This is a genomic window from Neisseria bacilliformis (genome assembly GCF_014055025.1).
GTDB lineage: Bacteria > Pseudomonadota > Gammaproteobacteria > Burkholderiales > Neisseriaceae > Neisseria > Neisseria bacilliformis.
This window is the reverse complement of record NZ_CP059571.1, coordinates 2321728-2435235: the sequence shown is the minus strand read 5'-3', so window position 1 is coordinate 2435235 and position 113508 is coordinate 2321728. Positions and strand designations below refer to the sequence as shown.

Below are 113508 nucleotides of genomic sequence, written 5' to 3'. Positions count from 1 at the left end.
TTGCGGTATTATCCGGGCTGAAAAGCAACAACTGAATTTTTCATCATTTTTCCAGGAGCTTGAAATGGCTGTTCAACAAAACAAAAAATCCCCCTCCAAACGCGGTATGCACCGCTCGCATGACGCCCTGACCGCGCCCGCCCTTTCCGTGGACAGTGCAACCGGTGAAGTGCACCGCCCGCACCATGTGTCGCCCAACGGCATGTACCGCGGCCGCAAAGTCATGAAAGCCAAAGGCGAATAAGCCGGAGGCGGATGTCAAACGGAAATCCGTCGCAGGGTTTCCGTTTTTGTTTTTGCCGATACCGCGCCCTGCATTGGCCGGCGCGGGACTTTGGCGGACTCCAACCAGCGGACAGACGGTTATGGTTAAAAAAATTTGGTACACCTATGATGATGTTCATCGTGTTTTGAAAGAGTTGGCCGGAAAAATACAGGCAAGCGGCGTGCGCTATGACGCCATGATCGCCATCGGCGGCGGGGGCTTCATTCCGGCGCGCATTTTGCGCTGTTTTTTGAACATTCCGATTTACGCGGTCAGCACGGCTTATTACGCCAACGACTTTGGTTACGAAACCAACAGCGAAATTAAAAAAATACAGTGGCTTGATCCGATGCCGGAAAACCTGGCCGGCAAAAACGTGCTGGTGGTGGACGAAGTGGACGATTCGCGCGTAACGCTCGAATTCGTGCTGAACGAGCTGCAAAAGGAAAATTTCGCTGAAATCGGCGTTGCCGTGCTGCACGAAAAAATCAAGGAAAAGGCGGGCAAGCTGCCTGAAGGCATCCGTTATTTCAGCGGCATCACCGTCGAAGACTGGTGGATCAATTATCCGTGGGACGCGGAAGACATTGCCGCGCACAATCTCCTGGCTGCCGGACACGGTGAGGCGCAGCCCGAATGAGGCCGTCTGAAAAACAGGCAAACAGGTTTGGAAGAGAAGGGGAATCCGATGATTACTTTGGCCGTTGACGCAATGGGCGGCGATGCGGGCTTGTCCGTTACCGTGCCCGGCGCGGTATCCTTTCTGCGGCGGCAGGCGGACGCGCGCCTGCTGATGGTGGGCGACGAAGCGGCTATCGTCCGCGCTTTGTCGTCCGCCGCCGCGCCCATGGACAGGATTGACGTCATACCCGCCACGCAGGTGGTGGAGATGGACGAGCAGCCGCAGTCGGCTTTGAAAAACAAAAAAGATTCCTCGATGCGCGTCGCCGTCAACCAAGTCAAAGAAGGCTTGGCGCAGGCGGCCGTGTCGGCGGGCAATACCGGTGCGCTGATGGCGACCGCGCGTTTCGTGCTGAAAACCATCCCGGGTATCGAGCGGCCGGCCATTGCCAAATTCATTCCCTCGAAAGACGGGCACATGACGCTGGTGCTGGATTTGGGCGCGAACGTCGATTGCACGCCCGAGCAGCTTGTCCAGTTTGCCGTCATCGGCAGCGAACTGGTGCACGCGCTCTACCCGCAGGCCGGTGCGCCGCGCGTCGGCCTGCTCAACGTCGGCACGGAAGACATCAAAGGCACGGACACCGTCAAGCAGACGTTCAAACTGCTGCAAAGCAGCCGCCTCAACTTCGTCGGCAACGTCGAAGGCGGCAGCATATTCAGCGGCGAGGCAGACGTGGTGGTGGCCGACGGCTTTGTCGGCAACATCGTGCTGAAAACCATCGAAGGCTCGGTGCGTTTCCTCACCACTGCCATCCGGCAGGAATTCCAAACCAACCTGCTGACCAAACTGGGCGCGCTGGCCGCCCTGCCCGCGCTCAAAGGGTTCAGAAACAAACTCGACCCGCGCAAATTCAACGGCGCGATTTTCCTCGGACTGCGCGGCGTGGTGGTCAAAAGCCACGGCGGCACCGACGCCGTCGGCTTCGCCTACGCGCTCGAAGAAGCCTTCCACGAAGCCAAGGCCGACAGCCTCGCCCGCATCCAGCAGGGCGTGGCCGAACAGCTTGCCTTTCTCGCCGAGAAAAAAATCGAAGCCGAACAGGCCGCCATCAGCATCGATTGAGCGGCCGGGTGCCGACACAGCGACAAAGAGGCCGTCTGAAAACCGCAGATGCTTTTCAGACGGCCTCTGTTCAAACCACCGGATGACCCCATCCCTTCCGAAAGGAACGCAACATGAAATACGCGAAAATTCTCGGCACAGGCAGCTACCTGCCCGAGAAACGCCTCAGCAACAACGACCTGGCCGAATTTGTCGACACCTCCGACGAATGGATCACCACCCGCACCGGCATCAAATTCCGCCACATCGCCGCCGAACACGAGAAAACCAGCGACCTCGCTGTCGCCGCCGCTCGCCGTGCGCTGGACGATGCCGGCGTGTCTGCGGCGGAAATCGGCCTGATCATCGTCGCCACCGCCACCCCCGACATGCAGTTTCCCGCCACCGCCACCATCGTCCAGCACAAACTCGGCATCGCCGGCTGCCCCGCCTTTGACGTGCAGGCCGTCTGCGCCGGCTTCATGTACGCCCTCTCCACCGCCAACGCCTATATCCGCAGCGGCATGGCCGACAAAGTGCTGGTCATCGGCGCGGAAACGTTCAGCCGCATCCTCGACTGGCGCGACCGCACCACCTGCGTGCTGTTCGGCGACGGCGCGGGCGCGGTGGTGCTGGGCGCGTCCGACGAACCCGGCATCATCGGCAGCAGGCTGCAAGCCGACGGCGGCTACCTCGACCTTTTGAAAGTGCCCGCGCAAATGGCCGACGGCAAAATCTGCGGCAACCCCTATATCGAAATGGACGGGCCGGGCGTGTTCAAATTCGCCGTGAAAATGCTGGTCAAAGTGGCCGAAGACGTACTCGCCGAAGCCGGATACGCCGCCGACCAAATCGACTGGATCGTGCCCCACCAGGCCAACAAACGCATCATCGACAGCACCGCCAAACACCTCGGCCTGCCCGCCGAAAAAGTCATCCTCACCGTACAGGATCACGGCAACACCTCCGCCGCCTCCATCCCGCTCGCCCTCGACGCAGGCATCCGGCGCGGCCAAATCAAGCGCGGGCAAACCCTGCTGCTCGAAGGCATAGGCGGCGGCTTCGCATGGGGCGCGGTGCTGCTCAAATACTGATTTCCGGCCGACACGGCGGCATCGCCCCGCAAAAAAACACGGATACGCCATTGAAAACACGCGTATCCGTGTTTTTTTACCGAATCCCCGCGCAATTAACAAAATATAACACATATACCGTTTAATCCGTCTTGCAACCGTTCGTCAGGATTGTATAATGTGCGACAAGCCAAACGGCAAATTTTAAAGACAAGCGGTATATACCGTAACCATTCACTATCTAAATAACGGGGTTTTAAAAATGCAGGCAATACAACATTACGGCATCGTCATCTCATGGTTTCAAGACAAACAGCTCGGCGTGGTGCGCGACAAAGACGACACAGGCTCGCGCCTGCTCCTTCTGGCGGCAGACCTGCCCGCAGGCTACCGCGAGCCGAAAGTCGGCGACGAAATCACCTACATCGCCGGCACCGACAACAAAAACCGTCCCTGCGCCCTCTCGCCGCACCTGGTCGGCAACGGCGCGCAGCAAATGTCCGCAGCGGGCGCGGTGGTGCGCGAAGGCGACTTGGTGCGCATCAAAGTGGACGCGTGGGACATCAAGAAAAACGGCGGCTTCGGCATGCTCGCCAGCGAACCCGAAATCCCCGTGTTTGCACTCGGCCAATACCTCAACCAGTTCAACGTGCCGCAGGTGGGCGACATCCTCACAGGCCGTCTGAAACGCCACGCCAACGGCCAATGGCTGCTCACCGGCATCGACATCGTCTATCCCGAAGCGCAGGACGCGCTTGAAGAGCCGGTTGCGGAACAATAATTGCGCGCGGCGGCCTCTGCACCATACGGCAGCGGCCGCCGCAGCCTTCGAGGCCGTCTGAAAACCCGCAAAACCCGTTTTCAGACGGCCTCGACGCGATAGAACGCCCATCCCCTTTCTGTTACACTCCGCGTCGTTTGTGCCCCTGCCGCAGACGGCGTTTTCCGTCTGCCGCCGCCGCATTTTCTCTTTCAAACCAAAGGAATCCCATGTCTTTCGCATTCTTCTTCCCAGGGCAGGGCTCGCAGAGCCTGCATATGATGGACGGCTTCGACGGCGCGTCCGTGGTCAGAAACACCTTCGACGAAGCCTCCGCCGCGCTCGGCCAAGACCTGTGGGCGATGATGAACGGCGAAGACGCCGAACTCATCGGGCAGACCGTCAACACCCAGCCGCTGATGCTGGCGGCGGGCGTGGCCACCTACCGCGCCTATCTCGAAGCAGGCGGCAAAACGCCGCAGGCCGTGGCGGGGCACAGTCTGGGCGAATACAGCGCGCTGGTTGCCGCCGGCGCGCTCGGTTTTGCCGACGCGGTGAAACTCGTGCGCCTGCGCGCCGAACTGATGCAGAACGCCGTGCCGCAGGGCGTGGGCGCGATGGCCGCCATCCTCGGGCTGGAAGACGCGCAGGTGCAGGCCCTCTGCGCCGCCGCCGCCGAAGGCGAAGTGGTTGAAGCCGTCAATTTCAATTCGCCCGGGCAGGTGGTCATCGCCGGACACGCCGCAGCGGTGGAACGCGCGATGGCCGCCGCCAAAGAGGCGGGTGCGAAACGCGCCCTGCCGCTGCCCGTGTCCGTGCCCTCGCATTGCAGCCTGATGAAGCCCGCCGCCGAAAAGCTGGCCGCCGCCCTGCAAACCGTCGCCGTGTCCGCGCCGCAAATCCGCGTCATCCACAATGCCGACGTCGCCGCCCACCAAGACCCCGCGCTTATCAAAGACGCGCTGGTGCGCCAGCTTTACAGCCCCGTGCGCTGGACGGAAACCGTCGGCCTGCTGGTTTCAGACGGCCTCACCGAATCCGCCGAATGCGGCCCGGGCAAAGTGCTGGCCGGTCTGGCCAAACGCATCAGCAAAGAAGCCGTCTGCACCGCGCTCACCGGCAAAGAGCAGGTGGAAGCCTTCATCGCTGCGCATTGAACGCACAGGCCGTTTTCAGACGGCCTCTCTGCCTCCGCCGCCTTTCAGACCGTCTCTATCCTGTATAATGCAGGCCGTCTGAAACCACGGTTTCAACCATTTTCAAAACAAGGAAAACATTTATGTCCAAACAACTGATTTTAGTCCTGAACTGCGGCTCGTCCTCCCTCAAAGGCGCGGTAATCGACAACCAAAACGGCGACGTGCTGCTGAGCTGCCTCGGCGAAAAACTTACCACCCCCGACGCTTACATCACCTTCAAAAAAGACGGTCAGAAACACAAAGTCGAGCTGTCCGACCGCCACGACCACACCGGCGCGGTCGGCGCGTTGTTGGACGAACTGAAAAAATACGGCCTCGATGCCGACGTGAAAGCCATCGGCCACCGCGTCGTCCACGGCGGCGAAAAATACAGCGCGTCGGTGCTGATCGACGACGCCGTCATCGCCCAGCTCGAAGCCTGCATCCCGCTCGCCCCGCTGCACAACCCCGCCAACCTCACCGGCATCCGCGCCGCCCAAGCCATCTTCGTCGGCCTGCCCAACGTGGCCGTGTTCGACACCGCCTTCCACCAAACCATGCCCGAGCACGCCTACACCTACGCCGTGCCGCGCTCCCTGTATAAAAACTACGCCTTCCGCCGCTACGGCTTCCACGGTACCAGCTTCCGCTTCGTCGCCCCCGAAGCCGCCCGCATCATCGGCAAAGACGTGAAAAACTGCCGCCTCGTCATCGCCCACCTCGGCAACGGCGCGTCCATCACCGCCGTGAAAAACGGCCAATCGCAAGACACCAGCATGGGTTTCACCCCGCTCGAAGGCCTGGTAATGGGCACCCGCAGCGGCGACGTGGACGCGGGCATCTACCCCTTCCTCGCCAACAACGCCGGCATGAGCGTTGAAGAAGTGAACGACCTGCTGAACAAAAAATCCGGCCTTCTGGGCATTTCCGAACTCTCCAACGACTGCCGCGTCGTGGAAGAAGCCGCCGCCGAAGGCCACGAAGGCGCGAAACTGGCGATGGAAGTGATGGCCTACCGCCTCGCCAAATACGTCGCCGCCATGGCCGTGGCCGCCGGCGGCATCGACGCGCTGGTGTTCACCGGCGGCATCGGCGAAAACTCCGACATCGTCCGCGCCCAAACCGTCGCCCACCTCGGCTTTCTCGGTCTGAACATCGACGGCGAAGCCAACCTTGCCGTGCGTTTCGGCAAAGAAGGCATCATCAGCCCGCAGGGCGTAACCCCCGCCGTCGTCGTCGTGCCGACCAACGAAGAATTGATGATCGCCCACGACACCGCCGCCCTCTCCGGCCTGTAAACAGGCATAGGATAGAGGCCGTCTGAAAGCACAGCTTGGGCGCAGCCAAAACGTCAGGCAACCGCTTTTTCAGACGGCCTTTCCCTTACCCGTAATCCGAACGAAAGGAAAACCATGTCCCTGCAAAACATCATCGAAACCGCATTTGAAAACCGCGCCCAAATCGCCCCGCAAACCGTGTCCGCCGAAGTGAAACAGGCTGTGGAAGAAACCCTGCGCCAACTCGACTCCGGCACGCTGCGCGTGGCCGAGCGGCGTGGCGTGGGGCAGTGGCAGGTGAACGAGTGGGCGAAAAAAGCCGTGCTCCTCTCCTTCCGCATCGCCGACAACGAAGTGCTCAACGACGGCGTGAACCAGTATTTCGACAAAGTACCCACCAAATTCGCCGGCTGGTCGGAAGACGAATTCCGCGCCGCAGGCTTCCGCGCCGTGCCCGGAGCCGTGGCACGGCGCGGAAGCTTCGTCGGCAAAAACGTCGTCCTCATGCCCTCTTATGTCAACATCGGCGCGTATGTGGACGAAGGCGCGATGGTGGACACCTGGGCCACCGTCGGCTCCTGCGCCCAAATCGGCAAAAACGTGCATTTGAGCGGCGGCGTCGGCATCGGCGGCGTGCTCGAACCCTTGCAGTCCGCCCCCACCATCATCGAAGACAACTGCTTTATCGGCGCGCGCAGCGAAATCGTCGAAGGCGTGATCGTGGAAGAAGGCAGCGTCATCTCGATGGGCGTGTACATCGGCCAGTCCACCAAAATCTACGACCGCGAAACCGGCGAAATCCACTACGGCCGCGTACCCGCCGGCTCGGTCGTCGTCTCAGGCAGCCTGCCCGCCAAAGACGGCTCGCACAGCCTCTACTGCGCCGTCATCGTGAAAAAAGTGGACGCGCAGACCCACACCAAAACCAGCGTCAACGAACTGCTGCGCGGCGTGTAAACCCCAGCCCGCAACACGGCACAGAGGCCGTCTGAAAAACACAATCCGTTTTTCAGACGGCCTCTGCCGTTGCGTATAGTGAAACAAAATAAAAGATACCCAGCGTAGGCCGGGATTTAGCCGGCTGACTTACTATTCTCCCGATATTTTGCCGGGCCGAAGCCCGGCCTACACCAGATAATTTTTATCTGTATCCGCTATATCGTGCAGCAATACGAAAACATCCGTCCGCTGTTTGCACGACAGACAGGAGGTGTCACAGCCGCGCACGTGGTTTCCGATGCGGAACGCCTGCGAAAAAAATACCGCCGTTTTACCGGCGGAGACCTTTGCAAAATCCCCCCAAATCCCCTAAATTCCCATCAAGACATTTAGGGGATTTCTCATGAGCACCTTCTTCCGGCAAACCGCACAAGCCATGATTGCCAAACACATCGACCGCTTCCCACTATTGAAGTTGGATCAAGTGATTGATTGGCAGCCGATCGAACAGTACCTGAATCGTCAAAGAACCCGTTACCTTCGAGACCACCGCGGCCGTCCCGCCTATCCCCTGCTGTCCATGTTCAAAGCCATCCTGCTCGAACAATGGCACAGCCTCTCCGATCCCGAACTCGAACACAGCCTCGTTACCCGCATCGATTTCAACCTGTTTTGCCGTTTTGACGAACTGAGCATCCCCGATGACAGCACCTTATGCCGCTACCGCAACCGGCGGCGCAAGACGACACCCTGTCCGAATTGCTGGAACTGATTAACTGCCAACTGACCGAAAAAAACCTAAAAGTAGAGAAAGCATCCGCCGCCGTCATTGACGCCACCATTATTCAAACCGCCGGCAGCAAACAGCGTCAAGCCATAGAAGTCGATGACGAAGGACAAGTCAGCAGCCAAACCACACCGAGCAAAGATAAAGATGCTCGCTGGACAAAGAAAAACGGCCTCTACAAACTCGGTTACAAACAACATACCCGCACCGATGAGGAAGGCTATATCGAGAAACTGCACATTACCCCCGCCAATACCCATGAGTGCAACCATCTGTCGCCTTTGCTGGAAGGGATAGCCGAAGGCACGACCGTCTATGCCGATAAAGGCTACGACAGTGCGGAAAACCGGCAACATCTGGAAGAGCATCGGTTGCTGGACGGCATTATGCGCAAAGCCCACCGCAACCGTCCGCTGACGGAAGCGCAAACCAAACGTAACCGATATTTGTCGAAAACCCGTTATGTGGTCGAACAGAGCTTCGGTACGCTGCACCGTAAATTCCGCTACGCCCGGGCAGCCTATTTCGGGCTGATTAAAGTGAGTGCGCAAAGCCATCTGAAGGCGATGTGTTTAAACCTGTTGAAAGCGGCTAACAGGCTAAGTGTGCCTGTTTGCGCCTAAAAAGCGGCCCGGATGCCTGATTATCGGGCGTCCCGGGAGGATTAAGGGGGTATTTGGGTAAAATCAGGAGGTATTGGGGGCGAAAACAGACGAAAACCTGTGTTTGGGTTTCGGCTGTTGGGGGAAAAGAAATTTTGCAAAGGTCTCCGGCGGTATTTTGTGGAGGGAGCTTAGAAAATAAATATGTCGCAGCCGGTAATCTGGTCGCGCTGCGTTTTGTATTTCTCCTTCATCGCCTCGTTTTTCTGCTTCCACGCATTCCAATCGCCGCCGCTGCCCGGAGCCGGGCTGGGGTTGGCGTCTCTTTCCGCCTGGTATTCTTTTTTCAATGCGTCGCAACGCTGCTGGTCCTGCTCCATTTTCTGTTTGAGTTCGCCAAACTCGCCCTCGCTGATTTTATCGAACGCCCTGCGCTCGGCACGCAGGGTTTTGCCGTCTTCCGACAACACCAGTGGGATGCTGCCGAAGCCGGTATCGACGGCCAGCGTGCCGTCGTCCTTCTGCGACAGAACCATGCTTTTCTCATGGATTTCGCCCTTGCGGTCGGGCAGGACGTTTTCTTTGAGCAGATAGGTTTTGCTGTCTTCCTTCACAATGCGCATGACATCCGGCCGCGCCTTGTCGTTGTCCTGCTGCCGTTTCCAATAGCCTTCGTATTGCTCGTAACCGCCGCCGCAGGCCGCCAGCAGCAGCGCGGCGCAAACAGTGAGGGAGAATTTTTTCATATCCGGTTCCTTCGTTTGTTTGACAAAAAAGAGCGGCGATTATAACAAACATGACTTTGTGCTGCGCTACAATGGCGCATCTTGCTCAGGCCGTCTGAAAACGCCGCTCCGGCGTCGCCGAAACCGTTTTTCAGACGGCCTGCCGCCCAACCGTTATCGGGAAAGGAAAAACTATGCGTGCTGTGATTCAGAAAGTTACCTGCGCCCAAGTTGATGTTTTGTTGGAAGAAGGGCGCGAAACCGTCGGGCGGGTTTCAGACGGCCTCATGGTGCTGCTGGGCGTGGGTCTGGACGACGATGAAAACGACGCCCGCTATATCGCCGACAAAACCGCCGGACTGCGGATTTTCGAGGACGCGGCCGGAAAGCTGAATCTGTCGCTGCAAGACACGGGCGGCGCGGTGCTGCTGGTGTCGCAGTTCACGCTGTATGCCGACGCGCGCAGCGGGCGGCGGCCTTCGTTTTCCGCCGCCGCGCGGCCGGAGCAGGCGGAGCGGCTGTATCTGGCGGTGGCCGACATGCTGCGCGGGCACGGCATCAGGGTGGAAACGGGGTGTTTCCAGACGCATATGCAGGTGTCGCTGTGCAACGACGGGCCGGTTACGCTGTTGTTGGACTCGAAAAAGACGTTTTGAGGTTTGCTATACAAACTTTTGATTTAAAAGGAAGAAAGATGAACAAACTGTTTTTGACGCTGCTGGCCGCCGCCCTTCCCGCTGCGGCGGAAGTGGAGCTGTACGGCAATATCCGTTCGGGCGTGGAGGCCGTGCACAGCAGCCGCCCGAGTGGTTCGGAAACCACAGCGGCGGTGCGCGATTTCGGCTCGTATGTCGGCATCAAGGGGCGGATTCCGCTCGGCAGTCAGGCGGCGGGCATATCGGCCGGCCGGCCGCAGCACGGCTTCGGCGGCGGCTCCGCCCGTCCGCCATACCGTGCGGATGCACGGCGTGAGCAGGACGGAACGGAAGAGGGGCAAAACAGCATGCCGGAGCGGGCAGGGCGGTTTGAATTTCGTTGAAACTCTGTTTTCAGACGGCCTCCGGCTGGCAAACAGAGCGTGTGGCCATTGGGGCGGCATCCGCTAAGGAATGCCGCCCCGATTCGGATTTGCGCCGTTCAGGCGAAATGGTCAAATCCGCTTACCGCAAGCGGCACGGGGCATCCGCCGCCGTCAAGCACGGTCAGGCCGCGCCCTTTGCGGATTCTGCCGATGCGGCTGACCGGCGTGCCGGCATCCGCCGCCGCCCGTTCGACTGCGCCGCGCCGTTCGGGTGCGGCGGTAAACAGCAGCTCGTAATCGTCGCCGCCCGCCAAAACGCACTGTCGCCACATTGGCTGCGTCAGATGTTCCGCCAGGCCGGGCAAGACGGGCAGGCATTCCAGCCGGATTTCTGCGGCCAGCGACGATGCCTGCAAAATATGCCCCAAATCCTGCGCGAGGCCGTCTGAAACGTCCTGCGCGGCATGGGCGGTGTCCAACAAAGCCTGCCCGAGCCGCACGCGCGGTATCGGGTGCAGCAGGGCTTGGCGGCAGTCGTCCGCCAGCGCGGGGGGGAGGGCGGCGTTCCCCAAAATATGCTGCAAACCCGCCGCCGCCGAGCCGACCCGCCCCGACAGCCAAATATCGTCTCCCGCCCGCGCGCCGCTGCGGCGCAAGCCTTTGCCCTTGGGTACGTCGCCGATGATGGTAATGTTGAACGCCAAACCGCCTTTGGTGGTGTCGCCGCCGATAAGCGATACGCCGTATTCGCGGCAGACGGCAAAAAAACGGCGGCAGAACGCATCCAGCCATTTGCCGTCCAGCTCGGGCAGCGCGGCACTGAGCAGCACCCATCTCGGCACGGCACCCATCGCCGCCATGTCGGACAGATTGACCGCCAGAATTTTATGCGCCACATCCTGCGGTGCATCATTCGCAAAAAAATGTCTTTCTGCCAATAACATATCGCTGCTGATGCACAAATCCCTGTCTGTATCGGGGCGGACAATGGCGGCATCGTCGCCGATGCCCAGCAAAACGGAACGATCCCGTTCGGCTGCGGCCAGATAGGTTCGGATAAAATCAAATTCGTTCATTGTTTTTCCTTTTGTCGGGCAGGGCTGCCTGCGGGATATGTCGAAGCGGCGCAGCAAAGCGCAAAGCAGCAAGCCGTAGGGTCTGTTGGCAATCAGCCTTGCGGCGTGTTTTTGGCGGAAAACACCCGCCTGCCGCGTCAAAAATGCCCGCAGGTGTTCAACCTTGCTGCGCTTTTTTCCTTGTATTCGGGTATTTTTTACTCAAAAAAACCGTCTCGCAAGCTGAATGTCAGCAGACCCTGGTAAAGACATAGATTTTCGTATTTTTCGGGACGGCAACCAAACCGAAACGGAGTGCGGCAACACCGGTTTCCGGCAGCAGCATGTTTTACGGTTTTTCCGGCAATCGGCCGTCTGAAAACCATAAAAAAACCCCGCATTCGCGGGGTTTTTCCAAAACGTGCTTACCACATAGTGTAGCCGTGGATGCTGGAACGTTCGCCGGGGAACCAGTGGTTGTCTTCGGCAGGACGCTCGCCCACGCCTTGCGCACCCTCGGAAACCTGACGCTGAACGATGCTGCGGATTTTCACATCTACGCGGCGGTCGGGTTCGATACATGCGATCAACTGTGCACGGCGTTTGGCTTTGGACAGTTTTTTGCCTTTGAGCTGGTCTTCGCAGGTTGCGGTCATCTGAGCTTGGGATTCGCCCAAACCGACTGCGGAAATCTTGCCTGCGGGTACGCCTTGGTTTACAAGGTAGTTTGCCACTACGTTGGCGCGGCGTTCGGACAGAGCCTGGTTGTACTGCTCGGAGCCCATGAAGTCGGTGTGGCCTTCTACGCGGACAGCCTGTACGTTTTCGTTGGACAGGCGGCCTGCCAAGTCGTTCAGGGTGTCGATGGCCTGCGGACGCAGGTTGTCTTTGTCGAAGCCGAACAGGGTGTTGGCGGACAGCGATACGGTTTCGTCTGCAAATTCGGGAGCGGCAGGAGCTTGGGCTTCTGCGTCGCCGCACTCGATACGACCCTGTGTCGCTTTGTCGAAGTACGTGGTACGCCAGCACTCTTCATAGTTGTTGCGGACGATTTCCTGAGATTCGCGGCTGACTACATAGCCGTGTTTGGTATGCGGCTCACTGGCTGCCAATGCGTTGGCAGAAGCAAGGGCGGCAACGATTAATGCACCTAATTTAAGCTGTTTGGTCATTATTATTCCCTCATCAAAAGATTGTTACTGCAACGGGCCGGGAAGGCCGCTGCAAAGCACAATATACAGGCCGCAAAGTTACGGCAACCAGAATATCTGGGGACACACTATAAAAATCCGGATGCAAACTGTCAATATCCTGCGACAGTTTGCCCGGCAACAGCCTGTTTCCTAGTGCCGCATTATGCCGAAAAAATCAATTTTCTGTCATTCGTTTATCTGAAAAAGCAGGCGTGCGCCGCTTTGAAGTTGCGCAAAAACAACAAGAACGGCGGCGCGACGGGCTGCGGCGGCAGTTTCCAACGGGATTTGTTTTTATGTTACATTGCGCCGCTGTTTTGCAAACGACCGGCTATTGTTATGAAGTTACAGCAGTTGCGCTACGCGCTTGAAGTCTTCCGCCACAATCTGAACGTTTCCGAAGCCGCCGAGTCGCTGTTTACCTCGCAGCCGGGGGTGTCGAAGCAGATCCGCCTGCTGGAAGAGGAACTGGGCATCCAGATTTTCATCCGCAGCGGCAAGCGGATTGTATCGGTGTCGCAGCCGGGCAAGGCGGTGTTGCAGATGGCGGAGCGGATTCTGCATGATATTCAGAACATTAAAAATATCGGCAACGAGTTCGCCAAACAGGACGACGGCGTTCTGACCATCGCGGCCACGCATACGGCGGCGCGCTACATTCTGCCGCCGGTGGTGGCTTCGTTTGCCGCTGTTTATCCGAAAGTGCGCCTGAACATCAGGCAGGGCACGCCGGAGGCGGTGCGGCAGACGGTTTCAGACGGCCTGGCCGATTTGGCGGTAACGTCGGAGCTGTCGGAAATGCCCGCCGAGCTGCGCGGCATTCCCTGCGCCCGCTACCATTACGCGCTGATTGTGCCGGACAGCCATCCGCTGCTCGACCATCGCGGCGCACTTACCATTGCGCTGATTGCGGGCTATCCTCTGGTTACTTACGAATTTGCGTTCGACAAGCATTCGGGCGTCGCCCGCGCGTTTGCCAAGGCGGGGGTGGCCAAGCCGGATGTCGCTTTGTCGGTGGCGGACAGCGATGTGCTGAAAACCTATGTCCGGCTGGGTTTGGGCGTCGGCATCATCGCCAAGGCCGCTTACGACCCGCAGGCCGACCGGGGCTTGACGCTGGTGGACGTGTCGCAGCTGATCGAGCCGTGCGACAGCGGCATCATTATGCGCGGCGACAGCTATCTGCGCGGGTATATTTACGAGTTTGTCGAGCTGCTCAATCCGAATCTCACCAAAGCGCGGCTGGACCAGCTGCTTTACTCGCCGATGGTCGAAGACTTTTCCATCTGACGCGGGCAGACAAAAAACACGGTGCGGAGAATTTTGTCCGCACCGTGTTTTTTGTTTTTCAGACGGCATGCATGCCGCCGGACACCATTTTGTTCAGTATTTCGGGTTTGAGCAGGCGGATGTGCTTGTGTTCCACCGCAATCAGCTCTTCCTGATGGAAGCGCGAAAGGGTGCGGCTTACCGTTTCCAGTTTCAGCCCCAGATAGCTGCCGATTTCCTCGCGCGACATGCGCAGGATGAAATCGTTGGCGGCGAAGCCGCGATAGTGCAGCCGCTGCGACAGGTTCAGCAGGAAGGCGGCAATCCGCTCTTCCGCACGCATATTGCCCAGCAGCAGCATCACGCCCTGGTCGCGCACGATTTCCCGGCTCATCAGTCTGAAAAGATGGCTTTGGATGCTGGGGATGGTTTTGCCCAATTCCTCGATGTGGCCGAAGGGCAGCTCGCACACTTCGCTGTCTTCCAGGGCGACCGCGTCGCAGCTGTGGGTGCGCATACAGATGCCGTCCATCCCGATCAGCTCGCCCGACATAAAAAAGCCGGTTACCTGGTCGCGCCCGTCCTGCGTGGCGATGGTGGTTTTGAAGAAGCCGGTGCGGATGGCAAACAGCGAATGGAAGGTTTCGCCCACGCGGAACAGAAACTCGCCTTTTTTCAGGCGGTGGCTCTGCTTGATCACCGTGTCCAGCTGCTCGAACTCATTGGGGTGCAAGCCGACCGGCAGGCACAGCTCCCGCAGCGAGCAGGACGAACACAGCGTCTTTATCGGTTGGTGCAAAGTGTGTGCGGGCATAAATACCGTCCTTTATCTTTCTGATTTTGAAGGCCTTGGCCGGCTGTTTGCCGTGCACGCTTGACTCACGTCAAGGCGGGGGCGGCAAATTCGTGCGATTCTAGCAAACAAAGATAAATTTGACTAATATCAAACGCCACCGCATGAAAACCATACATATCGCCAAGGCCGACGCCGCCCCCGAATTCGACCGCGAACTCATCGCCGCCCTCCCGTCCAGCGGCCCGCGCTACACCTCCTACCCCACGGCCGACCGCTTTCACAGCGGCTTCGGCGAAGCCGAATATATCGCCACCCTCGCCCAGCGCGGCGCGGGCGCGTTGAACAAACCCCTTTCCCTCTACATCCACATCCCCTTCTGCGACACCATCTGCTACTACTGCGGCTGCAACAAAATCATCACCAAAGACAAAACCCGCGCCGACGAATACCTCGACTACCTCGAACGCGAAGCCGAACTGCTCGCCCCCCACCTGAACGGCAAAAACCCGCTCGCCCAGCTCCACTTCGGCGGCGGCACCCCCACCTTTCTTTCAGATGGCCAACTCGACCGCGTGTTCGCCATGATACGCCGCCATTTCACCCTCCTGGGCGAAGGCGAATACTCCATCGAAATCGACCCCCGCAAAGTCAGCCGCGACACCGTGCACCACCTCGGCCGCCTCGGCTTCAACCGCATGAGCGTCGGCATACAGGATTTTGATCCCAAAGTGCAGGCCGCCGTCAACCGCATCCAAAGCGTGGAAGAAACCCGCAACGTCATCGAAGCCGCCCGCGAAGCCGGCTTCAAATCCGTCAGCGTCGACCTGATTTACGGCCTGCCGCACCAAACGCTCGACAGCATCAAGCCCACCATCGACACCGTTCTCTCGCTCGACCCCGACCGCCTCGCCCTCTACCACTACGCCCACCTACCGCACATCTTCAAACCCCAGCGGCGCATCGACACAGCCGCCGTCCCGTCCAGCGAAGAAAAACTCGACATCCTGCAATACGCCGTGCGCCGCCTCAGCGAAGCCGGCTACGTCTTCATCGGCATGGACCATTTCGCCAAACCGAACGACGAACTCGCCATCGCCCTGCGCGAAGGCCTGCTGCAACGCAACTTCCAAGGCTACTCCACCTATGCCGACTGCGACCTCGTCGCCCTGGGCGTGTCCGCCATCGGCAAAATCGGCGGCACCTACGAACAAAACGAGCGCAACATCACCGACTACTACGCCGCCCTCGACGCCGGCCGCCTGCCCGTCATGCGCGGCTACCGCCTCAACCGCGACGACATCCTGCGGCGCAACATCATCCAAGACCTCATGTGCCGCTTCGCCCTCGACTACCGCGACTACGAAGCCGCCTTCGGCATCCCGTTCGCCCGCTACTTCGCCGCCGAGCTGGCCGACTTGCGGCAGATGGAACAACTCGGCCTCGTCGCCCTCACCCCCCGCAGCCTCGCCGTAACCCCCAAAGGCCGCTTCCTCATCCGCAACATCGCCATGGTGTTCGACTACCACCTGCGCCACCGCGAAACCAAAGCGCAATACTCGCAAACCGTGTAAACAGACAAAACGGATATGCAGAGGCCGTCTGAAAAACCGAAAACATCTTTTCAGACGGCCTCTGCCTCTTAGGTAGGGTGTGTGGCGCAAGCCACGCACGCGGTTTGGATTTTTGGGTGAAACGCGCAGATTTGTTGGACAGCAGAGAACGCGTGCGTCGCCTCGGGGCGGCACACCCTACCTTAGGTTCTGCATGGGTCGGATGGAACAGGCCGTCTGAAAAACTGTTTTTTTCAGACGGCCTCCGCCGCTAAGGTAGGTGTGTGGCGCAGCCGCGCACGCGGTTACGGTTTGAGCGCAAGACACGGATACTTTATGCGGCAGAGGCCGTCTGAAAGCGCAGCTTCGATGCAGCCAAAACCCACGCAATACGGTTTTCAGACGGCCTCAAATCCCATACAGGCCGTCTGAAAACACTACTTCGATGCAGCCAAAACCCCGCCGCGCATAAAAAACTTTACTTTTCCCCCGCGCAGGTTTAAAACGCGCGTTTCTTTTTTTAACAGACAAACACACGGAGACACACATGAAAGTAGGATTTGTCGGCTGGCGCGGCATGGTCGGCTCGGTGCTGATGCAGCGTATGCGCGAAGAAAATGACTTCGCCCGCATCCCCGAAGCGTATTTCTTCACCACATCCAACGTCGGCGGCGCAGCCCCCGATTTCGGTCAGGCAGCCAAAACGCTGCTTGACGCAAACGACATCGCCGAACTGGCGAAAATGGACATCGTCGTAACCTGCCAGGGCGGCGACTACACCAAATCCGTGTTCCAACCCCTGCGCGATTCCGGCTGGAGTGGCTACTGGATCGACGCGGCCTCCGCGCTGCGCATGAAAGACGACGCGATCATCGTGCTCGACCCCGTCAACCGCAACGTGATCGACAACGGCCTCAAAAACGGCGTGAAAAACTACATCGGCGGTAACTGCACCGTTTCGCTAATGCTGATGGCGCTGGGCGGCCTGTTCCAAAACGACTTGGTCGAATGGGCGACCAGCATGACTTACCAGGCCGCATCCGGTGCGGGCGCGAAAAACATGCGCGAACTCATCAGCGGCATGGGCGCGATCCACAGCCAAGTGGCCGAAGAGCTAGCCGACCCCGCCAGCGCGATTCTCGACATCGACCGCAAAGTTTCCGATTTTCTGCGCAGCGAAGACTATCCCAAAGCCAACTTCGGCGTGCCGCTCGCCGGCAGCCTGATTCCGTGGATTGACGCGGATTTGGGCAACGGCCAGTCGAAAGAAGAATGGAAAGGCGGCGCGGAAACCAACAAAATCCTCGGCCGCAGCGACAACCCCACCGTGATCGACGGCCTGTGCGTGCGCGTCGGCGCAATGCGCTGCCACAGTCAGGCCATCACCCTGAAACTGAAAAAAGACTTGCCCGTCGCCGAAATCGAAACCATCTTGGCCGGCGTAAACGACTGGGTGAAAGTCGTGCCCAACGAAAAAGAAGCCAGCATTCACGAGCTGACGCCCGCCAAAGTAACCGGCACGCTCACCGTGCCCGTCGGCCGCATCCGCAAACTCGGCATGGGCGGCGAATACATCAGCGCGTTCACCGTCGGCGACCAGCTCCTCTGGGGCGCGGCCGAACCCGTCCGCCGCGTATTGCGCATCGTGCTGGGCAACCTTGATTAAACCCCGACGCAAACGCAAACAGGCCGTCTGAAAACCCGTTGGCGGTTTTCAGACGGCCTTTACAGCCTCCGGCCTGTCAACACACCCTAAGCACAGCTTCCCGCCGCCCCGCATCCCTATATAATCCCGCCCTTTTGCCCGAAACACCTTATGCCCGACATCACCCAAACCGCCGCCTGGCAGGCACTCGCACGACACCGCCGCGATACGGCGGGCATCAGCATCCGCGACCGCTTCGCCGCCGAGCCCGACCGCTTCGCGCGCATGCACGGGCAGATACACGGCCTCCTGGCCGATTACAGTAAAAACCGCATCGGCGAAGACACCCTCTCCCTGCTGGTTTCCCTGGCCGAAACCGCCCGCCTGCCGCAAAAAATGCAGGCCGTGCGGCGCGGCGAACCCGTCAATGCCAGCGAAGGCCGCCCCGCCCTGCACGCCGCCCTGCGCCTGCCGCCCGACGCCCCGCCGGTCTGCGCGTCCGGCGAAAACGTCCTGCCCGAAATACGGCGCGAACGCGAACGCGCCCTCGATTTCGCCGACCGCCTCATCAGCGGCGCATACGCCAATGCAGACGGCCTGCCGTTTACCGATCTGGTCAACATCGGCATCGGCGGCTCCGACCTCGGCGCGCGCATGGCCGCCGCCGCCCTCGCCCCCTACCACACCCGCCTGCGCGTGCATTTCGCCGCCAACGCCGACGGCGCGGAACTCTCCGCCGCCCTCGCCGGCCTCGACCCCCGCCGCACCCTGTTTGCCCTCGCCAGCAAAAGTTTCACCACCCCCGAAACCCTGCTCAACGCCCACGCCGCCCGCGACTGGCTGCGCCAAGGCGGCGTGGGCGAAAACGAGCTGCCGCGCCACTTCGCCGCCGTGTCCGCCCACGCCGAAGCCGCCGCCGCCTTCGGCATCGCCGCCGAAAACCGCTTCGCCATGCCCGAAGGCGTGGGCGGGCGTTACTCCGTCTGGTCGCCCGTCGGCCTGCCCCTGATGGCCGCCGTCGGCTCCGAACACTTCCGCGCCTTCCTCGCCGGCGGGCACGCGATGGACGAACACTTCTTCACCGCCCCGCTGCGCCGCAACCTCCCCGCCATCCTCGGCCTCATCGGCATCTGGTACAACAACTTCCACGGCGCGCAAACCCATGCCGTCGTCCCCTACACCCACCTGCTGCGCCACCTGCCCGCGCACCTGCAACAGCTCGACATGGAAAGCAACGGCAAAAGCGTAACCCAATCCGGCGAACCCGTTGCCTGCGACACCGGCAGCATCTTCTGGGGCGGCGAAGGCGTCAACAGCCAGCACGCCTTCTTCCAACTCCTGCACCAGGGCACGCGGCTGGTGCCGGTGGACTTCATCGTTCCCGTCAACACCCCCGAAGCCGCGCAAAACCGCCGCTTCACCGCCGCCAACGCCTTCGCCCAGGCCGAAGCCCTGATGCTCGGCAAAACCGACCCCGCCCCCCACCGCCGTTTCGAGGGCAACCGCCCCAGCAACACCCTGCTCATCGACCGCCTCGACCCCTTCACCCTCGGCCTGCTCATCGCCCTGTACGAACACCGCACCTTCGTCCAGGCCGCCGTGTGGGACACCAACCCCTTCGACCAATGGGGCGTGCAATACGGCAAAACCCTGGCGCAAACCATCCTCTCCGAACTCGACGGCGGCGAAAACCGCCCCCACGACCACTCCACCGCCGCCCTGATTGCCCGCTTCCGCCAGCAGGACAAGTCCGCCTAGCGCAGCGCACATACCATGCGCGGCAGCGGTTTTGCTTGAAGAAACAAAAAGCAAGAGGCCGTCTGAAAATCGTGTTTCACGTTTTCAGACGGCCTCCGACATTAAGGTAGGGTGTGTCGCCCCAAGGCGACGCACGCGTTTCCTGCTCCCCGACAAATCCGTGTCTTTCCCCCAAAGTCCGAAACCGCGTGCGTGGCTGCGCCGCACACCCTACGCAGGATTCGCTATCGGCGCGGACAAAACAGACCGTCTGAAAGTGGAGCTTCGGCGCAGCCAAAACTGGTTTTCAGACGGCCTCTATGCTTGTTTGTGTTATTTCGCTTGGGTAATCCAAGCCGTGAAATCGATGCCCAGCGCGTTGAGAAAGACCAGCACGATGGCCACCGGCGCGATGAAGCGCAGGGTGTTGAGCCACAGGATCAGCACGGTTTGCGGCACGGTGCTGCCCTCGCGCATGTGTTCCAGCACTGTGGCGCGGTTTTGCAGCCAGCCGACGAATACCGACACGCTCAGTGCGCTGAGCGGCATAATCAGCGCGGTAATCATGAAATCCCACAAATCAAACAGCGTTTTGCCGAAAAATTTCACTTCCGCCATCACGCCGAACGACAGCGCGGACGGAATGCCGACCAGGAAAATCGCCGTGCCGATAATCCAGGTGCGGCTCTCGCGTTTGCCCTCGTCTTCGCGGATCACCGCCGCAATCACCGTTTCCAGCATCGAAAACGCCGAGGTGAGGGTGGCGAACACCACCAGCAGCATAAACACTGCAAACAGCAGCGTGCCCAGCGGCATTTTCATAAACACCGCCGGCAGCACCACGAAAATCAGCCCCGGCCCCTGGCTGGGCTCGAAGCCGAAGGCGAACACGGCGGGGAAAATCACCAGCCCGGCCAAGAGCGACACAAACAGGTTCATCCACATAATGCTGTTGCCCGAGCGGAACAAATCCTGTTTTTTGTCGAGATAGGCCGCATAGGTAATCATCGTCGACACGCCGATGCTCAGCGCGAAAAACGCCTGCCCCAGCGCGGTGAGCATGGTTTCCTGCCGGATGTACGACCAGTCCGGTTTCAGCAGGAAGGACACCCCCGCCATCGCGCCCGGCAGCGTCAGCGAGCGCACCGCCAGCAGCACAAACAGCACAAACAGCGCGGGCATCATATAGCGGTTGGCCTTTTCGATGCCGTTGGAAATCCCGCTTTTCACCACCCACACCGTCATCAGCATAAACAGCCCCTGATAGGCGATCGAACCGGCGGGGCTGGCAATCGTCGCGCCGAACAGTGCCTCAAAATCCGCGCCCGTGTGGATTTGGCCGGTAAAGGCGTGCACCACGTAATTGAGCACCCAGCCGCCCACCACGCTGTAAAACGACAGCAGCACAAAGCAGGCGAACACCCCCAGCCGCCCCACCCACGGCCACACCTTGCTCGGCGAGAGGGCTTTGAACGAATCGATCGCGTTTTTGCCGCTCTTGCAGCCGATGTAAAACTCGGCCAGCTGCACCGGCAGGGCAACCAGCACGGTAAATATCAGAAACAGCAGGAAAAACACCGCCCCGCCGTTCGTGCCCGCCGTGTAGGGGAATTTCCAAATCGCGCCCAGCCCGATGGCCGAACCGGCGGCGGACAAAATAAAGCCGATCTTCGACGACCAGCTGGAAGGGGTTTTCATAAAATTTGCCAACTTCGGTTAAAAACAAGCGCGCGATTTTAACAAAAAGGCCGTCTGAAAAAACCGCGCCGCCGCCCGCAGCGGCGATTATGCAGCTTTCGTGTGCGCTTTAGTCGGGAAGCGGCAGCATCAGGCCGAACACTGGAATAAAAAGACGGATAGTTTTACTGAAAACAGAAAAACGGCATTTTATGCCGGTAAAAATGCAAGTGGGAAAAGGAAACCTTGTTTTCAGACGGCCTTTCAACGGCGCAAACCGCGTGCGCGGCTTGTGCCACACACCCTACGGCGGGGCAGCACAGTCGGGTGCAAACAGGCCGTCTGAAAAAGAAGACGGCTTGAAAACACCGGCCGCCGCGTATAATCGCCGCATTTTCAGGAATACCGTCCCCGTGAAGGCGGGCGGACTGCCGAAAGGAAACGCCATGCACTGCCCCCGCGCGCCGCGCCCGAACCTGCCGCTCTGGTGGCGGCTGCTGCAACTTGTCCTGTTCGTCCCGCTGGCCATGGCGTTCACCCTCGGCCTGTCCGCGCTGTCTGCCGAACACTACGCGGCGGGCAGCGCGGCCGATGCGCGCTTTCTCATCGTTACGCAAAACGGCGGAGGCGGCTGCCGCAGCGAGCCGCTGAAAAATGCCCGCGCCGCGCCCTGCACCCTGCCGCCGCCCGCGCCCTCTGCCGCACCCGCCTGCCGCGACTGGCCGGAGCGCGAAATGCGCCTGTGCGCCCTCGGCGGCGGCGTGTACGAGATGCGCGACAGCGGCGGCGGCTGGACGATGACCACCCGCTACCGCCTCGAAAACGGCCGCGCCGTGCCGCTGTATTTCAAAATGTTCACCGTTGCCCACGCCGCCGCCGCGTTCTTCATCACCTTCGTCCTCTACGCCGCCGCCGACTTCCTGCTGCGCCGCCGCTTGGGCAGAACGGCACGGCAGGCGTAAATGCGGCGGGCAGTTTGAGGCCGTCTGAAAATCGCATGGTGTTTTCAGACGACCTGTTGCCGTTCAGGCAGGGTGTTCCGCCCGGGCGACGCACGCGGTTTATGGGCGGCGGCGGGCGGCGGTGTGGGAAAACAGAAGATAAGAGGCCGTCTGAAAATTTGTTTTCAGACGGCCTTTGCCTGCGCGGCAGTGTTGCAGGCCGGATGTTTGAATGCGGTGTTTTCCGCAGGAATATCCCGTCGCGTGGGATGTGTCGGATACGAGTATCCGGCCTACGGCCTTCGCCGGAGCTGCGTTTTCAGACGGCCGCGAGCAGGAGGCGGACGAGGGTTTCGTCCTGCGGCAGGGTGAGTTTGAGGTTGCGGGCGTCGCCTTCGACCAGCTGGGGGCGGATGCCGAGGGCTTCGACGGCGGAGGCTTCGTCGGTGAAGCCGTCGCTGTCGGCGGCACAGAGGGCGCGTAGGAGTAGGGCGGTTTGGAAAAGCTGGGGGGTTTGCGCCTGCCAGAGGGCGGTGCGGGGGACGGTGGCAGCGATGCGGTTTGCGCCGTCGCCGCGTTTGAGGGTGTCGGCCACGGGCATGGCGAGGATGCCGCCTTCGGGTGTGCCGCCGGCTGCTTCGATGAGGCGGGTGAGGGCTTCGGGGGGGAGGCAGCAGCGGGCGGCGTCGTGGACGAGGATGTTGTCGTGCGGGGCGGCGATGCCTTGGGCGGAGAGGGCGTGCAGGCCGTTGCGCACGGTTTGGGCGCGGCTTGCGCCGCCGGCGCGGAAGATGCCGAGGCGTTTGGATGAGGCCGTCTGAAAAATGTGGTCGGCGGGAGCGAGGATGACGGCGGTGTAGTGGATTTGCGGGTGGGCGAGGAAGATGTCTATGGTGTGCTGCAAGACGGTTTTGCCGCCGATTTCGAGATATTGTTTGGGCTTGGCCGCGCCGAAGCGGCTGCCGCTGCCGGCGGCGGGGATGAGGGCGATGTTGCGGGGGCTCATTCGGCGTGTTCCCGCGCTTGGGGCTGCCAGAGGCAGTGGCCGCCGGTGGCTTGGTTGATTTCGTCGAGGATGGCGGCGTGGGCGGCGAGTTCGGTTGCGTCGGCTTTGATGACTTTCAGACGGCCTGTGCGCACGAGGGGGGCGGCGGTTCGTGTGTTTTGGGCGGGGGTGTCGCCGTTGTTGTCGTCGCTGCCGCCGACGAGGTCGAATTGTTCGCGGGTCATGGCGAGGTAGACTTCGGCGAGGAGTTCGCAGTCGATGAGTGCGCCGTGGTAGACGCGTTTGCTGCGGTCGATGTCGAGGCGGCCGCACAGGGCGTCGAGGCTGGCTTTCTGGCCGGGGTATTTTTCGCGCGCCATGGCGAGGGTGTCGGTTACTTCGCAGCCGAGTTCTTCGATGGTGGGCAGCCCCATGCGCTCGAATTCCATGTCGAGGAAGCCGACGTCGAAGCGGGCGTTGTGGATGATGAGTTCGGCACCGCGCAGGAAGTCGGCGATTTCTTGGCCGACGGCGGCGAATTTTGGGGCGTTTTTTTCGGCGAGGGTGTCGAGGGTGATGCCGTGTACGGCCGCGGCTTCTTCGGGGATGTCGCGGTCGGGGTGGATGTAGAGGTGGAGGGTGCGCTCGGTGAGGCGGCGTTTGCGCATTTCGATGCCGGCAAATTCGAGGATGCGGTCGCCCCGGTCGGAGTAGAGGCCGGTGGTTTCGGTGTCGAGGATGATTTGGCGTTCGCGTGCCATGGGTTTTCCTTGGGGTTTCTCGGGCTGTTTTCGGGCGGCATTTTACGGGAGGGGCGGGGGCGGGGCAACGGAAGCCGTTTGCGGTCTGCGTATTGCGGGGCTTTGGGCGGGAAACGGGTTCGCAGGCCGTCTGAAACGGGTTTTGGCTGCGCCGAAGCTGCGCTTTCAGACGGCCTTTTTGCCTAAAATACAGGCAGAATCTGATTTTTCTGCAAACTTTTTTGCGTTTATATTCAATCTGATTGTGGGTAAGTTAATTAATAGTAACAATTAACGTTTGATTCCGTCTCTGCAATTGGGTATGATTCCCTCCATTGAGTCGGGCGCAACGCCCGCTACGGCACCCAGCAGGGAGGATAAGATGTCAGAAACGATGTTCAAACTCTTTGCCTCGGATATTTTGCAGCTTCACCAACACACGTTTTCGTCTTGGCTGGCTGTTCCAAGGGCAGAGGATGACGGCGAACCGGCCGTGTTCAGCAGCATATACGCCCATATCGACGGCCATTATTATTTCGCCGTGCCCGAGCAGTGCCCGGCCGCCGCCAGTCAAAACGGCATTGTGCTGATTGAAAGTGAGGAGTCCGACATTCGGCTCAGCTGGGTGGGTCAGGCGCGGGAGGTGTCCTGCAAGGAATGCGTGTACCGCGACGCCTGCGCCGTGCTGCAACGCCGTTGCCGCCACGCGGCCAATCTGGAAGAAAACTGCCGCCTGGTGGAGTTTTGTCCCGAGCAGGGGCATTTGAGCATAGGCGGCAAATACGACGCTGCGTTATCGCCGCAGCTTTTGCAACGCGCTCTGTATCCGGCGGCGCAACAGTTGGTTTTCATGAGAGAAGCTTCTTAAAAGGGAAGGAGGGTTGAAAGACCAGCATTTTTGGTAGTGGTTTGTGTTCCTTTTGCGCCCCTGTTGTCAGGGGCGGTTTTTTTTGCGCGGCTTTTTTCAGGCGGCCTTTTCTGTGAGAATAGGCCGTCTGAAAACTTTATCGGTGTATCGGTATGCAGCTGGTCAAATATTTGCAGGCGCAGGGCGTCGGCAGCCGCAGGCAGTGCGAAAGGCTCGCCGAATGCGGCGGTGTGGAGGTGAACGGCGAAACGGTGTCCGGCGCGAAAACGGAAATCGCGCCGGATTCGGTGCGCACGCTGCGCATCGGCGGCGCGGCGGTGTGCGTTGTGCCGCTGCCTTATTTCTATATTGTGCTGAACAAGCCCGCAGGCTACGAAACGTCGCACAAGCCGCGCGACTGGCCGGGCGTGTTTACGCTGTTTCCCGCCAACCTGCGCAATCTCGATATGCAGGCGGTCGGCCGGCTGGACGCGGATACCACCGGCGTGCTGCTGATTACCAACGACGGCCAGTTCAACCACCGCATGACTTCGCCCAAGCACCATGTCGCCAAACTCTACCGCGCCACGCTCAAACACGCCGCCGACGCGGCCTTGTGCGAAACGCTGCAAAACGGCGTGCTGCTGCACGACGACAATGAAACCGTGGCCGCCGACGCGGCGGAGCTTGCCGACCCGCACACGCTGCTGCTGACCATCGGCGAGGGGAAATACCACCAGGTCAAACGCATGGTCGCGGCGGCGGGCAACCGCGTCGAAAAGCTGCACCGCCTGCGCTTCGGCAGCTGGTCGGCCGAGGATTTGGCGGTGGGAGAATGGCGTTTTGTTTCAATCGGATAAACGGGTGCGGCAAACCGTTTGTTCCGTTTTCCAGCCGCTTGTGCTTTTTTCAGACGGCCTCCGATGCGGCGGTTTTAATATGCGCCCGTCTGACAACGTTTGCCTTCGGGCAGACATGTGAGTAAGACGTTTTCCCCGTAATGTGTTTGGCCATCTATACTTTCCCCTTGGTATAGATGGTATTTTTTTTGCCCGCATTCCGCCCGCGCATCAATCGGAAAGGCCGTCTGAAAACCTGCATGCAGGGTTTTCAGACGGCCTTTTGTCGTGTCGTGTCTTAGGGTGTGTTGACAATCAACATTTTGGCGGCTTTTCCGTCATAAAACGGCATCTGCCGCGTTGAAAACACTCTCCTATGGACGGCATAGGCTCGTGTTTCCGCCTTGCATCTGCCGTTTTCTGCCGCAAAATCCGCTTCAAAAGTTGAATGTCAACACACCCTACTTCATGCCGGGGAACACGCCCTTCATGCCTTTGGCCAGGCTCATCAGCTTGCGCATATTGTTGCCGCTGAACATTTTCATCATCTGCTGCGACTGCTCGAACTGTTTGAGCATTTTGTTCACTTCCTGCACCGTCGTGCCCGCGCCGGCGGCGATGCGGCGTTTGCGCGAGGCTTTGATGAGCGCGGGGTTGGCGCGCTCTTTCGGGGTCATCGAATTGATGATGGCTTCCACATGCCCCATCGCCTTTTCCGCCGTGCCTTCGGGAATCTGTTTGGAAAGCTGGCCGATTTCGCCGGGCATTTTCGACATCAGGTTTTCCAGTCCGCCCATATTGCGCATCTGCTGGATCTGCAATTTGAAATCGTTGAGGTCGAAACTTTTGCCGCGCCGCAGCTTTTTCGCCATTTCGGCGGCGGCCTCTTCGTCTATGCCTTTTTGCACGTCCTCCACCAGCGTCAGCACGTCGCCCATGCCCAGAATGCGCGAGGCGATGCGGTCGGGGTGGAAGGCTTCGAGGCCGTCGGTTTTTTCACCCGTGCCGAAAAACTTAATCGGCTTGCCGGTGATTTTGCGCACCGACAAGGCCGCGCCGCCGCGCGAGTCGCCGTCCATCTTGGTGAGGATGACGCCGGTGAGCGGCAGGGCTTCATTGAACGCCTGCGCGGTGTTCACCGCGTCCTGGCCGAGCATGGCGTCGACGACAAACAGGGTTTCCACCGGATCGAGCGCGGCGTGCAGCTCTTTGATTTCGTCCATCATTTCCTGATCGATGGCCAGCCGGCCGGCGGTATCGACCATCAGCACGTCGTAGAAGCCGCGTTTGGCTTGGGCGAGGGCGGCGCGGGCGATTTCGACCGGTTTTTGCGAGACGTTGGAGGGGAAGAAATCGGCCTGCACCTGTTCGGCGAGCAGGCGCAGTTGCTCGATGGCGGCGGGGCGGTACACGTCGGTGGAAACGAGCAGGATTTTTTTCTTTTTGTCCTGCGTTTTGAGCAGGCGGGCGAGTTTGCCGACGGTGGTGGTTTTGCCCGCGCCCTGCAAACCGGCCATCAGCACCACGGCTGGCGCGGCGGCGGCAAGGTTGAGGCTACTGTTCGCGCCGCCCATCAGTTCGACGAGGGCTTGGTTGACGACGGTGATAAATGCCTGTTCCGCCGTGAGGTTTTCGCTGATTTCGCGGCCGAGTGCCTTTTCCTTCACTTTGGCGACGAAATCGCGCACCACGGGCAGGGCGACGTCGGCTTCCAAGAGGGCGAGGCGCACTTCGCGCAGGGCGGGTTTGATGTTGTCTTCGTTGAGCGTGGCCGCACCGCTGATGTTTTTGAACACGGAGCGGAAGCGGCCGGTAAGGTTGTCGAGCATGGTATTCCTTATTGAACGCCGCCACGCGGGCGGTGTTGTTTGATAAAATCGGCGCATTTTACACCAAGCGGCGGGTTTTGACGGACTGTTGCGCCGCCGGAAGAATGCCATGCCGATTATGCTGATTTGTCTGACGTTTGTTTACGCCGCGCTGGCCGCCTTCGTGTGGTTTTGGCGGCTCAAAAGGGAGGCGGCGGATTATCCGCTGGGGCGCGAGCTGGCGGTGCTGGCCGCCGCGCTGCTGCCGCACGGCGCGGCTTTGCTGTTGCCGGTGCTCTCCGACCATGTGTTGATACTCGGCTTGGGTTATGCCACGGCGGTGGTGGTGTGGCTGATGCTGATGCTGTATCTGGCGGGCAGTTTTTTCTACCGCCTGCGCGGCTTGCAGCTTTTGCTGTATCCCCTGTCGGCCTTCCTGCTGCTTTGCGCCGCGCTGTTTCCCGGCCATTCGGCGGCCTACCGGCTGGACGACTGGCCGTTTATGCTGCACATCGTGTCCTCGCTGCTGGCGTACAGCCTGTTCGGCATCACCACGCTGATTGCGGTGCTGATTCTGTGGCTGAGCCGCGATTTGCACCGCCACCGCCTCTCACCCTCACGCTCCTTCCTGCCGCCGCTGTTGAGTTTGGAAAAGATGATGTTCCAGTCGATGTGGGCGGGCTTCGCGCTGCTGACGGTGTCGGTGGTGAGCGGCACGTTTTTTTCCGAGGCGGTGTTCGGCCGCCCGCTCACTTTCACGCATAAAAACCTGTTCGGCGTGCTGTCGTGGTTTATCTATGCCGGCCTGCTGCTCAAACGCAGCATGATGTCGTGGCGCGGCAAACGGCCGGCGGTGTGGACGATTGTCGGCTTCGTCTGCCTGATGCTGGCCTACGCGGGCAGCAAGTTTGTGCTGGAAGTGCTGCTGAACCGCTGAACGTTCTTTGGGAACACAGAGGCCGTCTGAAAGCGTAGCTGCGCCGAAGCTACGCTTTCAGACGGCCTTTTTTTTGTTTTCAGACGGCCGCCACATGCGTCCGCCCCCCGCGTCAAAACAGGCCGTTTTCTGCAAAACGGCCTGTTTCTTATGCTGTTCGGGCTGCGCCCGGGTTTCTCTATTCTATTTTTTTACCTTTGCCAACTTGGCTTGGGCGGTGCTGCCGCACCGGTTTGTAGCGCAATGTAGTTTAAATCGTAACGGTTGACAAGCGGGAAGCCGTTGTTGTCTTAATAAAAAGCGGAAAATTGCCGAAAGCTGGCTTTTTTCGGCGGTTTCGGCTGCGCAAACGCGTTTGGCGACGCATAACGCGCGGCGGCGGTACGGAAAAAAGGGCATTTTCGGCGACGGGCGGCGGCAAAAGGCCGTCTGAAAGCGTCTGTTGCCGCGTGTAACCGTTTCCCGCTGCGGCAAACCGTTTTTCAGACGGCCTTTTGCCGTTTTTTATGGCGTTTTCCATTAAAATGCCGCCTTTTTCCCGTCTGCATCTTTCCGCCCATGCGCCTGACCCACATCAAACTCTCCGGCTTCAAATCCTTTACCGACCCCACCACGATACATGTTCCCGGCCAGCTTGTTGCCGTGATCGGCCCCAACGGCTGCGGCAAATCGAATGTGATCGACGCGGTGCGCTGGGTGTTGGGCGAAGCGTCGGCCAAGCAGCTTCGCGGCGAGAGTATGCAGGACGTGATTTTCAATGGCGCGGCCACCCGCCGCCCCGCGCCGCGCGCCTCGGTGGAACTGGTGTTCGACAACGCCGACCACTCCTTGCAGGGCGCGTGGGGGCAGTATGCCGAAGTGAGCATCAAACGCCAGCTCACGCGGCAGGGCGAGTCCACCTACTACATCAACAATCAGGCCGTGCGCCGCCGCGACATCACCGACCTTTTTCTCGGCACGGGCGTGGGCGCGCGCGGCTATGCCGTGATCGAACAGGGCATGATTTCGCGCATTATCGAAGCGCGTCCCGAAGAATTGCGCGCCTATATCGAAGAGGCGGCGGGCGTGTCCAAATACAAAGAACGCCGCAAGGAAACCGAAGGCCGTCTGAAAGACACCCGCGAGCATCTGCAAAGGCTGGGCGATTTGCAGAACGAACTCGCGCGGCAGGTGGAAAAACTGGAAAAACAGGCCGAAACCGCCGAGCGTTACCGCGCCCTTACCGAGCAGCTCAACCGCAGCCAGGATATGCTCGACTACGCCCAATGGCAGAACTCGCTCGCCGCCGCCGACAAAGCCACCGCGCAACATCAGGCCTTGCAGGCGCAGCAGGACGACACCGCCGCGCAGATTCAAACGCTTTCAGACGACATCCGCGCCCTGCAGACCGAAGAACAGGCGCAGCAGCAGAGTGCCCACGACCTTGCCAACCGGCGCGGCGTGTTGCGCGAACAGATTGCCCGTCTTGAAGAGCAAATCCGCCACCGCCAAAACCTGCACCAGCGCATCGAGCGCGACAAACAGGCCGCGCAGGCGCAAATGCAGCGCATCCGCCAAGAGCAGCAGCAGATTCGCGTTCTGATAGAAGAAAACGACATCGAAACCGAAGAAAAACAGGCCGAGTTGGCCGAACTGGCCATGCAGGCGGCCGAACACGAAGAGAGCCTGCCCGCGCTCGAAGAAGCCCAAGCCGCGCTCAACGCCGCCTACCAGTCGCAGCACGACGAAACCGCCCGCCTCAAACGCGAGCTGGCCTTAAAACAGCAGCAGCTTGCCCACACGCAGCAAACCCTGCGCCAACACGAAGCGCAGCAGGGCCGTCTGAACGCCGAAAGCCAGGCCCTCAACCTGCCCGACGAAGCCGACACCGCCGCCGCGCAGGAAACCGCCGCCCTGCTGCAAACCCAACAGGAGCATTACGAAGAGCAGATCATCGCCGCCGAAACCGCCCTTGCCGCCGCGCGGCAGGCTTTTCAGACGGCCTCCGCCCGTTTTCAAACCATACAGCAGCAGCACATCACCCTCACCGCGCAGCAGCAGGCCGTTTCCCAGCTTTTGGCGCAGCAGCCCGCAGCCGACTTCTGGCAGCACACCGAATGCGCCGACGCACCGCAGCTTTGGCAGCACATCACCGCCCCCGCCGAGTGGCGGCACGCGCTGGCCGCCGTCCTCGCCGAACGCCTGCACGCCCGCGCCGTCCCCGCCGCCTTCGCCCTGCCCGCGCCCCTGCCGCAGGCTCAGGCCGCATGGCTTTCAGACGACCTTTCGGGCGGCCTGAAAAAATCCCTGCCCGCGCAGGCTCTGTTAAACCAAATCCAAGCGCAGCCGCCGTTTCAAACCGCCCTGCACTACTGGCTCGACGGCGTATTGTGCGCCTCCAATCTCGACTACGCCCTTGCGCACCAAGCCGACTTGGCTGTCGGCCAAATCTGGCTCACGCCCGAAGGCCACCAAATCGACAAAGTCAGCGTTTTGCTTTACGCCGAGCCCGCGCAGGAAAGCCTGATGGCGCAGAAAGCGCGTTTGGACGACCTCGCCGCCGCGCTTGAAACCCTCGCCCCCGAGCTGGCCGCCGCCGAAGCCGCGCAAAACCAAGCCCGCACCGCCGCCGAAGCCACCGAAGCGCAGCACCGCGCCCTCATCCAGCAACAGCAGCAGCACAGCCGCGAACACAGCCGCGCCCAGCAGCACGCCGCCGAACTGCTCGCCCGCACCAACCAAGGCCAAATCCGCCGCGAACACATCGTGCGCGAACTGGCGCGGCTCGAAGAAGAAAATCTGGTGCTGCACCACAGCGCAGACGGCCTTTCAGACGACATCGCCACCCTCACCCAAGCCGTGTCCGAACTCGAACAGCACTACCAAAACGCCGCTGCCGAACGCCAAACCCAGCAAGGCCGTCTGAAACAGGCGCAGCTTGCCCTGCTGGAAACCAACCGCCGCTACGGCCTCGCCGAAGTCGCCGTCCACAAACTCCAACAGCAGAAACAAAACCACCAGGCCCAAATCGACCGCCTTGAAGAGCAGGCTGCCGATTTGCAGGAACGCCAGCAGGAGCTTGCCCTCGCCTACGAAACCGAAATGCAGGGCGACGAGCAGCATATCCAGCTCGAACACCTCGGCGAAGCCGTGCACACCCTCGACGAAGAATACGCCGCCCTGCAAACCGCGCTGGCCGACACCCAAACGCGCGGGCGGGCGCAGTATGAAAAAGTGCAAACCCTGCAAACCAAACTGCCGCAGCTCCAAGCCGCCACCCAAGCCGCCCTGCTGCAACAGCAGGAAGCCCTCATCAACGCCAAACGCTTCCACCAAAACCTCAGCGAGCGCGGCGCAGATTTGGAAGCACTCGAACAAGCCGCCGCAAGCGCAGGCCGCCCAAGCGCACTGGGCAGCAGCATCAGCGAACTTACCCGCCAAATCGAAGCCCTCGGCGCAGTCAACCTCGCCGCCCTGCAAGAGCTCGAAGAAGCCCGCGAGCGCGACGGCTACTACCGCAGCCAGAGCGAAGACGTACAGTCCGCCATCGCCCTTTTGGAAGAAGCCATCGCCCAAATCGACAGCAAAACCAAAGAACGCTTCAAAGCCACCTTCGATGCCGTCAACGAAAAAGTACAAACCTTCTTCCCCACCCTGTTCGGCGGCGGCGAAGCCACATTACACATGGTCGGCGACGACCTCCTCACCGCAGGCGTATCCATCATGGCACGCCCGCCCGGCAAGAAAAACGCCACCATTCATCTGCTCTCCGGCGGCGAAAAAGCCCTCACCGCCATGAGCCTCGTGTTCGCCCTGTTCAGCCTCAACCCCGCCCCCTTCTGCCTTTTAGACGAAGTTGATGCCCCGCTGGACGACGCCAACACCTCTCGTTTCTGCAACCTCGTCAAAGAAATGAGCGCGCAAACCCAGTTCCTCTATATCTCGCACAACCGCCTCACCATGGAAATGGCCGAACAGCTCGTCGGCGTTACCATGCAGGAAAAAGGCGTATCGCGCATCGTCGCCGTCAACATCCAAGAAGCCCTGAAAATGGCCGAAAGCGCGTAGGTCGTCTGAAAGAGGTAGGTCGGGCATTCATGCCCGACGGGCAAATCGATAAAATTTAACCGTGTCGGGCATGAATGCCCGACCTACTATTTTTCAGACGGCCTCTGCCCTTAGGTAGGGTGTGTGGCGCAGCCACGCACGCGGTTTCGGATGGCGGGGCGGGCACGGATTTTGTCGGTGGCAGGAAACGCGTGCGCCGCCTCGGGGCGGCACACCCTACGTTCGGTTCGGTATGGGTTGGATGGGAAAAGGCCGTCTGAAAAAAACAGTTTTCAGACGGCCTCTGCCGTTTATTGCACGCGTTCAGCCGCCGCAGACGCGGCAGTTCGGGTCTTTCGGGATGGCGAAGCTGTGCCATTGGCCGCTCAGCGCGTTGTAAGTCTGCAAAACCCCGTGCGCCGCCGCGCCGGTGCCCAGCAGCACGTTCAGTGCGGCGGCGGCCTGCATGGTGCCGATGATGCCGACCAGCGGGGCGAACACGCCGAACAGGGCGCACGCGCCGTCGGTGGCGGTTTCGCCGTCGAATAGGCAGGCGTAGCAGGGCGCGTCGGGCAGGTCGACGCGGTAGGTGGCGAGCTGGCCGTCGAAGCGCACCGCCGCGCCGGAAACCAGCGGTTTTCTGTGGCGCACGCAGGCGCGGTTGACGGCCTGGCGGGTGGCGAAGTTGTCGCAGCAGTCGAGCACGATGTCGGCCTCCGCCGTCTGCGTGTCGAGTTCGTCTGCGTCGAGAAAGCGGGGCAGGGCGGTTGTTTGGCAGCGGCTGTTGATGCTTTTCAGACGGCCTGCAAGGGTTTCGGCCTTGTTGCGGCCGATGTCGGCTTCGCTAAAGGCGGTTTGGCGTTGCAGGTTGGTGTCGTCCACCGCGTCGCCGTCGGCTAGAATAATGCGCCCCACGCCCGCTGCGGCCAGATAGGGCAGGGCGGCCGCGCCGAGGCCGCCGCAGCCGACGGCCAGTACGGTGGCGGACAGGAGTTTTTCCTGCCCTTCGATGCCGATTTCGTCCAGCAGGATGTGGCGGCTGTAACGCAGCAGATCGCGGTCGTCCATGTGCGGGGTTCCTGTGGTGAGGCCGTCTGAAAGGCATTCGGACGGCCTGTGTTTATTGTTTGGGCGCGGCGTGTTGCCATGCCTTGATTTGGTCGAACTGCGTCCGGTTGCAGCGGACGCGGAAGAGCGGTATGCCGTTGTCGGCGCGGGTGGCGGCGAGTTCGCCCGCCTGCCAGTTCAGGCGGACGCTGTGGCGCGGCAGGTTGGCTTTGCCTCCCTGTGTGCAGGCGATGATGTAGCTGATGCGTTCCGCACCCAGGCTGATAGTGCCGCAGGGATGGGTTTCCGTGGCGAGATTGAGCACCAAATCGTCGTTTTGCGCTTGGATACGGACGATGCGCGGCGTAGGGGCGCAGCCTGATAAGGCTATCAGGACGGGGATGAAGGACAGTTTCCGTTTCATACGGTTGCCGTTTGCGTTTGTTTTGCGGACTGTGTTTCAGCTTTGCTTAGGGTCTGTTGACAATCAGCCTTGCGGCGGTGTTTTTGGCAAAAAATACCCGTCTGCCGCGTCAAAAATGCCCGCAGGTGTCCAACCTTGCTGCGCTTTTTTCCTTGCATTCGGGCATTTTTTACTCAAAAAACCGCTCGCAAGCTGATTGTCAACAGACCATAAAGAGTGCAAACCGGTTTTCAAACGGCCTCTGCGCCCGCCGCGTCGTGCAGCTCGGCGGCGCGCAGGGTGTTTTCCATCAGCGTGGCGATGGTCATCGGGCCGACGCCGCCGGGCACGGGCGTGATCATCGCGGCGCGTTCGGCGGCTGCGGCAAATTCCACGTCGCCGCACAGCGAGCCGTCGTCCATGCGGTTGATGCCCACGTCAATCACCACCGCGCCGGGCTTGATCCACGCGCCTTTGACGAAGTTGGGAATGCCCACGCCGGCGACAACGATGTCGGCCTGCGCCACTTCGGCGGCGAGGTTCTGCGTTTTGCTGTGGCAGATGGTAACCGTGGCGCGGGCAAGCAGCAGTTCCAAGAGCTGCGGGCGGCCGACGATGTTCGACGCGCCGACCACCACCGCTTTTTTGCCCTCGGGATTGACGCCGTAGTGTTGCAGCAGCGTCATCACGCCCTTGGGCGTGCAGGGGCGCATCAGCGGCATTTTCACCACCAGCCGGCCGACGTTGTAGGGATGGAAGCCGTCCACGTCCTTGTGCGGCAGGATGCGTTCGAGCACCGCCTGGCCGTTGATGTGCGGTGGCAGCGGGAGCTGGACGAGGATGCCGTCCACACTCTCGTCGGCGTTCAGCTTGTCCACCAGAGCCAACAGCCCCTCCTGCGGCGTGTTTTCGGGCAGCTCGTAGGCGCGCGACTCGAAGCCCACTTTGGCGCAGGCGGTTTTCTTGTTGCGCACGTACACCTGGCTGGCGGGGTCTGCGCCGACCAGCACCACCGCTAAGCAGGGTGCGCGCAAGCCCTGGTTTTTTCGTTGTTCGACCTTTTGCGCCAAATCGGCCAAAAGCTGTTGCGAAACCTCTTTGCCGTTAATCAGTTGTGCGGCCATGCCTGTCCTTTCTATATATATGTATAGTATGCGGATGAAACGGATGAGACGGAAAAGGCGGGCATTATGGCATTTCCCGCCCAGTTTTTCATCCGCGCCGAGGCATTAGGCCGTCTGAAAAAGCGCGGGTTCAAAATACACTGTAAAAATAACGCACAAACAGGCCGTCTGAAAAAATGCGCGGCGCGGTGCTTGACGGCTTTTCAGACGGCCTGTATAGTCCGCGTCTTCTCGTCGGGGCGTAGCGCAGCCCGGTTAGCGCATCTGCTTTGGGAGCAGAGGGTCGTGAGTTCGAATCCCACCGCCCCGACCAAATCTCCCGACGCCGAAACAAAGCCCGCGAAGGTTGATGCGCCCGTAGCTCAACCGGATAGAGCACCCGCCTTCTAAGCGGGCGGTTACAGGTTCGATTCCTGTCGGGCGCGCCAAAACGGCAGTTTGATACGGTAAAAGTTTTTTGTGGTGGCTGTAGCTCAGTTGGTAGAGCCCCGGATTGTGATTCCGGTTGTCGTGGGTTCGAGCCCCATCAGCCACCCCAGCATACAAACCCGCTTCCCTTTATTCGGAAGCGGGTTTTCTGTTGCCGTTTTCAGACGGCCTCAGGCAGCGGCAGGCCGTCTGAAAAACACCCCGCGCGGCCTGTTTCCGCCGCCCTCGTTGCCCTAATCCCATGCTTTCGGTATGATTTGGCCTTTTCGTTTTTTAACCGAGTCAAACCTATGCAAACATGGTCGCAGCCCGATTTCGAGCAGAAAATCTGCCCACCGCAAGAGCTGGCGCAGCGCATCGCCGCGCTGCCGCGCCCGCTGGTGTTCACCAACGGCTGTTTCGACATCCTGCACCGGGGGCATGTTACCTATCTGGCGCAGGCGCGTTCGGCCGGTGCGGCGATGGTGCTGGCTCTGAACACCGATGCCTCCGTGCGCCGCCTCGGCAAAGGTTCCGACCGCCCGATTAACCCGCTGGCCGACCGCGCGGCCGTGGCGGCGGCTCTGGCCTGCGTGGATTTGGTTACCTGGTTTGACGAAGACACGCCCGCCGCACTGATCGAAACCGTCAAACCGGACATCCTGATAAAAGGCGGCGACTGGCCGCCGGAAAAAATCGTCGGCGCGGCGCAGACGCTCGCACGCGGCGGCCAAGTGTTTTCCATCCCCTTCCTGCACCAAACCTCCACCACCAAAACGCTGGAAAAAATCCGCGCCTCGGAGCGCGGATGATGCGGCAGGCGCACTGGCTGCTGCTCGCCGCCCTTTCAGACGGCCTGCCGCAGCACATCACCGCGCTGGCGCGGGCAGGCGGCGTCCGGCCGCCTCAGCTCAACGGCCTGTGGCAGCAAATGCCCGTGCACATACGCGGCCTGCTGCGCCAGCACGACGGCTATTGGCGGCTGGTGCGCCCGCTAGCGGTGTTTTCCGAAGAAACGCTGGCCGCCGCCGCATCGGGTTTCCAAGCCGAACTGCGCCACAGCCACCCGTCCAGCAACGACATCATCCTCGCCGCCGCCCGCGAAAGCGTCCCGTCCGCCCACCGCCGCCTGTGCCTTGTCCACGAACAAACCGGCGGACGCGGCCGGCAGGGGAAAAAATGGCACAGCCGCACCGGCGAATGCCTGACATTCAGCTTCGGCTGGGTGTTCGACAAACCGCAGGCCGAACTCGGCGCGCTGGCTCTGGTGGCCGGCCTCGCCTGTCGCAACGCCCTGAACAGCCTGAACATTCCCGCGCAGGTCAAATGGCCGAACGACTTGGTGTCCGGCGGCGGCAAACTCGGCGGCATCCTGATTGAAACCGTGCGCGGCGAAGGCAAAACCGCCACCGTGGTCGGCATCGGCCTCAACTACGTCCTGCCCAAAGAAGTGGAGCAGGCCGCATCGGTACAGGCCGTCTGCAAAACCGCCCCGCCGCCCGCCCCGCTGCTGCTGCAAACCATGCTGCGCCAACTCGATACCGCGCTGGCCGCATTCGCCGAACAGGGTTTCGCCCCCTTCGCCACCGCCTACGAACAGGCCAACCGCGACCACGGCCAAGCCGTCCGCCTGCTGCACCACGGCCAAATAATAGAAGAAGGCATCGTGGCCGGCGTTACCGTGCAGGGCGCATTGCGGCTGCGCACCGAAACGGGCGAAAAACAAATCGTCAGCGGCGAAATCAGCCTGCGCCAAAGCCCGCTCCCGCCGCAGGCCGCCCCCGCCCGCCGCCTGCTGCTCGACTGCGGCAACAGCCGCCTGAAATGGGCATGGCTGGAAAACGGCAAACCGGGCGCGGTGTCCGGCACGCCCTACCGCGATTTGCAGCCGCTGGCCGACGACTGGCGGCGTTTCGGCGGCGCGGGCGTGGCCGTAACCGGCTGCGCCGTGTGCGGCGAAGAAAAAAAAACGCCAAGTGGCCGCGCAAATCCCCGCGCCGATAGAATGGCTGGCCTCCATGCCGCAGGCACTGGGCATCCGCAACCACTACCGCAACACCGCCGAACACGGCGCAGACCGCTGGTTCAACGCCCTCGGCAGCCGCAGTTTCAGCGGCAACGCCTGCGTCATCGTCAGCTGCGGCACCGCCGTAACCATCGACGCGCTTACCGACGATAACCAATACCTCGGCGGCAGCATCATGCCCGGCTTCCACCTGATGAAAGAAGCCATGGCCGCCAAAACCGCCCACCTCAACCGCCCCGCAGGCAAGGTTTACCCCTTCGCCACCACCACCGCCAACGCCATTGCCGGCGGCATGATGGACGCCGTCTGCGGCGCACTCATCCTGATGCACGGCCGTCTGAAAGAAAAAGTGGGGCGGGAAAAGCCCGTCGATGTCGTCATCACCGGCGGCGGCGCGGCCAAAGTGGCGCACGCGCTGCCGCAAGGCTTCGTTTTAGACAACAATATCAAAATCGTAGATAATTTGGTCGTTTACGGCCTCGCAAACTGGGTAGGACAAAATCAATGAAGTGGTTGTTTTTCGCACTCGTCGCGCTCAATCTCATCGTGTTCGGCGGCACAACGCTCACCAAAATCATCGCCGAGCAGGAAGCCGATCTCGCCGTCCGCCGCAAAGAAGCCGGCGAAAAACTCGCCCGCACCGCCTCCGAGCTCTCCGAGCCGATGGTCAAACCCAAAAACGCCGGCGCAGCCCAAGCCCCCGCATCCGCCCCCGCCCGCACAAACGGCGACTGGGTGAACGACAACGGCGGCGCGCAGGAAGTGTTCGTCGAACCCGCCGACACCGAAGAAGACGCTGCCAAACGCATCGCCGCGCGCGAAAAATGGATGCAGGACGAAAAAGCCCGCCAAACTGCCATCCGACAGGAAGCCGAACGCCGCCGCCGCACCGGCGAGAGCGCGCCCTACGGCAGCTACGCCACGGACGACGCCGCAGCCGGCGCGCGCGGCGGCAGACAATGCACCGCCACCGCCAGCGTAACCATACCCGAAGACGACTACCACCGCATCAAAGGGCTGCTCGCCCGCTGGCCGCACGCCGCCAACCGCAGCGTCGAACGCCGCGAAGCCCCCAAAGGCAAAACCACCTACGCCGTGTGGACGCCCATCAACATCGACGCGGGCAGCCAAATGCAGGCATTGCAGGAAAAAGGTTTCAACACCGTATTGATGGAAGGCGGCATCAGCGTCGGCATCCGCGCCGACCGGGGTCAGGCGCAGGCACTCCTCTCCCGCTTGCAGGGCGCGGGTTTCAACGGCCAGCTGCGCGAAATCAACTCGGCGGGCGGAGGCGGGCAGAGCGTCGCCAAAATGCAGGTAACCTTCATGACCGTAAACGACAACGATGCCAAAGCCATCCAAAACATCGTCGGACAATACGGCCGCCTCACCCGCAACCGCTGCCGCTAACCTTACGGTAGAGGCCGTCTGAAAAACGCCGAATCCGCTTTTTCAGACGGCCTGATTGTGCGGCGCACCGCCCGCTTCGCCTGCCAAACTGCCGCAAGTGCGAAAACGCAACAAATCCCGCAGCGGCGGCTTTACCGTCCCGCATCAAACAGGCTGCCGAATAACAGCATGAAAACAAAAAGACAATTCGGATTGTGTTGGATAAACCCCACACTTTTGCGCCGCATTCCGGCGGGAAAACGCCGATAAAGTTTGTTTTTTTGCAGTGAAGCATTTATATTTACGCCCATGCAATCGCCCGAATAGGGCGGACAACGCAACAGCTTAATCGGAGTCATCCGGTTTCGCCTGATTTTCTTAAACGTTAAAAGGAATACAGCAATGAAAAAAACCCTGATTGCTCTGTCTCTGTTTGGTTTGTCCACTGCCGCTATGGCAGACGTAACCCTCTATGGTCAGATTAAAGCCGGTGTCGAAGTCAGCCAGACTAAAATACACGAGAACGGTGTTAAAACCAAAGACCACACTACTACCGAACTTGCCGACTTCGGTTCCCGTGTCGGTTTCAAAGGTCACGAAAGCTTGGGTAACGGCCTGAACGCAATTTGGAAAGTAGAATCCAAAACTTCCGTAGCTGGCAACAGTACTGGCTGGGGTAATCGTCAGGCTTACATCGGTTTGGAAACTACTGCCGGTACCATCCGCGCCGGTAAAATGTCCACCCAGTTGGATGATATGGAAGATCAAAGTGGCAAATGGGAAAACAACAACCACGCCCTTGATTTGGAAACTCTGAAACGTACCAGCGAGAAAATCCTGTCCGTACGTTACGACAGCCCTGTATTTGCCGGTTTCAGTGCTAACGTTCAGTTCTCTCCGCGTGATAATGCCACAACTAATGTTCGTGGCGAAGGTTACACTAACGGTCGTGATGGCCATGGCGGTGATACTTCTTCCTACTACGCTGGTTTGAACTACGAAAACTCCGGTTTCTTTGCCCAGTATGGTTTTGCCTATAAGAAAACTGCTTCTGTCGGCACCAGCGGCAAAAAATCCGGTCAGGCTCACCGTGTAGTTGCCGGTTACGATGCCAATAATCTGTTTGTAAGCGGTACTTACCAGTACACCAACGGTTGGGATAGTCTCAATAGCTATCGTGCAACATTGTCTGGTGATGATGACTACGATGCAGCTACTGACGGTTCTGCCGGCGTTAAAACTCACGAGCTGGCTGTAAGCGGTGCTTATACTATGGGCAACGTAACTCCCAAAGTGTCTTACGCTCACGGTTTCAAAGCCAAAGGCAAAAACCTGTCTGACGCTGAGAGAAACTCCACCGAGTACAACCAAGTGGTTGTCGGTGCGGATTACGACTTCTCCAAACGCACTACCGCATTCGCGCAAGCCGGTTGGTTGAAAGCCGGTAAGAAAAACGACAAAACCGAAACCACAGCCGGTTTGGTTGGTCTGCGCCACAAATTCTAATCTTCGGATTGGATAATGCATAGAAAGAGCCTGCGAAAGCAGGCTCTTTTCTTATTTCAGGCCGTCTGAAAGCACGGCTTCGGCGCAGCCAAAACCCCGCATCGTGCTTTTCAGACGGCCTGCGGCCTTATAATCGGCCTCGGTTTGGGCTACAATGCGGCCATTGTTTTTTGTTTTCAGACGGCCTTTTGCAGAGGCTGTTTCCCATTTTAAAACAACGCCGGAATACAACATGACCGATTACCGCAAAACCGTAAACCTATTGGACACCCCGTTCCCCATGCGCGGAGACCTTGCCAAACGCGAGTCGCAATGGCTCAAAAGCTGGTATGAACAAAAACGCTATCAGAAACTGCGCCAAATCAGCAAAGGCCGCCCGAAATTCATCCTGCACGACGGCCCGCCCTATGCCAACGGCGACATCCACATCGGCCATGCCGTCAATAAAATCCTCAAAGACATCATCCTGCGCAGCAAAACGCTGGCCGGTTTCGACGCGCCCTACGTTCCCGGCTGGGACTGCCACGGCCTGCCCATCGAAGTGATGGTGGAAAAACTGCACGGCCGCGACATGCCCAAAGCCAAATTCCGCGAACTCTGCCGCAGCTACGCCGCCGAACAGATTGCCCGCCAGAAAAAGGACTTCATCCGCCTCGGCGTGCTGGGTGATTGGGAGCATCCCTATCTGACCATGGACTACAAAACCGAAGCCGACACCGTGCGCACCTTGGGCGAAATTTATAAGGCGGGCTACCTCTATCGCGGCGCGAAACCCGTTCAGTTCTGCCTAGATTGCGGCTCTTCGCTGGCCGAAGCCGAAGTGGAATACAAAGACAAAGTGTCCTCTGCCATCGATGTAGCCTACCCGTTCAAAGACACCGCCGCGCTGGCGGCGGCTTTCGGTTTGGACAAAATCGAAGGCGAAGCATACGGCGTCATCTGGACGACTACGCCGTGGACGCTGCCCGCCAGCCAGGCCGTTTCCGCCGGAGCGGAAATTGTTTACCAACTGATCGATACGCCCAAAGGCAGGCTGGTGCTGGCCAAAGATTTGGCGCAATCCGCGCTCGAACGCTACGGCTTTTCAGACGGCCTCAAAGTGTTGGCCGAAACCACGGGCGAAAAACTGGAAAACCTGCATTTGAGCCATCCCTTCCTGGAACGCGACATCCCGCTGCTGAACGGGGAACACGTTACCACCGAAGCCGGTACGGGCTTGGTGCACACCGCGCCCGCGCACGGTTTGGAAGACTATTTTGTCTGCATCAAATACGGCATCGAACTGATCAATCCCGTCAACGCGCAGGGGCGTTATATTGCCGACACGCCGCGTCTGGCGGGCATGACCGTTTGGGAGGCCAATCCGCTGGTCATCGACTGGCTGGCCGAAAACGGCCGCCTGCTGGCAAACGGAAAAATCGAACACAGCTACGCCCACTGCTGGCGGCATAAAACCCCGCTGATTTACCGCGCCACCGGCCAATGGTTTATCGGCATGGACAAAAACGGCGCGGACGGTAAAACCCTGCGCAACAAAGCCTTGCAGGCTGTGGACGACACCGAGTTTTTCCCCGCATGGGGCAGGGCGCGCTTGCAGGCGATGATCGAAGGCCGTCCCGACTGGGTGGTGTCCCGCCAGCGGTTTTGGGGTACGCCGATGACCTTTTTCGCCCATAAGGAAACGGGCGAACTGCACCCCGATTCCGCCGCGCTGCTGGAAAAAATCGCGCAGCGCATCGAAGAAAAAGGCATCGAAGCATGGTTCGCGCTCGATAAAAGCGAGCTGCTGGATGCAGAAGATTGCGAACACTACGACAAGCTGCCCGATACGATGGACGTATGGTTTGATTCGGGTTCGACGCATTATTCGGTGCTGAAACAGCGCGAAGAGCTGGCCTGGCCTGCCGATTTGTATCTCGAAGGCAGCGACCAGCACCGGGGTTGGTTTCAGTCTTCCATGCTGACCGGCTGCGCTACTTTGGGACGCGCGCCGTACAAACAGCTTCTGACCCACGGCTTCGTTGTCGATCAGGACGGGCGCAAAATGTCCAAATCGCTGGGCAACGTGGTTGCCCCGCAGGAGGTGTACAACGAATTCGGCGCGGACATCCTGCGCTTGTGGACGGCGACCACCGATTACAGCGGCGAGCTGGCGATTTCCAAAGAAATCCTCAAACGCGTTACCGAAAGCTACCGCCGCCTGCGCAACACCCTGCGTTTCCTGCTGGCCAACCTGAGCGATTTCCATCCCATCGAAGATGCCGTGCCGCAGGCCGACATGGTGGAAATCGACCGCTACGCGCTGGTAATGGCGCGCCGGTTGCAGGAAAAACTGGCGGGCGACTACTATCCGCGCTACGCCTTCCATTTTGCCGTGCAGGATATTGTTGCGTTCTGTTCCGAAGATTTGGGCGCGTTCTACCTCGATATTCTGAAAGACCGCCTGTACACCACGCCCGCAGGCAGCCACGCCCGCCGCAGCGCGCAAACCGCGCTTTACCACATCACCCGCAGCCTGGTGCTGCTGGTCTCGCCGATTTTGTGCTTCACGGCCGAGGAGGCGTGGGACATCATCGGCGGCGGCGAGGAAGACAGCGTGTTGTTCCACACTTGGCACGATTTCCCGCAGATGCCGTCTGAAAGCGAAGCCGCCCTTAGCAGAAAATGGCAGGCCGTGCGCGAAGTGCGCAATGCGGTAACAGCCGCCATCGAGCCTTTGCGCTCGGACAAATCCCTCGGCTCTTCCTTACAGGCCGAAGTGGTGATTACCGCGCCGGCGGAGTTGGCCGCCGCCCTGTCCGCCTTGGACGGCGAATTGCGCTTCGCCCTGCTGGTTTCCAAAGCCGAGGTGAAAGAGGGCGCGGAACTGTCGGTGGAAGTGAAAGTGAGCGGCGGCGAAAAATGCGAACGCTGCTGGCATTACACCGCCGATGTCGGCACGATGGCCGGACACGAAACCGTCTGCGCCCGCTGCGCCGAAAATGTCGAAGGCCGCGCGGAAAGCCGCCATTACGTTTGACGCCCGCCTGATTTGAAGCGGAAAGGCCGTCTGAAAAAACGTTTTTCAGACGGCCTTTAAAGCAGACAAGCGGCGGCACTAGGGTGCGTAAATGCGTTAATCAAAAAAAACGACCGTCTGTTTGCAAAAATAACCGATAAAACCAGTCGGTATAAGTAAAAAACCGCCTGTAATATAATCATCGCCTTATTGTTACACGACTTGACCTCTTTGCCTTGAAGGAGTGCAAATGCAGCTGCTGTATGTTACCCCGCAGGAAATTTTGGACTTTTGGTTTGATAAAGACACCCGGCGGCATTGGTTTACCGAAAGCCAGTATTTGGACTTGAAAATCCGCACCACATATGAACGCGTTTTCCGCAACGCCGTCAACTGCGAGCTTTCCGACTGGCGCGACACCATCCAAGGCCGCCTGGCGGAAATCATCATTCTGGATCAGTTTTCCCGCGCCATCTTTCGCGGCAAACCCCATGCCTACACGCAAGACCGCATGGCCTTGCTGCTGGCGCAGGAAGCGGTGCGCCACCAGTCCTTTCCGTTTATGGAAGCGCGGCAGCGGCAGTTTATCCTGATGCCTTTTATGCACAGCGAAAACCGCAACATCCATACCACGGCGATGGGTTTGTTCCAGCGTTTCGGCACGTCCAAAGCGGTGCGCTTGGAGGCAAAACACAAATCGGTTATCGACCGTTTCGGCCGTTATCCGCACCGCAATGCGATATTGAAGCGGCAGAATACGCCGGAAGAAACGGCGTTTTTGAAAGTCTTCCCCAGCGGCTTTGAGCCTGACGATGACGATGACGAAGACGATTGATCGGTTTTTATCGGAATATGCCGGGTTTTCTCGGCAATTTTCTTGCGCGGCGGAAACCGAATGCCGTTTGGCAGCAGGCACGGATAAAACGGACAAAAAGAGGCCGTCTGAAAACCACTTTTACGGTTTTCAGACGGCCTCTTTGGTGATGGGATGGGTTTCAGTTCATCGAATTGTAATATTTGTAGGCTTCTACCATATTGTCAAAGCAGTACATGCGGCCGCTTTCCAAAACCAGCGCATTGTCGCAATACTGTTTTACCGCGCTGTCGCTGTGGGAAACCAGAATAATCGAACGGTCTTTGCGTTTTTCAAAAAGTTCGTACTTGCATTTGTTGGTGAAGCGGGAGTCGCCCACGGCAATCACTTCGTCAATCAGATAACAGTCGAACTCCACTGCAAGGGACAGGGCGAAGGCCAAGCGCGCTTTCATACCCGAAGAGTAGCGTTTGACCGGCTCGTAAAGATAACGGCCGAGTTCGGAAAATTCTTCTGTGAAATCCTTTACATAATCTATATCCACATCATAAATGCGGCAGATGAAGCGCAGGTTGTCCATGCCGGTCAGGCTGCCTTGGAATGCGCCGGAAAAGGCCAGCGGCCAGGAAATGCTCATTGTGCGCTTGATTTCTCCCTGCGTCGGCGGCTCTACGCCACTAATCAGGCGGATCAGCGTGGATTTACCTGCGCCGTTGCGCCCGAGGATGCCGATTTTTTCCCCTTTTTTCAATTTGAAGTTGATGTCGTTTAAAACGGTGCGTTTCCCTTGGCGGGTTTGGTATTGTTTGTATACATGTTCGACGGAAATCATTGCGGCTCGACTCCTTTGCTGAAACTGTCCACCATAGCCAAACCGATTAACAGCAAAACCAAATTGCACATCAGGATGAACCAGGGATTATGGTGGGTGATTTGGCTGCTGCCGAAATAACCCGCGCGGAACATTTCCGTGCCGTGAACCATGGGAATCATCAGCACATAATGCTGTATCTGCTGGGGCAGATTGTGAACGAAGAAAAACACGCCGGAGAGGGGCATCATGACGAAGCTGAGCGTGTTCCATATTTTGGCAAAGGGTTCGAGATGGAATGAAATCGAGCAGATAACCAAACCTAAGCCGACAGCGAACATTGCCATCAGCAGCCATGCGAGCAACATATAGAAAATATCGGCGGGCGGATTGATCCAGCCGATGACGATAAAGATGGCCGTAATGGCGATTTGCGCAATGGTTGCTCCCGAAATTTCCAGCAGCATGCGGGCAAAAATGGTATCCAATACGCGCACATTGCGGTGGTAAAGCAGGCTGGCATTGGCGTTAATCGAACCAATGGCGCGGTTGGAGGCGTTGCGCCACATCATCATCATCGGGTATCCGGTCATGATGAAGGCAACGATATTGAGTGATGAAACTTCGTTGGCTTTAAAAAATTTCCACATCAGCACGATGACAAGCGTCATCAGCAGAGGTTCGACAAACAGCCATAAAAAGCCGATATTGGTACGGCCGTAGCGTGTGATGATTTCACGCATCAGCAACGCACCGATAACCCGTTTTTGAATCGCCAAGGATTCGCGGAACGAAGTTTTATGCAGTTCTTTCATCAGTTTTTATGCTCGCGAATGCTGGCAGTCAGGAGGCTGGCGATGCCGTAAACAATCAGCCCGATAATAAAGGTGGCGACAATGTTGTAAATCCGTGTCGGCTTTTGCGCCATATCCGGCCGGCTCGGCTGTGAGACGATTTCCAGATAAAGCTGCTGGCGGTCGGCTTCGGCTTTCGCGCCTTCCAGCGAGGTGATGGCGGCGGCCAGTTGTTTTTCGGCCAACTCGTTTTCCAAATAGACACGCTGGTATTCGGCGGCTTGGTTGGATAAAGAACGGTCGCTTCCGCCTGAAATGGCGCGGATTTGCTGCGTAATCTCTTTTCTCAGGCTTTTTTCCCGAGCCAAGAGGCCGGGAATTTGGGGATTTTCCGGGGTAACGGCTTTTACCTGATCCAATTGGGTTTGGATGACGATTAATTCGTCTTGCAATTTGGATACCAGCCCGAGCTGCACTTCCGACTGCGCCTTCAAATCGAAAACGCCGTTTTTCACGCGAAATTTGGTTAGTTGGACGGAGGCTTCCTTAACCTTGTCTTCCGCCGCCGCAACCACGCTTTCCGCGTAGCGTATGGTGTCCTGTCTGGCGCGCTCGTTCAGCTGGTTAATCAGAATTTCGCCCTGTTTCAAAAGGGCTGCGTTGATTCTTTGCGATTCCGCCGCATCAAACGAGCTGACGTTCAGATTGGAAATGCCGGAAACGGCATCGAAATTAATGTTTACCTTTTCACGGTAATATTGGTAAAACGCTTCCTGCTCGCCTTGCAAACCGAACCCGTTGAAACGGCTGAAAATATCGCCTTTATTTTCATAAAAGCTGCGCACGGGCATTTTTTTGCTTAACGCATCCAGCGAAGAGCGGGAACGCATATATTCCTGTACGGTGTAAATATCGTCTTGCGAGCGGGAAAAGCCCGTTCCCTGCAAAATCGCGCCCAAGCCGTTGAGGGATGCCTGGTTTTTCGGCGAACGGACGACAAAGCTCGATTGGGAGGTAAACTGGTCGGAAGCGATCAGACCGAAATATACAGTCGAACAGAGCGTGGGGATGATGACGGTAAGCCATAACAGCGGGTTGAATTTGCGGAAAAACTTTTTTTTCTTTTTCTTCGCGGCTGCCGCCCGGGTCTCGGGCGGTGCGGTATTGGCCGGTGCGGCTGGTTGTTCGGACATCGTGTAGCCTTTGCGGATGGTTAGTTGGTCAGGTTGTTGATGCTGTTTACGCCGCTGACCACGGGAGAAAACACAAACGACAAGAATTTTTGCACTTCAGACAAGGGTGCGTTCGATACGTACACCACGTCTTTGTCTTTTATCGGAAACCGCTGCATCCAGAACATCGAATTGGCGTCGGTCAGGTTCAAGCGGTAAACCACGGGGATTTCGGCTGTTGCGCCATAGCCTTGCGCGGCCCATTTGCCTTGTTTTTCAGACGGCAGCTCCGACAAGGGCGCGTAGCGGAAAACAAAAACGCCGCGTGCGTCGGCGCGCCTGTCTTGCAGCCCGCCCATGCGTCCTACTGCTTCGGCCAGCGATAAGCCTTTGACGGAAAAACCGATTTGCTGGGTTCTGCCGACCGCGCCCATTGATGTGAAACTACTCGGGTTGGTAATCATGGTAACAATATCGCCGCGCCGCAGCATAATGTTTTGGCGCGGGTTGGCAACCAAATCTTCCAAGGCGACCGTTTTCACCTGATTGCCGCGCGTCAGTTGGACATTGGTGTCCTGCACGTTGGCGGTCGAGCCGCCTACTGCCGCCACTGCGTCAAGCACGCGTTCGCCCGCCGTGGTCAACGGCATGCGCACGCTGTTGCCTGCGCGGATAACGGATACTGTTGCTGCGTTGTTTTGCATAATCCGGACAATGGCCTGCGGCTGGTTGGCCATTTTTTTCAGACGGCCTTTAATCAGATCCTGAACCTGAACGGGCGTTTTTCCAACCACCGCAATATCCCCGATGAAAGGAACGGAAACCGTACCTTTCGCGCTGACCATCTGATCGGGCAGCTTGGTCTGCTGCGCGCTGCCGGTACCGGCGGAAGAGAGCGAGCCGCCGAACAGCACGGCAGGCGGGGCTTCCCAAATGGTAATGTCCAGCATATCCCCCGTATGGATAAGGCCGCCCGAAGCAGAACCGTCGCCAAGTTGGGCGAAGGATTGGTTGTTTTGGGCTTGGTAGAGGGCTTGGGTGATGGAATTGTCCACATCGATTAACTCGACAGCGGGAATTTGAGCCGTGGCAGCTTGCTTGCCTAATCGGGTAATTTTTCCGGTTTGCGGGCCGGAGGCGGGAATAAAGGAGCAGGCAGACAGCACCAATATCCATAATAAATTTATTTTTTTCATAGGAAAACTCGGTTTAAATCCAATATCTATAATTTATTTTTTAACTTTATTCCAGTATTAAGCTGCTAATACTTAAATTTATAAACATATCTTGATATGGAAAACAACTAGGGATATGTTTTATGGTTATGAAATAGAGTGTGTCTTAAATGGAAGTATTTTAGAAATGATGTGATCAATATGATTTTATGATTGTATTTTGAGACATTGTATCTTTGATTGCCGTTTCTAAAAATTTCCTTTTTATTTTTGATGTTTGCGAAGAAGCATAGATGCCGCAAGGTGTTTTGGAAAAAAATTTTTTGAATTATACCAGTATTTTCTTATTCCCGAATCGGTGGCTTATTGCATCTCGGTTTGTTCTGGGTTTGGCAGAATGGTTAGGCAGTTGGGTTTGACTGCTGTTTGACCTAATGATTTCCGAAATCACAAGCTGATTGTTAACACACCCTAGCGAAGCGAACGGTAAAACTGCTTTGCTTTTTCCAGTTTTTTGTTCAGCCAGCTTCTGCGCAGATTGTTGTTTTTTTTCTGTAAATTTTTATGTTGCTTTAAAATTTTCACAGCGGTGGCGACGTTGATGAGGCGGCGGGTTTCGGGGTGGACGTAGCTTGGGTAGTAAACCAGCGTGCCGGCGGCAAGCTGCCACAATTCGAGCCGGCGGTTGCGGCGGGGGATGGGCAGGGTGTCTTGGGTCAGCCCCCAACCGGCGTAAAACGGCAGGCCGTAGCAGCAGACTTTTTTGCCGCGCAGCAGGGCTTCAAAGCCGGTGAGCGAGGTCATGGTGTGCACTTCGTCGGCGTGTTGCAGGCAGGTGAGGATGTCGGCTTCGGGTGCGGTTTGGTCGGCGTAACGGGCGGCGTCTTCGGGGGCGATGCGGCCGATGCGGTTGCCGCTGACGACGTCGGGATGTGGTTTGTAGATGATGTAGGCGTCGGGGTTGCGTTCGCGCACGGTTTTGAGCAGGTCGAGGTTGCGGCGGATTTGCGGCGAGCCGTGGCGGATAGAGGCGTCGTCTTCGACCTGGCCGGGAACGAGGATGACGGTTTTGTCGGTTTTCGGCACGCTGAAATTTGCGCTGCCGACGTTGTATTTGCTGATTTTGTTTGCTGTGAGCACCTGTTGCAGCAGGGAAGCCGTCTGAAAATCCTGTTGGTTGAAAGTTTGGTGTTGCAGGATGTGTTCGAGGCGGGAGGGCGTTTCGGGGTTGAAGTAGATGCCCATGTCGTCGATGACGAGCGAGAGCGGCGGCACGAGGTTGGAGCCGAGGCCGACCGAGCGGATGAAGCCGTCTTCCATGCGCAGCAGGGGGATGTTGTGTTGTTCGGCGAAACGGGTGATTTCGTCTTTGCCGCTGCCCCATGCCAGCAGGCGCGTGTCGGGCGGCAGAGCCTCGGCGGCGAGTTTGTCCGCCGATTTGACGAATTTCAGACGGCATGAGGGCACGTTGAAAAACGGTTTGACGACGGCGCGTTTCCACAGCGACATGCCCACGCAGTATAAGGTGCCGCGCAGTTTTTCGTTGAGCCGCCGCGCGACGGCCAAATAATCGATCACGTCGGCGAGCGTGCCCGCCTTGCCGGTGTTGGGGTTGATGTAGCGGCTGTATTGCAGATAGGCGGCGGCAAACAGTTGATCCAAAGTCCGGGGAGAGCGCCGTTGCTGCCGCGCCAGTTCGGCGGCGGCGGGGTGGCGGTCGTCGCTCACGCCCCAGCCCACATACCACGGCAGGCCGAAGGTAACCGGCGATTTGCCGCACAGCAGGGCTTCAAAACCCATCTGCGAGGTAACGCAATAAACTTTGTCTGCGGCTTGCAACAGTGAAATCGGGTTGATGTCTTCGGCCAGCAGGCGCACGCGGTTTTGCCGCGCCAAGTCGGTCAGGCAGCCTTGTTTTTTGCCGCTCAACACGTCGGGATGGGTTTTGACCCAGATTTGCGCCTGCGGGTTTTCCGCCAAGGCCGTCTGAAACATGCGCTCGAAAGTGGCCGCGTCCGCGCCGCCGTATTGCAGTGCCATGTCGCCGGCAGTCTGGTCGATTAACAGCACGGTTTGCCGCTGCCGCATTTCTTGCAGCAGGCCGTCTGAAAGGCTGGGGGCGTGGTTGTATTTGGACAGGCGGTGTTCCAGAATCAGGGCGATGGCGCGGTGGGCTTCGTCCAGCGTTTCGGGCGACAGGGTGTCGGCGGCGAGGATTAATTGTTCCAAGCGCGACGGGCGGGTGGTGTCGTAATAGATGCCGATGTCGTCGAAAACCATTGAAAACGGCGGCCAGCCGTCCACGCCCAAGCCGAGCGAGCGCAAAAAGCCGTCTTCCAGCGCGGCAAACGGCAGCCCCTGTGCGGCGGCAAATTCGCGCGCTTTGCGGGTGCTCGGGCGCAGCCCCCAGCCGATGACGATGTCTGCGCCGGCGGGCTTTTTCCGGATGCGGAACTCGGGGAGGAAGTCGGCAAGGCCGGGGATGTTGCGGATGCCGGCGGAGGGGATGTAGGCGGTTTTCACGGTTTGGGTTCGGGTTTGATTTGATGTTTTCAGACGGCCTCTGCGGGCTTTGAGGCCGTCTGAAAGTGCGGCGGCAGGGAAGTTATAGTGGCACAAAATAAGAAATACAGCATACAGACTGCGCATGTTATCGGTGGGTCAAGACCCACCCTACATAAATCGGATACTTGTTATTTGTCTCACTATAAAACCTTGCAAACGGGTTTTGGCTGCGCCGAAGCTGCGCTTTCAGACGGCCTGAACGTGTTTTTAAAACCTTGCCGCTTCGGCCAGTGTTTTACCCGCCGCATCTTTGGCCGACAGCTTCGGTTCGCCGTGCAGCGGCCATGCGATGCCGATTGCGGGGTCGTTCCACAGCAGCGTGTGTTCGGCTCGGGGGTTGTAATAGTCGGTGCATTTGTAAACGAACTCGGCACCGCCGCCTAAGACGTAAAAGCCGTGGGCGAAGCCTTCGGGCACCCAGAGCTGGCGTTTGTTTTCGGCGGAGAGGATTGCGCCCGCCCATTGTCCGAAGGTCGGCGAGTTGCGGCGCAGATCAACGGCGACATCGAACACCGCGCCCGCCACCACGCGCACGAGTTTGCCTTGGGTGTTTTCGGTTTGGTAGTGCAGGCCGCGCAACACGCCGCCGCCTGATTGGGAATGGTTTTCCTGCACGAAGGTGCGTTCGCACACATGGGCTTTGAACCAGTCGTCGCGGAAGGTTTCCATAAAGAAGCCGCGCTCGTCGCCGAAGACTTGCGGCTCCAAGATTTTGACTTCGGGGATGGCGGTGTCGGTGATGTTCATAGGCGGCGTTTGTTTTGCGGATGAGGCCGTCTGAAACTTGCTTTTCAGACGGCCTCTGCGGTTTACGGGTGGATGTAGCGCACGGTTTCCGCCGCGTCAACGGCGATATTGCCGTTTTTTATCAGGGCGGCGAACAACTCCTCCGCGCCGCCGCCGTGCTGCCGCGCCAGCATGGCCAGCAGGGCGGCTTTCTTTTTCGGACGGTTTTTGTGCAGCAGGCGCAGGGCTTGTTCCAGCCCGGTGAGGTCGGACGCGGCGGGCGGCAGGACGGCGGCTGCGGCGGCCTGTACGTTTTCTGCGGCGCGGTTTATCAGTTCGGCTTCGGCAGCGGCGGGCGGCAGGACGGCGGCTGCGGCGGCCTGTACGTTTTCTGCGGCGCGGTTTATCAGTTCGGCTTCGGCAGCTGCGGGAGACGGGGCGGCGGTCGGGTTTTCAGACGGCCTTTCGGGCTGTTCCGTGCCTGCGGGCGGGTTTTCAGACGGCCTGTGCGCCGTTTTGTCCGTTTCCGGCGCGGTGATGACGAACGCCGTTTCCTGCGCGAGGAAGGCGCGGGTTTTTTTGCCCAGTTTGCCGGCGGAAAAAATCTGCGCGTCGGGGTAACGCGTTTGCAGTTTGTCGAGTTTGCGCCGCAGTTTGCCGCGCGGGCTGACGACGGCAATGTTCGCCTGCGGGTCGGCGGCGAGGATGGCGCGGGCTTGGTCGAGGATGGCGGCGGGCACGTCTTTTTTGCGCGGCAGTTCGGTTAGGGCGATCGGCGGCGGCAGGCCGTCTGAATTCTGCACGACGCGCAGCAGGCGGCGCAGCGGTTTGGCCGTGCGTTTGCCGGCGAACAGGCGCACGGTGTGGCGGGAGGCGGGCAGGAATTTGCCTGCCACGCTGGTTTTGACGGTATCGATCAGCAGGTGTGCCATGTTTTGTTTCTCCTGGGTAAAAACAGCAAAAAACAGCGAAATCCGCATCCCCCGCGCGATCGGCTAGGCGGATGCGGCGGCGAAGGCTTCGATAATGGGCTGCAACAGGGCGTGTTTCACTTTCAGGGCGGCTTTGTTCACGACGAGGCGGCTGGAAATGTCGCAGATGTGTTCGACGGCTTCGAGGCGGTTGGCTTTGAGCGTGCCGCCGGTGGACACCAGATCGACAATCGCGTCGGAGAGGCCGACCAGCGGGGCGAGTTCCATCGAGCCGTAGAGTTTGATGATGTCCACATGCACGCCTTTGCCGGCGAAGTGTTCGGCGGCGATGTTGGGGTATTTGGTGGCGATGCGCAGGCGGCAGCCGGGCTGGGAGGCGGCGGTGTAGTCGAAACCCTGCGGCACGGCCACCATCATGCGGCATTTGGCAATCTGCAAGTCCAACGGCTGATACAGCCCTTCGCCGCCGTCTTCCACCAGCACGTCGCGCCCCGCGATGCCGAAATCGGCCGCGCCGTAGCGCACGTAGGTCGGCACGTCGGAGGCGCGGACGATGACGAGGCGGATGTCGTTGCGGTTGGTGCCGATGATGAGCTTGCGCGACTGCTCGGGGTCTTCGGCGGGCACGATGCCCGCTGCGGCCAAGAGCGGCAGGGTTTCGTCGAAAATGCGCCCTTTGGAGAGCGCGATGGTGAGGTGGTTTTCTGACATGCGGTTTTCCTGAAAGAGGCCGTCCCCGCCTATGCGGGGATGACGTTTCCGAAAGCGGGAATCCGTTTTTCAGACGGCCTCTGCGGCGGGGGTTAGGATGCGAGCAGGCGTTTGACGTCGGCGGCGATTTCGTCGGAGGTGCGGCCGTAGTTTTCCATCAGCACGGTGTTGCCGTTTTTGTCGAGGACGTAGGTGCCGGCGGTGTGGTCGATGAGGTAGATGTCGGCCGACTGTTCCTGCGATTTGGCCGAAACCACGCGGTATTGCTGTTTCACCACGGGGATGCTCTGCTCGCCGGTGGCGGTGAGGCCGATGAAGTCGGGATTGAAGGTTTTGGCGAATTTGCTCACCACTTCGGGCGTGTCGCGATCGGGATCGACGCTGACGAACACCACGGCCACGTCTTTGGCCTGCTCGCCGAGTTTGCCGACCACTTCGCTGTATGTCAGCAGGCTGGTGGGGCAGACGTCGGGGCAGTTGGTGTAGCCGAAGGTGAGCAGCACGACTTTGCCTTTGAGGCTGCTGAGGGCGAACGGCTTGCCGCTGCCGTCGGTGAGCGTGAAGTCGCCGCCGATGTCGTCTTTGCTGACGTTGGTGCCGAAAAAGCCGCCGTTTTTCGGCTGCGCGGCGGGCGCGTTGGCAGCGGGCGCGGAGGCGGGGGACGCTGCGGCGGAGGAAGCGGCGGGCGCGGCGGCATCGGATGCGGTGTTCTGTTGCGAGCAGGCGCACAATGCGGCGGCGGCAAACAGGGCGAGATAACGGTATTTCATGGTGAACCCCTCTACGGTTGCGGACAAAATTCGGGCGCAATCTTACCGCGTTTCGGCCGCCGGTGGAATGCAACGGCTTGGGAAAACGCGGGAAAGTTGACATGGGTCCGGGCGCGGGCGTGCCGGCATCCGGTCTGCGGGCGGGCTGTAAATCTTTTCTTTTTATGATTCATCCGCTTGGCCTTTGCGCGGCGCAAATCGCCCGATAAGGCTTTACAACAGGCGTTTTGCCGTTATAATGCGCGCTTTCCTACCTGCCCGGGTGGTGAAATTGGTAGACACAGGAGACTCAAAATCTCCCGCCGAAAGGTGTGTCGGTTCGAGTCCGACCCCGGGCACCAAATGCAAAAAACAGCCTTCCCGGGCTGTTTTTTTATGCGCGGCCGTTTGCCGGAACGCCGCCGTCTCCGTTCGGAGGCGGCGGCGTTTTGCGTGTGTGTGGCATGGATGTGTTCGGTTTCGTTGAAACTGCGTTTTCAGACGGCCTCAAACGGTTGCGCGCCGTATTGAGGCCGTCTGAAAAACGTTGCGGCCGCGCGTTCAGTATTTGTCGGCGTGCCGCGCGGCTTTTTGGGCGGCAGGGCTGGCGGGGTAGAGGCGCATCAGTTTGCGCCAGGTGTCGCGGGCGACGTCGCGCTGCTGCATGTCCCACTGGCACTGGCCGACGGTGAACAGGGTGTCGGCGGCTTCGGGGCTGCGGGCGAAGCGGGAGACGTAGCGGCTGCCGATTTGGATGACGGATTCGCAGTTGCCCAGTTTGCGGTGGCTTTGCAGCAGCAGGTGCATGGCGCGGCGGTCGGCGTCGCTGCCGCTGCCGCCGCTCTCGGCGTATTGGAGGCTGCGGGCGGCGGCGGTGTAGCTGCCCTGGGCGTAGAGGCGGCGGGCGGTTTCCAGCGGGCTTGCGGCGGGGGTGCTTGCAGCGGGAGCGGGCGGGGTGTGCACGGGGCGGGTTGTGCGCGGGGCGGGCGGATTTTGTTCGAGGCGTTTGACGCGCTCCTGCAATTCTTCGATTTGCCGGCGCAGGCGGGCGTTTTCCACGCCCATTTCGTTGATCTGGCTTTGCAGGTCGGGGGCAGGGTAGGGGATGTCGTCGGCGGCGGACGGGGTCGGCGCGGGGGCTGCGGCGGGCGCGGGGGTGGGCTGTGGTGCGGCGGTGCAGGCGGTGAGGAGGAGCAGGGCGGCGGCGCGGGCGGGGTGTTTCATGGTTGTGTTTGTCGGGTTGGGGTTGCGGCGGAGGCCGTCTGAAAATGGGTTTGGCTTTGTTGAAACTGCGCTTTCAGACGGCCTTTATTGTCTGATAAGCAGGGTGAGGCCGTCGCCCAGGGGCAGGGTGAGCGGGAGGACGCGGCTGTCGCGGGTGAGGGCGGCGTTGAAGGCGCGCATGACGGCGACGGCGGGCGGGTCGTCTGCTTCGGGTTCGCGCAGGACGCGGCCGTGCAGGAGGACGTTGTCGATGGCGATGATGCCGCCGGGACGCACGAGTTGCAGGCAGCGTTCGTAGTATTGTGGGGTGGGCGGTTTGTCGGCGTCGATGAAGGCGAGGTCGTAACGGCCGCTGCGGCCTCGGGCGATGAGTTCGTCCAGGGTAATCAGCGCCGGTTGCAGGTGCAGGGTGATTTTGTGCGCTACACCCGCGTCGAGCCATGCCTGCCGCGCCTGAGCGGTGTAGGTGGCGTTGATGTCGCAGGCGGTGATGCGCCCCGAATCGGGCAGGGCGAGGGCGAGGGCGGTGCTGCTGTATCCGGTGAATACGCCGATTTCGAGGCAGTTTTCGGCGCGGATGAGGCGGGCGAGCCAGGCGATGAGGGCGGCCTGTTCGGGGGCAGCGGCCATTTTGCCCATGCGGTGCGCGGCGTTGGCTTGGCGGATGCGGGCGAGGACAGGGTGTTCGGCCGCGCCGGTGCCGCGCAGGTAGGCGGCCAGCTCGGGCGTGGCGGCGGCGGGACGGGTGCTCATGCCGGAGGGCTTAGTCGTAGGAGTAATAGGTGTAGGGCTTTTTGGCGACTTTGGCGGCGGCGAAGTCGGCCTGCTCTTCGGGTTTGAGTTCCACGTCCCACAAGAGGTGGCGGTTTTGCAGGCGGCGTTCGGCTTCTTCGGGGTGTTTTTCGATGTAGTCGTTGAGGAATTTGGTGGCGTCGGACTGGTAGTCGTACATGTTTGCTGCTCCTGTTGGCGAAGGCGGCATTATAGCGGAATACGCGCCCGTGTGAGGCTGTCTGAAAAGACAAAGCAGGCAAATGGTGCTATGCTTGCCGCCTTTGCGTGTTTTGATTTTGTGTGCGCCCTATATGAAGAAAAAACTGATTGCGGGATTGTCTGCCGCCGCCGTGTCCGCCGCCGCCCTGTTCGGCGGCCTGCCTTATTATTTCGGCGGGCAGGCGCAGAAAGTGTTGGATGACCAATACCGCCTGCTGCAAGACAGCAGCGTCATCACCATCGAATCGCGCCGCTACGAGCGCGGCTGGTTTTCTTCAACCGAAACGCTGGTGGTGCGGCTCAAACCCACCCTGCTGAACAACGCGCAAAACTACCTGCCCGACAATCTGAAAACCGTGCTTTCCGAGCCGGTTACCGTGGTCAGCCGCATCAAGCACGGCCCCTTTGCCGACGGCTTCGCCGCCGCGCACGCGCAAAGCGAGTTCCACTACGCGCCCGAATCGGAAAAAGTGCTCAAACGCTTCTTCGGCGAGCGCGTCCCCCTCACCCTCGGCAACACCATCAACTTCGACGGCTCCGGCCGCCTGAATCTCGACATCCCCGCCTTCGACTACGACGAACTCTCCGGCATCGCCCTCAACTGGAAAGGGCTCTCCGGCCAAACCGACTACACCGCCGGCTGGAAAACCTTCAAAAGCGGCTACACCGCCCCGCTCCTGCACATCAAGCTCGCCGACAAAGGCGACATCGTCATGGAAGACCTGCGCATCGGCAGCGACACCCGCGAAGGGCAGGGCAAACTCGCCCTCGGCAGCAGCAGCCTCACCCTCGGCCGCCTCTCCCTGCAATGGCAGCAGGGCATTGACTACAACCTCCGCCTCAACGAACTGGTCAACCTCGTAACCGACCTGCAAATCGGCGCGTTCATCAATCCCACCGGCACCATCCCCCCCTCCAAAATCACGGTGGAAAAACTCAGCTTCGACACACAGATGAACGAAGAAAACGGCTGGGCCAACAGCGAAGGCCGCTTCCGTTTCGACAAACTGGCCTACGGCGACGACACCTACGGCCCGCTCGACATCAGCGTCGCCGCCGAACACCTCCACACCGAATCGCTGCTGGCGTTTAAAAACAAACTCGCCGCCCTGGCCGCGAAAAACATGAGCGAAGACGAAATCCGCGCCGCCCTGCTCGACACCGCCCGCAACGAAGCCTCCGGCCTCTTCACCGGCAACCCCCAAATCAAACTGCGCGCCTTCGACTTCGCCCTGCCGCAGGGCAAAGTCCACGCCGACGGGCAAATCACCTTCAACGGCCTCACCCGCAGCGATTTGGACGACATCGGCTCCATCCTCAAAAAAACGCAGGCCGACTTCAAATTCAGCCTGCCCGAGCCCCTGCTCGAAAGCATCGCCGTCAGTCGCGCCCGCAGCCTGTTCACCGTCAACCCCGAAGACGAAGCCGAAGGCACCGCCGGCATCGAAGACATCCACGAAACCCTGCGCGCCATGGTGCGCAGCACCGTCAACTCCATGGCCGCCGATGGCTACCTGAAACTCGACGACGACGACATCTCCACCCGCCTGCGGCTGGAAAACGGCAAACTCACCCTCAACGGCAAAATCCTCGAACCCGAGCCGGATACGGATTTCGACGACGAAGAAGCCGATGCGGAAACCGCCGCCGACAACGGCGGCACGGAACAGGCCGCATCGGCCGTGCGTTAAAATCACCGACACCGCCGCAAACGGCACAGAGGCCGTCTGAAAACCCGAATTACGGTTTTCAGACGGCCTTTTTCCGCCCAACCCATAACGAACCCAAGGTAGGGTGTGTGGCACAGTCACACACGCGTTCCCTGCCGCCCAACAAATCCGCGCGGTTTCCTAAAAGCCCAAACCGCGTGCATGGCTGTGCCACACACCTACACGCGGCAGAGGCCGTCTGAAAACCCTTGTTTCGTCATTCCCGCGCAGGCGGGAATCTTTTTTGGCATTCGATAAATTTTGAAGAAACAAACGGTTGTCTGTATCCGCTAAGATTCCCGCCTGCGCGGGAATGACGGTGGGGCAGGGTCGGCGTAGGGTGTGCCGCCCGAGGCGGCGCACGCGGTCTGTGCCGTGCAAGCAATCCGCGCGTTGCCCAAAAAACGGAAACCGCGTGCGTGGCTTGCGCCACACACACTACCCAAGCGGCGGAGGCCGTCTGAAAGCGCGGTTTCGGCGCAGCCAAAAACGCTTTTCAGACGGCCTCTGTTGCCTGTTTCACACGGAGAGTACGGCTTCGAGGTCGTGTTGCAGGGCGAGTTGGCGGTTGGGGTCGGACAGGGGCGGGGCGTAGAGCAGGAAGCTGTCTTCGGCGCGTTCGTCGCTGGTGTTGATTTTGGCGTAGCGCAGGCTGATGCCGTGGCGGTTGAATACTTCGGCGGTGTCGGCCAGGAGGCCGGTGCGGTTGACGGCGGTGAGGGTGAGGGTGTGCCAGCCGGGGTCTTCTTCGGCGCGGACGGTGATGACGGGGGCGATGGGCTGGCTGCGGGCGCGGCGGCTGGGGATGCGGGCGGGGGCGGGAGCGGGTGTCCGGCCGGTGGCGAGGAAGTGTTGCAGTTCGCGCATGAGGGCGGCCTCGATGCGGCGGCGGTCGGCTTCGGTGCCGCCTTCGGGGAGGCGGGCGGCGAAGGTGTCGAGGACGTAGTCGCCGGCGGTTACGAAGGCGCGGGCGGCGGCGATGTCGAGGCTGTGGCGGGCGAGGATGCGGCACAGGCCGACGAAGATGCCGGGGGCGTTGGGCAGGTAGGCGGCGATTTGCAGGACGGCGGGGTCGGCGGGGTGGGGGCGGATGTGCGCCTGGGCTGTGCCGGTGTTGCCGACGAGGAAGGCGGTGTGCCAGAGGATTTCGCTTTTCCGGTGGCGCACGAAGTAGGCTTCGCCCAGTGCCTGCCACAGGGCGCGGCGGTCTTTTTCGCTGTGTCCGGCGGCGGCGAGGGCGGCTTCGGCGGCGGCCTGGCGGCGGCTTGTGAGGGCGGCGCGGTTGTCGGAGCGGCCTGCGAGGTGGTTTGAGGCCGTCTGAAAAAGAGTGCGCAGCAGGCTGTCTTTCCAGGAGTTCCACAGTTTGGGGTTGGTGCCGCGTATGTCGGCGACGGTGAGCAGGTAGAGGGCGGACAGGCGTTCGGGGGTGTGCACGGTGCGGCAGAAGCGGGCGATGACGGCGGGGTCTTGGATGTCTTCTTTTTGCGCGGTGAGGGACATGAGCAGGTGGTGTTCGACCAGCCAGCAGAGCAGGGCGGTGTCTTCGGGGGGCATGAAGTGGTCGGCGGCGAAGCGGCGGGCGTCGGCGATGCCCTGGCGGGCGTGGTCGCCGCCGCGCCCTTTGGCGATGTCGTGGAAGAGGGCGGCGAGGTAGAGGACGTGGGGACGGGGGAAGGCGTGCATGAGGGCGGAGGCGAAGGGCAGCTCGTGCACGTGCTGTTCCATCGCCAGCCGCCGCATGTTGCGCAGGACGGTGAGGATGTGGTCGTCAACGGGGTAGATGTGGAAGAGGTCGTGCTGCATGAGGCCGGTGATGTGTTCCCACGCGGGCAGGTAGCGGCCGAGTACGCCGTAGAGGTTGAGGAAACGCATGGCGTGGGTGAGGCCGCGGCCGTGGCGGAAGAAGCCGATGAAGCGGCGGCGGTTGGTTTCGTCGGCGTAAAAACGGGCGTCGATGCCGCGCGCGGCCGCCCACCAGGCGCGCAGGGTGGCGGGTTCGGGGGCGGTGAGGGCGGTGTTGCGTTGCAGGATTTCCACCATTTTGAAGATGTGCTGCGGCTGGCGGGCAAACAGGCGCGGGTCGCGGGCGGCGAGCAGGGTGCCGCGCCGCAGGTAGTCGCAGTCGACGGGCTGCGCGGCGGGCGGCGGCGGGGCGACGCGGCTTTGCAGCACGCCGGGGATGATGCCGGCAAGCTGTTTCACCGCTTTGACGGCGCGGTAGAACAGGCTCATCAGCTGTTCGCTTTTCAGACGGCCTGCTTCGTCGCGCAGCCCCATGTCGGCGGCGAGGCGGCTTTGCAGGTCGAATACCAGCCGGTCTTCTTCGCGCCCGGCCGCCAGATGCAGGCCGATGCGGATGCCGGCGAGGGTGCGGTGGCTGTGAGCCAGCAGCAGGGCTTCGTCGCGGGTGAGGATGTTTTGCGCGGTGAGGGCGCGGATGCCGGCGGGCAGATCCTGCGAGCGTGCCAGCCACAGCATGGTGTGGATGTCGCGCAGGCCGCCGGGGCAGGTTTTCACGTTCGGTTCGAGCAGCGCGCCCGCGCCCTGCTGTTTGTCGTGCCGCCGCTGCATTTCCAGCAGTTTGCCGGCGGCGAAGGCGGCGGGGTCGCGCCGCGCGTTGCAGGCTCGGACGAACCGGGAGGCCAAAGCCGCGTCGCCGCACAGGAGGCGGGTTTCGAGAAAGGCGGTGTCGGCGGTCAAATCCTGCGCCGCGCTGTCGCACAGCTCGTCGGCCGTGCCGGTTTTCAGCGCGGGGGCAAGGCCGGCGTCCCACATCGCCTGCACCAGCGCGGTAGCCTGCTCCTGCCGCGCGGCATCGGGCGGGGCGGCGCAGACGAGGACGAGGTCGGTGTCGGAACACGGGTAAAGTTCGCCGCGCCCGTAGCCGCCTGTGGCCAGCAGGCAGAAGCCTTCGTCGGGGAAAAAACGCGGCCATAGGGCGCGCACGGCTTCGTCGGCGGCGCGCACGGCGGCGCGGAAATAGCGGTCGGGGCGGCGGTGCGCGGCGTAATCGGCGGCGGCCTGCTGTTTGAGCCGGTGCAGGCGGGCGGCGGCGGAAGGGTCGGGTGTCATGGCGGCGCGGCGGAAACGGAAAGCGCGATTGTGCCGTCCGGCGCGGGCGGCGGCAAGGCGAAAGGCCGTCCCCGCCTACGCTGGGATGACGTTTCTGAAAAAACCTGTTTGGCGGTTTGTTTTCAGACGGCCTTTCGTTGGGCGGCGGAGAACGCGTGCGTCGCCTTGGGGCGACACACCCTACCTTAGCGGCGGAGACCGTTTGAAAAACACAGTTCCAAGCAGGGCGCAGACGTAGGGTGTGTGGCGTAAGCCGCGCACGCGGTATTGGATTTGGTTTTTCAGACAGCCTTTCGTTGGGCGGCAGGGAACGCATGCGTCGCCTCGGGGCAACACACCCTACCTGTGCAGTAGAGGCCGTCTGAAAGCACAATTCCAAGCTGGGCGCAGGCGCAGGGTGTGCGGCGGATTCGCTGCGCGGCGGGCGTAAAACGGAAAAACACCCTGCAATTTTTTGCAGGGTGTTTGGGAAAGCTGGCACGCCCACGGGGAATCGAACCCCGGTTACCGCCGTGAAAGGGCGATGTCCTAACCGCTAGACGATGGGCGCGGCGATGAGTTGTTTGGCGCACCCGGAGCGATTCGAACGCCCGACCCTCTGGTTCGTAGCCAGATACTCTATCCAACTGAGCTACGGGTGCGAGAAAGACGCGCATTATAGGGAGGGGGCGGAGGGCTGTCCAGCGTTTTTTGTTTTTCCGGCGGCGGTCGGGTTTAGTTGTTTGGCGGGCAAGGGAATTTATTTGCGCTTTGGCCGCAGCGGCGTGTTGATTTCGTTTTGATTTTGTTGGTACGGGGTTTTCAGACGGCCTGACGCGCTGCGGTGCAGGCCGTCTGAAAAACGGCGGGACGCTTGCGGGGGCGTTCAAATCATGCCGATGCCGGAGAGTTCGCGCGCCATTTTGGCGGCGGCGTTGTCGGTCATGCCGCCGACGAAGTCGAGGATTTTCATGTAGGCGGTGTAGAGGCTGTCATCGGGGCTGACGGGGTGGGCGTTTTTGAGCAGTTCGAGGGCAAGGCTCTGGCGGGTGCCGGCGCGGCCTTCGGTGAGATATTGGCAGGCGGCGGGGACGAGCAGGCCGAGGATGGAGCCGAGGCAGGGGAAGGAGGCGATTTCGGTCATCAGTTTGCTTTGGTGGCGGAAGATGCGGGTGCGGGCGAGTTCTTTGGCGTTTTCGAGGGTGTCCTGTACTTCGGGGCTGCACAGGGCGAGAAGGTCGCGGCCTTTGAAACTGCCGTCGAGCAGATCGCTCTGGTGGGTGATGAAGGTTTGGGCGACGTCGTCGATGGCGCGGCCGATGGCGATGCCGCGCAGCATGGCGCAGCGTTGGCGGCCGGATTGGGCGTGGAAGGTGGGTTCGATGAAGGTGAGGCCGGAGAGAACGGTTTCGACTTCGGTGTCGGTGAGCAGCTCCAAATCCACGGCGTCTTCGAGGTCGAGCAGGGCGTAGCAGATGTCGTCGGCGGCTTCCATGAGGTAGGAGAGGGGGTGGCGCGCCCAGTGGTCCTGGCCGTGGCTGACGAGGCCGAGGGTGTTGGCGACGCAGCGGATGTAGGGCAGCTCGGTTTGGTAGATGTTGAATTTTTTTGTGCCGTTGGGGTGCTGCGTGGTCCAGGGGTATTTGAGCAGCGCACCGACGGTGGCGGCGGTGAGGCGCATGCCGCCTTTGCCGGGGTACATTTCGAGGCTGGCGAGGATGCGCAGGCTGTGGGCGTTGCCTTCGTAGGTTTGCACGTCGGCGCGTTCGGCGGGGCTGAGGTGTTGCAGGTAAACGGCGTTTTCGGGGCTGCGGAACCAGTCGCGCAGGGCGTCTTCGCCGGTGTGGCCGAAGGGCGGGTTGCCGAGGTCGTGGGCGAGGCAGGCGACTTGGACGACCGCGCCGATGTCGCCCGGGGTATTGCCTTCGGGCAGGAAGCCGCCGGCCTTCATCATCATGCCGACCCGGTTGCCGATGCTGCGGCCGACGCTGGCGACTTCGACGCTGTGGGTGAGGCGGTTGTGGGTGAGGTCGTGTTCGGCGAAGGGGTGGACCTGGGTTTTGCGGCCGAGGCGGCGGAACGCGCCGGAGAAGACGACGCGGTCGTAGTCGATGTGGAAGTCGGTGCGCAGGGCGTCCGCGCCTTCCTGGGTGGAGGGGGTTACGGTGGGGACGATTTCGCCGTCTTTGGGGCGGAAGCGTTGGGTGCTGAGCAGCTGCGGCCAGTTCATGCGGGCGGTCATGGCGGGGCTTTCGGGGCGGGGTTTGTCGGGAGGGAGGCCGTCCCCGCCGGCACTCCTTCGGAGTATAAACGCGGGGGCGACGTTTCTGAAAGACGGGCAACGCGGTTTTGGCTGCGCCGAAGCTGCGCTTTCAGACGGCATCTCAGCATTTTCGGTGTTTGAGGCCGTCTGAAAAAACAAATCGCGCTTTTCAGAAACGTCATCCCCGCGTTTATGCTCCAAAGGAGTACCGGCGGGGACGGCCTCTGTTGCCGCGCGGCCTTATGGGTTGGCGCGGGCGCACTCGGCGAGGGTTTCAGCCAGGTTTTTCTGCCAGCTGCCGGGGGTGAAGCCGAGGCTGCGGGCTTTTGCGCAGTCGAGTACGGAATAGAGCGGGGCGTTGCGGTGTTGGTGCAGCTCGGCCGAGGGCACGGGGATCAGCTCGGGCATTTTGAAGACGGGGTTGCGTTCGGCTTCCAGTTGCAGCACGGCTTGGGCGAAGGTGTATTCGCTGAACGCCTGTCCGCCGCAGTAGTGCAGCAGCCCCTGCGGGAAGCGGGGCAGGCGCAGCAGGCCGATGAGGGCGGCGGCGAGGTCGGGGGCGTAGGTGGGGCAGCCGGCGTTGTCGGCGGCGAGGCGGATGGCGTCGCCCGCTGCGGCGCGGTCGAGCAGACGGGTTACGAAGTTGCCGCCGTGCGCGCTGTATATCCATGATGTGCGCACCACGACGGTGGCCGGTTCGGCAGCCAGCGCGAGCAACTCGCCCGCGAGTTTGGAGCGGCCGTAAACGCATTGCGGGTTGGGCGGGTCGGTTTCGGCGTAGGGCAGGCGGCTTTTGCCGTCGAACACGTAGTCGGAGGAGAGGTGAACGAATTTCGCGCCGACGGCGAAGGCGGCCTGCGCCAGATTGCGCGTGCCTTCGGCATTGACGGCGAAAAAGCGCGCGGCGCGGTCTTCTGCGGCGGCCGAGCCGGCGAAGGCGGCGGTGTTGATGACGGCGTCGGGCTGGAAGTTTTCCAGCATGTTGGCAACGGCTTCGCGGTCGGTGATGTCGAGCGTTTTCGAGTCGGTGGCGATGAGTTCCCACTCGTCGGGCAGGCGGTCGCGGACGGCGCGGCCGAGCTGGCCTTTCGCGCCGGTGAGCAGAATGCGCATGGCGGTGTTCCTTTGGCGTGTTCGTAAACAAAACGGCGTCGAGTTTACCCCGCCTGCGGCCTGTTTGGAAAGACGCACAGGCCGTCTGAAAACGCCGACGGCATATGCGCGCGCGGCGAACGGTTAAAATTTGCGTGTCGGCGGCAGTATGGTTTGTTATAATTGCCGCGAACCCGAAAGAATGGGTCATCTCCCGCCAATTACATAAATGAGGACGAATTATGTTTCCCGAATACCGCGATCTGATTTCCAAACTGAAACAGGAAGACCCCCATTTTGCCCGTGTTTTTGAAGAACACAACGAGCTGGACGACAAAATCTCCGGCTTGGAAAACGACCCCGTCGCCAGCGTGTCCGCGCAGGACGAAATCGACGCGCTGAAAATCAAAAAACTGGCTCTGAAAGACCAGCTTTTCGATCTGCTGAAAAAAGCCGAAGCCGCAGGCAAATAGTCTCCGTATCAGGCTTTGAGGCCGTCTGAAAATATTTTCAGACGGCCTTTTGTACCGACACACGCGCCGTTCGGGCAACCCTGCGGTGCGGTTTGCAACAAGGCGTTCAGGAATCCGTTATGGCCGTTTTGAAATTCACCAAAATGCACGGTTTGGGCAACGACTTTGCCGTTATCGACGGCATCTCGCAGCCCTTCGACCCCGCCGCCGCGCCCATCGCCGCGTGGGCGGACCGGCACACCGGCATCGGTTTCGACCAGCTTTTGCTGGTGGAACAACCCGTCTCGCCCGAGGCCGATTTCCGCTACCGCATTTTCAACGCCGACGGCGGCGAAGTGGAGCAGTGCGGCAACGGCGCGCGCTGCTTCGCCCGCTTCGTGGCCGACAAGGGCTTGACCGACAAGCGCGAAATCGTGGTGGAAACCGCGCGCGGCATCATCGTGCCCAAGCTGGAAGAGGGCGGCCTAGTTACGGTGGACATGGGAAAACCGCGCCTGAGGCCGTCTGAAATCCCCTTCCTGCCCGCCGAAGGTGCGGCCGAGGACGCGCTGCGCCACGACATCGCCGCCAACGGCGCGGCCGTGTCCGTGGGGCTGGTGAACATGGGCAACCCCCACGCGGTGCTGACGGTGGACGACACCGACGCCGCGCCCGTCGCCACGCTGGGCGCGGCTTTGGAAACGCATCCGCAGTTTCCCGAAAAAGCCAATATCGGCTTTATGCAGGTGCTCGACCCGCACCGCATCCGCCTGCGCGTGTTCGAGCGCGGCGTGGGCGAAACGCAGGCCTGCGGCACGGGCGCGTGCGCGGCGGTGGTGCACGGCGTGCGCCTTGGCCTGCTGGCTGCGGGCGAGCCGGTGGAAGTGTCGCTGCCGGGCGGCCGCCTCCGCATCAGCTGGCGGGAAGGCGGCAGTGTGATGATGACCGGGCCGGCGCAAACCGTGTTCGACGGCGTGATTTCCTACCAAGAAAGCGGCCGATGAGCATCATCCGCCCCGACTTGTTCTGCGCCGCCGCCTATGTGCTGCTGTTTCTGGCCGCCGTGGCGCAAAGCCGCCGCCTCTCGTGGCTGTTGGCGGCGTTGTTCCTCTGGCTGCTGGCGGGGCGCGCGGGCGCGTGGCTGCTGCCGGGCTTTCTCTCGCCGACTTCCACTGTTTTCCTTTATATGCCGCAGCTTTACATCGCCCCCGCCTGCCTGCTGTTCCTGCTGCTGAACGGCCGCCGCGCGGCAGACGGCGCGTATTACGAAGCCGGAGTGCGCCCGCTGCCCGTGCTGTTCGCCTCCTCGTGCGTGGCGATGGCTCTGGCGCACGCCCTTGTGCTGCTGCTGGTGTGGCAGGCCTGGCCGGACGGCCTGTCGCCGCGCCTGCTGCCGGTGCTTGCCGACCTTGCCTTGCTGCAACCCGTTTACTGGCTGGCCATGCAGCTGCTGCTGATGGCCGTGTCCGCCCTGCACGGCCGCTTCGACGGCCGCCCGATGGCCGCGTTTTCCGTGCGCGGGATACAGGCCGGGCTGCTGCTGACGCTCGTGGCGCAAACCGCTTACGCTGCCGCCGCGCTGTGGCCGGGCGCATTCTGAAACCGCTTCTTATAACTTTTAGTTTGCCGCGCCGCGCCAAGAAATTATTTTGTTTTCAGACGGCCTTCTCTTACCATGCCGCCCCAATCCCCTTTTTCAACGCAAGGAAACATCATGAACATCGCAAAAAACATCACCGACCTCATCGGCAACACCCCGCTGGTCGAGCTCAACCGCCTCACCGAAGGCCTGCCCGGCCGCGTTGTCGCCAAACTGGAATTCTTCAACCCCGGCAGCAGCGTGAAAGACCGCATCGCCGAAGCCATGATCGAAGCGGCTGAGAAAGAAGGGAAAATCAACAAAAACACCACCATCGTCGAAGCCACCAGCGGCAACACCGGCATCGGCCTGGCCATGGTCTGCGCCGCGCGCGGCTACAAACTCGTCATCACCATGCCCGAAAGCATGAGCAAAGAGCGCAAAATGCTGCTGCGTGCCTTCGGTGCCGAACTCATCCTCACCCCCGCCGCCGAAGGCATGAACGGCGCAATCGCCCGCGCCAAAGCCCTGGTGGAAGAAAATTCCGACACCTACTTCATGCCCCGCCAGTTCGACAACCCTGCCAACGTCGAAATCCACCGCAAAACCACCGCCGAAGAAATCTGGCGCGACACCGACGGCCAGGTTGACATCTTCGTGGCCGGCGTCGGCACCGGCGGCACCGTTACCGGCGTGGGAGAAGTGCTCAAATCGCGCAAAAGCGGCGTGAAAATCGTTGCCGTCGAACCGGATGCCTCGCCCGTATTGAGCGGCGGCGAAAAAGGCCCCCACCCCATCCAGGGCTTGGGCGCGGGCTTCATCCCCAGCATCCTCAACACCAAAATCTACGACGAAGTCATCCGCGTAACCGGTGAAGACGCCTTCGCCACCGCCCGCGCCGCCGCCGAAAAAGAAGGCATCCTTGTCGGTATTTCCTCCGGCGCGGCCATTTGGAGCGCGTTGCAGCTTGCCGCCAAAGAAGAAAACCGGGGCAAACTCATCGTCGTGCTCATCCCCTCCTACGGCGAACGCTACCTGTCCACCCCCCTGTTTGCCGACCTCGCATAAGAACCTGTTCGGCGTCTCTGCGCGGCAGCGGCCGTGTCAGAGACACCAAACAGGTTCTAACGCATTCCGCCGCAACGCAGGCAGCCGGAACCCACCGGCTGCCTGCCTTCGTTTGATAAAACTTGTAAACCCGCAGCGCAATATGGTATTTTGCGCCGCCTGCGCGCCCGCCGGCGGCGCACACCGGAACATCCTGCAACAGAGAGTCGATAACGCCATGAAAAAATACCTTCCCGTCCTGCTTGCCTGCGCCGCCCTCGTCGGCTGCGAAACCACCGTCATCCCCGGCATGGGCAAACGCCCGACCCCCGCCGTCCAAAGCCAACCCGGCACCTACCGCCTCGCCGCGAGCCACTGGGCGGACGTGGCCAAAATCCGCGACGAAGCCACCCGCCTCAGCGACCAGGTGGGGCAGGGCAAAATCACTAAAGTCCAGGCCGCCCAGCAGCTCAACCGCTTCCGCATCCGCCTGGTCGGCAACAATCCCGTCGACGACAGCGTGTACGACGTGTACCTGCGCTCCGCCGTAGACAGCCAGCGCGGCGCAATCAACAGCAGCCAGTCCAAACAATACATCGGCAACGCCCTCAAAGGCTGGCAGACCCGCTGGCCGCACATGCAGAACAAACCCGCCAACCCCGCCTTCGCCAACTTCCTCAACGAACTGATGGGACTGCCGCCACTGCACTGATTTGCCGTTTGAAAAGGCCGTCTGAAAACCCGCTTTACGGTTTTCAGACGGCCTTTGTGTGGTAAAAACCGCGCCGCTTTGGGACAGCAGCAGGTAGCTTGGGTTGCAAACCCAACATCAGCGGGGCGGGATGCGCGATTGTCGGGTCTCGACCCAAGCCGCCTTGGTTGAAAACCCGTTTTGCGGTTTTCAGACGGCCTCTGCCGCCAAGGTAGGGTGGGCGGCGCAAGCCACGCACGCGGTTTCCGTTTCGATAACGGCCGCTTCAAACACAAATCCGCACGCAGCAAAAAGGCCGTCTGAAAACTGCAAAACGCGGTTTTCAGACGGCCTGCGCAATAAAGAACGCGTGCGCCGCAGGAGCGGCACGCCCTGCTTTATGAGCCGCGTTCCTGTTGCCGGTGCAAGTGTGTGCTTTTATTGTGTTGCAATATAAAACACGGCCGTCCGAAAGCGGCGGCCAAACGGCGGGCGAAAAAAACAGCCGCGCAAAGCGGGGCTGTTTTTTATGTCTGGTGCCCAGGAGAAGACTCGAACTTCCACACCCGTGAGGATACCAGCACCTGAAGCTGGCGCGTCTACCAATTCCGCCACCTGGGCAATCTGTTTTTCTTCTTAAAGCAGCGTTTGGTGCCCGGGAGAAGACTCGAACTTCCACACCCGTGAGGATACCAGCACCTGAAGCTGGCGCGTCTACCAATTCCGCCACCCGGGCTTTGCTTTAAGAACCGTCTTGCGTTAAAGTAACGTCCGACCGAATCCGCGCATTATATATTCCGCCGAAAGAATGTCAATGAGAAAAACCAAGAAAAAAGATAACGCATTAAACCTGCGCGAAAAAGACCCCTTCCTCGCGCGGGAGCGGCAGCGTTACGAATTTCCCCTGCCCAGCCGCGAATGGATCATCGAGATCATCGAAAAAGAAGGCGTGCCACTGGGCATGCCCGCGCTGGCGGCCATGTTGTCGGTGAAAGAAGACGAATATGTTTTCTTTGAACGCCGCCTCAAAGCGATGGCGCGCGACGGGCAGGTGCTGATCAACCGGCGCGGCGCGGTGTGCGCGGCGCAGAAGCTGGAACTGGTCAAATGCCGCGTCGAAGCGCACAAAGACGGCTTCGGTTTCGCCGTGCCGCTCGACAAGCAGCCCAAGCAGGCCGATTTCGTGTTGTACGAGCGCGAAATGCGCGACCTGATGCACGGCGACATTATCACCGTGCGCCCCGCCGGCACCGACCGGCGCGGCCGCCGCGAAGGGCAGGTACTCGACATCATCGAACGGGCGCAAACCGAAGTGGTCGGCCGCTTCTACATCGAACACGGCGTGGCGATTATGGAGCCCGAAGACAAGCGGCTGTGCCAGTCCGTCATTTTGGAACCCGATTCCGTGGCCGCGTTCAAGCCGCAGCCCGGGCAGGTCGTTTCCGCCCGCATCGAAAGCTATCCGCACAACCACCAGCCCGCCGTGGCCAAACTGCTGGAAGTGCTGGGCGACTATGCCGACAGCGGTATGGAAATCGAAATCGCCGTGCGCAAACACCGTCTGCCGCACGAATTTTCGCCCGAATGCGCCGCATCCGCCGCCAAAATCCCCGACAAAGTCCGCCCCGCCGAGCGCAAAGGCCGCGAAGACCTGCGCGATCTGCCGCTGATCACCATCGACGGCGCAACCGCCCGCGACTTCGACGACGCCGTGTACGCCGAAAAACAAGGCCGCAACTACCGCCTCGTCGTCGCCATCGCCGATGTCAGCCACTACGTCCGCCCCGGCAGCTCCATCGACCGCGACGCCTACGAACGCGCCACCAGCGTCTATTTCCCCCGCCGCGTCATCCCCATGCTGCCGGAAAACCTCTCCAACGGCATCTGCTCGCTCAACCCCGAAGTCGAACGCCTGTGCATGGTGTGCGACATGACCGTAACCTACGCCGGCAACATCAAAGCCTACCGCTTCTACCCCGCCGTAATGCGCTCCCACGCCCGCCTCACCTACGACCAAGTCTGGCAAAACATCGAAGCCGGCGGCGACTACCCGCACAAAGCCCAAATCGAAACCCTCTACAAACTCTTCCAAATCCTGCACAAAAAACGCCGCCAGCGCGGCGCGATGGAATTTGAAACTGTCGAAACACAAATGCTGTTCGACGACAACGGCAAAATCGAACGCATCATCCCCGTAGAGCGCAACGACGCGCACAAACTCATCGAAGAATGCATGCTCGCCGCCAACGTCTGCGCCGCCGACTTCCTGCTCGCGCACAAACGCCGCGCCCTGTTCCGCAACCACCTCGGCCCCACCCCCGAAAAACTCGCCGCCCTGCGCGAACAACTCGCCCTGCTCGGCCTCGCCCTCGGCGGCGGCGACAAACCCACCCCAAAAGACTACGCCGAACTCTCCGACAAAATCGCCGGCCGCCCCGACCGCGAGCTCATCCAAACCATGCTCCTGCGCTCCATGCAGCAGGCCGTTTACGAAGCCGAAAACCAAGGCCACTTCGGCCTCGCCTACGAACACTACGCCCACTTCACCTCCCCCATCCGCCGTTACCCCGACCTCATGGTGCACCGCGCCATCCGCGCCCTGCTCGAAGGCGGCGAATACGCCCCGCCCTCCTGGAACGAAGCCGCCGTCCACACCTCCGCCTGCGAACGCCGCGCCGACGAAGCCTCCCGCGACGTGGAAAGCTGGCTCAAAACCTACTACATGCGCGACAAAGTCGGCGAAGTGTTTGAAGGCCGCATCACCGGCATGGCCAACTTCGGCCTCTTCGTAACCCTCGACGGCATCCACATCGAAGGCATGGTGCACATCAGCGACCTGGGCGAAGACTATTTCAACTACCGCCCCGAAGCCATGCGCATCGAAGGCGAACGCAGCGGCATCCGCTTTGAAATGGGCGGACGCGTAACCGTCCGCGTCGCCCGCGCCGACCTCGACACCAGCAAAATCGACCTCACCCTCGTTACCGGCGGCCAAACCAAACGCGGCAAAAACAAAAACGCCGCCGCAGGCAGACAAAAGCCGTCTGAAAACACAGAAAGGCCGTCTGAAAAAAGCAAAAACGGCGGCCAAGCCCCAACTCCCGCCGCCCCGCCCGATACCGCCACCAAGAGGCCGTCTGAAAAATCCCCCGCCGCCGAATCCGAAAACCAAAGCGGCAAAACCCGCCCCTGCAAAGCCAAAACCGCCGAAGGCGCGGCGCAAACCCCGTCCCCCGCCGCCCGCGAGCCCGAACCAAGCAGCCAAACGGCAAAAACCGCCCGCGTACTGGCCACCGTAAACGGCAGAATCACCCTTGTATCGGGCAAACCCGCCCCCACCCCGCCCCCCGCCGAAACCGCCCCTGCAGACGGCGGGAAACAAAACCCCGCCGCCAAACGCCGCAAAAAAAGCACGGCCAAAAACCGCAGCAGCGGCAAAACGGCAGACGGCAAAAAACGCTGAACCCGCCGCCCTGCCATGCAAAAAGGCCGTCTGAAAACCGGTAAAACGGGTTTTCAGACGGCCTTTAAGCGTTTCAAACGTCTGCCCCTCCGCTTCGCCTGAATGCTTTACACGCTGTCGGATGCCGTATAATTCCGTACCGACATTGATACGGAAAGGCCGCGCCATGAAGATTTACAGCAGTAGGGAATTTAGCCGGAGTACCGGTCAAGTACAAAAGGCCGCGCATACCGCTCCCGTTCCGATAACCAACAGGGGCAAATCCGATTTGGTATTGATGAGCCATGCGGAATATGCGCGGCTGGCGGCAGGGCAAACCGTCAAAAGTATGCTGGATGCGCTGACTCCGGCAGCGGATTTGGCTGCCGAAATGGCAGACATAGAGTTTGAAATCCGCCCGCGCAGCCGGGCGCAACGCCGGCCTGCGGAGTTTGAATAATGTATCTAATGTATCTGCTGGATACCAATGCCATCAGCGAAACACGCCGTCCGAACGCATGAATCCAGCCTTTAAGGCTTGGCTGGCAGGCAAAGGACAAAATGTCTTTTACACCAGCGCAGTCGTCATAATGGAATTGGAACGAGGTGTTTTGGGCATGGAGCGCAAAGACAAGACGCAAGGGGCGGTATTGCGCCGCTGGCTGGACGAAGTTGTCAAACCCGCATTTTCAGGGCGGATTCTCCCGATAGATGCCGACACCGCCGCCATATGCACCGCCCTGCACATTCCCGACAAAAGCCCGGAAAACGACGCATGGATAGCGGCGACGGCCAAACAGCACCGTTTGATATTGGTAACGCGCAACACCGCAGATTTCGAGCGGACGGGCGTGCGGTTGTTTAACCCTTTTGCCTGAAATGCCTCCGTATCGGAAAAAGGCCGTCTGAAAGCGTAGCTTCGGCGCAGCCAAAACCCGTTTTCAGGTTTTCAGACGGCCTCCTGTTGTCTGCCGCCCATGTTCGGCGCATCAGTAGGGTGTGTGGCGCAGCCACGCACGCGGTTTCGGCGGGTTGCCCGTGGCATGGCGGAAATCCGTGATGCGGCGGGGAACGTGTGCGTCGCCTTGGGGCGACACCCTACGTAAGTGTCAAAAGGCCGTCTGAAAACCCGTTTCAAGGTTTTCAGACGGCCTTTTGCGTTTGCGGCGCGGGTCTGGGGCATGTTGATTGTCAACACGTCCTAGCGGATTTGCTGCTGGGCGGCGCGGACGGCGTTTTGGTCGGGGTTGATCAGGATTTCGACGCGGCGGTTTTGCGCGCGGCCTTCGGCGGTGGCGTTGCTGGCGACGGGCTGGCGCGAGCCGTGGCCGTAGGTGGCCAGGCGGCTGCCGTTTACGCCGCGCGATTGCAGGAAGCTGGCGACGGCCTGGGCGCGGCGTTGCGACAGGGGGGCGTTGATGGCGTCGGAGCCGGTGTTGTCGGTGTGGCCGTTGATGGACAGGGTGGTGTCGGGGTATTGGGTGAGGGTTTGCGCGGCGGCGGCGAGGGCGTTTTGCGCGTTGGTGCTGAGGGTGGCGCTGCCGGTGGCGAAGGTTACGTTTTCGGGCATGACGAGTTTGATTTGGTCGCCGCTGCGTTGGACGTCCACGCCGGTGTTGGCGAGGTTTTCGCGCAGTTTTTTCTCTTGGTAGTCCATGTAGCCACCTACGCCCGCGCCGACTGCACCGCAGGCGAGGGCGGAGTTGCGCGCGCCTTTGCTGCCGTGGCTCAGTGCGCCGATGATGCCGCACACGGCCGCGCCGCCGAGGCCGTACATGGCGGTTTTGCTGGCTTTCTGGGTGCCGTCGGCGTAGGTGATGCAGCCGCTGAGGGCGAGGGTGCAGGCGACGGCAGCGGCGGTGAGGGTGGTGAAGGGTTTCATGGGTTGTCCTTTCGGGGTGGGTTTGAAAACTTGCGGAATATAGCGGGACTTAGCGTGGCGGGTAAGCGGCCTTAACTTGATATTACGCCGTGTTTGCCGTTCGGGCGTTTTTTGCGCCGCCAGTAGATGCGCCAGCGCAGTTTGACGTCGTAGCCGACCGAGCCTGCGCCGAAGAGGAGGAGGAGGGCGGAGACGGGCAGGGTGAAGTGGTAGCCGAGGTGGTGGTAGCCCCACGCGCCGATGAAGCCGCCGCAGGAGAAGGCGGCCAGGAGGGTGAGCAGCAGGCGCATTTTGGGTTTGTTGACGCGCACGTCGGGCAGGCGGGGGTTGTCGCTGCGGCGGTAGTAGAGGACTTTGGCAAGTTCGATGCCCAGGTCGGTTACGGTGCCGGTCATGTGGGTGGAGCGGATGACGCTGCCGGAGAGGACGGTGAGGACGGTGTTGTGCATGCCCATGATGAAGCAGAGCAGAAGGAGGGTGGGGGGGACGAAGATTTTGCCGTAGTGGGAGAGGGCGACGCCGAGCAGGCCGAAGACGAGCAGGTAGAAACTTTCCAGCCACATGGAGAGGCCGTAGCCGCTGCGGAAGCGGTGGCGTTTGGCCCAGAGGATGGTCCAGTTGGAATGCGCCGCGCCCAGGAGGAAGGCGATGACGACGGCGAGGGGGACGAGCGCGCCTTCCCAGTCGCCGAGAAAGGCGGCGTCGGCCGCGCCGGACATCGCGCCGGTGATGTGGGAGGTGTAGCGTTGCACGGCGAAGAAGCCGCCGGCGTTGATGGCGCCGGCGATAAAGGACATGATGTAGCCGAGGGCGCGGAAGCGGCCGTCGGTGATCTGGCCGTCGTGCAGGTAGGGTTTGTCGGCCTGCCAGAAGGGTTGGGTGTGGGGTTTGTAGGGGCGGTAGCGGGTTTGGGGCGGTTGCGGCGGCTGTTGCATGTCGGCACGGGGCGGGTTGGCGGAAAAAAGCGGGATTTTAATCAAAGCGGGGCACTCGGAACAGCGGAAGAGGCCGTCTGAAAACAGTTTTTCAGACGGCCTCATGATGTGTTACGGCTTATTCTTCCGCGTTTTCCGCCGCGTCGGCTTCTTCGGCGGCGGGTTTGCCCGCGCCGCGCACGTTGTGGCTTTTTTCTTTGTGTTTGATGAGGGCGCGGTCGAGTTTGTCCATCATCACGTCGATGGCGGCGTACATGTTTTCGCCTTCGACGGCTTCGACGTGCAGGTTTTTGCCGGAAAGGTGGGCGTCGGCCTCGGCCTTGTGGTTGGGCTTGTCCAGCGAAAGGGTAACGGTTACGGAAATCAGGTTGCCCGCGTGGCGGCTGATGCGCTCGAGTTTGAGGGCGACGTGCTCTCGGACGGCTTCGGTTACATCGAAATTCAAACCGGTGATTTTCAGGTTCATAGTTTTACTCCTTCGGTGGGTTGGGCCGTCTGAAAACCGTTTTCAGACGGCATGAAAACTATATTTTGCGCCGGTGCGCGCCGGGCAGGCCGAGGGCTTCGCGGTATTTGGCGACGGTGCGGCGGGCGATGTCTATGCCTTGTAGTTTGAGCAGGGCGGCGAGGGCTTCGTCGGAATGGGGGCGGGTTTTGTCTTCTTTTTCGATGAGTTGGGCGAGGACGGCTTTGACGGCGGTTTGGCTGTTGCCTTCCTGTCCTTCTTCGGCGTTGACGGCCTGGGTGAAGAAGTAGCGTAGCGGAAACAGGCCGCGCGGGCAAGCGAGGTATTTGTTGCCGGCGGCGCGGGAGACGGTGCTTTCGGCCAGGCCGAGGGCGGCGGCGGCGTCTTTCATCAGCATGGGGGTGAGGCCGATTTCGCCGAAGTCGAAGAAGTCTTCCTGTTTGGCGGCGATGTATTCGGCCAGGCGCACGACGGTGCTTTTGCGCAGTTCGAGGCTGTCGATTTTCTGGCGGGCTTCCTGGATTTTTTCGCGCCAGATTTCGTTGATGCCGTCTTCTTTGAGGGCGTCGGCCAGCTCGGTGTTGAGGGTGAGGCTGGGCCAGGCGCGTTCGTTGCCGGACACTTCCCAGCCGTGTTCGCCTTCGCGCACGAAGACGTCGGGCTGGACGAAGGCGGTGGGCTCGGCGGCGGCGAAGCCGTAGGCGGGGTAGGGGTTGAGGGTGGTGATGAGTTCGAGGGCGGCTTCGATGGTGGCGGCAGGAAAATCGGGCAGTTCTTTTTTGAATTTGGCGATGTTGCGGCGGCTGCCGTTGAGTTCGTTGAGGAAGCGGTTGACGATTTTGCCGGCGCAGCGGCGCACGGGGTCGGCGGGCAGGCGTTGCAGTTGCAGCAGGAGGGATTCGCGCAGGTCGGCCGCGCCCACGCCGGCGGGGTCGAAACTTTGCAGTTTTTCCAGCGCATCGTGCATGTCGTCTTCGTCCAGCATCCATTCGAGGGGGGTGTGGTCGATGATTTCTTCCATGCTGTCGGTGAGGTAGCCCTGTTCGTCGAGGAAGTCGATGAGGATGTGGACGCGGGCGGCTTCTTCGTCGCTGAGGGGGTGTTCGCAGACTTGGTTATGCAGGTAGCGGTTGAAGTCTTCTTCGTCGGCGATGGTCGCCCACACGTCTTCGGCTTCGTCGCCGCCGATTTGGTTGCGGGAGGAGACGGCGGCGGAGAGGCGGGCGGGTTCGAGTGTGCCGTCGTCGGCCGGTTCGCGCCTTTCGAGCAGGGGGTTGTCCTGCAACCAGTCGTCCACTTCGCGTTCCAGTTCGAGGCCGGACATCTGCAACACGCGCAGCGACTGTTGCAAGCCCTGGTTGAGCTGCTGCGTTTGTTTGAGTTTGAGGTGGAAGGATTGTCCGCTCATAATGTGTTTTTTATAACTGTTTTAATAGTTGAAGTTTTCGCCGAGATAGACGGCGCGCACCTGTTCGTTGTCCACCAGCTCTTCGGGGCGGCCGGTGGCGAGCACCGCGCCGTCGCTGATGATGAAGGCGCGGTCGCAGATGCGCAGGGTTTCGCGCACGTTATGGTCGGTGATGAGCACGCCGATGCCGCGTTCTTTTAAGAAGCCGATGATTTTCTGGATGTCGATGACGGCGATGGGGTCGACGCCGGCGAAGGGTTCGTCCAGCAGGATGAAGCGCGGCTGCATGGCCAGCACGCGGGCGATTTCGACGCGCCGCCGCTCGCCGCCGGAGAGGGCGGGGGCGGGGCTGCGGCGCAGGCGTTCGATGTTGAGGTCGGAAAGCAGGCGTTCGAGTTCGGCTTCGATGCGGCCTTTGTCTTTGATGCTGATTTCGAGGATGGCGCGGATGTTTTGTTCCACCGTCATTTTGCGGAAGATGGACGCTTCCTGCGGCAGGTAGCCCACGCCCAAGCGCGCGCGTTCGTGTATCGGCAGGTGGCGCAGCTCTCGCCCGTCGAGGGTGATGCTGCCGGCGTCGGCGGCAATCAGGCCGACAATCATATAGAAGCTGGTGGTTTTGCCCGCGCCGTTGGGTCCGAGCAGGCCGACGACTTCGCCGCTTTCGATGTCGAGCGAAAAATCTTTGACGACTTGGCGTTTTTTGAAGGATTTTTGCAGATTGCGCGCAATCAGGCGGCTGGTGTCGGCTGGCATAGGCTGTTCGATTTTTTATTGATATGTCTTTATTGTACTGTGTTTTCAGGCCGTCTGAAAACCTGCGGCGGCTTTTCAGACGGCCTTTCGCAAATGGGCTATAATCGCGCGTTCCCCCTGTTTTCAAGAGGATGTTGCAACATGAAACTGCTCGTTATCGGCGGCGGCGGCCGCGAACACGCGCTGGCCTGGAAGCTGGCGCAGTCTCCCGATGTGGAAACCGTTTTTGTTGCGCCCGGTAATGCGGGCACGGCCGTCGAGCCAAAGCTGCGCAATGTGCCGCTCCTGCCGCACGCGGGGCTGATTGCCTTTTGCCGCGCCGAAAAAATCGCCTTCACGCTGGTGGGCCCGGAAGCCCCGCTGGCGGCGGGGATTGTGGACGATTTCCGCGCCGCCGGCCTGCCGGTGTTCGGCCCCACCCGCGCCGCCGCGCAGCTTGAAAGCTCGAAAGACTTCGCCAAAGCCTTTATGCAACGCCACGGCATCCCCACAGCCGCATACCGCACCTTTGAAAACGCCGGAGAAGCCCATGCCTATGTGAAAGAAAAAGGCGCGCCCATCGTCATCAAGGCCGACGGCCTCGCGGCGGGCAAGGGCGTGATTGTCGCCATGAACGAAGACGAAGCGCACGCCGCGATAGACGATATGCTGCTGGCCAACAAAATGGGCGAAGCGGGCGCGCGCGTGGTGATCGAAGACTTTTTGCAGGGCGAGGAAGCCAGCTTCATCGTGATGTGCGACGGCGAAAACGTGTTGCCGATGGCCACCAGCCAAGACCACAAACGCCTGCTCGACGGCGACAAAGGCCCCAACACCGGCGGCATGGGCGCGTACAGCCCCGCCCCCGTGGTAACAGACGAAGTCTACCGCCGCGTGATGGACGAAATCGTCCTCCCCGCCGTGCGCGGCATGAAGGCCGACGGCATCCCGTTTACCGGCTTCCTTTATGCCGGCCTGATGATAGACGCGTCCGGCGCGCCTTCGGTGATCGAGTTCAACTGCCGCTTCGGCGACCCCGAAACCCAGCCCGTGATGAGCCGCCTCGACAGCGATTTCGCCGCCCTCGTGCAGGCCGGCATCGAAGGCCGTCTGAACGAAGCGACCGCCCAATGGAAGCCGCAAACCGCCGTCGGCGTCGTCCTCGCCGCCGCAGGCTACCCCGACAGCCCGCGCAAACGCGACATTATCGAAGGCATAGACGCGGCCAACGAAACCGGCAAAGTCTTCCACGCCGGAACCGCCCTTTCAGACGGCCACACCGTCAGCAACGGCGGGCGCGTCCTCTGCGTCGTCGGTCTCGGCGACACCGTGGAACAGGCGCAGCAAACCGCCTATCAGGCCGTGCAAAAAATCCGCTTCGACGGTATGCAGTACCGCAAAGACATTGCCGCCAAAGCCATAGGCCGTTGAGCGCATAAAGCAAAGAGGCCGTCTGAAAAACGCGGCGGCATGGTTTTTCCGCGCCGCAACACGGTTTTCAGACGGCCTGCAATACCAGGGTGTGTTGACAATCAACGTTTTGGCGGCTTTTACGCCCTGAAATGGCATCTGCCGCGTTGCAAATACCCGCAATGGACGGCATAGGCTCGCATTTGCGCCTTGCATCTGCCGTTTTATGACGCAAAATCCGCTGCAAAAGTCGAATTCAACACACCCTGCCGAACCATCCCTTTTCAGACGGCCTCATACACAGTATAGGCCGTCTGAAAAACACAGAGAAAAGCCAAACATGAAATTCATCGACGAAGCAAAAATCGAAGTGGCCGCAGGACGCGGCGGCAACGGCGCAACCAGTTTCCGCCGCGAAAAATTCGTACCGCGCGGCGGCCCCGACGGCGGCGACGGCGGACGCGGCGGCAGCGTTTACGCCGAAGCCGACGAAAACACCAACACCCTCGTCGAATATCGCTTCGTCAAACGCTATCAGGCCGAAAACGGCGAAAAAGGCCACGGCTCCGACCGCTACGGCGCAGGCGCAGACGACATCACCCTCAAAATGCCCGTCGGCACGCTCATCCGCGACATCGACACCGGCGAAATTGTCGCCGACCTCACCCACCACGGCCAGCGCGTCTGCCTCGCACGCGGCGGCAAAGGCGGCCTCGGCAACATCCACTTCAAATCGTCCGTCAACCGCGCCCCCAAACAGTCCACCCCCGGCGAAGAAGGCGAAGCCCGCTCGCTCATGCTCGAACTCAAAGTCTTGGCCGATGTCGGACTGCTGGGCATGCCCAACGCCGGCAAATCCACCCTGATTACCGCCGTTTCCGCCGCCCGACCCAAAATCGCCGACTACCCCTTTACCACACTGCACCCCAATCTCGGTGTCGTCCGCCTCGACGAAAACCACAGCTTCGTCATGGCCGACATCCCCGGCCTGATCGAAGGTGCGGCCGAAGGCGCAGGACTCGGCCACCGCTTCCTCAAACACCTCTCGCGCACCGGCCTGCTGCTGCACGTGGTCGATCTCGCCCCCTTTGATGAAGAAACCGACCCCGCCGCCGAAGCCCTCGCCATCATCAACGAACTGCGCAAATACGACGAAGAACTCTTCGACAAACCCCGCTGGCTCGTGTTAAACAAACTCGACATGCTCAGCGAAGAAGAAGCCCAAGAGCGTGCCGCCGCCTTCCTCGAAACCGTCGGCTGGGACTACCCCGCCCCCGACGACCGCTTCGAGTTCGACATGCACACCCCGCGCCTCTTTAAAATCAGCGCGTTAACCCATCAGGGCACGCAGGACTTGGTACACCAGATCGGCCGCTACCTCACCGAAAAAAAACGCCTCGCCGCCGAAGCAGAAGCCGCCGGGAAAGCCGCCGCCGACATCACCGCCGCACAGCCGAAAACCGATACTTCGGTGTTGAAGGCGGAGTGAATGCCAATTGAGGCCGTCTGAAAAATTTGTTATTGTGTTTCAGACGACCTTTTTAAAAACAAAGGAATAACATGCGTGCCCAAATAGAACTCAATGCCGGCCGCGCTGCCGCATTGGTCAAATTAGAACAAGAAACCGGAGAAAGCCGCAGCAGCCTGCTGCTGAAAATGTTCGACAGCTATATCGAGCAAAGGCGCGAATATGAAGAACTGGCCGCCTCAGTCGCACGCGGGCGCGAAGACATCGCCGCAGGCCGTACGCTTTCGCATGAAGAAGCCATTAGTCGCGTGCGGCAGATACTGAATGAAAAAGCAGACGGCAGTGGAAATTAAATGGTCGGCCGAGGCAGCCGATAATTTGGCGGCTGTATTGGATCGAGTCGCCGATTTTTCAGGTGCGCAAAGTGCTATCAAATATTTGGATGAATTTGACAGATTACTCGGCATTGCTGCCGACAATCCGCACATGGGTAAACCTGGCCTGATTCCAAACACCCGAGAGCTGTTTCCGATACACGGCAAATACCGGATTGTTTACGAAACACAAAATGATACATTATTGGTTTTATCCGTCAAATCAACACGACAACTACACGATTAATACAAAACCCATGCTAAACCTCTACAACACCCTCACCCGTCAAAAAGAAGCCTTCTCCCCCATCGACCCCGCCAACGTGCGCATGTACGTGTGCGGCATGACTGTTTACGACTACTGCCATCTCGGCCATGCCCGCGTGATGGTGGTATTTGACATGATTGCCCGCTGGCTGCGCGAATGCGGTTATCCGCTCACTTATGTGCGCAACATCACCGACATCGACGACAAAATCATCGCCCGCGCCGCTGAAAACGGCGAGACCATCGGCGAGCTGACCGCGCGTTTTATCGCCGCCATGCATGAAGATGCCGACGCGCTGGGCGTGCTGCGCCCCGACCTCGAACCCAAGGCTACGGAAAACATCCCGCAGATGATTGCCATGATCGAATCGCTGATTCAAAAAGGCAAAGCCTACCCCGCCGCCAACGGCGACGTGTATTACGCCGTGCGCGAGTTTCCCGCCTACGGCCAGCTCTCCGGCAAATCGCTCGATGATTTGCGCGCGGGCGAGCGCGTGGAAGTGGACGGCTTCAAGCGCGACCCGCTCGATTTCGTGCTGTGGAAAGCCGCCAAAGCGGGCGAACCGGCATGGGAAAGCCCGTGGGGACAAGGCCGCCCGGGCTGGCACATCGAATGCTCGGCCATGAGCGAAAACCTGTTCGGCGACACCTTCGACATCCACGGCGGCGGCGCGGATTTGCAGTTCCCCCACCATGAAAACGAAATCGCCCAAAGCGTCGGCGCAAGCGGCCATACCTGCGGCCACGACCACACGCTCACGCACCACGGCAAACCCGTGGCCAGCCATGTGAAATACTGGCTGCACAACGGCTTTATCCGCGTGGACGGCGAAAAAATGTCCAAATCGCTGGGCAATTTCTTCACCATCCGCGATGTGTTGAAACAATACGACCCCGAAGTCGTGCGCTTTTTCATCCTCCGCGCCCACTACCGCAGCCCGCTGAATTATTCCGACGCGCATCTGGACGACGCAAAAGGCGCGCTCGCCCGTCTTTACACCGCGCTGAAAAACACCCCGCCCGCCGGGTTTGCATTAAGCGAAACGGCCAATAACTACACCCGCCGCTTCTACGCCGCGATGAACGACGATTTCGGCACGGTCGAAGCCGTAGCCGTGTTGTTCGAGCTGGCGGGCGAAGTCAACAAAACCCGCGACGCGGCACTCTCCGGCTGCCTCAAAGCCCTCGGCGGCATCATCGGCCTGCTGCAACGCGATCCGACCGAATTTTTACAAGGCGGCACGGCTTCAGACGGCCTCTCCAACGAAGAAATCGAAAACCTGATTGCCATGCGCAAACAGGCGCGCGCCGATAAAAACTGGGCGGAATCCGACCGCATCCGCGACCTGCTCACTGCGCAAAATATTATTCTCGAAGATAGCGCGGGCATAACGACTTGGCGCAGAGGTTAAGGCATTGTAAACTGAGGCCGTCTGAAAACCCGAAACCGGTTTTCAGACGGCCTTTTTTATCCATCAGAAAAACACCGCCTACCATGCAGGCACAACGCGGCAAGCCTGCAATCAGGAGAACCCATGAAAAAAAACCTGTCCGCCATCACCCTGGCCGCACTGGCCGCCACATCCCACGCCGCCGGGCAGGCCGACCCCCATCTCTGGCTCGAAGACATAGCCGGCGAAAAAGCCCTCAAATGGGTCAAAAGCCGCAACCAAACCGCCGAACAGCAATTAATGACCGCCGACTCTGCCAAAATGCAGGCCGACATCATGGGCGTGCTGACCGCGCAGGGCAAAATTCCCTATGTTTCCAAACGCGGCAACTACTACTACAACTTCTGGACCGACGCGCAGCACCAGCAAGGCTTGTGGCGGCGCACCACGCCGGCCGAATACCGCAAACCGAACCCAAAATGGGAAGTGCTGCTCGACATCGACGCGCTCAACCGCCAAGAAAAAGAAAACTGGGTGTGGCACGGCGCAGACTGCCTCAAACCCGATTACAGCCGCTGCCTCGTCAGCCTCTCGCGCGGCGGGGCGGATGCCGACGTTACCCGCGAATTTGATTTGAACAGCAAAAAATTTGTCGAAAACGGCTTTTACCGCCCCGAAGCCAAAGGCTCGCTCGGCTGGATAGACCGCGACCACGTCTTCGTTTCCACCGACTTCGGCGCGGGCAGCCTCACCGATTCCGGCTATCCGCGCGAAGTGCGCATCTGGACGCGCGGCACGCCGATGGCATCCGCGCAGAAAATCTTTGCGGCCGGACAAAAAGACATGTCCGCCTCCGCCGCCCGCGACCACGCTAAAGGCTTTGAACGCGATTTCGTTTACCGCACCATCGATTTTTACAACGACGAACTCTATCTGCTCGACCAAGGTCGTCTGAAAAAAATCGAAGACGTGCCGAACTCCGTGAAAAAAGGCGTGGTGCGCCGTTATCTCACCCTCAGCCCGCGCGAAGACTGGACGCTGAACGGCAAAACCTACAAAGCCGGCTCGTATTTGGTGGCCGATTTCGACGCATGGATGCGCGGCAAACGCGACATCACCGTCCTGTTCGAGCCCGATGCCCACACCTCGCTCGACGCGGCCGTGTGGACCAAAAACCATGTCGTGCTCAACCTGCTGCACGACGTGAAAAACCGCATCGTCGTCCTAGACGAGCGCAAGCAATGGAAACAGGGCGGCATCAAAGACCTGCCCGACAACAGCAAAATCTACGCGAGCGCAGTTGACGAAGACAATTCCGACCAAGTATGGCTGACCGTCGGCGGCTACACCCAACCCGACACACTCTATCTTGCCGACGCGGCCGGATCGTCTGAAAAACTCAAAAGTGCGCCCGCCTTCTTCACCGCAGCGGATTACACCGCCAAACAATACTTTGCCGTGAGCAAAGACGGCACGCGCGTGCCTTATTTCCTCGTCGCCCACAAAAACCTCAAAGCCGACGGCAAAAACCCCACGCTGCTCTACGGCTACGGCGGCTTTGAAGTGTCCATGCCGCCGCACTACTCCGGCACGGTCGGCCGCGCATGGCTCGAGCGCACCGACCAAACAGGCCGCCACGGCGTGTACGTTGTCGCCAACATACGCGGCGGCGAATACGGCCCCGCATGGCACAGAGCCGCGCTCAAAGAAAACCGCCACAAATCCTATGAAGACTTCGCCGCCGTCGCCCGCGACCTCGCCGCGCGCAAAATCACCTCGCCCGAACACCTCGGCGCACAAGGCGGCAGCAACGGCGGCCTCTTGATGGGCAACATGATTACCCAATATCCCGAACTCTTCGGCGCGGTGGTCGTGCAAGTGCCGCTTTTGGACATGCAGCGTTACAGCAAACTGCTGGCCGGCGCATCATGGATGGCCGAATACGGCGACCCCGACAAACCCGAAGAATGGGCGTATATCCGCACCTTCTCGCCCTACCACCTCTTCGACCCCGCCAAAAAATACCCGCCGGTACTCTTTACCACCTCCACCCGCGACGACCGCGTCCACCCCGGCCATGCGCGCAAAATGATGGCGAAAATGGAAGCGGCAGGCAAAGACGCGCTGTATTACGAAAACACCGAAGGCGGCCACGGCGGCGCGGCCAACAGCAAACAGCAGGCGCACATGAACACCCTCGCCTACGCCTTCCTGTGGCAGAAACTGGGCAACAAAAAATAGCCCGCCGACAACAAACCGCAGCCGGTTCAAAACCGCTGCGGTTTCATTGAAAGGCCGTCTGAAAGTACAGGATATGTTTTCAGACGGCCTCAAAACTGTTTTACAAATACTGCCTTTCAATTTATCTGTTAACAATATACTTTGAATACAACCACCGCACTGGCGCACCCAGACACAATATTGTCAAAATATAAGAGAAAATTTTACCCAATGCATTCACTACTTCTTCATAAGTAGTCGTGTCCATAGAATTGTAGAAATGCTCAGCTTCTGCTGCGGCAAGCTGTTTTGCTTCGGCTACATTTCCAGTTCTAGCCGCATGTTTTAGGAAAGTTTCCTGACCGGCTCTTTCAGCTATTTCCCAATTCAGTTTGGATCTGGCCTCGTCCATCTCGTAGGTACTTCCTTGCCAGACTGTGGTTTCGGTATTTTTCTGTTTGATCATTTCATGCCATTTTGTTAATTTTTCAGTTTCCCCTTCTCCTGAGTTTGTCATCATAATAAAACTCGAACCGATAATATCGGCCATATTGAGGAAGCCTTTCCATATTCCTCCGATAAAACCGGTAAGAAAATTCCCTGTACGCGCTTCTTCGGGCAAATATGATGTTGCAAGGGATAAATTTCTTACTGCTTGTAAAGCTTCTTCCCGGGCATAGTCGGCGATAACCGTACCGTATTTGGCTTCCAAATAATCAGTGGAACGGTTTTCCAAATCATAAACCAGCTCGGGATCGGGATTGGAAGCGTTCAAATAAGACTGTAATCGCTGCTCGGACGTCATTGCTCTGACATTGTCGGGAGATGTGGGTATGGCAGGCATCCCATCCAGTTGGTTTTGTGCGTCAATAATATCTTGTGTTTTCTTGGTATATTCCAGCATTTCCGCATGACGTTTTGCAGCATCCTCTTCTAAGGTTTGGCGGGCTTGATCGGTAGTTGTACCGTACGCATAGCCCAGATTTGAATCTGCGGAATCATTATGGAATTCTGCCCGACTAAATGATGGAATCATGAAGAAAATCCAAAGGACTGTTTTTGCCTGTTTCCCCAACATGGTTTTGACTCTCCGTAAATGTAAATAAAAGCAAGGTATTTGCTAAGAAAAGGAAAGCGGGATACTATCTGCGGCAAATCATGTTTTCAATTGTGGAAACAGGTTTTTCCAACCGAATTCCGAACCGCAGTCCCACCCCGTGCAACAAGGAGGAAAAATGGCCGTCAACGACAAAATCCGCGCCCTGCGCGAGCTGAACAACTGGTCGCAGGAAGAGATGGCCGAGCGCATGAACATTTCCAAAAGTAGCTATTCACGGCTGGAACGCGACGAAAGCAAACTGGATTTGGCGAAGCTAGAAAAGCTGGCGGCGATCTTCAAAATCGATGTGGCGGAACTGATTACGCGGGAAGACAAAGGCATGGTGCTGCTGATAGGGACAAACAGCGGCGGTAACCACACCAATTACTACGGCAACACCGAAAACATGACGGCGGAAATCGAAAAACTGAAACTCTCCCTGCAACATGCGCAGGAAATGCTCGCCGCCAAAGAACAAATGCTGGCGCAGAAAGACAGTGAAATCGCCGCGCTCAAAGCACTCAGCGAACTCCTGCAAAAGCAGGGCTGAACAACAAAAAAGGCCGTCTGAAAAACCGTTTTAAAGGTTTTCAGACGGCCTCAACCGTTTTATATTCACGTTTCATGACAAACCGAACAAGGAAACCCGCCATGCCCTCCCGCACCTTCACCGCCAAAACCGCCGCCCTGGCCACCCTCGCCGCGCTTGCCGCCTGCGGCACGCCCCGCCGGCAGGCGGGCGCGCCCGCAATGCTGTACGAGGCCGCCCCCGCAGCCGCCCGAGACAGCGTGATGTACGAACGCGCGCCCGTTGCGATGCAGTCCAACCTTGCCGCCAAACGCTCGGGCGTAACCCTGTACGGCCAACTCCACGCCAAATACCTGCCCGCCGCCGAAGCACGCCCCCTGCGTACCGACACCGAACGCTACCAAAAGCAGCCTGAAAACCCCGTCAAAGCCGTTGCCCAAGAGCCCGTTTCCACATTCAGCATCGATGTCGACACCGGCAGCTACGCCAACGTGCGCCGCTTCCTGAACAACGGCCGCCTGCCGCCGAAAGACGCCGTGCGCATCGAAGAGATCGTCAACTACTTCCCCTATTCCTACCCCCTGCCGCAAGACGGCCGCCCCTTCGCCGTCCACACCCAAACCGTCGATTCCCCCTGGCAGAGCGAAGCCAAACTCATCAAAATCGGCATCCAGGCGCAGGACACCGCCAAAAAAGACCTGCCACCCGCCAATCTCGTCTTTTTGGTGGACGTCTCCGGCAGCATGACCGACCCCGACAAGCTCCCCCTCGTCAAAAAAACCCTGCGCATCCTCACCGAACAGCTGCGGCCGCAGGACAAAGTTACCCTCATTACCTACGCCTCCGGCGAACAACTCGTCCTCCCCCCCACCTCCGGCAAAGACAAAGACACCATCCTGCGCGCCCTCAACGCCCTGCACGCAGGCGGCGCGACTTCGGGCGAGCGCGCCCTGCGCATGGCCTACGAGCAGGCCGAAAAAGCCTACGTCAAAAACGGCATCAACCGCATCATCCTTGCCACCGATGGCGACTTTAACGTCGGCGTCTCCGACACCGAAACCCTCAAATCCCTCGTCGCCGAAAAACGCAAAAGCGGCATCTCCCTCAGCACCTTAGGCTACGGCACCGGCAACTACAACGAAGCCATGATGGAACAAATCGCCGACGCCGGCGACGGCAATTACAGCTATATCGACAGCGAAAAAGAAGCCAGAAAAGTCTTGCGCCACCAGCTCACCTCCACCCTCGCCACCGTCGCCCAAGACGTCAAAATCCAAGTCGAATTCAACCCCGCCGCCGTCAAAGAATACCGCCTCGTCGGCTACACCAACCGCACCCTGCGCAACGAAGACTTCAACAACGACAAAGTTGATGCCGGCGACATCGGCTCCGGCCACAGCGTAACCGCCCTTTACGAAATCATCCCGCAGGGTAAAACCGGCTGGCTTGCCGACTCCCGCTACCAGCAAGCCCCCGCCGCAAACGGCAGCAAAAACGAATACGCCTACGTCAAAGTGCGCTACAAACTGCCCGGCCAAAGCGCGAGCAAACTCATCGAACAAGCCGTCCCCGCCCGCAGCATCCCCCTCGCCCAAGCCGACGCCGACACCCGCCTCGCCCTCGCTGCCGCCTCCTACGCCCAACAACTGCGCGGCGGCGAATACAACGGCAGACTCGACTGGAACGCCATCGCCAAAATGGCTGCAAACACCCAAGCCCGCGACCCCTACGGCCTGATTGCCGAGTTCCAAGAACTCGTCGCCACCGCCAAAAGCCTCAGCAGCAGGCAGCCTGAAAACAAAGGCGAATAAAACCGCAAAGGCCGTCTGAAAAACAGAAAGACCGCTTTTCAGACGGCCTCCGAAACACAGATGTAGGGTGGGTCTCGACCCACCACAAACACGCACCCCGCTTTTCAGAAACGTCATCCCCGCGCAGGAGGGGACGGCCTCAAAGCAAAAAGGCCGTCTGAAAACACCGCCCCCGCAAACGCGGCAACCGAAGGAGCATCCGATGAACCTCACCGAAACCCAAATCAGCAGCGAGCCGATCTACAACGGCACATTCGTAACCATCGCCCGTGACAAAGTGCGCCTGCCCAACGGCAACGAAGGCCAGCGCGTCGTCATCCGCCACCCCGGCGCGGCCTGCATCCTTGCCGAAACCGCCGACGGAAAAATCGTCTTCGTGCGCCAGTGGCGTTACGCCCTCGGAGGGCCCCTGCTCGAGTTGCCCGCCGGCAAACTCGACGCGGGCGAAGACCCCGCCGCCTGCGCCCTGCGCGAACTCTCCGAAGAAACCCCCTACGCCGCCGAAAGCGCGCAGCTTGTCGCCACCTTCTACACCGCCCCCGGCTTCTGCGACGAGAAAATGTACCTCTACCGCGCGGTCAACGTCAGCAAAACCAGCACCTTGCAGCCCGATCAGGATGAATTTGTCGAAACCGTGCTGCTCACCCGCGAAGAAGCCGCCCAAGCCGTGCGCGACAACCGAATCCAAGACGGCAAAACCCTTATCGGCCTGCAACACTGGCTCTTGTCGCAGGCAGGCTGAACAGGCCGAAATGCCGTCTGAAAACCGTTTTTCAGACGGCATTTCCTGTAAAAACCGCCGTAAAGCCTTTATAATCCGCGCCGTTTCCCGCCAATAAAAATACACCGGAGCACAACATGGACTTTGCCAAAGCACGTTTCAACATGGTCGAACAACAAATCCGCCCGTGGGACGTCCTCAACTTCGACCTTCTCGACGCGCTGCAAGACATCCCGCGCGAAGCCTTCGTCGGCGAAGCGCAGAAAAACTACGCCTACGCCGACCTCAACCTGCCGCTGCCCAACGGCTGCGCCATGCTTGAACCCAAAATTGTCGCCCGCCTCGTGCAGGGGCTCGGCCTGCAAAAAACCGACAAAGTGCTGGAAATCGGCACCGGCTCGGGCTACGCCGCCGCCGTGCTGGCCAAACTCGCCGGCGAAGTCGTCAGCGTGGACATCGACCCCGAACAGCAGGCGCGCGCCAAAGCCGTGCTCGACGATCTGGGCTTCGACAACATCGCCTACGCCCAGGGCGACGGCCTCGCCACCAAAAACGCCGCCGCCCCCTTCGACGCCGTATACGTCGGCGGCGCGGTGGAAGAAATCCCCGAGCTCCTCAAACAGCAGCTCAAAGACGGCGGCCGCCTCATCGCCGTCGTCGGACATCACCCCGTGCAACGCGCCCGCCTGCTCACCCGCCAAGGCGACAGCTTCACCGAAAAAAACCTGTTCGACACCCTCATCCCCTACCTCGACGGCCGCCCCGCCGACCCGTTCAACGGCTTCGATTTTTAAAGAAACCCCGTTTTCAGTGAGTTCAACCTAAGATACGGTGCGATTGCTTTTAAGGCCTTCAAGAGAATATGCTTTTGATAAAAAAGGATATTCTTATGGTTATTTTGACAGTTGTCTCTACAAAAGGTGGGACGGGTAAAACAACGTTGACGGCGGCTTTGGCTGCGGTGCTGGCGGATATGGGTTTCAGGGTGCTGATGGTCGATACCGACACGCAGGCATCTTTGAGCAAATATTATCCGCTGCACCGCCGCGCACCCAACGGCACAGTTGAATTGCTGTTGGGTAAAAACGACGAAGCGTCTATCCGTTCCACTATCTCCAATACGGTTTATCCGAATCTGGACATTGTGCTGTCCAACAACATCCGCGACGATGTTCAGAGCAAGGTTTACGACCGTCCCGACCGCGCGTTTCTGCTGCGCAACAAACTTATCCACCCCTATATTTCCGAAAACTACGATGCCGTCCTAATTGACACCAAAGGTGCGGTGGGCGTGATTCAGGATGCGGCCTGCTTTGCGGCCAATATGCTGATTTCGCCGATTATGCCTGAAACCCTGAGTGCGCGGGAGTTCATTTCCGGCACGCAGGAGGCATTGGAGCGTCTTGCCCACGGTGCGGCGATGAATCTGCCGGTGCCGCCGCTGCGTGCGCTGATTTATGGCAAAGACCGTACCAAAGATGCACGGATGATTACCGAGAGCATCAGGGCGTATTTCAACAGCGGTTTGGACGGCAAGAAGCAGCTGCTGTCTTTGGAAATTCCTCACGCCAAAGCCTATAAGGAAGCGGCGACACTGCGGATTCCGGTGCACTGCCACGAACATACCCATGCAGGCAAATCCGATTCGGCGCGGCAGCTGATGATTGCGTTGGTTCAGGAGTTGTTCCCGAAAATCAAAGAGGAACGGATTGTCTGCCATACGTTTGGTGAACATCTGGAAAACCTGTTGCTGGAAGAAGGTGTAGGGCAGCCTGAAATAGTACGGGAGGTGCAGTCATGAGCAATCCCGTCCACGCTAAACCAAAAATCCAACTGACACCGGAAGCGGTTGCCGGCAGCCTGCTGATACCTCAGCCTGCACAGACATCGATGGACATCGGCCGCAAGGAGGAGATGTTTCCGGGGCTGTTTATCAATGTTTCGGTAGCGGAAATTGACTTTTTCGACAAGAACCCGCGCACCCGCCACGATCCGGAACTGTACCGCCAAATCAAGGAATCCGTCCGCGAAAGTGGCATACAGCAGCCAGTTCACATTACCCGCCGTCCGGGCAGCAGCCGTTTTTTGCTGTCGCAGGGCGGTAATACGCGGCTCAAAATCATGCAGGAATTGCTGGCGGAAACCGGCGATGCGCGGTTTGCCGAAATTCCGGCCATCTACACCGAATACACTTCGGAAGCGGACATTCAAATCGCCCACCTGATTGAAAACGAACAGCGTGCGGAGATGTGTTTCTGGGACAAGGCGCAGGCCTATGCGGCGGTGCGTGAAATGTTCCAGAGCCAAAGTGAAAAGAAACTGAGCCTGCGGGAGTTGGAGGCTTTGTTTCTGACGCACGGGTTGTCCTTATCCTACAAAACATTGGGGTTGATGCTTTTTGCCGCCGACAAATTGTCGGAACTGCAACAGCAGGCGGCTGACCTATCCAACCCCAAAGCATTTGAATTACGCAAGCTGTTCAACCAGCAACAAGCCTTATCAGAGCAAAACGGTTTTGCCGAACGTTTTGACAGTTTCTGGCACAGCAGCCTGTCCGAATGGTCGGCAAAGCATTCTGATGCTTCCGAGTTGAATCTTCCCGCTTTGGAAAAATTCCTGCAACAGCGTTTTAGTGAAACCTTCGCGGACGTTCTGCCGAAGCAGAATACGTCCGATGATACGGGAGCGGCTGCAACAGCAGACCACGCTTCCAAGCAGCCTGAAACAGCACACAGACCGTCTGAAAACAGCAAAGGGCAGCCTGAAAAACACGCCGCTGCTACAGTAAACCAATCTGACAACGGCACACAGTCGTCCGTTTCCTCAAACCATGCCCAATCCGCCAATACCGTTGCGGCGGAGGTCGATCCGCTGCCGCAACGGCACCTCACACAGGAAATTGCGCCAGTAAGCACGCCTGCCGCTCCCTCTTATGGCGAAGCCGTCCACAGGCTGCATTCGGCGGTGCGCACCATGCTGGAACAGGTGCATCTGGCACACTGCTTCCGCAGCCATTCTGCTTTCCGCTACGGCTTCTATCTCGAATATCCAGACTTCCACCATATCCGTCCTGCCGACCCGCCCGCCTTGTACGTCATTGACAACCTGCACGAAGACGCGGGCGACGTGTTCGCCTATCTGAGCCGTGTTTCCATGCAGGACGCGCTGCTCAACAAACCCGATTTGAGCGGCGGCAACCCGCTGCTGCAACTGCCGGACGACTCACCGCTGCGGCTGGCCTACCAAGACCCAGAGGTATTTGACGAATACAACACAATGGGCATCGGCGAGCGGCACTACCTGCTTGACCAGGTTCTGCGCTGGCAGACCACCGACACGCCTTACACGCAACCGGTGGAAGAGATTCTGGCAATGCTCCGGCACATTCATCGCAGCGAGGAGGGCAACCGTGGATAAGGAATACTACCGTATCGGCACGGACGGCCACACTGCCGTCCACCATCAACTCCTGACCGTAGTCGGCTCACTGCTGGTTCTGCCCAAAAACCGGCGTGAGGCGGCGGACAATGCCGAAATACTACACCGCTACGCCGCATTGTTCGCCCGCCTGCACGCCATGACACCGGAAGAGATGCACCAGCTGACGCGCCGTTTGGCCTCTGCGGTGGAAGTGCGCGTGTCCCTGCCCGATTTGCAGGCAGCCGTGGACGGCATGACGACCGACTCGGAACGGCGCAGCCTGCACCTGCAACGGTGCGAATGGCTGATTCAACACGGCGGCAGCAACTGCATGATTCTACTGCTGTGCTGCGAAGTCTCGCCGCAGGACATCCGGCAAATGCGTCAGGAAATGAAGCTGCCAGTCAGGAAAGGCCGTATTCCGGCACTGCCGCTGGAAGAGCGGTTGTCGGTGCTGGAAAGCTGGCGGCTGGGGGCGGACGAGGCGGATACCTTTGTCCGCTACCAGAAACTTGCGGCGCAGTATCCGCAATACAGCCTTGGTCAGTTGTACTGCACCGTCTGCTGTTCGGGAGAAGCAGCATGAGACCTGATGCCGCCTTACTGCACACGGTCGATATGACCATCGCCGACACCTACGCAGAGGACGATACTGTCTATCTGGCCGCCTTGTGGGACGAGCCAGTGGTGTACGTTACCCAGTTCGCCCAAGCCCTCAATTCTGTTACTGCCGGTTATTTCCTCAGCTGCTACGTCAGCCTGTATGGGTACGACGAATGGGCTGCCTTGAACGAAGACATCGTACACAAACAGACCGGTTTGGGGCGCGGTCGCTGGTATGCGGTGCGCGACACCCTACTGACCGCCGGCGTGCTGGAAAACCAGCGCGATACCGGCGTATCGCTCTACCGGCTCAACGGGGAATGTTTGGAAAAAATGGTGCGGAACAATGCCGCGCTGCGGTTGTCTGACATCGCCTCGCCACCCGTATCGCTCAACCGTCTGCACCTGCGCACCCTGCTGCATTTCGGACTGTCGTTCAAAGCCGCGCTGTATTTGGCTGTCGTTCAGTCGGAAACCCCGCACCGCAGCCTGAACGGGCGCGAAGCATGGAGCGACTGGGTGCTGCTGCCCGAGCAAAACGTCAGGGAACGCAGCTTTCTCAGCAAAGCGGAACAACGGCGGGCGGGTGAAGCATTATGCGGCATCGGCGTGCTGGAATACGGCTACGGCGGTTTCCCGCGTATGCGCCGCTGCCGTTACAGCCTGAACCGGCTGGCTGTGCTGACCACCGCCTATATGCAGGCTTTGGCCGTCTGAAAAGGGAGACGTACGATGAAAACGAATATCCCGCCACGCCCCGAACTGTATGATCCCGAACTGGTACTGGTCGCCGTCCGCAAGGCTTTGTGTTTCTGCTTTATCAGCAACGGAACATACTGCTTTTTCAGCGAAGAACAGTTGGCACTGGTGCGCGACTGCTGCATCCATGAAGGTTTCAAGGTATCGCAGCGCGGCTACCAGCTGTTGCGTTGCTTGGAACGGCATTATCCCGACCGTTTTGATTTTGCCGCTTTTGAAGACTCACATATCGCCGCCTTTGCCCAAATCGGCAAGGTTCTGTACGAACTGCACCGCGAGGCAGTCCGGTGTTGGGTAGAGGACAACGGCATCCGTCCGCAACTGCCCGCTGGTCGCCGCATCAGAATGAGGGACGGCTTAGAAGAAGTATCCGCCACCATACTCGGCAATGCCGATAAAGACGGTTTTTACGGCTGCTATTGGGTTAGGAAAGACTGTTCGGGCGATGCTCCAATGCTGGTACGGTACGAAGACCGCAGCCTGAAACCGGAAGCGGCGAATACGGGAGCGGAATAAGCATGAAACTGCCCGCCCCCGCCGAGTTCAACCGCGACATCATACTCTGCAAACAGGCTTTGCAGGGCGGGCGCACCATTGCCGTTTACAAATGCCTGATTGCCGTCGCCGGCTCGGTCAAAGCGGCGGTATTTTTGTCGCAGCTGGTCTATTGGGTACGCCACGGTCGCGATGTAGCCGCCACACAGGGCTGGATATTCAAATCGGTGGTACAGATGTTTGAGGAAACCGGTCTGTCCGAACGCGAGCAGGGTACCTGCAAGAAAAAGCTGCTGGAACGCGGTTTGATTGAAACCCGCTACCGCCGCTTCGGTTTTGGCAAAGGCCGGCTGGAACTGCGCCTGAATTTGGAAAGGCTCTCACGCGCGGTGTGCGCCGCCAACGGTGTGCCCTGCCCTGAGGGCGCACCCGTACCGACACTGCACGAATCCGACCTGTTTTTCCTGCGCTATTTCAAAGAGCGCATCGCCTACCACCGCGACCTGGTTGAACTGACCGGCTGCATCCATTCCGCGCTGATGCTGTCGTTTATGCTACAACAGTGCATCGCCAAAGGCGGCAACGGACGCGAACGCTGGTTTGTCAGCTTCAATATCCCCGCATGGCAGAAATACCTGTCGCTGCCCTACAAAACCCAACTGACTGCCCGCAGCAAACTCAAAGCGCGGCAGTTTATCGTTGAAAAACACTTTTACGCCTCACGGCGCATCTTTACCCTGATTAACGGCCGCGCCATCTGGCAGGCTCTGCAAAACCGCCGCAGCCATTTCCTGCCGATGCAGCCTGAAAGTAGTATTGAAGGCTGTCTGAAAAACGGAAATGCCGCCGTTTCTCCAACAGACAGTTTTGCAGAACACATACCCGACAAAAGGGAAAATACAGCAGTCGCTTTTCAGGAGAATACACCCGACAAAAGGGCGAATACAGTAGTGCACTTTTCGGAGAACATACCTGACAAAAGGGAAAATACATACCCGACAAATGGGAAAATACATACCTCACAAAAGGGCGAATACACAGCCGACCAATCGGAAAATACACACCCGACAAATGGGGAAATTGTTAAGGTTTTAGATTACAGACAGTTCCCTATCGGGAACAACTACAACCATAGCCCCCTTTTGCAGACGGAACACAGGCAGCCTGAAAGCACACGAAATGGGGTAGTGGGAAATGACGGATTTTTTTCTCCAACCCCTTCCCGCTACGATGCACTGGTTTACCCCAAAACCTTCGGCCAGTCGCTGCAAAATAACGCCCGCCAAATCTTCGACAAACTGCTGCCTGAAACCACGGCGGAACGTTTGCAGGAGATTCTTGACGAAATCGCCGGACAGACCAAACCTGTAACCAGCCCGCTCGGTCTGCTGACCGTACTGTGCCGCAAGGAAGCGGCAGGGGAACTGATCTGCGTTACCGCGCCACTGGCAAAACAAAACCGCGAACGCCAAGCCGCTTGGGCAGCAGCGTATGAAAACCAAGCGCAGCAGCCTGCCCCGAAACGAGAAGGTCGTAGAACGGTCGAAAGCGATGCGGCACGCGACAAGGCGGTGGAAGAGATGCTGCGAAACTTGAAACAGCGCAGGAGTGTGTAGGGGCTACACAGATTTTGGATGCGGCAGGGACTTGTGACCAGTGGTCACAGATTTCAGGTCGGCAGGTTTATGTGGAGTCCACACAGAAGGTTTGTGACCCTCGGTCACAGATTTTTGGATGCGGTAGGGGTTTGTGACCAGTGGTCACAGATTTCAGATTGGCAGAGTTTGTGTGGAGTCCACACAGATTTTTAGGTCGGTAGGTTTGTGTGGGGGCACACAAACAGGCTGTAAACACTCTTTACAGATTTTGGGTGTGGCAAGTTTGTAACCAGTGGTTACAGATTGCCAAGCAATACATGACAGACAAACCAACAGGGAGTACAAAATGGCTCAAACCAAGCAGAAACTGGTAATCAAACCAAAATCCGTTCATGTGGCGCAGGCTTTTGATATAGCGTTTCCGGTATCGGAGCAATCGGTGTTTTCAGACAGCTACGACTGGGAAACGGAGCGCAAACGCCTGTCCGGTTTGTCGGATGAGGAAAGCGGGCATTCTAATGCGGCAGCCTTGGAAGTGCTGGCAGCGCATGAGATGCTGTTGAAGCAGCATATTATGCGGCAGCGTATCCGCAGCGGGCGGGCACGTTCGCGTTCAATTGCCGCAGTAGATTTGGACGACTACGAAATTTATCCATCGGAAGACCGAGCATTTGAAGATGTCGGCCAGTTGGGCGGCAGCGAAGATGCCTTTGAATTGCACACCAAACATGCGGTGCGGATGTGGGAAGGGCGCAACGATCCGAAAGGACCGCGCTGGCCTGGCATCCGTTACGCAATGGGTTTGTGCGGAGAGTTGGCACGTTCAACCAAAGCCGACAATCCGTTTGCCCATGCGGAACTGTTGCGCTTGGAAAGCGAAATGGAGGCGGTGTCGGCACAGCTTGCAACGGATACCGACCGTTTGCAGCAGCAACTGGAAGCCTGCGGCAGCGGCGGTATCCACATCAGCGTGGTGGCCAACAACAATCCGCTGCTGATTAAGGTGGCTTCTTTGCGCGGCTACGGTTTCAGGCTGCTGCAACTGTTGCTGGCCTACGACTATCTGGTACGTGTGGCCATGACGATGGGGATGAAAGGGGTTATGACCAACCATGCCAGCAATGATGTGATTCACAAAAGCGGTCGCGGAATGCGGGTGCTGCTGCAAGGGATTTACCTGTCGGCAATGCGTATCCGCCAAATCCGCCAAGTAAACCGTCGGGCACTGCTGGAAAACGATGCGCTGGCTGCCAAACTGGCAGAAGGTGTTGCTGCGGGCGGGCTGTCTCCCCTGCCCAAAGAAGTCCTGCTGTACGAAACCAAACCGGCTTATGTGTATGTTGTACAAAAAATCGAAGCAGACCGTCTGAACGAACTGTACGAAAAAGCATTAGCACTCGGCTTGATTGAGTATTCTGATACAGAATAAAGAGGAGGTTTGGCTGCTATGGGCGACTTGTTTTCCAACCGTAAACAATCTGTGTACGACAAAAGCCTTTTAAGGGTAAGGGGGATTGAGGCGGTTCAGGCAGAAATCAAAGAAACGGAAGAAGCGGTGTTGCAGTGGGTTAAAGAGGCTAGGCAATTTGTGGAGCAGTCACGCAAAATGGGACTGGTGCGGCGGCTGGCCTACCGCACCAGTCCCGTGCGGATAGGACGTGCCGCACCACCGTATCCGCTGCGCGAATTCAATGTGCCGAACATCTGCTGGGCGGAATACGAAGGCAAACAGCGCAGGGATATTACCGACTGGGATACAGTGGCCGTTTATCTGGACGCGGCGAATGCGTCTTATGATGAAAGGCTGCTGCATATGCGGGTGCATCTGGCAATGAAACGTTACCACTCGGAAGGACGGCGGTTGCAGGAAAAACTGAAAGCGGCTTATGCATTGGCGGACGAGATGGCAAAGATGGCACAGTCGCAGAACATCCCGATAGGGAAGCTGGCTCAGGGTTAGGTTGTGTGGAATCCACACGGATTTTTTTGGGTCGGCAGAGTTTGTGTAGAGTCTACACAAACAGGTTGTAAATTCCCTTTACAGATTTTTGAATGCGGCAAAGTTTGTGACCACTGGTCACACGAAATCCTAAGTAATGCATGACAGACAAACCAATTAAGTAGCACGAAAAAAATCTTGACAAATTTTTTATACTGTGAAAACATAAAACCGTTTCATATGTTTTGTTGCTTTCATTCAAAAAGCAAAGGTACAGCTGCCGCTCGATCTGTACGGTTTGATTCGTCAAACTACGGCTTTTTTATCAAGCACGCCTTTTTGAGGCTTTTCTTTATCCAACCCTTTGGGGATATATCTGTCCCCTTAGGGCAAGGTATATCCCCTGTTTTTATGGAGATATACCATGTCTGCAAATCAAACCCAACAAGTACCCGCCTACTTCAACCTGACCGCCGACGGTGTCGGCTACCTGAACCGTGTCCGCATTGTTCAGTCCAAAGGGAAACGGGGTTCCGAGTACTTTGCCTGCACTATCCAAGCCCTCCACGGAGATGCCGATGAGAAATCGCGTTTTGATATCCGCATTGTCGGCGGCGAAGCCAAAGAGATTTTTGCCCGTATGCTGGATGAATTTCCAGCGCTCTTGGACAAAGATTACAAACGCAGACCCACTGTGTTTGTAGGGTTCCGGGTCTCCGACCTGAAACCTGTCTGCTTTGAAACGTCGGCTAAAAACGACAAAGGCGAAGAGATTAAAGTAACCACACCGTCGATTGACGCGCGGTTACTGAAATTCAAATTCGTCAAAGTCAACCGCGAACTCTGGTACAAGTCGCAGGACGGCCAGCCTGATGCAGAATCTTCTTCGGAAGTGCCTGCTGATGCAGTTGCCGCTTAAACCCGCAGTCTGACTGCACAGGAAAGAAAGCACCCGCTTTCTTTCCTTTTTCTCCCCACCGGGGCAACAGTCCCGGTTCCGGGTTCTGCTGCTCCGGCTTTTTCAACTTTTGGAGTGGTTATGAACCTGAACTTTTTCCTTAACTCCTATCGGTGGCTTGAAGCAGGCATTTTGTCTTTTCTGACAAAAGGCCGGTTATCCGAGAAACAAGTCGATGCTCTGGCTGTCAAGCTGGATTTGTTCGGCGTGTTTTGTGTAACGCAAGTTTGGTTCGCACTGACCAAATACGGCTGGCCTTTTTGGCCGACGTTGGTTTTGTTCGTATTCAGCCTATTCTTTTGTGCTATACTTTGGATAGTCGCTTTCATCATGAAAGGATACAAAAATGCTGTTTAGCCTGATATCTATCGCCATCACTTTTATGATTGGTTTTGGTGCAGTCGCTTTCTTCGTTATCGCCGGTCGCAAGGCTTGGCGGGAAATGAGTGATAAAGAGCGCGACGATTTGAGAAAACGTTACAACCTCAAAGTCTAAAACCAGTAACCGTCTTATTTAACGAAAACCCGCTTCGGTGGGTTTTCCCGGAAAAGTTGCTTTGCAGCCTTTCCCGGAAAATCCATCCCCTTGTACGGTTGCCTGTATCCGTACCGCCGCTTCTGCGGCGCAGGCTTCTTTTCAGAACCCTTTCCCCTTTTATTTCCCATCCCGCCGTATCCGGCTTCTTTATCCCTGATGATACTGACCACAGCGTGGTTCTGACGCACTATGCTGCGGTCAGTATCATCGGTCGAACTTTCCTTGTTTCTCCGGCAGTACGGGTTGCGGTTCCCGCCTTAACCGCAGGCTTACAACCAATATTGTTTGTGATTGCTTACAGATGCCCGTCCCCACGGGCGGGCATCGGCAAGCAATTAGGGTGCTGAATTTTTAAGCACTTCAATTTGTTCTTTAACAATCGGGACTTTGATATTTACAGACAGACTTATCCACATTTTTTGTGAACAGTGGAAAGTCTCCATTTCAGATTTCGGGCGCACCCGTTCCACTGTGGCGGTGCGGTCTGCCCGTATTTTCAGCGGCTGTCTGCTTTCAGGCAGCCTTACCTGAGCGGCTTGGCTTTGCAGGGCGTTCAGGTAAGTTTTTACCGGCCGGCAGACCGTTTCTGCCCTGATGCAGCCGTTACACAGCATCAGCCGCACTCGTGCGGCCACGGCTTTCTTTTGCAGTCTTTCTTTTTCCAACCCTATGGGGCGCGTCCCCTGCGGGTGTGCCCCTTTTTTTTCAGGAGGCACATTATGTCTATCGCCATTCCCGGCAAACTCACTGTCATCGAACGCAACGGCAGCCGTGGTATTTTTACTGTCGGCGAACTGCAAACGCAGATCGGCGCGTTTCAAATCAAACACCGCGTACTGGACCAGTTTCCCGAAGGTTCTTATGACGGTCTGTTCTATCTCACCCGTGTTTACAACCAATCCAACTTTGCCAAAGGCCGCATCTGGGTCAGCCTGTATGCCGATCTCGACTGGGAACAGTTGCAGATTATGGCGCAGAACCATGTGGCGGAAGTGTCCGAATCTCTGCAAATGGCCGGCATCGCCGCCGAGCAGGAAGAGGAGACTCCTCCGCCCGTCAAACCGGCAGCTCCTGCTGCCTCCGCGCCTGCCGATGCAGCCGAACCCGCCCGCACATCTCATGCGCCGGATACTGTGCCGGTACAGGAAGAAGACGACTTGGCCGACTCGATGGAAAAACTGGAAGGCATGTTGTCCGGCAAGGCGGAAGTTATCCGGCTTGATCCGTCGATGGACGATCGCAACCTGTTCCGGCAGTTGCGCGAAGCCGTCAAACAGCAGGGCTACCGTTTCCACGCGCCCACGCAGTCTTGGCATAAGGAGCACCCGTAATGCTGTACCGCACTTCTTCGCATGACCTGTTCGCCGATGCGTTTTTTATCCATCAGGGACGGCTGATGTTCGCTTCCCTGCACGGGCGCGATGCCAATGTGCTGTCGTTTATGGCCGCACTGACCGCCCCGCCCGAGCAGGGCGGCATCCGCCAAGTCGGTTTCAGGCTGCCTGACGATGCACAACTGCACCCGCCGCGTACCACCGCGCAGCAGGTGTACGGCATGAGCAAACGCATCAGCAAATACGCCACGCACAATTTCGGCGTGCTGACGCATATGTTCCTGTATGCCGACGTGCTGGAAGAACCCGACCGCGACAACCGCAGCGCGTGGATTGTGCAGACGGATACTGCTGCCGATTTGGACAAAGCGGTGTGGCAGGCGGTGGAGCAGTTGTCCGACGTGCCGCTGCTGCCGCAGTGGCAGCCCTACCTGACGGCTGCCCTGACCGAACGGGAAAGCATCCGTTGCTATCGCAAGGACAGCAGCGAAGCCGCTCTGTTCAACCTGCAAGCCGCGTATGTGCGCATTCCCGAGGATTTTGACATACTGGTTTCCGATGGGCTGCGTTCCGGTCGTTTGAATGGGTAAGCACCAACCCGCCGCTTTGCGGCTTTTCCCGAACCCGCCGCAAGGTGGGTTTTTCAGGCTGCCTTACTGTACGAGGCAGCCTGAAAAACCGATTTTGTTTCCACACGCCGGCAGTCGTTTACTGTCTCAATGCAGCCGTTAAACAGCATCATGCCTATCCGTAGGCACACGGCTTTTACCCAACCGCCTGCACAGGCATTTTTTCAACCCCGTGGGGATACGTTTCCCCTGCGGGAGGAGTATCCCCGTTTTATGGAGATACACCATGAACCTACCCAAACCCTTAGTAACTTGCTACCCATTCAGTTCTACCGCAGTAGAGCAGCAACCGACCAAGCATTATGCCGCCGGCCTGATGGACAAAATCAACCGTGGCATTCCGCTGGATCGGGAAGACAAAAACGCGCTGACGCACGGTGTCAACAACAACTCTTTTTTCAAAAGGGCGATACCGGTCAGCGGCTGGGCGTTTGACTTTTCCGATGTGCTGAAACTCTTTCTGGTCAAGCAGTACGGCAGCTGGTACGAAATGTGGGCAACCGATAAAACGGCAGTCCGCGCCCATGTGTATGGTCGTATCGAACGGATTGTAGAAGCCTGACGCAGTTTTTTTTCCAACCCTGACGTGGATACCCTCCCCGCCGGGGCGGTATCCCCGTTTTTACGGAGATACCGAAATGACGATTGATGCAGCCTTTACCGAGCATACTTGCGAAGACTTCCCGCTGTGGTGCGCCCTGCTGGGCAGACTGCGGCCGGACAAGTCCGGCAGCCTGGACAAGGAAATCTGGAATGCCGCCAGATGGTACAACTATGAAAACTTGCCACCTTTGGGCAATGTCGCGCAAGCTGTGGTTGCCGATCAGCTGGCTGCTGCCATTCGCGAAAAATGGCCGCTGTTCCGTGTTTCAGACAACATCAACGGCGAAGCAAGCTGTTTTTGGATTGAAGACCGTCCTGTTGCCGACTTCGTATCCGAAAACCTTTATACGCCCAACGGCGGTGTCAGCTACCACATTGATACTGGCAAGCTGGACGAACTCTATCAGGCACTTTATCCGAATGCGGATTAAAGCAGCCTGATTGTTCAAACCTGCGCAAGCAGGTTTTTTCAGACGGCTTGAATCTGTAAGGCAGCCTGAAAAAACCTGTTTCACACGTTGGCAGTCGTTTTACTGTCTTGATGCAGCCGTTAAACAGCATCGCCCTTATTCGTAAGGGTACGGCTTTTATCCGTCTGCCTGTACAGGCATTTTTTCCAACCCCGTGGGGATACGTTTCCCCTGCGGGACGCGCATCCCCGTTTTTCAGGAGATGTTTTATGTTCCGCAAACTGTTCTGCCGCCGCACCCTGCTGCGGTATCTGCCCTTTATGATTGGCTTTTCGCTGATGACCGCGCTGTTTTACGGCATGTCCTTCGCCCTGTGGGGGCCGGACTTCCACCGCACGCTGTCGCTGTGCCTGTTGCTGCTGTCGGTTCTGCTGACTGTGGTGCTGGCAATAAACGACACATCCGAGCAACGCTGATTTTTCTCAACCCTTTGGGGACGCGCTTCCCCGTTGGGTGGCAGTCCCCTGTTTTTTTTTAGGAGTATTGCCATGCCTTCTTTTACTTTAACCCACCGTTTTGCCGCTACTGCCGAACGCCTGTTTGGTGTTGAAAGCCATCTCTACGAAGACTTCGACCGACATACGGGTGTTCTGCACAGCATGTGCGAGTTCCGCAGTCGTAGCAGGCTGCTGTTGTCGCTGTACGCGCTTGTGATGATCTGTCGCGGCTGGCTGTGCGGGCTGACCGCAGGCCGCAGTACAGACGGTAGTAGTACGCTGTTCTGCGAACGCAGCAGTTACGAACGCTGATTTTTCCGACCCTTTGGGGTATCTGCCCCATAGGGGCAGGTATCCCTGTTTTTTCAGGAGTATTGCCATGTCCCTCAACCTTTCCCAAACCCTCTACCGCAAAGCCTGCTGCCTCGACATCGAAGCCGAATACGGCGGTACGGACGGCCTTGCCGCTTCCCGGCCGCAGTACGACCTCGAAGTGATGACCGGTCTCTGTGTTTCCGACCTGCGCATTATGTGTTCGGGTGCTGGATTCTATGTCGGCCGAAATTGTTATCACGAAGACGAGCCGGATTTTCTCCAACCCTACAGTCGTGTGTCCGATTACTTTAAAACCATCGGTGAAGCGATCACCTTCCGTAACTTTTTCAACGAGTTCATCCGGGAATACCGGTAAAGTTACCAACCCCGCCGCCCTGCGGCTTTTTACCAAACCTGCGCAAGCAGGTTTTTTCAGACGGCCTGATGCTTTCAGGCAGCCTGAAAAAACCTGTTTCACACGCCGACAGTCGTTTACTGTCTTGATGCAGCCGTTAAACAGCATCACACCCGCTCACGGGTTCGCGGCTTTTTCCCAACCGCTGCTTGCAGCGTTTTTCCAACCCTGTAAGGGAACCCACCCCTTACGGGCAGGGTTCCCGTTTTTTTAGGAGAACCCTATGTATTACGACAACGAAACCCCTGACGTACTGCCCGCCGCGCCTGAGGCGATGCAGCCTGAAAACCCTGAGGCAGCATCCGGCAGCGAAATGCCGCTGTCGCAGTTTTTGGCCGATTTCGGCAGCAGCCTGTTTCAGGCGGTAACCGAGCAGAACCGGCCGCTGTATCAGGGGCAGACATATTCCGAAACCGAGCGCGTGCTGGATGCGCTGGCACGGCCGCTGTTTGCCGCCCAGCGCGAAGTGGTACGGGCGGTATTGCAACTCTTGCTGCGCGAAGACCGCCCCGCTGCGGTCATCAATGCGGAAATGGGCACGGGCAAGACCATGATGTCAATTGCCGCCGCTGCGGCGATGCACCATCAGGGCTGCACGCGCACGCTGGTATTGAGTCCGCCGCATCTGGTGTACAAGTGGCGGCGCGAAATCCTCAAAACCGTGCCGGAAGCGAGGGTGTGGGTGCTCAACGGCACCGACACGCTGGCCAAGCTGCTGCACATCCGCCGCCACTGCCGCGAAACCCCGACGGTACCCGAGTTTTTCGTACTCGGACGGGTGCGGATGCGCATGGGCTACCACTGGCGGCCGGCATACGCGGTGCGCTACCGCAGCGAAGACGGCATCCGGCGCAAGCTGTTCTGCTGTCCGAAATGCGGCGGCGAAATCACCGATGAGGAAAACCAGCCGTATGAAGACACGCAAAGCCTGAACGACGCACTGTCAAAAAACCGTCTGTTCTGCCGCGCCAAACGCGGTAAGGGTTTGGCATCGCGCGAGTGCGGCGAACCGCTGTGGACGCTGTGCCGCAAGGAACAGAACGGCAGCCAAACCACGGTGTACGAGCGGGTCATCCAAGCCATTTCGGCACTGCCGACCATCGGCCCGAAAACCGCCGCCAAACTGGTGCAGACCTACGGCGAAAGCTATCTGGCCGAAATCTTGGAAAACAACGTGCAGGCATTTTCCAACCTGATGGACGAGAACGGCGAGTTTGTGTTCGGCGACCGTCAGGCGGCGCGGCTGGATCGTGCTTTGAGCAAAGCCGAGTTCACGCTGGGACAAGGCGGTTACCAGCCGACCGAGTTCGTCAAACGCTATCTGCCCAAGCATTTTTTCGGGCTGATGGTGGTGGACGAGGGGCACGAGTACAAAAACTACGGCACTGCCCAAGGGCAGGCGATGGGCGTGCTGGCACGCTGCGCGCGCAAAGTGCTGTGCCTGACCGGCACGCTGATGGGCGGCTATGCGGACGACTTGTTTTACCTGCTGTGGCGGCTCGATCCGCAGTCCATGCTGGCCGACGGTTTCGGCTACAACAAAGCCGGTACGCTCGGTACGGCGGGCATGGCGTTTATGCGCAAGCACGGGGTGTTGAAAGACATCACGCGCAGCCATTTGGGCAACGAGTACAGCGAAGGGGCGTTCAACAGCTCCAAAGCCACCCGCAACCAGGTGCGCACCGCCAAAGCGCCGGGCTTCTCGCCGCTGGGCATCATGCGCTATGTGCTGCCGCTGACGGTGTTTCTGAAACTGCGCGATTTGGGCGAAGGCGTGCTGCCGGGCTATCGGGAAATCTTCCGGCCGGTGGACATGGACGACGCACAAAAAGCGGTGTATCAGAAGATGGAGCGTGTGCTTAAAAACTACCTGAAAGAGGCTTTAAGCAAGCGCGACAACTCGCTTACCGGCGTAGTGATGAACGCCCTGCTGGCCTGGCCGGACTGCTGCCATCAGGAAGAAACGGTGTACTGGAAGCGCAAGCGGGAAACCCTGTTTTACGCGCCGGCACAGTACGGACCGCAAGACGTTTCGCCCAAAGAAGCTGATCTGCTGGAAGTGGTGCAGGGCAGCTTGAAACGCGGCAGACGCTGCTTGGTCTATACCGTGTATTCCGACACCCGCGACACCACAGGCCGCCTGAAACAGCTTTTGCAGCGGCACGGCATCAAAGCCGCCGTGATGAAAGCCACGGTCAAGGCCGACGAGCGCGAAGACTGGGTGGTCGACCGTTTGGAAGAAGGCTGCCAAGTCGTCATCTGCAACCCCGAGCTGGTCAAAACCGGTCTCGACCTTCTGGCGTTCCCCACCATCTACTTCATGCAAACCGGCTACAACGTCTATACCCTGATGCAGGCCGCCCGCCGCTCATGGCGCATCGGCCAGACGGAAGACGTGGAAGTGTATTTCGCCGGCTACAAAGATTCGGCGCAGCACATCTGCCTCGAACTGATGGGCAAGAAAATTGCCGTAACCCAATCCACCTCCGGCGATATGCCGGATTCGGGCTTGGACATCCTCAACCAGTCCGGCGACTCCGTTGAGGTTGAACTGGCTAAACGCCTGATTGAAAAAAGCCAGACCGCTGCGGCGGACTAGGCTTTGCACCTGCCCCGAACCGTGTCCGCAAGGATACGGCTCGGCAAGCAGGTTTTTTCAGACGGCCTGATGCGTTCAGGCAGCCTGAAAAAACCTGTTTCACACGTTGGCAGTCGTTTTACTGTCTTGATGCAGCCGTTAAACAGCATCGCCTCCATTCGTGGAGGAACGGCATTGTTCCAACCTTTTTCACTTTTTTCCAACCCAACAGGGGCTTGTCCCTGCGGGGGTGGCCTCTTTTTCTTACGGAGGCCGATATGCTTTCCCAATCCCAACCCCAACAAAACCATCTGATGTTTGACCGTGTGGCCTACAACCACATCAAAAACGGCTACTTTCCCACCGATGATGCCACGCTGGCCGGCATTACCGAACGCCTGGACATCGGCGGCGGCGAAGTGCGTATTTTCGATCCGTGCTGCGGCGAAGGTCTGGCACTAGAAACGTTAGCTGATTATCTGACCGCCTGCGGCAGCCGCTGCCGCACCTTCGGTATCGAACTGGACAGACAGCGTGCCGACGCTGCCGCGCAGCGTTTGGAGCACCTTGTCCGCGCCGACATCGAAAACTGCATCTTGCAGGCCAAAACCGTCGGGCTGCTGTTTCTCAACCCGCCTTACGGTTTTGCCGCCAAAGACCAGTTGGACAACCGCAAGGCGCAACGGCTGGAAGAGGTGTTTTTCGCCAAAACCGCAGGCGTGCTGCAAACTGGCGGCATTCTGGTGCTGATTGTGCCCACGCAGGCACTGACCGAAGGCTTCTGCCGCGAAATTGCCTCCTACTTTACCGATATACGGATATTCAAAGCAGGAGTCGATACCTACCGGCAGGTGGTCATTATGGGCATCAAAGCCGCCAACCGCAGCCAAATCGGCAAGAAACTGGTGCAGCAGCAAACCCAAACCCTGCTGGCTTCTGAACATGCCGAAGACATCGGCAGCGAAGCGGACTACTGTTACGAAGTGCCGCCCGCTGCTGTCAAGCCGTTCAAGCCATTGTGCTTTGAGGTTTCCGCCGACGTGCTGGTCGAAGAACTGCCCGCGCTGCATGGACAAACCCTGTGGCCGCACTTCGGACACTGGTTCGGCGCGCATCTGGTGCAGGAAAAACGCCGCCCGCTGTGTGCGCTGGGGCAGTGGCATTCCGCGCTGGCCCTGGCCGCCGGACAGGTCAGCGGTATTGTTACCGCTGCCGACGGCCGCAGGCTGCTGGTCAAAGGATCGACGCACAAAACCAAAGTGGTAACCACTGCCGAGGAGTATGACGCGCAAGACCGGCTGGTGGTAACCACCACCGCGCTCGACCGCTTTGTTCCGAGTATCCGCGCCGTCAATCTGACTAAAGGTTCGCCGGAATACGGCGAGGTGCTGACCATTCGTTAAACCCTGCCGCCCTGCGGCTTTTATCCAAACCTGCCGCAAGGTGGGTTTTTCAGGCTGCCTTGTTGGTCGAAGGCAGCCTGAAAAACCGACTTTGTTTCACACGCTGGCAGTCGTTTTACTGTCTTGATGCAGCCGTTAAACAGCATCAGCCGCATTCGTGCAGTTACGGCTTTTTCTTCAACCCGAGCGGGGTGTCCGTGCCCCGCGCATGGCAGCCTGCTTTTTTCATTAGGAGTCTGTTATGCAAGAAGTTTTATCCAACACCTATATCGTCTGGTTCAAAGACTGTTTCGAGACGGCGGAAGAAGCCGCTTTGGCGTTAAACGGCCAAACGGTTTTCCCGCTGCAACACCCGCAGGAAACCATACAGGACGCAGTCGGCCGTTTTTTGGAGCAGAGAGTGGGCTATGCCAAATCCCTGATTCAACTGGTTGAGCCGGCGGCGGAGTACGTCCGCAGGGAAAACGTTTTTGAAAACACGCCCTGCCGCAGCAGCAACTGCTACACGGCGGCGGTGGTTATCCCGCCTGCCGCAAGGCAGCCTGAAAATGCCGCACTGCCGTCCGGCACAGCCGACATCCTCTATCTGCTACAAGACGTGGAATACGATGCAGGCAGCCTGCCGACCGTGTTGGCCAAGCTGACCGAAAACGACACCCGCTGGCTGTACGGCCGCCATCGTCAAAGCATTTTTGACTGGATGGGCGGCAAAGGTCTCAGCCTGCACGACTTCGGCTACAACGCCGATGTGGTGCTGGAACAGCCGGACAAAGTCTGCTGGGAAGTCGTTTACAACTGGGCGTGCGATACCGTCCGCAGCCATTTGGGCAGCCTGAAATAACAGACCGCTCCGATAAAGCACCAGCCGCCTGAAACGGTGCACCGGATTCGTCCGGCGGCGGTATTTTTACCAACCGGGGCATACGCCCTTTTTTGCCAACCCTGCGGGGGCTTCTGCCCCTGTGGGGCGGCGGCTCCTGCCGTTTAGGAGTTTTTACTATGCCTAACCATGTAACCAACCAGGTCAGCATCAGCGGCAACGCCGAGTCACTGGCCAAACTGAAAGCCGTGCTGTTTGCTCCGGGCATACCGGACAGCAGCGACGACGAAAACGTCGGACTGGTGGTCGATTTCAACGGTCTGATTCCAATGCCCCAATCGCTGCATATCGAGGCCGGTTCGCTGACTTATGCGATGCAGAAATGGAATGACATTGATAAAAACCAACTGGCTGCCGTACTGCAGGCCAAATACGAAGCACTGTATGACAATCTTGTGGAACATGCAGACGGACAAATCAACTGGAAACAAGACAAGGTGTCTGACATGGAAGCCCTGTTCAGGCAACAGCCCGATTTGGCCGCCAAATGCGGTATCAACTTGGATTACGGCGAACAAATCCGCCGCAACATCGAGTTGTACGGCTGCCCGACCTGGTACGAATGGAGCAACCGCCACTGGGGGACCAAGTGGAATGCCTACCACCAGCATATCGGCACGCTTTCCGACACAGAAATCTATGTTGAGTTTGATACCGCATGGAGTCCGCCGGAGCCGGTGTTCGCCGCGATTGTTGAAACCTTTCCTGACTTGCAGTTGGAGGCACGCTATATCGATGAAGGCGGCGGCTTTGCCGGTACGTTCTACGGCGAAGACGGCTGACTGTATAACGAATCCTGCCCAGATGATGAGTTTGAAGCATTTGCCCATGAGCATTTCTGCTGGGAATACATCGATGATGAAGACGAAGACGACTAAACACCGTTATTAGTCGGTTTTTTAACCCTGCGGGTTATCGCACCCGCAAGGGCGTGATAACCCGCTTTTTTAAGGAGTACATCATGCCCAATTGGTGTTCCAACCATCTGTGCGTCAGCGGAGACGCTACACAAGTGACCGACCTAGCGACCAAAACCGTTCGCCCCGACCCCAAAAGGCTAGGAGAGCGGTTGTTTGATTTCAACGGTATCCTGTCGATGCCCGAAGCCTTGTCGCAACCTTTGCCACCATGCTCGTCTGACGAACTCAGATGGGTGCAGCTAGATGAAAATATGCGAATGCCGCAAATTGAAAGTCTAATCAGCAAAGATCTATATGGCAGCCTGAAAAACAAGCTGTCCCCAACCTTTGTCTGGACAGAGTTGAAAGTTAGCGAAGTCAACCATCGGCTGAAAGCCTTCCCCGAACTGCAAGACGAAACTGGGCTGAAACTTGAAGCCGCTGCACTTATTGCGCACAACATTGAATGCTACGGCTCGCCGGACTGGTGACATTGGCGCGTATCCCATTGGGGAACCAAGTGGAATGCGCAAGACTGCTGCATCAGCCTTTCAGACGGTCTGTTGGAGGTTTCTTTTGAGACCGCTTGGTCGCCGCCGGAGGGCATCTACCGTGCCATCTGCGCTACTTATCCGGATTTGTATCTGGAAGCCAAATACATCGAAGAAGGAATGTGTTTTGCCAGACGCTACGAAAACGAAGGCGCACAACTGTACGACTACCCGTGCAGCAATGAGGAGTACCGCGCTTTTGCTGTTGAGCATTTCGGCTGCGAGTTCTTTGACGATGACGAGGATGAGTAATCCCCCAGTTATAACTATTTGGTTATAAATATTTTGGGGCTTAGGAAGCAAAAATCATTTCAAAGGATCTTTTCGCAGCATTTTCAGCAGCACTTTGTACAAATCATCATGCCTGTGATTAAAGCGGAATTCGGTTTCTTTAAAGTGCAGGTAAAACGTATGTCGTGCTACGCCGTGAAGTTGTATCAGACGGTGTTTTGCATAACTCCAAAACGACTCGATACCGTTGATATGCTGCGCTCCGCGGGCAAGTTCATTCTGCCCGTGACGCACCCTGAAATGCTTTGCAAAACCCATATCAACCAAGCCGTGATAACCACGCCAGCCATCAGTATTGATGACACTCTCAACAGAAATGTACTCGCGTATTACCTTTTGCAGTGTGGCTTTGGACGCATCAGGAACGATTTCCGTATAGACCTTGTCGCCCCGTTTGAGTACGCCGAAAACGATGGTTTTGCCACCGGCACCGCGCCCGCGTTTACCACGGATGCGCTTTGCGCCAAAGTAAGAACCTGCATTCACACTCCCCATAGTCATTTTCAATCCGAAAAATGTTTCAAAATCTGCCAAATAGCAGCAAGTGTTACAAAGTTCTCTGCCGAGTTCAACGTTACTTCAAAATCCTTTGCCAACCGACGAGACCAGCCCAGCCAAGCAAAAGAACGTTCTACTATCCAACGTTTCGGAATAATTTGCCAAGAACCTGATATTTTCTCCGAAATATCAACAGGTAAACCAAACCATTCCTGCATTTCTTGTTTAACCGTTTTGCGATAACCCGCATCTGCTGAGAATGCTTTAATACTCGGATAGGCTTCTATTGCTTTTTGCGCCGCAAAAATACCTGCTTTGGTATCGTGTATGTGTGCCGCATGAACTACAACACCCAGCAAATTCCCCATGGGATCGACAACAATATGCCGTTTACGACCTTTAACTTTTTTGCCACCATCAAAGCCTTTATCTTCTGCCGCACCACACGTTTTGACACTTTGTGAATCAATAATGGCATAGCTTGGTTCTGGGCTTTTATTGGTGCTTACTCGTCTTTTTTTACCAGTTGTTGCAATATTTTGTCCCATAACCTTTTTGATTGGCTCGGCGAAAAAAGCTCCATACGGTTGAATAAGGTGGGAAATCGTTAGGCAGCATTCGCCATTGGCAGCCTGTTTTGGTGATGTAGAGTACGGCATTAACCAGTTCTCGCTTATCCCATTTATAGGTACGATGGTTGTTGAAGTATGGCTGTATTTGTTGCCATTGCTGGTCTGTTAGGTCTGTGGGGTAGGATTTTCTAGTCATTGGGGAATTTTATCATTTTTGTGAATACGGGTTCTAAGATTCGTCAAGTTCCACAACGCCGTCAAAAGGGGTTTGCCGCTCGCTTTCGACAGCCAAACGCCGGCGCAATTTCAGAAAGAGCGTGTTGATGCTTCGGACGCTGATACCGGTTAGCCTGGCAGTATCGGAGACGGTCAAATCCAAAGCAAACAGCCGCAGGATTTGACGAAATTGCGGTTCGGAAATTTTGCTGAACTTTTGATACTTGTTTTTTAATTTCATTTCAGAAGCTTATCACTGTTTTTGGTGATTTTGCTTCCTAAGCCCCACATCAAAATTCCGATGACAGAGTGCGTTTAAAGTGGCTATAGTGTGAATATAAACTCGACTATTGGTTTTTATATTTCCCTTCATAAAATACAGGTGGAATAGCTATTTCATTAAAAAATGCCAAAGCCTCGGGGTTTCCAAGTGCAACTTTTGAGGACCGGCTAGCATTTCCTTTAAGGATTTGTTTTGCCTCATTGGTGGCATCATCTAATCCAACATAGGGGGCTGAGCTGTGAGTTAAGTTTTCATCAATAACAACAAAATTATCCTTAATTCTGTGTTTGACCAACTGATTCATAAATAATTGTTGAGAACTGAGCGTAATATCAATAATGTTAGGAGCGGCTTTTCTAATATCTCCTTCCCCCCAGTCGGTCAAGCCACCTTTTTTATTGGTCTTTGGATTGATGGTTTTCTTAGATGATAATGTACCAATAGACAAGATTCTGACTTGATTTATAGGGTGTTTAAAAAAGATTTCAGCTTCGTGTAATCCAACCAAACTTGGGCTATTGGCAAACAATCCACCATCAATATATTCATTTTCTCCAATACGATGGCGTTTAAAATAAGTTGGTGCCGCCGAAGTTGCTAATGCCACATCAACAATCTTCCGTTTCCAATCTAGCTTAAATGTATCGTGATGAGCTGTCTTAAATGTAACAGGGGAGCCCGTTGTATAATCTACAGCTGGAATAACTACCGGATGTTTTAAATCACCAATTGAAGCATCATCAAACCAGTCGACTAAAATATTTTTTAAAATGGCTGAATTATATTTTGCCTTAAATATGCCAATACAAGATTGTTTCTTAAAAATTTCTTGACCTTTATTATCAAATATTTTGGCAATTTCTTCAGCAGGAATTTCATAAGCTAATGCCAATGCAATAATACCACCAATCGATGTACCTGTAATTAAATTAAAATAATTGGCAATACAATTATTTTTACCTTTATTTTTACCTTTATTTTTTAAATAGTTTTCCAACTCTTTTAATACTTCAGCAGTGTATAAACCACGATAACCACCACCAGATAATGACAGTATTTTAAAATCAGATTGATTTTGCATATTTTTCTCCACAATAAGGGCAGTTTACGTTTGCCATAATTAACATATCATTGATTTTCTCATTTTGATATTCAGAGTTGTAACGGGTTTGGTAATTATTTTTTACCATGCCGGTTTCTAACCATTCCAATATCATATTAATACCCAATGAGCTTGCCATCATTCCACCAGATACGGCATAGGGTGTAAATGCTGAACAAACACCAAAGCGTTGTTCTTTGTCTAAATTTCTAATTGGTAAAGTACTTTCAAACAGTCCATTAGCCGATGTTCCCAAGCATTGAATACAGCCACCTTGATGATCTTGTAATTTTGCATCATGCCAAAAGCCTTGTACACATTCGCCATTACCAAAAATCCATAAGTGTAATAAATTAGGACGAGATTCTAATGGTATTTGTTGCACTAATTCATTGAGATATTCTTGCACTTCAATATTGCCTGTAGTATCTACAATTAAATCCATTGGATTATCTACAAAATATTGAAAGTTATAATTACTAACATTGTCAAAATTAGTATTTAATTTTTTGAGTTGGTTAAAAGTTTGCTTTTTGGCATATTCTTTAAATGCTTGAGATTTACTTTTCCCAATATATTCCATACCTAATAAATGTCGTCCAACATTATCAACACTAAAAATGTCATTATCAATGATAGTAAATTCATCATCAATACCAGCACCGATTTTGATTAAGGAATCTGCAATATATCCACCAACAGCCCCTAATCCAACTTGAAAAACCTTTTTACCCAATAAACCATTTTGTGATTTCGATGGCAAATTTCTTAAAATACTGGCTTTAAAATCAATTAAGTTCACCGTATAAAAAACTACCTTTTGAGTCAAATATTGCTTATCAAGAAATTTTTTTAATACTTTATGTTGGCAATCATTCCATTCAAATGACGCGCCCATTAACTTGTTTTTCCAATTTATCAAAATATTAATTGGTTCTTTCTTGTGTTTTTTATTGATATGATTTAGAAGATGTTCTTCTAGTTTTTTGTAAATACTACCATCCCATTTTTGTATAAAATCTAAAAATGACTGAACAGTAACTTTACCATTTTTAAACAACTCTGAAAAATTTGGATTATTTTGGTCGTTGGCTTGTAAATAAAATATATCATTTTTATTTTTTAGTTCTAAGAAATTATATTTATTTTCATTTTTAATAATATACCAAGAATTATTTTTATCATTGGTCAAATCACTTAATACAATAACTACCCCCAAGAAATCTTCCGAGTACTCTTGAATATATTGGTCTTTATCCAAAAATTTAACAAAAAAATTCATTAAATATTGCTCAATTGTCAAAATAAATTTACCAAGATCATTTCTTGGTATGATTTGACTGTTTTCCATAAAATAACAAACATAATACAACTGATTATCTAAATAAGAGATTTGTCTTTTTTGTAAATGCGGAATGGGTTGAGTAATATGTGGAAAAGCTTGTTGCAAGAGCAATAGTTGCTTTTCTGTTATATAAATTTTAGGGAACTCCAACAATGCTGAATTAGGAAAAATCAAAAAATATTCAATTTTTTTATTTTCTATAAGAATTTCTTTTTTATAACAAATACTTTTATGATTTAATTGGCTATTTTTAAAATCCGAAAACGAGATTGGTTCATATTGGTGATAAGACAATATTTCAATAATTTCATTGCGGTGATTCATCGTTTTTTAATACCAACTTAAAAAATACATTATTAATACGAATATT

The 113508-nt window shown here is 58.3% G+C and carries 106 protein-coding genes, 8 tRNA genes and 5 pseudogenes (2 of these 119 cut by a window edge); 75 read left to right on the top strand and 44 right to left on the bottom strand.

Translation table 11 applies throughout. The features are described from left to right. The 10 genes and pseudogenes from H3L91_RS11855 to H3L91_RS11810 form a co-directional block, all read left to right on the top strand. Positions 1-35, top strand: the 3' end of a protein-coding gene (locus tag H3L91_RS11855; protein ID WP_007341225.1) for a YceD family protein. 469 nt of this gene lie to the left of the window's left edge; the window shows 35 of its 504 coding nt (coding positions 470-504); its start codon lies off the left edge, out of view; the stop codon is at positions 33-35. A gap of 29 nt (positions 36-64) precedes the next feature. Next, the gene (rpmF, locus tag H3L91_RS11850) at positions 65-244 is read left to right on the top strand and encodes a 50S ribosomal protein L32 (protein ID WP_007341224.1); all 180 of its coding nucleotides are present in this window, start codon (positions 65-67) and stop codon (positions 242-244) included. Positions 245-365: 121 nt separating this feature from the next. After that, positions 366-905 (top strand): phosphoribosyltransferase, encoded by a 540-nt coding sequence (locus tag H3L91_RS11845; RefSeq protein WP_007341223.1) that lies wholly within the window; start codon positions 366-368, stop codon positions 903-905. A 48-nt stretch (positions 906-953) separates the two neighbouring features. After that, on the top strand, positions 954-2012 hold the full coding sequence (gene plsX, locus H3L91_RS11840; protein ID WP_007341222.1) for a phosphate acyltransferase PlsX: 1059 nt from the start codon (positions 954-956) through the stop codon (positions 2010-2012). A gap of 113 nt (positions 2013-2125) precedes the next feature. Beyond that, positions 2126-3085, top strand: a complete 960-nt coding sequence (locus H3L91_RS11835; RefSeq protein ID WP_007341221.1) for a beta-ketoacyl-ACP synthase III — start codon at positions 2126-2128, stop codon at positions 3083-3085. 241 nt (positions 3086-3326) lie between these two features. Next, positions 3327-3845 (top strand): hypothetical protein, encoded by a 519-nt coding sequence (locus H3L91_RS11830; protein WP_007341219.1) that lies wholly within the window; start codon positions 3327-3329, stop codon positions 3843-3845. A gap of 209 nt (positions 3846-4054) precedes the next feature. Beyond that, positions 4055-4981 (top strand): ACP S-malonyltransferase, encoded by a 927-nt coding sequence (fabD, locus tag H3L91_RS11825; RefSeq protein WP_040658426.1) that lies wholly within the window; start codon positions 4055-4057, stop codon positions 4979-4981. A 122-nt stretch (positions 4982-5103) separates the two neighbouring features. Next, the gene (locus H3L91_RS11820; RefSeq protein WP_007341217.1) at positions 5104-6300 is read left to right on the top strand and encodes an acetate kinase; all 1197 of its coding nucleotides are present in this window, start codon (positions 5104-5106) and stop codon (positions 6298-6300) included. Between the two features lie 114 nt (positions 6301-6414). Then, positions 6415-7236, top strand: coding sequence for a 2,3,4,5-tetrahydropyridine-2,6-dicarboxylate N-succinyltransferase (gene dapD, locus H3L91_RS11815; protein ID WP_007341216.1), 822 nt, complete (start codon positions 6415-6417; stop codon positions 7234-7236). A gap of 385 nt (positions 7237-7621) precedes the next feature. Beyond that, positions 7622-8628, top strand: a pseudogene (locus H3L91_RS11810) (IS5 family transposase). A 170-nt stretch (positions 8629-8798) separates the two neighbouring features. Here the strand turns inward: H3L91_RS11810 and H3L91_RS11805 are convergent. Continuing rightward, positions 8799-9353, bottom strand: a complete 555-nt coding sequence (locus tag H3L91_RS11805; protein ID WP_007341215.1) for a hypothetical protein — start codon at positions 9351-9353, stop codon at positions 8799-8801. Between the two features lie 173 nt (positions 9354-9526). On the opposite strand from H3L91_RS11805, the gene dtd reads away from it, so the two are divergent. Next, positions 9527-9988, top strand: a complete 462-nt coding sequence (gene dtd, locus H3L91_RS11800; protein ID WP_007341214.1) for a D-aminoacyl-tRNA deacylase — start codon at positions 9527-9529, stop codon at positions 9986-9988. A 38-nt stretch (positions 9989-10026) separates the two neighbouring features. Beyond that, positions 10027-10371, top strand: coding sequence for a hypothetical protein (locus H3L91_RS11795; protein ID WP_007341213.1), 345 nt, complete (start codon positions 10027-10029; stop codon positions 10369-10371). A 98-nt stretch (positions 10372-10469) separates the two neighbouring features. Here the strand turns inward: H3L91_RS11795 and thiL are convergent, their stop codons facing one another. Together thiL and H3L91_RS11785 are read right to left on the bottom strand one after the other, a co-directional pair. Beyond that, positions 10470-11429, bottom strand: coding sequence for a thiamine-phosphate kinase (gene thiL / locus H3L91_RS11790; RefSeq protein WP_040658425.1), 960 nt, complete (start codon positions 11427-11429; stop codon positions 10470-10472). Positions 11430-11833: 404 nt separating this feature from the next. Further along, positions 11834-12580 carry an OmpA family protein gene (locus tag H3L91_RS11785; RefSeq protein WP_007341210.1) on the bottom strand — a complete coding sequence of 249 codons (747 nt, stop codon included), beginning with the start codon at positions 12578-12580 and terminating at the stop codon, positions 11834-11836. Positions 12581-12729: 149 nt separating this feature from the next. Here H3L91_RS11785 and H3L91_RS11780 point away from each other — a divergent pair, with 149 nt between their 5' ends. Together H3L91_RS11780 and H3L91_RS11775 are read left to right on the top strand one after the other, a co-directional pair. Continuing rightward, positions 12730-12972 (top strand): hypothetical protein, encoded by a 243-nt coding sequence (locus tag H3L91_RS11780; protein WP_152902174.1) that lies wholly within the window; start codon positions 12730-12732, stop codon positions 12970-12972. Then, the gene (locus tag H3L91_RS11775; RefSeq protein ID WP_040659225.1) at positions 12941-13891 is read left to right on the top strand and encodes a LysR substrate-binding domain-containing protein; all 951 of its coding nucleotides are present in this window, start codon (positions 12941-12943) and stop codon (positions 13889-13891) included. Before H3L91_RS11780 ends, H3L91_RS11775 begins: the two co-directional genes overlap by 32 nt. Before the next feature lie 58 nt (positions 13892-13949). Here H3L91_RS11775 and fnr read toward each other — a convergent pair whose 3' ends face one another. After that, the gene (fnr, locus tag H3L91_RS11770) at positions 13950-14684 is read right to left on the bottom strand and encodes a fumarate/nitrate reduction transcriptional regulator Fnr (protein WP_007341208.1); all 735 of its coding nucleotides are present in this window, start codon (positions 14682-14684) and stop codon (positions 13950-13952) included. Between the two features lie 143 nt (positions 14685-14827). Between fnr and hemN the strand changes: the two genes are divergently transcribed. The 3 genes from hemN (at position 14828) to pgi (ending at position 19619) form a co-directional block, all read left to right on the top strand. Continuing rightward, positions 14828-16237, top strand: a complete 1410-nt coding sequence (gene hemN, locus H3L91_RS11765) for an oxygen-independent coproporphyrinogen III oxidase (RefSeq protein ID WP_007341207.1) — start codon at positions 14828-14830, stop codon at positions 16235-16237. Between the two features lie 526 nt (positions 16238-16763). Continuing rightward, positions 16764-17882, top strand: a complete 1119-nt coding sequence (asd, locus tag H3L91_RS11760) for an aspartate-semialdehyde dehydrogenase (RefSeq protein ID WP_007341204.1) — start codon at positions 16764-16766, stop codon at positions 17880-17882. A gap of 150 nt (positions 17883-18032) precedes the next feature. Beyond that, positions 18033-19619, top strand: a complete 1587-nt coding sequence (gene pgi / locus H3L91_RS11755; RefSeq protein WP_007341203.1) for a glucose-6-phosphate isomerase — start codon at positions 18033-18035, stop codon at positions 19617-19619. A 312-nt stretch (positions 19620-19931) separates the two neighbouring features. Here pgi and H3L91_RS11750 read toward each other — a convergent pair whose 3' ends face one another. Next, positions 19932-21296, bottom strand: coding sequence for a sodium-dependent transporter (locus tag H3L91_RS11750; RefSeq protein ID WP_007341202.1), 1365 nt, complete (start codon positions 21294-21296; stop codon positions 19932-19934). Between the two features lie 191 nt (positions 21297-21487). Between H3L91_RS11750 and H3L91_RS11745 the strand changes: the two genes are divergently transcribed. After that, positions 21488-22237, top strand: coding sequence for a hypothetical protein (locus H3L91_RS11745; protein ID WP_007341201.1), 750 nt, complete (start codon positions 21488-21490; stop codon positions 22235-22237). Between the two features lie 298 nt (positions 22238-22535). On the opposite strand, the gene ispD is transcribed toward H3L91_RS11745, so the two are convergent. Beyond that, the gene (gene ispD, locus H3L91_RS11740) at positions 22536-23222 is read right to left on the bottom strand and encodes a 2-C-methyl-D-erythritol 4-phosphate cytidylyltransferase (RefSeq protein WP_007341200.1); all 687 of its coding nucleotides are present in this window, start codon (positions 23220-23222) and stop codon (positions 22536-22538) included. Then, entirely contained in the window at positions 23219-23962 is a 744-nt protein-coding gene (gene dnaQ, locus H3L91_RS11735) for a DNA polymerase III subunit epsilon (RefSeq protein WP_007341199.1), read from the bottom strand. Before dnaQ ends, ispD begins: the two co-directional genes overlap by 4 nt. Positions 23963-24263: 301 nt before the next feature. Here dnaQ and H3L91_RS11730 point away from each other — a divergent pair, with 301 nt between their 5' ends. Together H3L91_RS11730 and H3L91_RS11725 are read left to right on the top strand one after the other, a co-directional pair. Continuing rightward, positions 24264-24809 carry an NGO0322 family iron-responsive protein gene (locus tag H3L91_RS11730; protein WP_007341197.1) on the top strand — a complete coding sequence of 182 codons (546 nt, stop codon included), beginning with the start codon at positions 24264-24266 and terminating at the stop codon, positions 24807-24809. 152 nt (positions 24810-24961) lie between these two features. Continuing rightward, positions 24962-25648, top strand: a complete 687-nt coding sequence (locus H3L91_RS11725; protein ID WP_007341196.1) for a 16S rRNA pseudouridine(516) synthase — start codon at positions 24962-24964, stop codon at positions 25646-25648. 440 nt (positions 25649-26088) lie between these two features. On the opposite strand, the gene ffh is transcribed toward H3L91_RS11725, so the two are convergent. Further along, a complete protein-coding gene (gene ffh / locus H3L91_RS11720; RefSeq protein WP_007341194.1) occupies positions 26089-27456 on the bottom strand; it encodes a signal recognition particle protein in 1368 nt (455 codons plus the stop codon). A 109-nt stretch (positions 27457-27565) separates the two neighbouring features. Between ffh and H3L91_RS11715 the strand changes: the two genes are divergently transcribed. Both H3L91_RS11715 and smc read left to right on the top strand, forming a co-directional pair. Further along, positions 27566-28372, top strand: a complete 807-nt coding sequence (locus H3L91_RS11715; protein WP_007341193.1) for a cytochrome C assembly family protein — start codon at positions 27566-27568, stop codon at positions 28370-28372. A 558-nt stretch (positions 28373-28930) separates the two neighbouring features. Further along, entirely contained in the window at positions 28931-32419 is a 3489-nt protein-coding gene (gene smc, locus H3L91_RS11710) for a chromosome segregation protein SMC (protein ID WP_007341190.1), read from the top strand. Between the two features lie 303 nt (positions 32420-32722). On the opposite strand, the gene H3L91_RS11705 is transcribed toward smc, so the two are convergent. From H3L91_RS11705 to folD, 3 genes are all read right to left on the bottom strand, one after another. Continuing rightward, positions 32723-33466 carry a HesA/MoeB/ThiF family protein gene (locus H3L91_RS11705; protein ID WP_007341188.1) on the bottom strand — a complete coding sequence of 248 codons (744 nt, stop codon included), beginning with the start codon at positions 33464-33466 and terminating at the stop codon, positions 32723-32725. Between the two features lie 52 nt (positions 33467-33518). Beyond that, positions 33519-33869: a hypothetical protein gene (locus H3L91_RS11700; RefSeq protein WP_007341187.1), complete on the bottom strand. Its 351-nt coding sequence runs from the start codon at positions 33867-33869 to the stop codon at positions 33519-33521. A 230-nt stretch (positions 33870-34099) separates the two neighbouring features. Continuing rightward, complete coding sequence (gene folD, locus H3L91_RS11695) at positions 34100-34972, bottom strand: bifunctional methylenetetrahydrofolate dehydrogenase/methenyltetrahydrofolate cyclohydrolase FolD (RefSeq protein ID WP_007341185.1); 873 nt, start codon at positions 34970-34972, stop codon at positions 34100-34102. A 235-nt stretch (positions 34973-35207) separates the two neighbouring features. On the opposite strand from folD, the gene H3L91_RS11690 reads away from it, so the two are divergent. The 9 genes and pseudogenes from H3L91_RS11690 (at position 35208) to H3L91_RS11650 (ending at position 44134) form a co-directional block, all read left to right on the top strand. Then, positions 35208-35285 (top strand) — tRNA-Pro (locus H3L91_RS11690). A gap of 38 nt (positions 35286-35323) precedes the next feature. Then, positions 35324-35400 (top strand) — tRNA-Arg (locus H3L91_RS11685). A 34-nt stretch (positions 35401-35434) separates the two neighbouring features. Further along, positions 35435-35510: transfer RNA gene (locus H3L91_RS11680), tRNA-His, on the top strand. A 181-nt stretch (positions 35511-35691) separates the two neighbouring features. Further along, positions 35692-36192 carry a D-glycero-beta-D-manno-heptose 1-phosphate adenylyltransferase gene (gene rfaE2, locus H3L91_RS11675; protein ID WP_007341184.1) on the top strand — a complete coding sequence of 167 codons (501 nt, stop codon included), beginning with the start codon at positions 35692-35694 and terminating at the stop codon, positions 36190-36192. Next, positions 36189-37914, top strand: a pseudogene (locus H3L91_RS11670) (bifunctional biotin--[acetyl-CoA-carboxylase] ligase/type III pantothenate kinase). Before rfaE2 ends, H3L91_RS11670 begins: the two are co-directional and overlap by 4 nt. Then, a complete protein-coding gene (locus tag H3L91_RS11665) occupies positions 37911-38816 on the top strand; it encodes a hypothetical protein (RefSeq protein WP_007341182.1) in 906 nt (301 codons plus the stop codon). Before H3L91_RS11670 ends, H3L91_RS11665 begins: the two are co-directional and overlap by 4 nt. Positions 38817-39197: 381 nt before the next feature. After that, positions 39198-40301: a trimeric porin PorB gene (gene porB / locus H3L91_RS11660; protein ID WP_007341179.1), complete on the top strand. Its 1104-nt coding sequence runs from the start codon at positions 39198-39200 to the stop codon at positions 40299-40301. Between the two features lie 232 nt (positions 40302-40533). After that, positions 40534-43320, top strand: coding sequence for an isoleucine--tRNA ligase (gene ileS, locus H3L91_RS11655; RefSeq protein WP_007341177.1), 2787 nt, complete (start codon positions 40534-40536; stop codon positions 43318-43320). Between the two features lie 229 nt (positions 43321-43549). Then, positions 43550-44134 (top strand): DUF924 family protein, encoded by a 585-nt coding sequence (locus H3L91_RS11650; RefSeq protein ID WP_007341176.1) that lies wholly within the window; start codon positions 43550-43552, stop codon positions 44132-44134. A 160-nt stretch (positions 44135-44294) separates the two neighbouring features. On the opposite strand, the gene H3L91_RS11645 is transcribed toward H3L91_RS11650, so the two are convergent. From H3L91_RS11645 to H3L91_RS11605, 9 genes are all read right to left on the bottom strand, one after another. Beyond that, positions 44295-44945: an ABC transporter ATP-binding protein gene (locus H3L91_RS11645; protein WP_007341175.1), complete on the bottom strand. Its 651-nt coding sequence runs from the start codon at positions 44943-44945 to the stop codon at positions 44295-44297. Next, positions 44942-45739 (bottom strand): ABC transporter permease, encoded by a 798-nt coding sequence (locus H3L91_RS11640; protein WP_007341174.1) that lies wholly within the window; start codon positions 45737-45739, stop codon positions 44942-44944. The genes H3L91_RS11645 and H3L91_RS11640 overlap by 4 nt, the downstream gene beginning before the upstream one ends. Beyond that, positions 45739-46911 (bottom strand): capsule polysaccharide transporter, encoded by a 1173-nt coding sequence (locus H3L91_RS11635; protein WP_007341173.1) that lies wholly within the window; start codon positions 46909-46911, stop codon positions 45739-45741. The genes H3L91_RS11640 and H3L91_RS11635 overlap by 1 nt, the downstream gene beginning before the upstream one ends. A 20-nt stretch (positions 46912-46931) precedes the next feature. Next, positions 46932-48086, bottom strand: a complete 1155-nt coding sequence (locus H3L91_RS11630; RefSeq protein ID WP_007341172.1) for a polysaccharide biosynthesis/export family protein — start codon at positions 48084-48086, stop codon at positions 46932-46934. A 450-nt stretch (positions 48087-48536) separates the two neighbouring features. Further along, positions 48537-50588: a capsule polysaccharide biogenesis protein gene (locus H3L91_RS11625; protein WP_244958497.1), complete on the bottom strand. Its 2052-nt coding sequence runs from the start codon at positions 50586-50588 to the stop codon at positions 48537-48539. Between the two features lie 249 nt (positions 50589-50837). Beyond that, the gene (rfbC, locus tag H3L91_RS11620) at positions 50838-51377 is read right to left on the bottom strand and encodes a dTDP-4-dehydrorhamnose 3,5-epimerase (protein ID WP_007341169.1); all 540 of its coding nucleotides are present in this window, start codon (positions 51375-51377) and stop codon (positions 50838-50840) included. Between the two features lie 62 nt (positions 51378-51439). Continuing rightward, complete coding sequence (locus H3L91_RS11615; RefSeq protein ID WP_154647158.1) at positions 51440-52288, bottom strand: hypothetical protein; 849 nt, start codon at positions 52286-52288, stop codon at positions 51440-51442. 63 nt (positions 52289-52351) lie between these two features. Further along, positions 52352-52999: an ATP phosphoribosyltransferase gene (gene hisG, locus H3L91_RS11610; protein WP_007341167.1), complete on the bottom strand. Its 648-nt coding sequence runs from the start codon at positions 52997-52999 to the stop codon at positions 52352-52354. 92 nt (positions 53000-53091) lie between these two features. Next, on the bottom strand, positions 53092-53769 hold the full coding sequence (locus H3L91_RS11605; RefSeq protein ID WP_007341166.1) for an SCO family protein: 678 nt from the start codon (positions 53767-53769) through the stop codon (positions 53092-53094). 256 nt (positions 53770-54025) lie between these two features. On the opposite strand from H3L91_RS11605, the gene H3L91_RS11600 reads away from it, so the two are divergent. Further along, positions 54026-54110 (top strand) — tRNA-Leu (locus H3L91_RS11600). A gap of 199 nt (positions 54111-54309) precedes the next feature. On the opposite strand, the gene H3L91_RS11595 is transcribed toward H3L91_RS11600, so the two are convergent. The 3 genes from H3L91_RS11595 to H3L91_RS11585 form a co-directional block, all read right to left on the bottom strand. After that, the gene (locus H3L91_RS11595; protein WP_007341164.1) at positions 54310-54972 is read right to left on the bottom strand and encodes a tol-pal system YbgF family protein; all 663 of its coding nucleotides are present in this window, start codon (positions 54970-54972) and stop codon (positions 54310-54312) included. Positions 54973-55056: 84 nt separating this feature from the next. Beyond that, the gene (locus H3L91_RS11590; RefSeq protein WP_007341163.1) at positions 55057-55725 is read right to left on the bottom strand and encodes a class I SAM-dependent methyltransferase; all 669 of its coding nucleotides are present in this window, start codon (positions 55723-55725) and stop codon (positions 55057-55059) included. Positions 55726-55735: 10 nt separating this feature from the next. Next, on the bottom strand, positions 55736-55924 hold the full coding sequence (locus H3L91_RS11585; RefSeq protein ID WP_007341162.1) for a DUF3460 family protein: 189 nt from the start codon (positions 55922-55924) through the stop codon (positions 55736-55738). 133 nt (positions 55925-56057) lie between these two features. Here H3L91_RS11585 and H3L91_RS11580 point away from each other — a divergent pair, with 133 nt between their 5' ends. Continuing rightward, positions 56058-57656 (top strand): YdgA family protein, encoded by a 1599-nt coding sequence (locus H3L91_RS11580; RefSeq protein WP_007341161.1) that lies wholly within the window; start codon positions 56058-56060, stop codon positions 57654-57656. Positions 57657-58193: 537 nt separating this feature from the next. Here the strand turns inward: H3L91_RS11580 and glnD are convergent. From glnD to rfbD, 5 genes are all read right to left on the bottom strand, one after another. After that, positions 58194-60746, bottom strand: coding sequence for a [protein-PII] uridylyltransferase (gene glnD, locus H3L91_RS11575; RefSeq protein ID WP_007341159.1), 2553 nt, complete (start codon positions 60744-60746; stop codon positions 58194-58196). Between the two features lie 475 nt (positions 60747-61221). After that, positions 61222-61296: transfer RNA gene (locus H3L91_RS11570), tRNA-Glu, on the bottom strand. A 14-nt stretch (positions 61297-61310) separates the two neighbouring features. Beyond that, positions 61311-61387: transfer RNA gene (locus H3L91_RS11565), tRNA-Arg, on the bottom strand. 224 nt (positions 61388-61611) lie between these two features. Further along, the gene (locus H3L91_RS11560; RefSeq protein ID WP_040658423.1) at positions 61612-62967 is read right to left on the bottom strand and encodes a deoxyguanosinetriphosphate triphosphohydrolase; all 1356 of its coding nucleotides are present in this window, start codon (positions 62965-62967) and stop codon (positions 61612-61614) included. A 261-nt stretch (positions 62968-63228) separates the two neighbouring features. Then, positions 63229-64101, bottom strand: a complete 873-nt coding sequence (gene rfbD, locus H3L91_RS11555) for a dTDP-4-dehydrorhamnose reductase (protein ID WP_040658422.1) — start codon at positions 64099-64101, stop codon at positions 63229-63231. 221 nt (positions 64102-64322) lie between these two features. Between rfbD and H3L91_RS11550 the strand changes: the two genes are divergently transcribed. The 5 genes from H3L91_RS11550 to H3L91_RS11530 all read left to right on the top strand — a co-directional run bounded on the left by H3L91_RS11550 (position 64323) and on the right by H3L91_RS11530 (position 67870). Then, a complete protein-coding gene (locus H3L91_RS11550) occupies positions 64323-64553 on the top strand; it encodes an HP1242/YdcH family protein (protein ID WP_007341154.1) in 231 nt (76 codons plus the stop codon). Between the two features lie 119 nt (positions 64554-64672). Beyond that, the gene (gene dapF / locus H3L91_RS11545; RefSeq protein ID WP_007341153.1) at positions 64673-65536 is read left to right on the top strand and encodes a diaminopimelate epimerase; all 864 of its coding nucleotides are present in this window, start codon (positions 64673-64675) and stop codon (positions 65534-65536) included. After that, on the top strand, positions 65533-66132 hold the full coding sequence (locus tag H3L91_RS11540; RefSeq protein ID WP_007341152.1) for a hypothetical protein: 600 nt from the start codon (positions 65533-65535) through the stop codon (positions 66130-66132). Before dapF ends, H3L91_RS11540 begins: the two co-directional genes overlap by 4 nt. Positions 66133-66246: 114 nt before the next feature. Beyond that, positions 66247-67179 (top strand): cysteine synthase A, encoded by a 933-nt coding sequence (gene cysK, locus H3L91_RS11535; protein WP_007341151.1) that lies wholly within the window; start codon positions 66247-66249, stop codon positions 67177-67179. Positions 67180-67396: 217 nt separating this feature from the next. Further along, positions 67397-67870: a hypothetical protein gene (locus H3L91_RS11530; RefSeq protein ID WP_040659217.1), complete on the top strand. Its 474-nt coding sequence runs from the start codon at positions 67397-67399 to the stop codon at positions 67868-67870. 513 nt (positions 67871-68383) lie between these two features. Here the strand turns inward: H3L91_RS11530 and H3L91_RS11525 are convergent. Together H3L91_RS11525 and H3L91_RS11520 are read right to left on the bottom strand one after the other, a co-directional pair. Beyond that, positions 68384-68470: transfer RNA gene (locus H3L91_RS11525), tRNA-Leu, on the bottom strand. A gap of 28 nt (positions 68471-68498) precedes the next feature. Next, a tRNA-Leu gene (locus H3L91_RS11520) sits at positions 68499-68585 on the bottom strand. 72 nt (positions 68586-68657) lie between these two features. On the opposite strand from H3L91_RS11520, the gene rnr reads away from it, so the two are divergent. The 3 genes from rnr (at position 68658) to H3L91_RS11505 (ending at position 72169) form a co-directional block, all read left to right on the top strand. Further along, positions 68658-71312 (top strand): ribonuclease R, encoded by a 2655-nt coding sequence (rnr, locus tag H3L91_RS11515; RefSeq protein WP_050783128.1) that lies wholly within the window; start codon positions 68658-68660, stop codon positions 71310-71312. A 166-nt stretch (positions 71313-71478) separates the two neighbouring features. Then, a complete protein-coding gene (locus H3L91_RS11510; RefSeq protein WP_007341146.1) occupies positions 71479-71751 on the top strand; it encodes a type II toxin-antitoxin system prevent-host-death family antitoxin in 273 nt (90 codons plus the stop codon). Between the two features lie 58 nt (positions 71752-71809). Continuing rightward, positions 71810-72169, top strand: a complete 360-nt coding sequence (locus H3L91_RS11505) for a type II toxin-antitoxin system VapC family toxin (RefSeq protein ID WP_007341145.1) — start codon at positions 71810-71812, stop codon at positions 72167-72169. A 323-nt stretch (positions 72170-72492) separates the two neighbouring features. Here H3L91_RS11505 and H3L91_RS11500 read toward each other — a convergent pair whose 3' ends face one another. From H3L91_RS11500 to lptB, 5 genes are all read right to left on the bottom strand, one after another. After that, on the bottom strand, positions 72493-73173 hold the full coding sequence (locus H3L91_RS11500) for a YiaD family glycine zipper/OmpA-like lipoprotein (RefSeq protein WP_007341143.1): 681 nt from the start codon (positions 73171-73173) through the stop codon (positions 72493-72495). A gap of 71 nt (positions 73174-73244) precedes the next feature. Further along, the gene (locus tag H3L91_RS11495; RefSeq protein ID WP_040659213.1) at positions 73245-74108 is read right to left on the bottom strand and encodes a YoaK family protein; all 864 of its coding nucleotides are present in this window, start codon (positions 74106-74108) and stop codon (positions 73245-73247) included. Positions 74109-74226: 118 nt separating this feature from the next. After that, positions 74227-74574, bottom strand: coding sequence for a ribosome hibernation-promoting factor, HPF/YfiA family (hpf, locus tag H3L91_RS11490; protein WP_007341141.1), 348 nt, complete (start codon positions 74572-74574; stop codon positions 74227-74229). A gap of 58 nt (positions 74575-74632) precedes the next feature. Beyond that, a complete protein-coding gene (gene rpoN, locus H3L91_RS11485; RefSeq protein WP_007341140.1) occupies positions 74633-75982 on the bottom strand; it encodes an RNA polymerase factor sigma-54 in 1350 nt (449 codons plus the stop codon). Positions 75983-76003: 21 nt separating this feature from the next. Further along, positions 76004-76738, bottom strand: coding sequence for an LPS export ABC transporter ATP-binding protein (lptB, locus tag H3L91_RS11480; RefSeq protein ID WP_007341139.1), 735 nt, complete (start codon positions 76736-76738; stop codon positions 76004-76006). A 141-nt stretch (positions 76739-76879) separates the two neighbouring features. Here lptB and purD point away from each other — a divergent pair, with 141 nt between their 5' ends. The 6 genes from purD to H3L91_RS11450 all read left to right on the top strand — a co-directional run bounded on the left by purD (position 76880) and on the right by H3L91_RS11450 (position 83868). Further along, positions 76880-78148 (top strand): phosphoribosylamine--glycine ligase, encoded by a 1269-nt coding sequence (gene purD / locus H3L91_RS11475; RefSeq protein WP_040658421.1) that lies wholly within the window; start codon positions 76880-76882, stop codon positions 78146-78148. A 319-nt stretch (positions 78149-78467) separates the two neighbouring features. Then, positions 78468-79616, top strand: coding sequence for a GTPase ObgE (gene obgE / locus H3L91_RS11470; RefSeq protein ID WP_007341137.1), 1149 nt, complete (start codon positions 78468-78470; stop codon positions 79614-79616). Between the two features lie 71 nt (positions 79617-79687). Beyond that, positions 79688-79948 (top strand): hypothetical protein, encoded by a 261-nt coding sequence (locus tag H3L91_RS11465; RefSeq protein ID WP_007341136.1) that lies wholly within the window; start codon positions 79688-79690, stop codon positions 79946-79948. Then, complete coding sequence (locus H3L91_RS11460; protein WP_007341135.1) at positions 79938-80216, top strand: type II toxin-antitoxin system RelE/ParE family toxin; 279 nt, start codon at positions 79938-79940, stop codon at positions 80214-80216. Before H3L91_RS11465 ends, H3L91_RS11460 begins: the two co-directional genes overlap by 11 nt. A 10-nt stretch (positions 80217-80226) precedes the next feature. Next, complete coding sequence (cysS, locus tag H3L91_RS11455) at positions 80227-81648, top strand: cysteine--tRNA ligase (protein ID WP_040659211.1); 1422 nt, start codon at positions 80227-80229, stop codon at positions 81646-81648. Positions 81649-81771: 123 nt separating this feature from the next. Beyond that, entirely contained in the window at positions 81772-83868 is a 2097-nt protein-coding gene (locus tag H3L91_RS11450) for a prolyl oligopeptidase family serine peptidase (RefSeq protein ID WP_007341133.1), read from the top strand. A gap of 121 nt (positions 83869-83989) precedes the next feature. On the opposite strand, the gene H3L91_RS11445 is transcribed toward H3L91_RS11450, so the two are convergent. Next, positions 83990-84925, bottom strand: coding sequence for a hypothetical protein (locus H3L91_RS11445; RefSeq protein ID WP_007341132.1), 936 nt, complete (start codon positions 84923-84925; stop codon positions 83990-83992). Positions 84926-85082: 157 nt separating this feature from the next. Between H3L91_RS11445 and H3L91_RS11440 the strand changes: the two genes are divergently transcribed. From H3L91_RS11440 to H3L91_RS11370, 15 genes are all read left to right on the top strand, one after another. After that, a complete protein-coding gene (locus H3L91_RS11440; RefSeq protein ID WP_007341131.1) occupies positions 85083-85496 on the top strand; it encodes a helix-turn-helix domain-containing protein in 414 nt (137 codons plus the stop codon). A 101-nt stretch (positions 85497-85597) separates the two neighbouring features. Beyond that, on the top strand, positions 85598-87286 hold the full coding sequence (locus H3L91_RS11435; RefSeq protein WP_007341130.1) for a vWA domain-containing protein: 1689 nt from the start codon (positions 85598-85600) through the stop codon (positions 87284-87286). Between the two features lie 202 nt (positions 87287-87488). Beyond that, positions 87489-88028 carry an NUDIX hydrolase gene (locus H3L91_RS11430; protein WP_040658420.1) on the top strand — a complete coding sequence of 180 codons (540 nt, stop codon included), beginning with the start codon at positions 87489-87491 and terminating at the stop codon, positions 88026-88028. Between the two features lie 116 nt (positions 88029-88144). Further along, positions 88145-88801, top strand: a complete 657-nt coding sequence (locus tag H3L91_RS11425) for a protein-L-isoaspartate O-methyltransferase family protein (RefSeq protein WP_007341128.1) — start codon at positions 88145-88147, stop codon at positions 88799-88801. A gap of 95 nt (positions 88802-88896) precedes the next feature. After that, positions 88897-89808 carry a ParA family protein gene (locus tag H3L91_RS11420; protein ID WP_050783146.1) on the top strand — a complete coding sequence of 304 codons (912 nt, stop codon included), beginning with the start codon at positions 88897-88899 and terminating at the stop codon, positions 89806-89808. After that, the gene (locus H3L91_RS11415; RefSeq protein ID WP_007341126.1) at positions 89805-91424 is read left to right on the top strand and encodes a ParB N-terminal domain-containing protein; all 1620 of its coding nucleotides are present in this window, start codon (positions 89805-89807) and stop codon (positions 91422-91424) included. Before H3L91_RS11420 ends, H3L91_RS11415 begins: the two co-directional genes overlap by 4 nt. Next, entirely contained in the window at positions 91417-92013 is a 597-nt protein-coding gene (locus tag H3L91_RS11410; protein ID WP_007341125.1) for a hypothetical protein, read from the top strand. Before H3L91_RS11415 ends, H3L91_RS11410 begins: the two co-directional genes overlap by 8 nt. After that, entirely contained in the window at positions 92010-92747 is a 738-nt protein-coding gene (locus tag H3L91_RS11405; RefSeq protein WP_007341124.1) for a hypothetical protein, read from the top strand. The genes H3L91_RS11410 and H3L91_RS11405 overlap by 4 nt, the downstream gene beginning before the upstream one ends. A 15-nt stretch (positions 92748-92762) precedes the next feature. After that, positions 92763-93305, top strand: a complete 543-nt coding sequence (locus H3L91_RS11400; RefSeq protein WP_007341123.1) for a hypothetical protein — start codon at positions 92763-92765, stop codon at positions 93303-93305. Positions 93306-93307: 2 nt separating this feature from the next. Then, complete coding sequence (locus tag H3L91_RS11395; RefSeq protein WP_007341122.1) at positions 93308-94900, top strand: hypothetical protein; 1593 nt, start codon at positions 93308-93310, stop codon at positions 94898-94900. Between the two features lie 328 nt (positions 94901-95228). Next, on the top strand, positions 95229-96311 hold the full coding sequence (locus H3L91_RS11390) for an AcaB family transcriptional regulator (protein WP_007341121.1): 1083 nt from the start codon (positions 95229-95231) through the stop codon (positions 96309-96311). An 18-nt stretch (positions 96312-96329) separates the two neighbouring features. Then, positions 96330-96842 carry a hypothetical protein gene (locus tag H3L91_RS11385; protein WP_007341120.1) on the top strand — a complete coding sequence of 171 codons (513 nt, stop codon included), beginning with the start codon at positions 96330-96332 and terminating at the stop codon, positions 96840-96842. Between the two features lie 403 nt (positions 96843-97245). Beyond that, entirely contained in the window at positions 97246-97740 is a 495-nt protein-coding gene (locus H3L91_RS11380; protein WP_007341119.1) for a DUF3577 domain-containing protein, read from the top strand. A 120-nt stretch (positions 97741-97860) separates the two neighbouring features. After that, complete coding sequence (locus tag H3L91_RS11375; protein ID WP_007341118.1) at positions 97861-98136, top strand: hypothetical protein; 276 nt, start codon at positions 97861-97863, stop codon at positions 98134-98136. After that, positions 98126-98275, top strand: coding sequence for a hypothetical protein (locus H3L91_RS11370; protein ID WP_007341117.1), 150 nt, complete (start codon positions 98126-98128; stop codon positions 98273-98275). The genes H3L91_RS11375 and H3L91_RS11370 overlap by 11 nt, the downstream gene beginning before the upstream one ends. A 377-nt stretch (positions 98276-98652) precedes the next feature. Here the strand turns inward: H3L91_RS11370 and H3L91_RS11365 are convergent, their stop codons facing one another. After that, positions 98653-99033 carry a hypothetical protein gene (locus H3L91_RS11365; RefSeq protein WP_154647156.1) on the bottom strand — a complete coding sequence of 127 codons (381 nt, stop codon included), beginning with the start codon at positions 99031-99033 and terminating at the stop codon, positions 98653-98655. A gap of 3 nt (positions 99034-99036) precedes the next feature. On the opposite strand from H3L91_RS11365, the gene H3L91_RS11360 reads away from it, so the two are divergent. From H3L91_RS11360 to H3L91_RS11300, 13 genes and pseudogenes are all read left to right on the top strand, one after another. Continuing rightward, entirely contained in the window at positions 99037-99648 is a 612-nt protein-coding gene (locus H3L91_RS11360) for a DUF3275 family protein (protein ID WP_007341114.1), read from the top strand. After that, a complete protein-coding gene (locus tag H3L91_RS11355) occupies positions 99648-100241 on the top strand; it encodes a hypothetical protein (protein ID WP_007341113.1) in 594 nt (197 codons plus the stop codon). The genes H3L91_RS11360 and H3L91_RS11355 overlap by 1 nt, the downstream gene beginning before the upstream one ends. Before the next feature lie 265 nt (positions 100242-100506). After that, on the top strand, positions 100507-100842 hold the full coding sequence (locus tag H3L91_RS11350) for a hypothetical protein (protein ID WP_007341112.1): 336 nt from the start codon (positions 100507-100509) through the stop codon (positions 100840-100842). 76 nt (positions 100843-100918) lie between these two features. After that, entirely contained in the window at positions 100919-101314 is a 396-nt protein-coding gene (locus H3L91_RS11345; protein WP_007341111.1) for a hypothetical protein, read from the top strand. A gap of 248 nt (positions 101315-101562) precedes the next feature. Beyond that, positions 101563-101769: a hypothetical protein gene (locus H3L91_RS11340; protein ID WP_007341109.1), complete on the top strand. Its 207-nt coding sequence runs from the start codon at positions 101563-101565 to the stop codon at positions 101767-101769. A gap of 72 nt (positions 101770-101841) precedes the next feature. Next, positions 101842-102102 (top strand): hypothetical protein, encoded by a 261-nt coding sequence (locus H3L91_RS11335; RefSeq protein ID WP_154647155.1) that lies wholly within the window; start codon positions 101842-101844, stop codon positions 102100-102102. A gap of 67 nt (positions 102103-102169) precedes the next feature. Continuing rightward, on the top strand, positions 102170-102481 hold the full coding sequence (locus H3L91_RS11330) for a hypothetical protein (RefSeq protein ID WP_007341107.1): 312 nt from the start codon (positions 102170-102172) through the stop codon (positions 102479-102481). Positions 102482-102743: 262 nt separating this feature from the next. Then, positions 102744-105119 carry a DEAD/DEAH box helicase gene (locus H3L91_RS11325; RefSeq protein ID WP_007341106.1) on the top strand — a complete coding sequence of 792 codons (2376 nt, stop codon included), beginning with the start codon at positions 102744-102746 and terminating at the stop codon, positions 105117-105119. Positions 105120-105376: 257 nt separating this feature from the next. Beyond that, positions 105377-106501: a DUF6094 domain-containing protein gene (locus H3L91_RS11320; protein ID WP_007341104.1), complete on the top strand. Its 1125-nt coding sequence runs from the start codon at positions 105377-105379 to the stop codon at positions 106499-106501. A 241-nt stretch (positions 106502-106742) separates the two neighbouring features. Further along, entirely contained in the window at positions 106743-107342 is a 600-nt protein-coding gene (locus H3L91_RS11315; RefSeq protein WP_007341102.1) for a hypothetical protein, read from the top strand. A 158-nt stretch (positions 107343-107500) separates the two neighbouring features. Beyond that, entirely contained in the window at positions 107501-108163 is a 663-nt protein-coding gene (locus H3L91_RS11310) for a DUF1281 family ferredoxin-like fold protein (protein WP_007341101.1), read from the top strand. 179 nt (positions 108164-108342) lie between these two features. Next, positions 108343-108771, top strand: a complete 429-nt coding sequence (locus H3L91_RS11305; protein ID WP_154647154.1) for a hypothetical protein — start codon at positions 108343-108345, stop codon at positions 108769-108771. 30 nt (positions 108772-108801) lie between these two features. Continuing rightward, positions 108802-109083: pseudogene (locus H3L91_RS11300) on the top strand (DUF1281 family ferredoxin-like fold protein); the annotation flags it as partial. Positions 109084-109137: 54 nt separating this feature from the next. Here H3L91_RS11300 and H3L91_RS11295 read toward each other — a convergent pair. From H3L91_RS11295 to H3L91_RS11270, 7 genes and pseudogenes are all read right to left on the bottom strand, one after another. After that, positions 109138-109596: pseudogene (locus tag H3L91_RS11295) on the bottom strand (IS1595 family transposase); the annotation flags it as partial. Positions 109597-109625: 29 nt separating this feature from the next. Next, positions 109626-110168, bottom strand: a complete 543-nt coding sequence (locus tag H3L91_RS11290; protein ID WP_154647153.1) for a transposase — start codon at positions 110166-110168, stop codon at positions 109626-109628. After that, positions 110140-110388 (bottom strand): IS5 family transposase, encoded by a 249-nt coding sequence (locus H3L91_RS12645; RefSeq protein WP_007341095.1) that lies wholly within the window; start codon positions 110386-110388, stop codon positions 110140-110142. The genes H3L91_RS11290 and H3L91_RS12645 overlap by 29 nt, the downstream gene beginning before the upstream one ends. Before the next feature lie 36 nt (positions 110389-110424). After that, a pseudogene (locus tag H3L91_RS11285) lies at positions 110425-110649 on the bottom strand (IS1595 family transposase); the annotation flags it as partial. A 106-nt stretch (positions 110650-110755) separates the two neighbouring features. Further along, the gene (locus H3L91_RS11280) at positions 110756-111772 is read right to left on the bottom strand and encodes a CBASS cGAMP-activated phospholipase (RefSeq protein WP_007341093.1); all 1017 of its coding nucleotides are present in this window, start codon (positions 111770-111772) and stop codon (positions 110756-110758) included. Further along, positions 111756-113462 (bottom strand): ThiF family adenylyltransferase, encoded by a 1707-nt coding sequence (locus tag H3L91_RS12210; protein ID WP_220457345.1) that lies wholly within the window; start codon positions 113460-113462, stop codon positions 111756-111758. Before H3L91_RS12210 ends, H3L91_RS11280 begins: the two co-directional genes overlap by 17 nt. Continuing rightward, positions 113446-113508, bottom strand: the end of a protein-coding gene (locus tag H3L91_RS11270) for a Mov34/MPN/PAD-1 family protein (protein WP_007341090.1). Its footprint extends 444 nt past the window's final position; only the last 63 of its 507 coding nucleotides appear in the window; the start codon falls outside the window, past its right edge; its stop codon occupies positions 113446-113448. The genes H3L91_RS12210 and H3L91_RS11270 overlap by 17 nt, the downstream gene beginning before the upstream one ends.

Bases quoted from the DNA above. Each gene is read 5' to 3' on its own strand.
- rpmF (WP_007341224.1), top strand. From the start codon at position 65: ATGGCTGTTCAACAAAACAAAAAATCCCCCTCCAAACGCGGTATGCAC.
- H3L91_RS11845 (WP_007341223.1), top strand. From the start codon at position 366: ATGGTTAAAAAAATTTGGTACACCTATGATGATGTTCATCGTGTTTTG.
- plsX (WP_007341222.1), top strand. From the start codon at position 954: ATGATTACTTTGGCCGTTGACGCAATGGGCGGCGATGCGGGCTTGTCC.
- H3L91_RS11835 (WP_007341221.1), top strand. From the start codon at position 2,126: ATGAAATACGCGAAAATTCTCGGCACAGGCAGCTACCTGCCCGAGAAA.
- H3L91_RS11830 (WP_007341219.1), top strand. From the start codon at position 3,327: ATGCAGGCAATACAACATTACGGCATCGTCATCTCATGGTTTCAAGAC.
- fabD (WP_040658426.1), top strand. From the start codon at position 4,055: ATGTCTTTCGCATTCTTCTTCCCAGGGCAGGGCTCGCAGAGCCTGCAT.
- H3L91_RS11820 (WP_007341217.1), top strand. From the start codon at position 5,104: ATGTCCAAACAACTGATTTTAGTCCTGAACTGCGGCTCGTCCTCCCTC.
- dapD (WP_007341216.1), top strand. From the start codon at position 6,415: ATGTCCCTGCAAAACATCATCGAAACCGCATTTGAAAACCGCGCCCAA.
- H3L91_RS11805 (WP_007341215.1), bottom strand. From the start codon at position 9,353: ATGAAAAAATTCTCCCTCACTGTTTGCGCCGCGCTGCTGCTGGCGGCC.
- dtd (WP_007341214.1), top strand. From the start codon at position 9,527: ATGCGTGCTGTGATTCAGAAAGTTACCTGCGCCCAAGTTGATGTTTTG.
- H3L91_RS11795 (WP_007341213.1), top strand. From the start codon at position 10,027: ATGAACAAACTGTTTTTGACGCTGCTGGCCGCCGCCCTTCCCGCTGCG.
- thiL (WP_040658425.1), bottom strand. From the start codon at position 11,429: ATGAACGAATTTGATTTTATCCGAACCTATCTGGCCGCAGCCGAACGG.
- H3L91_RS11785 (WP_007341210.1), bottom strand. From the start codon at position 12,580: ATGACCAAACAGCTTAAATTAGGTGCATTAATCGTTGCCGCCCTTGCT.
- H3L91_RS11775 (WP_040659225.1), top strand. From the start codon at position 12,941: ATGAAGTTACAGCAGTTGCGCTACGCGCTTGAAGTCTTCCGCCACAAT.
- fnr (WP_007341208.1), bottom strand. From the start codon at position 14,684: ATGCCCGCACACACTTTGCACCAACCGATAAAGACGCTGTGTTCGTCC.
- hemN (WP_007341207.1), top strand. From the start codon at position 14,828: ATGAAAACCATACATATCGCCAAGGCCGACGCCGCCCCCGAATTCGAC.
- asd (WP_007341204.1), top strand. From the start codon at position 16,764: ATGAAAGTAGGATTTGTCGGCTGGCGCGGCATGGTCGGCTCGGTGCTG.
- pgi (WP_007341203.1), top strand. From the start codon at position 18,033: ATGCCCGACATCACCCAAACCGCCGCCTGGCAGGCACTCGCACGACAC.
- H3L91_RS11750 (WP_007341202.1), bottom strand. From the start codon at position 21,296: ATGAAAACCCCTTCCAGCTGGTCGTCGAAGATCGGCTTTATTTTGTCC.
- H3L91_RS11745 (WP_007341201.1), top strand. From the start codon at position 21,488: ATGCCGGTAAAAATGCAAGTGGGAAAAGGAAACCTTGTTTTCAGACGG.
- ispD (WP_007341200.1), bottom strand. From the start codon at position 23,222: ATGAGCCCCCGCAACATCGCCCTCATCCCCGCCGCCGGCAGCGGCAGC.
- dnaQ (WP_007341199.1), bottom strand. From the start codon at position 23,962: ATGGCACGCGAACGCCAAATCATCCTCGACACCGAAACCACCGGCCTC.
- H3L91_RS11730 (WP_007341197.1), top strand. From the start codon at position 24,264: ATGATTCCCTCCATTGAGTCGGGCGCAACGCCCGCTACGGCACCCAGC.
- H3L91_RS11725 (WP_007341196.1), top strand. From the start codon at position 24,962: ATGCAGCTGGTCAAATATTTGCAGGCGCAGGGCGTCGGCAGCCGCAGG.
- ffh (WP_007341194.1), bottom strand. From the start codon at position 27,456: ATGCTCGACAACCTTACCGGCCGCTTCCGCTCCGTGTTCAAAAACATC.
- H3L91_RS11715 (WP_007341193.1), top strand. From the start codon at position 27,566: ATGCCGATTATGCTGATTTGTCTGACGTTTGTTTACGCCGCGCTGGCC.
- smc (WP_007341190.1), top strand. From the start codon at position 28,931: ATGCGCCTGACCCACATCAAACTCTCCGGCTTCAAATCCTTTACCGAC.
- H3L91_RS11705 (WP_007341188.1), bottom strand. From the start codon at position 33,466: ATGGACGACCGCGATCTGCTGCGTTACAGCCGCCACATCCTGCTGGAC.
- H3L91_RS11700 (WP_007341187.1), bottom strand. From the start codon at position 33,869: ATGAAACGGAAACTGTCCTTCATCCCCGTCCTGATAGCCTTATCAGGC.
- folD (WP_007341185.1), bottom strand. From the start codon at position 34,972: ATGGCCGCACAACTGATTAACGGCAAAGAGGTTTCGCAACAGCTTTTG.
- rfaE2 (WP_007341184.1), top strand. From the start codon at position 35,692: ATGCAAACATGGTCGCAGCCCGATTTCGAGCAGAAAATCTGCCCACCG.
- H3L91_RS11665 (WP_007341182.1), top strand. From the start codon at position 37,911: ATGAAGTGGTTGTTTTTCGCACTCGTCGCGCTCAATCTCATCGTGTTC.
- porB (WP_007341179.1), top strand. From the start codon at position 39,198: ATGAAAAAAACCCTGATTGCTCTGTCTCTGTTTGGTTTGTCCACTGCC.
- ileS (WP_007341177.1), top strand. From the start codon at position 40,534: ATGACCGATTACCGCAAAACCGTAAACCTATTGGACACCCCGTTCCCC.
- H3L91_RS11650 (WP_007341176.1), top strand. From the start codon at position 43,550: ATGCAGCTGCTGTATGTTACCCCGCAGGAAATTTTGGACTTTTGGTTT.
- H3L91_RS11645 (WP_007341175.1), bottom strand. From the start codon at position 44,945: ATGATTTCCGTCGAACATGTATACAAACAATACCAAACCCGCCAAGGG.
- H3L91_RS11640 (WP_007341174.1), bottom strand. From the start codon at position 45,739: ATGAAAGAACTGCATAAAACTTCGTTCCGCGAATCCTTGGCGATTCAA.
- H3L91_RS11635 (WP_007341173.1), bottom strand. From the start codon at position 46,911: ATGTCCGAACAACCAGCCGCACCGGCCAATACCGCACCGCCCGAGACC.
- H3L91_RS11630 (WP_007341172.1), bottom strand. From the start codon at position 48,086: ATGAAAAAAATAAATTTATTATGGATATTGGTGCTGTCTGCCTGCTCC.
- rfbC (WP_007341169.1), bottom strand. From the start codon at position 51,377: ATGAACATCACCGACACCGCCATCCCCGAAGTCAAAATCTTGGAGCCG.
- H3L91_RS11615 (WP_154647158.1), bottom strand. From the start codon at position 52,288: ATGGCACACCTGCTGATCGATACCGTCAAAACCAGCGTGGCAGGCAAA.
- hisG (WP_007341167.1), bottom strand. From the start codon at position 52,999: ATGTCAGAAAACCACCTCACCATCGCGCTCTCCAAAGGGCGCATTTTC.
- H3L91_RS11605 (WP_007341166.1), bottom strand. From the start codon at position 53,769: ATGAAATACCGTTATCTCGCCCTGTTTGCCGCCGCCGCATTGTGCGCC.
- H3L91_RS11595 (WP_007341164.1), bottom strand. From the start codon at position 54,972: ATGAAACACCCCGCCCGCGCCGCCGCCCTGCTCCTCCTCACCGCCTGC.
- H3L91_RS11590 (WP_007341163.1), bottom strand. From the start codon at position 55,725: ATGAGCACCCGTCCCGCCGCCGCCACGCCCGAGCTGGCCGCCTACCTG.
- H3L91_RS11585 (WP_007341162.1), bottom strand. From the start codon at position 55,924: ATGTACGACTACCAGTCCGACGCCACCAAATTCCTCAACGACTACATC.
- H3L91_RS11580 (WP_007341161.1), top strand. From the start codon at position 56,058: ATGAAGAAAAAACTGATTGCGGGATTGTCTGCCGCCGCCGTGTCCGCC.
- glnD (WP_007341159.1), bottom strand. From the start codon at position 60,746: ATGACACCCGACCCTTCCGCCGCCGCCCGCCTGCACCGGCTCAAACAG.
- H3L91_RS11560 (WP_040658423.1), bottom strand. From the start codon at position 62,967: ATGACCGCCCGCATGAACTGGCCGCAGCTGCTCAGCACCCAACGCTTC.
- rfbD (WP_040658422.1), bottom strand. From the start codon at position 64,101: ATGCGCATTCTGCTCACCGGCGCGAAAGGCCAGCTCGGCCGCGCCGTC.
- H3L91_RS11550 (WP_007341154.1), top strand. From the start codon at position 64,323: ATGTTTCCCGAATACCGCGATCTGATTTCCAAACTGAAACAGGAAGAC.
- dapF (WP_007341153.1), top strand. From the start codon at position 64,673: ATGGCCGTTTTGAAATTCACCAAAATGCACGGTTTGGGCAACGACTTT.
- H3L91_RS11540 (WP_007341152.1), top strand. From the start codon at position 65,533: ATGAGCATCATCCGCCCCGACTTGTTCTGCGCCGCCGCCTATGTGCTG.
- cysK (WP_007341151.1), top strand. From the start codon at position 66,247: ATGAACATCGCAAAAAACATCACCGACCTCATCGGCAACACCCCGCTG.
- H3L91_RS11530 (WP_040659217.1), top strand. From the start codon at position 67,397: ATGAAAAAATACCTTCCCGTCCTGCTTGCCTGCGCCGCCCTCGTCGGC.
- rnr (WP_050783128.1), top strand. From the start codon at position 68,658: ATGTCAATGAGAAAAACCAAGAAAAAAGATAACGCATTAAACCTGCGC.
- H3L91_RS11510 (WP_007341146.1), top strand. From the start codon at position 71,479: ATGAAGATTTACAGCAGTAGGGAATTTAGCCGGAGTACCGGTCAAGTA.
- H3L91_RS11505 (WP_007341145.1), top strand. From the start codon at position 71,810: ATGAATCCAGCCTTTAAGGCTTGGCTGGCAGGCAAAGGACAAAATGTC.
- H3L91_RS11500 (WP_007341143.1), bottom strand. From the start codon at position 73,173: ATGAAACCCTTCACCACCCTCACCGCCGCTGCCGTCGCCTGCACCCTC.
- H3L91_RS11495 (WP_040659213.1), bottom strand. From the start codon at position 74,108: ATGCAACAGCCGCCGCAACCGCCCCAAACCCGCTACCGCCCCTACAAA.
- hpf (WP_007341141.1), bottom strand. From the start codon at position 74,574: ATGAACCTGAAAATCACCGGTTTGAATTTCGATGTAACCGAAGCCGTC.
- rpoN (WP_007341140.1), bottom strand. From the start codon at position 75,982: ATGAGCGGACAATCCTTCCACCTCAAACTCAAACAAACGCAGCAGCTC.
- lptB (WP_007341139.1), bottom strand. From the start codon at position 76,738: ATGCCAGCCGACACCAGCCGCCTGATTGCGCGCAATCTGCAAAAATCC.
- purD (WP_040658421.1), top strand. From the start codon at position 76,880: ATGAAACTGCTCGTTATCGGCGGCGGCGGCCGCGAACACGCGCTGGCC.
- obgE (WP_007341137.1), top strand. From the start codon at position 78,468: ATGAAATTCATCGACGAAGCAAAAATCGAAGTGGCCGCAGGACGCGGC.
- H3L91_RS11465 (WP_007341136.1), top strand. From the start codon at position 79,688: ATGCGTGCCCAAATAGAACTCAATGCCGGCCGCGCTGCCGCATTGGTC.
- cysS (WP_040659211.1), top strand. From the start codon at position 80,227: ATGCTAAACCTCTACAACACCCTCACCCGTCAAAAAGAAGCCTTCTCC.
- H3L91_RS11450 (WP_007341133.1), top strand. From the start codon at position 81,772: ATGAAAAAAAACCTGTCCGCCATCACCCTGGCCGCACTGGCCGCCACA.
- H3L91_RS11445 (WP_007341132.1), bottom strand. From the start codon at position 84,925: ATGTTGGGGAAACAGGCAAAAACAGTCCTTTGGATTTTCTTCATGATT.
- H3L91_RS11440 (WP_007341131.1), top strand. From the start codon at position 85,083: ATGGCCGTCAACGACAAAATCCGCGCCCTGCGCGAGCTGAACAACTGG.
- H3L91_RS11435 (WP_007341130.1), top strand. From the start codon at position 85,598: ATGCCCTCCCGCACCTTCACCGCCAAAACCGCCGCCCTGGCCACCCTC.
- H3L91_RS11430 (WP_040658420.1), top strand. From the start codon at position 87,489: ATGAACCTCACCGAAACCCAAATCAGCAGCGAGCCGATCTACAACGGC.
- H3L91_RS11425 (WP_007341128.1), top strand. From the start codon at position 88,145: ATGGACTTTGCCAAAGCACGTTTCAACATGGTCGAACAACAAATCCGC.
- H3L91_RS11420 (WP_050783146.1), top strand. From the start codon at position 88,897: ATGGTTATTTTGACAGTTGTCTCTACAAAAGGTGGGACGGGTAAAACA.
- H3L91_RS11415 (WP_007341126.1), top strand. From the start codon at position 89,805: ATGAGCAATCCCGTCCACGCTAAACCAAAAATCCAACTGACACCGGAA.
- H3L91_RS11405 (WP_007341124.1), top strand. From the start codon at position 92,010: ATGAGACCTGATGCCGCCTTACTGCACACGGTCGATATGACCATCGCC.
- H3L91_RS11400 (WP_007341123.1), top strand. From the start codon at position 92,763: ATGAAAACGAATATCCCGCCACGCCCCGAACTGTATGATCCCGAACTG.
- H3L91_RS11395 (WP_007341122.1), top strand. From the start codon at position 93,308: ATGAAACTGCCCGCCCCCGCCGAGTTCAACCGCGACATCATACTCTGC.
- H3L91_RS11390 (WP_007341121.1), top strand. From the start codon at position 95,229: ATGGCTCAAACCAAGCAGAAACTGGTAATCAAACCAAAATCCGTTCAT.
- H3L91_RS11385 (WP_007341120.1), top strand. From the start codon at position 96,330: ATGGGCGACTTGTTTTCCAACCGTAAACAATCTGTGTACGACAAAAGC.
- H3L91_RS11380 (WP_007341119.1), top strand. From the start codon at position 97,246: ATGTCTGCAAATCAAACCCAACAAGTACCCGCCTACTTCAACCTGACC.
- H3L91_RS11375 (WP_007341118.1), top strand. From the start codon at position 97,861: ATGAACCTGAACTTTTTCCTTAACTCCTATCGGTGGCTTGAAGCAGGC.
- H3L91_RS11370 (WP_007341117.1), top strand. From the start codon at position 98,126: ATGCTGTTTAGCCTGATATCTATCGCCATCACTTTTATGATTGGTTTT.
- H3L91_RS11360 (WP_007341114.1), top strand. From the start codon at position 99,037: ATGTCTATCGCCATTCCCGGCAAACTCACTGTCATCGAACGCAACGGC.
- H3L91_RS11355 (WP_007341113.1), top strand. From the start codon at position 99,648: ATGCTGTACCGCACTTCTTCGCATGACCTGTTCGCCGATGCGTTTTTT.
- H3L91_RS11350 (WP_007341112.1), top strand. From the start codon at position 100,507: ATGAACCTACCCAAACCCTTAGTAACTTGCTACCCATTCAGTTCTACC.
- H3L91_RS11345 (WP_007341111.1), top strand. From the start codon at position 100,919: ATGACGATTGATGCAGCCTTTACCGAGCATACTTGCGAAGACTTCCCG.
- H3L91_RS11340 (WP_007341109.1), top strand. From the start codon at position 101,563: ATGTTCCGCAAACTGTTCTGCCGCCGCACCCTGCTGCGGTATCTGCCC.
- H3L91_RS11335 (WP_154647155.1), top strand. From the start codon at position 101,842: ATGCCTTCTTTTACTTTAACCCACCGTTTTGCCGCTACTGCCGAACGC.
- H3L91_RS11330 (WP_007341107.1), top strand. From the start codon at position 102,170: ATGTCCCTCAACCTTTCCCAAACCCTCTACCGCAAAGCCTGCTGCCTC.
- H3L91_RS11325 (WP_007341106.1), top strand. From the start codon at position 102,744: ATGTATTACGACAACGAAACCCCTGACGTACTGCCCGCCGCGCCTGAG.
- H3L91_RS11320 (WP_007341104.1), top strand. From the start codon at position 105,377: ATGCTTTCCCAATCCCAACCCCAACAAAACCATCTGATGTTTGACCGT.
- H3L91_RS11315 (WP_007341102.1), top strand. From the start codon at position 106,743: ATGCAAGAAGTTTTATCCAACACCTATATCGTCTGGTTCAAAGACTGT.
- H3L91_RS11310 (WP_007341101.1), top strand. From the start codon at position 107,501: ATGCCTAACCATGTAACCAACCAGGTCAGCATCAGCGGCAACGCCGAG.
- H3L91_RS11305 (WP_154647154.1), top strand. From the start codon at position 108,343: ATGCCCAATTGGTGTTCCAACCATCTGTGCGTCAGCGGAGACGCTACA.
- H3L91_RS11290 (WP_154647153.1), bottom strand. From the start codon at position 110,168: ATGGGACAAAATATTGCAACAACTGGTAAAAAAAGACGAGTAAGCACC.
- H3L91_RS12645 (WP_007341095.1), bottom strand. From the start codon at position 110,388: ATGACTAGAAAATCCTACCCCACAGACCTAACAGACCAGCAATGGCAA.
- H3L91_RS11280 (WP_007341093.1), bottom strand. From the start codon at position 111,772: ATGCAAAATCAATCTGATTTTAAAATACTGTCATTATCTGGTGGTGGT.
- H3L91_RS12210 (WP_220457345.1), bottom strand. From the start codon at position 113,462: ATGAATCACCGCAATGAAATTATTGAAATATTGTCTTATCACCAATAT.